Genomic DNA, 111,959 nt, shown 5'->3' with positions numbered 1-111,959 from the left:
CCGGTGACTGTTGGCTGGCCGGCGGCACGGTGCTGTTCTCTCGTCCCCAGCAAGGGGTCCGGCGGCTGCGCGACCTCACCGTCCTGGGCTGGCCCTCGTTGGCGGCTGCCGACGACGAAGGCAGGCCCGGGCTGGACATCGCCGCCACCTGCACGGTGGCGACACTCGCCCGCTACCGGCCGCCGGCCCGGTGGCCCGATCTGGCGGAGGCCATCCGGCGCTGTTGCGACGCGTTCCTCTCGTCCTGGAAGATCTGGAACGTCGCGACCGTCGGCGGCAACCTGTGCGCCGCCCTGCCCGCCGGTCCGATGATCTCCCTCGCGGCGGCGTTCGACGCACGCTGCGACGTTCGTCGGCTCTCCGGCGAGCGGCGCCTGGTTCCCGTCGACGCATTCGTGGTCGAGCCCGGCGTGGCGGCGTTGCAGCCGGGTGAATACCTGCGTGCCATCCACCTGCCCGAGCGGGAGTTGACCGGACGGATCGCGGTGCGGCGTGCGAGCCTGCACCCGCTCGGACGGTCGGCGGCTTTCGTCACCGGTCACCTCGACGTCGAATCCGGCCGACTGCGCCTCACGGTGACGGCGGCGACCCCCCGACCGGTCACCGTCAGCGTCCCGGCCCCGACGGCGGCCGCGAGTTTGGTCGAGATGGTGGACGCACAGGTGTCCGCCGAGGGTTGGCACGACGACGTCCACGGACTGCCCGCGTGGCGCCGGCACATGACGCTGCGGCTGGTCGAGCAGGTTCGAGCGGACCTTCTGGGAGCGGCACGGTGACCCCGACGGTCAACGGACGCCCGGGGGCGCATCTGCCGGCGCCCGGCCAGTGCCTTCGTACCTATCTGCGCGACAACGGCTGGTTCGGGGTCAAGAAGGGTTGCGACGCGGGAGACTGCGGCGCCTGCACCGTCCACGTGGACGGTGTGCCCGTGCACAGCTGCGTCTTCCCAGCAGTCCGGGCCTCGGGCCGCGCGGTCACCACGATCGAGGGTCTGGCGCGCGGGAACGATCTGCATCCGGCGCAGGAGCGGTTTCTGGCGGCGCAGGGGTTTCAATGCGGATACTGCACGGCCGGGTTCGTCATGACGGCAGCGGCCCTCGACCATGCGGAGGGTCTGGCCGACGACCGGCCGCACGCGTTCAAGGGCAACCTGTGCCGGTGCACCGGCTACCGGTCGATCGAGGACGCGTTGGCCGGGAACTCGCACGTCGAGCATCCGGCGACGGGGAACGCAGTGGGCAGCAACGTCGGGGCTCCGGCTGGCCGGGACGTCGTCACGGGCGCCGCCCGGTTCACGTTCGACGTCGACCTTCCGGGTGTGACACATCTGAAGGTGGTACGGTCCCCGCTCCCCCACGCCCGGATCTCGCGGATCGACGTCACGCAGGCGTTGGCCGTTCCCGGGGTGCTGGCCGTGCTGACGCACCGCGACGCGCCCGACCGGCGGTTCTCGACTGCGCTGCACGAGCACTTCGACGACGACCCGGCCGACACCCGCGTGCTCGACGACGTGGTGCGGTTCGTCGGCCAACGGGTCGCCGTCGTAGTCGCCGAGACCGAGGCGGCCGCGGAGGAAGGCGTGCGGCGGGTCCGGGTCACGTACGAGCCGCTGCCGGCGGTCACCGACGTGCGGGCGGCGACCGCGTCCGGCGCACCCCTCCTGCATGACGACCGCCCGGACAATGTGGCCGGTGAGGTCGGCGGCGAGGTCGGCGACGTCGTCCGAGGACTCGCCGAGGCGGACTTCGTCTACGAAGAGACCTACCAGACCCAGCGCGTGCAGCACATGGCGCTGGAAACCCATGGCGCGCTCGGGTGGATCGCGCCGGACGGGCGCGTCACCATCCGGGCCAGCACTCAGACGCCCTTCCTGACCCGTCGACGTCTCGCCCACGTCTTCGACATCCCACCGGAACGCCTCCGCGTGGTGGCCGGCCGAGTGGGCGGCGGCTTCGGCGGTAAGCAGGAGATGCTGGTCGAGGACATCGTCCTTCTCGCCGTGCTGGCCACGGGCCGACCGGCCCGGTGGGAACTCACCCGCGAGGAGCAGTTCGTCGCGACCACGACCCGACACCCCTTCACAGTTCGGGTGCGGCTCGGAGCGAAGCGGGACGGCACGCTCACCGCCATGTGTCTGAACGTCGTCACCGACACCGGCGCCTACGGCAACCACGGCCCGGCGGTCCTCGCCCACGGCTGCGCCGAGTCGATGGCGATCTACCGCTGCGCGAACAAGCGAGTCACCGGCCGCACCGTCTACACCAACACGGTGCCGGCCGGCGCGTTCCGCGGATACGGCCTGGGTCAGGTGATGTTCGCCGTCGAGTCGGCGATCGACGAGATCGCCCACGGTCTCGGGCTCGACCCGGTCACGGTCCGCCGGCGCAACGTCGTCGGCCCCGAAGACCCATTGGTCACCCCCATCGGGCACGCCGAGGACCTGAGTATCCGTAGCTACGGCCTGGACCAGTGCCTCGACCTCGTGCACGGCGCCGTCGACGGGGACACCACGGGGTCCGACCTCCCGTCCGGGTGGCGCATCGGAGAAGGTCTCGCCATCGGCATGATCGCCACCGGGCCGCCCGGTGGTCACCACGGCCGCGCCGCGATCAGACTGACCACGAATGGTCGATTCCAGCTGGACACCGGCATCGCGGAGTTCGGGAACGGATCGACGACGGTTCATCGGCAGATCGCCGCCGACGTCCTCGCAACGGAGCTGGACCACATCGACATCCGGCAGTCCGACACGGATCTGGTGGAACACGACACCGGTGCGTTCGCATCGACCGGCACCGTCGTCGGCGGGCTCGCCGTGTTCCGCGCGGCGACCCGGTTACGGCAGCGCCTGCTGACCCTCGCCGCCACCTGCCTCGACGTCGGGCCCGACGAGTGCGAACTGGTCCTCGGCGCGGTCCGGGCCGGCGACCGGGAGATCTCGCTGCGTGCCCTCCAGGAGGCTGCGGACAGGGTGGGCGACGGCGTGGAGGCCAGCGGACATGCCGACGGCGCGGAGCGGTCGGTCGCGTTCAACGTGCAGTGGTTCCGCGTCGCGGTCGACGTCGTCACCGGCGAGATCCGGATTCTCCGGAGCGTCCACGCCGCCGACGCCGGATCGGTGCTGAACCCGGTGCAGTGCCGCGGTCAGGTGGAGGGTGGCGTGGCACAGGCCGTCGGCACCACGCTGACCGAGAACCTGCTGATCGACAGCAACGGCAGGGTCACCACCAGCGTGGTCCGGGACTACCGGATCCCGACGTTCGCCGACGCGCCCCGCACCGAGGTCCTCTTCGCCGACACGGCCGATCCCCTCGGTCCACACGCCGCCAAGTCCATGAGCGAAAGCCCGTTCAACCCCGTCGCGGCCGCGCTCGGCAACGCCGTACGTGACGCGACCGGGGTGCGACTGACCGCGCTGCCCCTGACCCGCGACCGTGTCTGGGCGCGCATACGCCACGTAGGGTCGACCACCGACGGGAGCGACCGGGCGTAGTGGGACGGTCGTCGGGGTGGCCCGCGTCCGCCGGGCTCCGGCCGCCCGGCTCCGGTAACGGCGACCTCGACCGCCCACCCGCGATGCCACTTCGGCTGGCCCGACCGGAGTGGCATCCCACGCCCGGTGCCGACGACGCCGCGGCTCGCTGCTTGATCCGATCGGAGATCCTGTCCGCAAGATCGTGGATTCGGCCTCGCGAGAGCCAAGTTTGGCACCTACTCGACGTGAACGCGACCGGCCAGCTGACCGTGGTCAGTACGAGCAGGTCGCGTCGAGGTGACAGGAGGTGCGCGTGGGGAGGGTGTCCGGCTTCACGGTGTCGCGGCGTGTAAGCGACGACGCCACCCGTTGGCAGCGCTTCTCGTTCGCGAGCCGGCGTCGATGGTCGCCTTCCGGGTCCTGGCTCGGGAGCTCGGCTGTGTGTTCGCCCGTCGGGAGACACGTCGCAGCGGCTGCGCCTTCGACACCCCGGACGCCCACGCCCGAGGTCGCCGTCCCCCGGTTGCACCGCTCGCTCGCCGGCACCTGCCTGTCGGGCGCCCGGTTCGCCCGGACCGTGATGAGGCGGAGTTACCGGATCGCCGCGTAGCCACCGACCAGCGGCACACGAGGAAGGAGAATGCAGGGTGCGGGTAAACGCTCCGACGTCACTGCGCGAGATCCTCCATCGGCCCGGACTGCACCTGCGGCTGCTGACCGGCCACGCGCAGCTCGACGAACCGGTCACCCGGGTCTTCGTGACCGATCTACTCGACCCCAAGCGCTACATGTCGGGCGGCGAGCTCGTCCTGACCGGACTCATGTGGCGGCGGTCGCCGGCGGACTCCGCAGCCTTCGTCGGGGCCTGCGCCGCGATGGGAGCAACCGCTATCGGCGCCGGTGCCGCAGCCTTCGGATGCGTGCCGGAGGATCTACTCATCGCGTGCCAGCAATACGAGATGCCGCTGTTCGAGGTCCCCGTGGAAGTCTCCTTCCGCGAGATCAGCGACGTCGTCGCCACGTCGTTCTGGGCGCAGCGGGCAACCGGGCTGGCAACGGTTCTGGGCCGGCAACGCGGTCTCGTCGCCGCGATGGCCAGCGGTGCACGACTTGCGGACCTACTGTCCTCCGTCGCCGCCGATCTCGGGGCGCGGTGCTGGCTCGTCTCTCCCGCCGGACGCCTGATGTGCGGAACCGACCCCCTCGACCAGTCCCTGGCCAACCGCTTCGCTGCCACGTTCCTCGGCAGCAGCAGGGTGCCGACGGAAGTCCGGATCGACGACGTGACTTACTCGCTGCACACAGTGCGGGGCCGTCCCGAACACCGCCTGGCCTCCTGGGCCCTCGCCTGCACCGGACGATCGGACGAGCCGGTGCCGCCCGACGTGACCGCCGAACTCGTCGGGCTCGCGGCGCTCGAGCGCGTCCACGTCGACGAGGCGGCGCGCGTCGAGCGACGGCTCGCCGACCAGATCGAACGTGCGCTGGCCGCGGACGCGGCCGACCTACCGAGCCGCCTACGGGCCGGCGGGCTGGAGCCCGGCTCGGCGTTCCTCGCCGTCGCGGCCCGGCTCACCGGGCTGCTCACCCCGGCCGACCTCGTGGTCACGCTCCTCGCCGACCTCGTGAGCACGACAGGTTTCGCCGCCGTCACCGGCCTGACCACCGCCACCGCCCCGGCGACCGACACGGCCCTGGCAATACTCCGGCTTGACGGCGACGGTCCCGTCGGGACCGACCCGCGGGCCGACGAAGTGGTCGCGCGGCTGCGCCGCGGCGTCGAGACGCTCCGGCCCGGCATCGGCCGGGGACATCTGGCCGTCGGGGTGAGCAACGTGGCAACCGGTAGCGCGGCACTGACCGGTGCCGTCCAAGAGGCACTGCACGCCGTCGCCGTCGCCGGCACGGGACCAACCGGCGTACGCTGCGCCGGCGAGATCACGACGCATGCCCTTCTCATCGCCGGTGTCCCCACGGCGACACGCAACTCGTTCCACGAACGCGTGCTGGGGCCAGTCCTCGAGTACGACCGACGATACCGGGCCAACCTCGTGGGCACGCTGAGCGTCTTCCTCGAGTCCGGTGGATCGTGGAGCCAGTGTGCGCGACAGCTGCATCTGCACGTCAACACCCTGCGTTACCGCATGAAACGGATCGAGGAGCTCACCGGCAGGGACCTGGGCAGGTTCGACGACCGGGTCGACCTGTACCTCGCGCTCCGAGTCCATCAACCCGTCCCCGGCTGACCTGTCGCTTCGCACGAACACTCCGTCCACGCGCCGACTCTTCTCGTACCCGGCGATCATTGTTCGCATCTTCCGGGATTGATCCGATTGTGGTGCCGCTCGACGGGTGGCCGGAGACGGCTCGTGTGCCGTCCCGCGCCGCCCGACCGAATCGAAGAGAAATCTGCTCGCCCATGGAAGACCCTTCTTGCTCGCCGATGGGAGACCCGGTGCCCAGCTACGACACGATCGTCCATGCCCCGAAGGTCCTGCTGCACGACCACCTCGACGGCGGGTTGCGGCCGGAGACGGTCGTGGAGTTGGCGGCGGAGGTCGGTCACGTCCTACCAGAGACGGATCCAGCCGCGTTGGGGCGCTGGTTCGTGGCAGCGGCCGACTCGGGGTCGTTGGAACGTTACCTGGAGACCTTCGCGCACACCGTGGCGGTCATGCAGACCGGGCCCGCGCTGCGTCGGGTGGCCCGCGAGTGCGCGCTCGACCTGGCCGCCGACGGGGTGGTCTACGCCGAGGTGCGGTTCGCACCCGAGCAGCACCTGGAGCAGAACCTGACCCTGGACGAGGTGGTCGACGCGGTGGTCGCCGGGTTCCGGGAGGGCAGCGCCCTGGCCGCCGAGGCGGGCAACCCGATCCGAGTCGGCACGCTGCTCACCGCGATGCGGCACGCCGCCCGGTCGCAGGAGATCGCCGAGCTGGCCGTCCGGCACCGGGACACCGGGGTGGTCGGCTTCGACATCGCCGGCGCGGAGGCGGGCTTCCCGCCCACCCGGCACCTGGACGCCTTCGAGTACCTCCAGCGGGAGAACTTCCACTTCACCATCCACGCCGGCGAGGCGTTCGGCCTGCCGTCGATCTGGCAGGCGATCCAGTGGTGCGGCGCGGACCGGCTGGGGCACGGCGTCCGGATCGTCGACGACATCACGCCCGGGAACCCGCCGGTGCTGGGCCGGCTGGCCGCGTACGTCCGCGACAAGCGCATCCCGCTGGAACTCTGCCCCTCCTCGAACGTGCAGACCGGGGCGGCCGCGTCGATCGCCGACCACCCGATCGGGCTCCTGCGGGACCTGCGCTTCCGGGTCACGGTCAACACCGACAACCGACTGATGAGCGGCACCTCGATGTCGCGGGAGATGGCGCTGCTGGTGGACGCCTTCGGCTACGGCTGGAAGGAACTCCAGTGGTTCACCATCAACGCGATGAAGAGCGCCTTCATCCCGTTCGACGAGCGGCTGAAGATCATCGACGAAGTGATCAAGCCGGCATACGTCGCGCTGACGGCAACCGACGAGCCGTCACAGTAAGCACTCACACGTTCCGGTAACGGGCGGGCGCGAACCTCGTCGCCGTCGATCGCCCACGCACCCGCCGTCGCATCCAGTCATGAAGACCACATCGGAAGACCCGGGAAGGTGATGTGTTGAAGCAAGCGGTATCGATCAGGACGGTTGACGAAACCGATCGTCGCGGCGGTCATCGTCGCGGCGCTGTTGTTCGTGCCAGTATCCCGCGGTGGGCAGGTGGACTCCGGTGTGGCATGGCAGCCGATGGCCCCCGTGGCGTTGACGCTCGACGACGGCCACCCCGTGCAAGCGGTGCGCGGGAACCTCCTCGCCATCGACGATTTTCATGGCGCGATCGTCCCCCACCGGTAGCGCCGGTCTGGTCAACGGCGTCCCAGCCGGCGACATGGTGGGCGGCTCTCCACTGACCAGCGCGGCATTCCACGACGAGCCATCCCGCTCACGCGTCGGCGAGAAGGGTCCGGTCGCGCTGTCATCGCGAATCGTTTTACTCAGCGTTCACACCGAGTTGTTCATCGGGAGCGCGAGGATCAGCACTCTCGTGCGTGTACGCCGTGTCGGCGTACCCATGGTTAGGAGTATCAGTTGCGTTCCAAACTTGTCCGCACTGTCGTGGCCACGGTCGCCACGACACTGGTCGTGCTGGGCGTCGCTCCCAGCCCCGTGCAGGCTGCCGCGACCGAGGTGCAGATCCTCGGCTTCAACGACTTCCACGGCCGTCTTGAGGCACCCTCCCCAGGAGTTGGCGGCGCCGCGCAGATGGCTGGCATGATCAAGCAACTGACGGCGGCCAACGACAAGACGGTGGTCCTCTCGGCCGGGGACAACATCGGTGCCTCCCCGTTCATCTCGCTCGTGCAGAAGGACGAGCCCACGCTCGACTTCCTCAACATGATCGGGCTCGACGCATCGTCGGTAGGCAACCACGAATTCGACCGGGGCTTCGACGACCTCAACGACCGGGTCATTCCGCGCGGCGGCTTCCCGTATCTCGCGGCGAATGTCTACCGGGGCAGCGAGCCTGCTCCAGGCCGCCTGGAGGAGTCGACCGTGCTGACGGTCGGCGACGTCCGGATCGGCGTCGTCGGGGCGGTCACCGTCGAGACGCCGTCGCTGGTCTCACCCGCCGGTATCCGGGGACTGCAGTTCAAGGACCCGACCACGGAGGCGAACCGCGTCGCGGCGAAGCTGAAGGCGGACGACAAGGTCGACGCCGTCGTGCTGCTCGTGCACGAAGGCTCCGAAACCAGCGGCACCGACACCACCGCCTGCACCGGTGTGGCGAATCCGGCCACCCCGTTCGGCAAGATCGTGAGAGGTGCCAGCGCCAACATCAACGTGATCATCTCCGCGCACACCCATGTCGCGTACAACTGCGCCTACGACGTCCCGAACCTGGGACACAAGCGGCTGGTCATGCAGACCGGTCGGTACGGGGACGCGTTGGACCAGGTCAAGCTCACCATCGCCGGCGGCAAGGTGACCGCCGCCGAGGGCGCCGTCCTGCCGATCAAGGGGTACCCGGAGGACCCTGCCGTCGCGAAGCTCGTCGCCGACGCCAAGGCCGAGGCCGACATCAAGGGCAAGGTCAAGATCGGCGAGATCACTGCCGACATCAAGCGTGCCGTCGCTGCGGACGGTGCGGAGGACCGCGGCACCGAGTCGGTCCTCGGGAACTTCATCGCGGACGCCCAGTTGGAGGCGACGAAGGCCGACAACCGGGGTGGGGCGCAGATCGCCTTCATGAACCCGGGCGGCCTACGCGCCGACCTCATCAAGCGTCCGGACGGCAGTGTGACGTTCGCCGACGCCGCCGCGGTCCAGCCCTTCGCCAACGACCTCGTCACGAGGTCGTACACCGGCAAAGAGATCAAGGCAGCGCTGGAGCAGCAGTGGCAACCCGCGGGCGCATCGCGGCCCTTCCTCCACCTGGGTGTCTCGAAGGGCTTCAGCTACGTTTACGACCCGAACGGACCCGCCGGGAAGCACGTCATCGCCGACCGAATCTTCCTTGACGGCAAGGTCATCGACCCGAACGGCACCTACCGGGTGACCGTGAACTCGTTCCTGGCCTCCGGCGGTGACAACTTCACCGCCTTCGGCGACGGCAGCGACTCGTTCACCACCGGCGACAACGACCTCACCGTGCTGGTCGACTACTTCCAGGCGAAGTCGCCGGTCACCGCCGACACCGTGGAACGGGCGTACACCGTCGGCCAGCCGGGGGCCCCGGTCGCGGGCGGTGGGTCGGATGACGGCACCGGCGACGGTGGTGGGGCGGGCGACGATGGCCCTGGTCTGCCGATAACCGGCGCGAACGTGGTCACCATCGTCGTCGCAGGCGTGATTCTGCTGATCATAGGCATCGTGGCGTTCCTCTCGGCCCGGCGCCGACGGATCCGCCTAACCGTCGAATAAACGCGAGCATGAATAACAGGTCGTCGCCCGGAATCCGTTAACGGCTTCCGGGCGACGACCGATTGTGGTCGGCGCTCAGCTGGTCGGCGACCACATCCCCCGGTTGGTCGAGATGGTGTTGCCTCGACCTGGCCTCGGCAGCCGCCGTTACGCGGCCGGCCCTTCGACGTACCGGTGCGGGGCGACCGGTAGCGGACCGACTGGAACCAGAGGCGTCGGCCGCCCCGACCGAATCAGTACGTCCTACCGGTCCAGCGCGCCGCCGGGCCGCTTGAGGGCGTCGCGGGTGCCCGTACCGGATCGTCCCTTCGCCGGCTGCTCGCCGGTGCCCTCGCCGCAGTCGCCACGGCTCTCGGCAGTGGGCGCAGGGCGTACTCCTGTTCCCACTGTCGGGTCGCGACCGGGCCGGCACGGAGGACCGGTCAGGCCACGACCTGCGTCGTGCCGGAAGTCCAGCCACCGGACGACGAAGTCACGGGCGAACCCGGTACGTGCGCTGCCGGCGCAGCTTCTCGACGAACGCCTCCGTCAGCCACACCGCGATGGAGTCGGCCCGGTCGTCGTTGTTGCCGTACGTCGAGGGCTCGCCGTCGACGACGTAGTCGACGGCCAGCCCGGTCTCGTCCCGCAGCACCTTCACCGTGCCGTACCGGATCGCGGCGAGGCTGTCCACGGCGACGGAGAGGCCGGCGATGCCGGTCGCCATGAACCGGCGCACCGGGTGGTCGTGCAACGCCATCTCCAGCCGCTCGTAGGCGTACCGGTCGTGCTGGTGGTGGATCACGTTCAGCGCGTCCACGTACGTCTCGGCGAGCCAGTCCAGCGTCCGGTCGTACGCGGCGAGCACCTCGTCGTACGCCAGGGTCTCGCCCTGGACCGGCGGGGTGGCCGGGGCGACCTGCTCGCCGGTGATCTCGTCCCGGCCCCCGTTGATCGCGTAGAGCAACGCCTTGGCGAGGTTGGCCCGAGCACCGAAGAACTGCATGTCCCGCCCCACCCGCATCGTGGAGACACAGCAGGCGATCGCGGTGTCGTCGTCGTATGCCGGGCGGATCAGGTCGTCGTTCTCGTACTGGATGGCACTCGTGTCCATCGACACCTGGGCGCAGAACCGCTTGAACCCCTCCGGCAGCTGCGGCGACCAGAGCACGGTCAGGTTCGGTTCCGGCGCCGGGCCGAGGTTGTAGAGGGTCTGGAGGTAGCGGAAGCTGGTCCGCGTCACCAGCGGCCGGCCGTCGGTGCCCATCCCGCCGAGGGCCTCGGTCACCCAGGTCGGGTCGCCGGAGAAGAGCTGGTCGTACTCGGGGGTACGGAGGAACCGGATGATCCGCAGCTTGATCACGAAGTCGTCGACCAGTTCCTGGGCACCCGTCTCGGTCAGCCGTCCCTCAGCCAGGTCCCGCCGCAGGTAGACGTCGACGAAGTTCGCCGTCCGCCCGAGCGACATCGCCGCGCCGTTCTGCTCCTTCGTCGCCGCCAGGTAGGCGAAGTACAGCCATTGGATCGCCTCCCGGCCGGTCCCGGCCGGCTCGGAGATGTCGTATCCGTAGCTGGCGGCCATCTCCTTCAGCTCACCCAGCGCGCGGATCTGCTCGGCCAGTTCCTCCCGGTCCCGGATGACCTCATCGGTCGACGGCCGGTCGTCCAGAGCCGCCCGCAGGGCCTTCCGTTCGGCGATCAGCCGGTCGACGCCGTACAACGCCACCCGGCGGTAGTCGCCGATGATGCGTCCCCGCCCGTACGCGTCCGGCAACCCGGTGATGACGTGCGAGCGCCGCGCAGCCAGTACGTCGGTCGGGTACGCGTCGAAGACCGCGTCGTTGTGCGTCTTGCGGTGGCTGGTGAAGATCTCGTGGACCCTCGGATCGGGCTGGTACCCGTACGCCTTGAGTGCGGCCTCCACCATCCGCAGCCCGCCGGCCGGCATGATCGCCCGGCGCAGCGGCGCGTCGGTCTGCAAGCCGACGATCAGCTCCTTCTCCCGGTCGATGTACCCGGGCGCGTGCGCCGTGATCGTCGACGGGGTGGAGGCGTCGACATCGAGGATGCCACGGTGGCGTTCCTCGACGAACAGCTTCTCCAGCACGCCCCAGACGTCCAGCGTGCGAGCGGTCGGCCCGGTGAGGAATCCGCCGTCCCCGCGGTACGGCTCGTGGTTGGCCCGGACGAAGTCGGCGACGTCGACGGTCTCCCGCCACACCTCGCCGGTGAAGCCGCGCCACGGGTCGACCCCTGTGGTGTCGATCATGATCTGTACCTCCGGACCAGTGGTGCCAACGGCCTCCGCTTCCACCACCAGCCTCGTCCGGCCCGGGCCGCACCGGGTAGGGGCGCAGGGCATCCGGTCCGGGACCAAAGACCCCGGTGTGTCGGGGGGTCACCCGCCGCCGGGTTCGGCGTCGTCCCGACCGTCCGAGCGGATGCCGGGCCAGCCTGGGGCGGGAGAACCCCGGAACCTCGCCATCGACCCTTGACGAGACGGACGTCGCGGAGTCAGGCGACCGTTCCCCTGACCGGCACGTGTCCACCGGACAACGCCCGGATGCGCGCCACCAGGGCGAGGACGAAGTCCTGGCGTTCGAAACGCCCGAAGCCCCCGCCGTGCCGGTACGCCCGCGCCTCGAAGAACAGGCACGCGCGCAGCACGTCCACGTCCTCGCCGAGTTTCCCGGTGCGGTGCCAGCGCTCCTGGAAGTCACGCCGGGACCACGAGCGGCTGCTGCCCGACGGCCTGGACACACCGGGCCACCAGGTCTGGACCGCCTACGACGGCGATGCCGACGTCGGCATGTTGTGGCTGCACGTCGAGCCGAAGTCGGACGGCCCGCACGCCTTCGTGTACGACTTCGAGGTGCGCCCGGACGTACGCCGGCGGGGACACGGCCGGGCGATCATCGGGGCCGCCGAGGAGTGGTGCCGGGAACGGGGAGTCGTCTCCATCGGCCTGAGCGTCTTCGGGTTCAACCTCGCCGCCCGGCGGCTGTACGAGCAGATGGGCTTCGAGACCACCTCCATCCGGATGCGCAAGCACCTGTAGTTCCCGGAAGCCGCCGTCGGCTGACACGTGAGCCCATCTCCGGGTAGGGCGGCCGTCGCCCACGCGACCGCCCCCGTGCGCCCCGGCGAACCCGGGACGTTAGCGTCGGGGCATGAGCGCGAAGTCCGCGCCGGTGCTGCCGGCGGCCATCGGGGTGGCCGAGGCCGCCGCCGTCCTGCGGTCCGGCGGGCTGGTCGCCTTCCCCACCGAGACCGTGTACGGCCTGGGCGCGAACGCGCTCGACGCACGCGCGGCGGCCCGGATCTTCGAGGCGAAGGCGCGGCCCAGCTTCGATCCGCTGATCACCCACCTCGCCGACGTCGCCGATCTGACCGCGCTGGTCGGCGCGCTGCCGCCCACCGTGGCCGCACTGGCCGAGCGGTTCTGGCCGGGGCCGCTGACCCTGATCGTGGACCGCCCGCCGACCGTCCCGCCGATCGTCACCTCCGGGCTGGACACGATGGCCGTCCGGGTGCCGGACCATGCGGTCGCCCGGGAGCTGATCCGGCAGGCCGGGGTGCCGGTGGCCGCGCCGAGCGCGAACCGGTTCGGCATGCTCAGTCCCACCCGGGCCGAGCACGTGGTGGCCGGGCTGGGTGACGCGGTCGACCTGATCGTCGACGGTGGGCCGACCCGGTGCGGCATCGAGTCCACGATCGTGGACGCGCGCGATGGCCAGCCGGTCGTGCTGCGGCTCGGCTCGCTGCCGGTGGAGGCGCTGGTCGAGGCGGTCGGCCCGGTCAGCGTACGGCCGGGCAGCTCCGGCCAGCCGGTCGCGCCCGGCACCCTGGCCGCGCACTACGCCCCCCGGACCCCGCTGCGGGTGGTCACCGCACCGGTCCCGGCCCGACCCGATGACGGCACGCGCGGGTACCTCGCCCTGCGCGAGGCTCCCGAGGGGGCGTACGGGGCGGTGGAGGTGCTCTCTCCCGACGGTGACCTGACCGGGGCAGCGGCCCGGCTCTTCGACGCCCTGCACCGGCTCGACGCGACCGGGGTGACCGAGATCGTCGCCGAGCGGGTGCCCGACACCGGCGTCGGCCGGGCGATCAACGACCGGCTGCGCCGCGCCGCCGCCACCTGGCAAACGTCCGGATAATCCCTCTCCAGGGCATCCGGCGCAACCAGGAACACGACTGACGACAGTCGATTCCGGAAAGCGACGTCCGCCGTTGGATCGGAAAAGGGTTCGAGCCGGAAAAGAGGACCCGCCATGGCCGTGCCGACCGTGACCGCGTCGCTGGACGCGGCGACGTACGCGCCGGGGGACCAGATGCTCCTGACCGTCGCGTACGCCGACACCGACACCCAACCACTGACCGTCACGATCACCGTCACCGACGCCCGGGGCAACCACAGCACCCCGGTGATCGTCCCGATCGTCGTCGATCCCCTCACCGTGACGGTGCACGACGACTCGGGACGCTCCTGGACCCGGGTGTCGGACACCGGCGCGGTCGTCGTGTTCCGGGCGGTGGCCTGATGCCCCGGATCACCGTGCGGGTCCGCGACGCCGCCGGCCAGGCGGCGACCACCACCGCGGACTACCGGGTCGCCACCGTGCTGGGCGGCTACTACCTGGGCGGCAACGCCGACCCGACGGCCGACCTGGTCGGCGGACGTTTCCGGTCGCTGACCCAGTACCGCAGCCTCGCCGACGGGCACGTCTTTCCCGGCTGGCAGAAGGACTGGTTGCTCACCCTCGGCCGTGCCGGCGTGCGGGTCAACATGGTGCTGGAGCTGAAGCACTACGGCAACGCCAACACAGGTACGCAGACGTTCACGGTCGACGGGGTGACCTACACCGTCCCGGCCCCGTCGATGACGATCCAGCAGCGCCCCGGCACGACCTGGCCGAGGGCGTACGGGTACAGCCAGGTGCTCGCCGGGCACTGCGACGGGCTCCTCGCCCGGGCACTGTCCCAGTACCGGACCATGGGTTTCCCGGTGAACGTCCAGGTCGCCTCGGAGCTGGACACCGACCACGAGTTCGGCACCACCGAGGCCGGTACGGCGTACAGCTGGGCCGAGTCGGACGCCCGCGCGGTGGCCGCGACGTCCTACGTCGTCGACTGGTTCCGCGCGCGGTCGCTCCCCGCCGGCACCACCTTCTCGGTCGGCGTCGGCGGCTTCGACCGGTCCGGATTCCGACGGACCCACCCGGAGTCGCTGATGGCCCGGCTGGACTTCCTCCAGTGGAACGTCTACGCCACCGATCCGGCGCACACCGCGCTGGCCCGGTTCCGCCGGACGAAGGACTGGGCGGTCGCCGACCTGGGGCCGGTGGCGCTCTCCCGGCCGGTGCTGATCGCCGAGTGGGGCGTCCGGCAGGCGGAGTTCCCCGACCAGGCGACGTGGATCGCCACCGTGCCGGACGCGATCCGGCGCCTCAACCGGGAGGGCGGTCCCCGGATCGCGCGGACGAACTATTTCAACTCGGGCTGGGGCACGCTGATCCCGAAGGACACTGGGCTCGCCGCCCTGCGAGCCGCCTACGCGACCAGCCCGTACGCCTGACCGGGTTCGGTGCGCCGATCGGCGGGCCGGGGGCGTCGGCGGCTCCGGCGGGCGCCGGGAGGTGCGGCCCGTCGGCGGTCTTGTCACCCATTCCAGCACCTCCGTCTGTGCGGTGGCTGGTACGAAAATAACGACCGTGACTGATCGTCTTACCTGTTCACGCGGCTTTCGTGGTGGGTTCGATCGGGTTGAGGGTGACGGTGTAGCCGAGCTTGTTCAGTGCGGCGATCGCGCGGCGGCGTTCGCGTTCGGGGTCGCGGCGTAGGAAGTGGTCGGCGCCGAGGTCCTGGTAGCCGGTTCCGTCGGTGAGCATGTGCCATACGGAGGTCAGGATGGAGTGTTCCAAGGCGACCAGGGCCTTGGGTTTGCTGCCGAGTCGGCGTACGAGGCGGGTGTACTGGGCGCCGAGGTAGGTGTTCTTGGAACGGGCCGCGGCCATCGCGGCGGTGCCGAGGGCGTCGCGCAGCCACCGGTTGCCTTTGGTGGTCTTGCCGGACTTGCGTTTGCCGCCGGATTCGTGGTTACCGGGCGACACCCCGGCCCAGGAGGCCAGATGCCCGGCGGTGGGGAACCGGGACATGTCCCCACCGGTCTCCGCGATGATCACCTCAGCGACCCGGAGGCTGATCCCGGGAATGCCATCCAACCGGGTCAGCTGGTCACGAAAGGGTGCCATCACCCGCTCGATCCGGGTGCTCAACGTGGCGATGTCCCGGCTGATGGCATCGATGCGGTCCAGATGCATCCGGCACAGGAACGCGTGGTGATCACCGAAGCGGCCGATCATCGCCTGGGCCAGGTCAGGAATCTTGGACCGCATCCGGCCTCGCGCCATCTCCGCCAATACCTGCGCGTCGCGCTCTCCACGGATGAGCGCTTCCAACATGGCGCGCCCGGAGATACCGAGGATGTCGGTGGCGAAGCTGGACAGCTTGATCCCGGCGTCCTCCAACTCCTTCTCCAGCCGCTGGGCCTCCCGGGTACGCTCTTCGGTCAGTACCGTGCGGTACCGCGTCAGATCGCGAAGCTGGCGGATCGGCTCGGGCGGCACGAAGCTGGCCCGTAGCAACCCGCACTCGGCCAGTTGTGCCAGCCACACCGCATCGGCCACATCGGTCTTGCGTCCGGGCATCGCCTTGACCTGCCGAGCGTTGACCAACTCCACGTTCAGGGCGTCTTCGAGCAGGTAGTACGGGGCCCGCCAGTAGTCGCCGGTGCCTAATGAGTTCTGGGAGTGAGCCATCCGGCAAACTCCTGGTGGGTAGGTAGCCGCCGGCAGGCGAGCACTCGTGGTGCCTGGACGTGGAGTCCTGATGAAAGAGCGTGCCGCTGTCGGTCGGTGTGGAGAGTTGATCGCTGATGGGATGTCGTGCCCGCCCGGTCGCGGCGTGAGCACTGCTTCATTAGGTCGCTGATGGTTCTCCTCCTGGCTACCGAAGGTGATCGGCTCGGAAGGTGGGAGACGTGTTGCTGTTCGTGGGAGATGACTGGGCGGAGGACCACCACGACGTCGAGGTGATGGACGCGTCCGGTCGCCGGCTGGCCAAGGCCCGACTGCCGGAAGGCATGGCGGGCATGACGAGGCTGCACGCGATGATCGGTCAGGCGCTCGGTGACGACATCGATGCCGAGGACGTGTCCGGGCGGGTGAGGATCGGTATCGAAACCGATCGGGGTCCGTGGGTACAAGCGCTGGTCGCCGCCGGATACACGGTGTATCCGGTGAATCCGTTGCAGGCGGCCCGTTACCGGGAGCGCCTGGCGGTGTCCGGGGCCAAGAGCGACGCGGCGGACGCGCACATGCTGGCGGACATGGTGCGTACCGACTCGCACCAACTGCGCCCGATGGCCGGTGACAGCGCTGATGCGGAGGCGGTCAAGGTCGTCTCGCGGATGCACAAGACGCTGATCTGGGAACGTACCCGCGCCGGCCAGCGGCTGCGGCATGCGCTGCGGGAGTACTTCCCGGCCGCCCTCGCCGCGTTCGAGGACCTCGACGCCGCCGACACCCTGGAACTCCTGGCGAAGGCGCCGGACCCGGCCAGCGCCGCCCGGTTGAGCCTGGCGCAGATCAGCGCGGCCCTCAAACGGGCCCGCCGGCGTGACATTCCGGCCAAGGCGGCCGCGATCCAGACCACGCTGCGCGCCGAGCACCTCGGCCAGCCCGCCGTGGTCACCGCCGCCTACGCGGCCTCGGTCCGCGCGCTGATCGCGCTGCTGTCCACCCTCAACGAGCAGGTCAAGGTCCTGCAGGGGCAGGTGGAGGCCCATTTTGGCCGGCACCCGGACGCTGAGATCATCCTGTCCCAGCCCGGACTGGGCACGGTTCTCGGTGCCCGGGTGCTCGCTGAGTTCGGTGACGACCACGCCCGCTACGTCTCGGCGAAGGCCCGCAAGAACTACGCCGCGACCAGCCCGATCACCCGCGCGTCCGGGAAGAAGAGGACCGTCGCGGCCCGGTTCGTGCACAACGACCGGCTCATCGACGCGCTGATGACCCAGGCGTTCTCCGCGTTGAAGGCCTCCCCGGGCGCCCGCGCCTACTACGACCGGCAACGCGCCCGCGGCGCCAGCTACAACGCCGCGCTGCGCCAGCTCGCCAACCGACTCGTCGGCATCCTGCACGGATGCCTCAAAACCGGCACCCCGTACGACGAGGCAACCGCCTGGTCGCATCACCTCAACGAGGCTGCTGCTTGACATTCAAGCTCCTGGGATGTCTTCCATGACGACCAGGCTGACCTGCTCGGCGACCAGCCAGTCCCGCAGCGCTAGCAGGTCGTTGGTGGTCGTGGCGAACGTACGTACCTCGCTTCGCCGCTGGTTACGCCGTGTTCCCGGGGTCCGCAGGCACGCCTTCACGTCCCGCTTGCTGATGTCCAACCCGGCACAACGATCATGCAGCACATCCACGGCCTGCCGTCTCCTTCCCCTCGCGACATCACATAGCCGTCCGAGCCGGCAGCTGCGGGAGGCAAAGAATCTGGTACTCGTGCTCTTACGGCAACAATCCACGACTCCCGAAGTACGCGGCTGCCAGGGTCAAGCTGAGACACGAGCTTCAGGCATCAGTGACGGTTCGACCTCGACCCGGACGAGCGGCACCATTTTCCCGCCCCACGGCGGCCCCGCAAGGGGCAGGGGAAGCTGAGACGGAAGTCAGGGATGGGTTCCCACCTTCGCACACTGTGCCGGACTCCGCCCATTTCTACCGTCCGAGGGGACTGGAGGAGGTATGAGCAGTTGATGACGTCACAGTTGGTCGACACCCCGGGGGACGTGCCCCGGTTCAGCACGGAGTGGTACCGGGACATCGTCGAGTTCGCCGACCGCACGCCGGAACCGGTGCAGTGGTTCGCCGCGCACTTCACCGAGGGCTCGGTCGTCCTGTTGGGCCTGCTGTTCCTGCTGGCAGCCGGGCGGCGGTTCGGCGGGACGTCCCGCGACCGCGCGGCGGCGCTGGTCGCCCCGGCGCCGGTGGTTCTCGCCTACGGCCTCAGCGAATGGATCAAGACCCTCGTCGACCAGGAACGACCCTGCCGGGCCCTGACCGACCTGACCATCGTGGCCGGGCACTGCCCACCGGCAGGAGACTGGTCCTTCCCGAGCAACCACTCCACGATCGCCGGGGCGCTGGCCGCGACCATCCTCCTCCTCAGGCCCCGGCTGGGGCTGCTGGCCGTCCCGCTGGCCCTGCTGGCCGCGTTCTCCCGCACCTTCGTCGGGGTGCATTACCCGCACGACGTGGTCGGCGGGGTGCTGCTCGGCGGGCTGGTCGGCGCGGCGCTGCTGGTGATGCTGACCGGTCCGCTCGCCCACCTGCTGGACCGCCGCCGCACCGGCCCGCCGACGGAGACCCGCACCCCCACCGGGGCCCGGTAGACGGAGCGGCCCTGTCGGCTCAGCCGAGCAGCCCCAGGGCGAGGGCGGTGCCGAGAATCAGGAACGGCCCGAACGGGAGGTGGCTGGTCCAGCGGACCCGCCGGGCGGCCAGCAGGATCCCGCCGACCAGAGCGGAGAGCAGAAAGGTCAGCATCAACCCGAGCACCGGCGCGGTCCAGCCGTACCAACCGAGCAGCGCGCCCGTGCCGAGTGCCAGCTTGGCGTCCCCCAGGCCGAAGCCGCGCCGGCCGAGCAGCAGCGTGGTGGTGGCGAAGCCGGCGGCCAGCGCCAGGCCGGAGAGGGTGGCCCGGACCCAGGGGCCCGGCCCCGCGCCGGCCAACGCGGCGGCTCCGAGCAGCAGCCAGGTGCCGGCGGCGGCCGGGTAGGTGAGCCGGTCGGGCAACCGGTGCACCGCTGCGTCCACCAGAGCCGACGGCACCGCCCAACCCAGCCACCAGCCGGCCGCGAGCAGGGCGAACGGGGGCAGGTCCAGCGTCACGAGCAGCGCCAGCGCGGCGAGCACGGCCAGCTCGACGCTGCCGGGCGGCGGCCCGACCCGGGCCCGGCAGCGCGGGCACCGGGCCACCGGGGTGAGCGCCGGCACCGGCCGGTCCAGGCTGATCGGCGCGGCGCAGGCGACGCAGCCGCTCCGGGGCGGCACCCCCGACGGTACGGCGTGCCGCAGCGCGGCCAGCCGCAGCGGCGGGGTAAGGGCGAGGACGGTGGCGAGGCGCACCCCGGGCCGGGTGGCCCGGTGGGCGGTCGACGGCCGGGTCAGGGTCATGTCGATCTCCAGCCGCGGGCCGGGGCAACCGGAACCGCGAATACGCAAAGTAGTTTCATCATCGCCGGAACGGCACCTCCGATGAGCTTCGTCACCCGGCACACCACCGGACGGCCGAGCCGGCCCGCCGACCGGCACCACCTGCCACAAGGGCGTCCGGCGGGCGCCCCGGCGAATGGATGCGTTGTCGCGTACCGGAATTCGTGGTGGCGCGGTCCGGCGACCGGTCTCCGCGTGACGGGAGGGGCCGGTGCCGGGAACGCGCGGCCCGGCGACGGCGGCACCGCTGCGGCATCCCACCACCCCTCGTCACGGAGAGTACTCACACGAATTGCCTCTGTTGCATCGGCTGTCGTCAGCCTATGCTCGCCCCTTGGGTGGGACGCAACAGTCGACGGGGCACGCCGGCTGACGACCGGGCAAAGGCCCGGCAGGAAATCGACATATATCCGCAACAGCAAATACAGATCAAGGATCGAATGATCCGGACCGGGGCATCCGGACGCGCTGCCGCATACCCGGAAACCGGCCGGACGGGCTCCGCATCGAGGAGGGTGGCGTTGCGAGCACGGCATCCCCGGCGCTGGACGGCCTGCCTCGTCGCGCTCGCGCTACTCGGCACCGGCACCGCCTGCGGGGCGGGCCCCGAACGGCCCGGCCGGGCCACCGCGGAACGCGACCCCGTTGATCCGGAAGCCCGGAAAGCGGAGGAGGCGGCGGCCGGAAAGGCGGCCCTGGCGGCGTACGCCGGCTACCTGAACGCTTCCCGGGCGGCCAGTGCACGCAGTGATCCACATCATCCCGACCTGGCCAAATACCTGGCAGATCCACTTCTGACCAGGGTGCGGCTGGCAATTCGTGAGGCGAAGGAGCACGGTGCCATGCGTACCGGAAAGCTCGTTTCCGACCCGACCGTCACCGTGGTGAGCCTGGACACCGTCCCGGCCGCCGTGGAGATCCAGGACTGTCTCGACGCGACCGACTACAAGCTGGTCTACGCGAAGACCCGCAAGGTCGTCCCCGGCACCGGGGCGGGACGCCACCTCGCCACCGCCACCGCGACCCGCTACCCGGACGGACGCTGGCTGATCAGCGCCGGGGTCGCCCACGAGGACCAGCCGTGCTGACCCGGGAGGCCACCGCACCCCGGGGCACCTGCGGGGCAGGCCCCGCACCGGCCCGGTCCCGCCTGTCCGGGGCACCGCACCGGCTGGTCGCCGCCCTGCTCGCCGCCCTCACCGGACTGGCGCTGACGACCACCGCGCCCGCGCCCGCCGTCGCCGACCCGGGGGCCGAGTGCCCGGTGGGGCAGAGCGACTGCAGCGTCTGGGACGACGAGCCGGGCATCCCGGGCGGCGGTGGGGGCGACGGCGGAGGGGGTGACGGCGGGGACGACGGTGGCGGCGGCCCGGCCAAGTGCCAGTGGAACGGCAGGACGATTCCCTGCTACGACGACGTCCTCGGCTGGTTCGACAACAGCGACGGCTGCTACTACAAGCTCGCCGAGCCCCAGCCGGCGGACACCCCCGAGGGCAAGCAGGCGTACGTCCGCACCTGCAACGGCGGTGACCTGGGCTCGCAGGAGACCGTCTTCCTGGATGCCCCGCCGCCCGGTTTCGGCGCACCGCCGGACCCGGAGGAGCTGGCGTTCCGGGCGCTCGCCTCGATCGACCTGCTCCGGCCGCGCATCTCGGTGGCCCCGCGCAAGAGCCAGGGTCCCGGCCTGGTCGGGCTTCCGGTCTGGCTGTGGGCCAGCCCCGGCCCGGACTACTTCGGCCAGTTGACCGCCTCCGCCTCGGAGCGCGGCGTGACGGTGAGCATCACGGCCCGGGTGACCGAGGTCGTCTGGAACCTGGGCAACGGCGAGACGGTCACCTGCGACGGTCCGGGCACCCCCTACTCGACCTCCGGTCCGTTCGCCGGACAGCCCTCCCCCGACTGCGGTTACGACACGGGTTACCAGAAGGCCGGCACGTACCGGATCAACGCCACCACCCACTGGACCGTCCGGTGGTCCGGCGGTGGGCAGAGCGGCACCATCCCGGTCACCCGGGCCAGCAACGGCGTACAGATCCAGATCAACGAACTTCAGGTGGTGACCGAGTGAGTCTGGTGACGCACAAGGGCCCGGGACCGGTGGACGCCCCGGTCGCCCCGCCCAGGGTGGTCCGGCAACGACGGATGCGGCCCGGCCTGCTCGGCCTGGCGGTGCTCCTGATCGCGCTGGGCGGCCTCGGCGCGGCCTTCGCGGTCACCTCGGTCCGCGCCACCGGCACGTACCTCGCCGTCGCCCGCCCGGTCGGGGTGGGCACGGTGCTCAGCGCGGACGACCTGATGTCCGTCCAGGTGGCCGGCGGCCAGGGCCTCAAGCCGGTGCCGGCCGGCGACATCGACGACGTGATCGGCAAGCGGGCTGCGGTCACCCTCACCCCGGGCACCCTGGTCACCCAGGCCCAGCTCACCGACAAGCCGCTGCTCGGCCCCGACCAGCAGCAGCTCGCGCTCGGCCTCAAGCCGAGCGAGGTGCCCGCCCGCGCCCTCCGCCCCGGCGACCGGGTGCTGCTGGTCAGCACCCCGGTGAAGAGCAGCGACGGCCGGACGCCCACCTCGGCCACCCGGTTCACCGCGACCGTCATCGACAGCGACACCCCGGAGACCGGCACCGTCGTGGTCTACCTGGCGGTGTCCGTCCGGGACGTGCCGGCGGTGGTGGCGCTCAATGCCGAACGACGGATCGCGCTCGTGCTGACCGGGTCGGTCTGAGCATGGCGATCATCGCGCTGGTCTCGGCGAAGGGCTCGCCCGGGGTGACCGCCTCGGCGCTGGCCTGCACGCTGAGCTGGCACCGCCGGCTGGTGCTGGCCGAGTGCGACCCGGCCGGCGGCTCGGTGCTAGCCGGCTACCTCGGCGGGGTGCTCGACGGCCCCCGGGGCCTCGGCGAACTGGCCGTCGCGGAACTGCGCGACGGCAACCTGGAGACGATGTTCTGGTCGCAGCTGGTCGACCTGGACGCGCCGAAGCGGGAACGCCTGCTCCTGCCCGGCGTGGTCGACCCCGTCCAGGCCGGTAGCGTCGCCCCGCTCTGGCAGCGCTTCGCGGATTTCTTCGGCACGCTGGAGAACGGCGTGCCCCCGTACGACGTGCTGGTCGACTGCGGCCGGTTGGCCGCCGTCGGCCCGCCCTGGCCGGTGCTGCGCGCCGCCGCGGTGGTCCTGGTGGTGACCCGGGCCACCCTGCCCGGCATCTCCGCGACCCGGTCGCTGGTCCGGACCATCGGGCGGGACTTCACCGAGCACCGGGTGGCCCCCGGCTCGCTGCGCCTGCTGGTGGTCGGCGACGGCCACGGCACCAGTGAGATCAGCAAGGCGCTCGGGCTGCCGGTGATCGCCCGGCTGCCGGACGACCCGCGTACCGCCGAGGTGCTCAGCCTCGGCGGAACGGTCCGGGCCGGACGGTCGCTGATGCGCGCGGCCGGCGCGCTGGAGGTGCCGGTCGGCGCGCTGCTGGACCGGCGGCGGGCCCGCCTGGGCTGGCCCACCGGCCAGGAGGTCCCGCATGCGGTTTGAACCGGTCCAGCACGACCCCCGGTCGGCCACCTCGGTCACCCCGCCGCTGGCCCCCGCGAACGGACACCGCCACCCGGCCACGCCGAACGGGCACCCGCACCCGCCCACGTCGAACGGACACCCGGCCGCGCCGAACGGCCGGCACCACGCCGCCGGTGCCGGGGTGGCCCTCGCGCCGCCGCCCGGACCGACCCCGCCGTCGCGCCCCCGGGTCGACTTCACCGTCGTCCGGGAGCTGCGCCGGGAGCTGAGCGAGCGGCTCACCGTCTGGCAGCGCGGCCGGGACTTCACCGTCGACGAGGAGGACGTCGAGCGGGCCCGGATCGCCGTCGACGTGGTCGCCGAGTACGCCGACGCGGTGCGCCGGGCCGGCACGCCGATGCCGGCCGACGAGGAACGGCACCTGCTCCACCAGGTGACCGCCGAACTGGTCGGGCTCGGCCGGCTCCAGACCCTGCTGGTCGACCAGACGATCGAGGAGGTGCACATCCTCGGCTGCGACCAGGTGCGGATCACCCGGCACGGCGGCGGGGTGGACTGGGCCGACCCGATCGCCGACAGCGACGAGGAACTGGTGGAGATCCTCCAGGCCGCCGCCCGGCGGGCCGGCGCGACCGAGCGGTCGCTCTCCACCGCCAAGCCGACCCTGGACCTGCAACTGCCCGACGGGAGCCGGCTCGCCGCCGTCTACCTGGTCAGCAGCCGCCCGTACGCGGTGATCCGGAAGCACAACACGCTCGACGTGAGCCTGGACGACATCGCCGGGTTCCGGGCCGACCTGGACGAGATGGTCGACGTCCTGCTCCGGGACTTCCTCCGCGCGGCCATGCGCGCCGGGCTGAACATCATGGTCGCCGGGCTGGCCGGGGCGGGTAAGACCACCGTGGTCCGGGCGCTGATGGACGAGATCCCGCCGGACGAGCCCTTCGTGCTGCTGGAGGAGAGCCGGGAGCTGCTGCCGGCCCGCCGTCAGCTCCGGCACCGGGCGGTGATGAGCTTCGAGGCCCGGGAGGGGCACGGCGAGCGCGGCCTGGACGGCCGACCCGCCGGTGAGGTGACCATCGCCGATCTGATCCCGGTCTCGCTGCGGATGGGCGTGCTACGGATCGTCGTCGGCGAGGTGCGGTCCCGGGAGATCGTGCCGATGCTCCAGGCGATGACCACCAGCCGGGGGTCGATGTGCACCATCCACGCCCGGACGCCCGCCGGGGTGACCGAACGGATCATCGAGCTGGCGCTCTCGCACGGGCGGGAGATGACCGTCGACCAGGCTCGCCGCATGGCCGGCAACGCGCTGGACCTGATCGTCTACGTCAACGTCGACGACGAGACCGCGATCGGGGGCCGCAAGCACCGCTTCGTCTCGCACGTGGAGGAGGTGATCGGGGCCGGCGAGGGTAGCCGGATCACCACCACCGAGGTCTTCGGCCCCGGACCGGACGGCCGGGCGGTGCCGAAGCACCTGCCCGAGCGGGTCCGTCAGCAGCTCCTCCGGGTCGGTTACGACGCCCGGTTGCTCAGCCCGTACATCGAGGCGGGCACCGGTGCGTGGCGGCGGCCCCTACAGACCCGGCTGGGTCGGCGGTGATCCCGGTGGCCGGACCGGTCGGGCACCGGACGTGGACGGGAGCGAACCCGTGATCGCCGACGTCGAGCTGATCGCCATGGTCTCCGGGGCGGCCTGCGTGGCCGGGCTGGTGCTGGCGGTGGTCGCCCTGGTCGGCACCACCCGCCCGCCGGGGCCCGGACCGGGCGGCGGGACGGGGCTGCGCCGGCTCTGGCTCGGCTCCGGCACCAGCCGTCGGGAACAGCAGCGCCACCAGGCCCTGCTGGTGGGGGCGGCGGTGGCCGGTGCGCTGGCGTTCCTGCTCACCGGGCTGCCGGTGGTCGGGCTGCTGGTCGCCGTCGCGGTGCCCGGTACGCCGTGGCTCTTCTCGGTCGGCGGGGCCGAACAGCGGGCCATCGCCCGCATCGAGGCGGTGGGCGAGTGGACCCGCCGGCTCAAGGACATCTCCGCCACCGGCCAGGGGCTCCAGCAGGCCATCGTCGGCACCATCGCCACCGCGCCGCCGGAGATCGAGGAGGAGGTACGCCTGCTCGCGGCCCGGCTCCAGGCCGGTTGGCTGGCCCGTCCCGCCCTGCTCGCCTTCGCCGACGACATCGGCGACCCGGTCGCCGACCAGGTGGTGGCGGCGCTGATCCTGCACCTCACCGACCGGGGCGAGCGCCTCGGCGACGTGCTCGGGGCCATCGCCGGGGCGGCGGCTGCCGAGGTGGCGACCCGCCGGGAGATCGAGGCGAAACGCACCCAGCCCCGGTTCGCGGTCCGCTTCCTCACCGGGATGACCCTCGCCACCCTCGCGTACGGGCTGTTGAACACCGACTACATCCGCCCGTACGGCACCCCGACCGGGCAGGTGGTGATGGCGGTGCTCGGTGGCCTCTTCGTCGCCCTGCTGGCCTGGGTGCGCGCGATGAGCCAGCCTCCGCGTCCGGCGCGCTTCCTGCCCGCCCCCGACCCGGAGGACGCGCTCGCATGATCCTCAACTGGCAGCTCACCCTCGCCGCCGTGGGCGGCGCGGCGGTCGGGCTCGGGGTGTTCCTGGTGGTCCGGGAGATGCTGCCGGCCACCCCGGCGCTGGGTCCGGCGTTGCGCCGGCTGCACCAGCCGCCGACCGCCGCCCGGGCGGTGACCGCGTCCGCCGACCGGAACCTGGAGTGGCTGACCGGGACGGCCCGCTGGCTGCGCCCCCCGCACCGGCAGCTCGCGCTGATCGGCCAGCCCCCCGAGCAGTACGCCCTCTCGGTGCTCCTCTCCGCGCTGATCGGGCTCGCCACGCCGACGATGCTGACCATCGGGCTGTCGGGGTTCGGGCTGCGGCTGCCGTTCGTCGTACCGGTGCTGGGCAGCCTGGGGATGGCGTTCCTCGCCGCGCTGCTCGCCCACCGGGCGGTGCTGGAGAAGGCGGAGAAGGCGCGGGCGGAGTTCCGCCAGGCGGTCTGCACCTACCTGGACCTGGTCGCCCTGCAACTCTCCGCCGCGCACGGGCCGGTGCAGTCCCTGGAACGGGCGGCGGAGGTCTGCGACGGGTGGGTCTTCGACCGGATCCGCGAGGCGCTGCGGATCGCCCAGATGCAGATGCACTCCCCCTGGGACGAACTGCGCGATCTCGCCGACAAGATCGGCATCCCGGAGCTGGGGGACGTCGGCGCGATCATGCGCTCGTCGGGCAGTGAGGGCGCGCAGGTGCACGAGACCCTGCGCAGCCGCGCCGACGCCCTGCGCGACCAGATCCGCACCGACAACCTGGCCCACGCCGAGGGCATCACCAGTCGGCTCGACATCCCCGGCTCGCTGCTGGTGTTCGTGCTGCTCGGCTTCGTCGCCTACCCGTTCATCGCCCGGCTCTGATCCACCCCGACGACAAGGAGAGCGTCATGGCCTTCCTCACCTACCTGCACGTCGCCGTCAGCACACGCCTGGCCGAGCTGCGCCGCGACGGCGAGCGCGGGGACAGCCCGGTCCCCACGGCGGTGATCATCTTTGGCCTGGTGGCCGCTGCGGCGGCCGTCACCGCCCTCGTCGCCAGCAAGGCCAGCGCCTGGATGAACGCCATCCCGGGCCCCTCGCAGCCCTGACGGACGTGCGTCGACGACTCCACGTGACCGCTCGCCGGGTAGCCGCTGCCGCCCGGCGACGGGTCATGTCCGACGGAGCCGACCGGGGGGCCAGCCCGGTCGAGCTGGCCGTGGTCATGCCGGCGGTGCTGCTGCTCCTCTTCGGGTCGATCCAGGTCGCCGCCTGGTTCCTGGCCCGGAGCACCGCGATGCACGCCGCGCAGAGCGGGGTGAACGCGCAACGCGTCCACCAGGCCCCGTCCGGGGCGGGTGTGGAGCGGGCCACCGCCTTCCTCGCCGCCGCCGGGGACTGGCTGGCCGACCCGAAGCTGACCTGCGCCACCACCGCCACCGAGGTCACCTGCACGGTGACCGGGACGTCGATCTCCGTGGTGCCCGGAGTGCACCTGACGGTGTCGCAGACCGCCCACGGCACCGTGGAACGGTGGACGGAGCCGGCCCGGTGAGCCGGCCGTCGGCCGGTCGCCGCCTCCTCGGCCGCCTTCGCAGCGGACGGGAGCGCGGATCGGTCTCGGTGGAGGTGGCCGTCCTCGCCCCGGCCTTCGTGGCGCTGATGGTGCTGGCCGGGGTGGCCGGGCGTACCGCCGTGGGAGCGGAGGCCATCCAGGCCGCCGCGCACGACGCGGCCCGCGCCGCGTCGATCTCCCGGGACGCCGGCACGGGGCAGGACGCGGCCGTCGCGGCGGCCCGGAAACAGCTCGACTGGCAGGGACTCAACTGCGTCGGCCCACCGTCGTTCACCTTCACCGGCTCGGTGGACGGCGCGCCCACCTCCTTCGCGGCGGCGTACGCGGCCGCGCCGGGGCAACCGGCCGCCGTCTCGGTGCAGGTCAGCTGCACGGTCTCGTTCGCCGACATCCACCTGTCGAGCCTGCCCGGAATGCCGGCCGGTCGGCTGGTGTCGGCGCGTTTCACCTCACCCCTGGACAGCTACCGGAGCCGGGCGTGAACGGGCAGCGGCTCCCGGCACCCGCGGCGAATGGTCGACGGTGGTCGTGGTCCGGCGGTGGCCGGGGCCCTCGCAGGGACGAGGGCCGGGTGAGCCTGTTCCTGGCGGTGAGCATGACCGGCGTCCTCATGGTCATCGGGCTCGCCTTCGACGGCGCCGGGCAGCTACGCACCATGCACCGGGCCGACAACCTCGCCGCCGAGGCGGCCCGGACCGGTGGGCAGGCCATCGACCGGGCACAGGCGATCAACGGCGGCAGGAAGGAGATCGACGAGGCCGCCGCCACCGCCGCGGTCCGGAGCTACCTGACCGCCGCCGGCGTCACCGACCACACGGTCAGCTTCCCGGTCGTCGACGGCGAGAAGCGCATCACCGTCCGGCTCACCATCACCTACGACAGGTACCTGCTCGGCTTGTTCGACCTGACCGACTCCGTGACCGTCTCCGGCGAGGCCACCGCACGCGCCATCACCGGACCGTAGAGAGGAAGGCAGCCCATGGCCGTATCCCGTTCCGCCCGGCGGACCGGCCAGGTCCTGACCGGCTTCGGCGCACTCGTCGTGCTCGGCGCGGTACTGGTCGGGGGTCCCGTCGCCCTCGTCGCCCTCGCCGGCAACCCGCTGCCCTCGGAGGTGCCCACACCGGAGGTCATCGGCACGGCGTTGACCAGCCGGGACGACGGGCAGCTCTTCCTCCGGGCGCTGGCGGTGCTCGGCTGGTTCGGGTGGGCGACCTTCGCCTTCTCCGTCCTGGTGGAGCTGGTCGCGCACGTGCTGCGCCGGCCCGCGCCGAAGCTGCCCGGCATACGCAGCCAGCAGCGCGCGGCAGCGGCGCTGGTCGGCTCGGTCGCCCTGATCATCGCGGCCAGCCCGGCGGCGACCGCGGCGACCGCCACGTACGGCACCACGTACGCCCTGTCGGCCCCGGTGACGGCGGCCGGACCGGCCACGGCGTCGGTGCCGACCACCGTCGCCCCGGTGGCCCGGGGTGTGGCCACTCCGGTGACCGGCACGATGGAACGACCGCCGTCCGACCGGACCCAGGTGTACCGGGTGGCCAAGGGCGACTATCTGGGCGAGGTCGCCGAGCGCTACCTGGAGGACTTCCAGAGCTATCGGGTGCTGGTCAAGCTGAACAAGCTCGGCGACCCGGACCGGATCCACCCGGGGCAGCTGCTGAGGCTACCCGACCAGGCCGCCGACGCCGGTGCCCGGCCGCACGCCACCGGCCGGCTGGTCAACAGGCCGTCCCCGCGTCCGGCCCCGCCGCCGGCGGCGCCCGCCCCCGACCAGGTGCCCGAGACCCCGCAGCAGGTGCCCGACCAGACTCCGCAGCAGGTCACGCCGCCGACGACCACCGACTGGCCCCAGGAGGAGGCACCGCCGATGACCGTCGGGGCGGCCCGGCCGGGTCAGGAGGACCGGGTCAACCGACCGCTGGCGGTCTCCGCCGTGCTGGCCGTGGCCAGCATCGTCGGCGCGCAGATCGGGGCGGTGTTCGGTCTGCGCCGCCGGCCGGCGTCGTCGACGGTCAGTCGCGTCCTCGGCAGCGGTCGGCACCGCCGGGGCTGACGGTCGACGGGCGCGTCCGTCCAGCCCCCACCACGGGACCCCGGGGCGGCTCAGGGCAGGCGGGTCTGGAGAACGCCGTCGACGACCCGGGTGGCGAGCACCTGCTGGTCGTTGGCGGCCGGTCCGTGCACGACCTTGCCTCCGCTGTTGAGCTGGAAGGTGCTGCCGTGCCACGGACAGACGACGCACGGGTGGCCGTCGATCTCCGTCACCTCGCCCTGGCCGAGCGGCCCGCTCTGGTGCGGGCAGCGCTCCAACATGACGGTGACGTCGTCGCCGTGCCGGTAGAGGATCACCGACACGCTGTCGATCTCGCGGGTGACCAGTTCCCGGTCGGGCAGGGTGGACAGGTCGGCGAGCGGGTGCCAGCCGTCACCGATCAGGTTGGCCTCGGAGACGCTCTGGTTGACCTGCGCCCCCTGCTTGTACGCCAGGTGCCCGCCGAGGTACGCCCCGGCGCTCGCCGCGGAGAGCCCGAGGTACGCCAGCGTCCGCCCGAGGTTGTGTCGACCGTTGAGGCGGGCGGCCAGCGAGCCGGCGTAGCAGGCCAGCCCGATGGTGTTCGAGGCGGCGTGCACCAGCCCCACCCGCCGCTGCTCCCGGTTCAGGGCCGCCCAGTCGTTGAGCCCGGCGACGGCGGCCGGCACGGCGCTGGCCGTACCGACCGCCACCAGCGTGGTCGCCGCGCGCCGCTGGCCGGGCATCGCGTCGAGGACGGCGGCGCTGATCCACGCGCCGACCGGCACCTGCACCATCGCCGGGTGCAGCGGATGCCCCAGCCACACGCCGTGCAGCAGGTCACGGACGCGCCGCGGCCGGAGGGTGGCCTGCACCGCCCGCTGGAGGCGGTCGCCGACCCGGTCCAGGCCGGTCGCCTGCTCGATCTTCGTCAGTAGTGCTCGCACCCGTACCGACTTCCCGGTCCGGGAGCTCGCAAACCGGGCGACGGGGACGAACTCCCCGCCCCGACCGGCGGGGCCCGGACCGGCGGCGACCAGCCTGACCGGGCGGTCCGTCGCGCCTCCGGTCAGGCGTCCGGCGTCCACCGGTCGTGGTGGATGGCGGCGGCGAGCGGACGCGCCTGCCGCCAGCCGTGCCGGGCCAGGTCGGGTACGGCCTCGAAGTGGGTGACCGGCCCGAGGCAGAGCCACGCGACCGGGCGGATGCCGGCGGGAATGCCGAGCAGGTCGGCCAGCCAGGGTTCCCGGTAGAAGGAGACCCATCCGACGCCGAGCCCTTCGGACGTGGCGGCGAGCCAGAGGTTCTGGATGGCCAGGCAGGTCGAGTAGAGGCCGGTGTCGGCGATGGCGTGCCGGCCGAGCACCGCCGGCCCGCCCCGCGACTGGTCGTGGGTGACCACGATCGACAGGGTCGACTCCCGCACTCCGTCGATCTTGATACGGGCGAACCGTTCGGCCGCCTCCCCCTCCAAAGTGGCGGCGAAGACGTCCCGCTCGGTCCGGACATGCTCGTGGAAGCGGTGTCGGATGTCGGCGTCCCGCACCACGACGAAGTCCCAGGGCTGGGAGTAGCCGACGCTCGGTGCGGCATGCGCCGCGGCCAGCACCCGGTGCAGGGTGTCGTCGGGCACCGGCTCCCCGGTGAACTGGGCGCGTACGTCCCGACGGCGGTGGATGACGTCGTACAGGTCCATGGCAGGCTCCCGCTGCGCTCGGCCCACCCGGGCAGGGGCGGGCGCGTGACGCGAGGCCGGTCTTCGGACTCCCGGATCGACGCCGTGCCGTCCGCCTTCCCAGCCCTTCCCGGGCCAGTGGCTGCGCTGTGCGCGTGGACGGTGGCTCCCCGGTCACCGCGGCGGGCCCGTGCCGGATTCGCACCGGCTTCCCGATTCTCCCCGCTCGCGCGGGGCACCTCACTGTGTCGTGCCGTCGAGCATCGTAGCCGGAACGACGGGATTTCGGTCGCCCTCCACGAGACCGGACGGCATGGTGGTGCGCATGTACGCGCACGCCCTCCGTCCACAGCCGGTTCCCACCACCACCGTCGCCCGGCTCGTCAACGCGGTCGGTCGCCCCGACGCCGTTCCGCCGTCGCTGCTGATGCTGCTCGGGATGCTCTCCACCCAGCTCGGCGCGGCGGCGGCCAAGCACCTGTTCGGCAGCACCAGCCCCGGTGGCACGACCACGCTACGGCTCGGCTTCGCCGCGCTGATCCTGGTCGCGCTCGCCCGTCCCGGGCTGCGGCTGGGCTGGCGTACCGGCGGTCTGGTGGTGGGCTTCGGCCTGATGCTCGCGCTGATGAACCTCAGCTTCTACGCCGCCCTGCACCGGGTGCCGCTGGGCGTGGCGGTGACCATCGGCTTCGCCGGGCCGCTGCTGGTGGGGCTGGCCGGCAGCCGCCGGCTGCTCGACGTGCTCTGGGCGGTCCTGGCCGGTGGCGGCGTCCTGCTGATCAGTGGACTGGGCGGGGCGGCGGTCGACGGGCTCGGGCTGCTCTTCTGCGTCGGCACCGCGGTCGGCTGGGCGGGTTACGTGGTGTTCGGCGGCGCGGTCAGCAAGCGGGTGCCCGGCACCCGGGGGCTGGCCCTGGGCATGGCCGTCGGCGCGCTCGCCGTGCTGCCGTTCGGTGTCGCGGGCAGCGGCAGCACGCTGCTCGACCCGTGGATCCTGCTACTCGGCGTCGGCGTGGCGCTGCTGTCGTCGGTGCTGCCGTACTCGGCGGAGATGTCCGCGCTGCGCCGGATGCCGGCCCGGGTCTTCGCGGTGCTGCTGAGCCTCGAACCGGCGATCGGTGCGCTGGTCGGCCTGGTCCTGCTCGGTGAGCTGCTGACCTGGCCGCAGTTCCTCGGAGTGACCTGCGTGGTCGGTGCCGCGCTCGGTGCCACCCTGGTCCGCCGGGACCGGACCTGAACAGGCACGCCGCCGGACGCCGCACCCCGCACCCGACCGCGTCCGGGTCGCGACGCACGACGGCGGCACCGGCCGTCTGGCGCGGCGCGGCACGAACCGGCATCCTGGTCCGATGGGCGTACGGGTTGAGCGTGACGGACCGGTGACCACGGTGATCCTGGATCGGCCGGCGGCCCGCAACGCCGTCGACGGCCCGACCGCCCGGGCGCTCGCCGACGCGTTCCGCGCCTTCGACGCCGACCCGGCCGCCACCGTGGGCGTGCTCTGGGGAGCCGGCGGCAGCTTCTGCGCCGGTGCCGACCTCAAGGCCATCGGTACGCCGAGCGGCAACCGGGTGGAGCCCGAGGGGGACGGCCCGATGGGTCCGACCCGGATGTCGCTGACCAAGCCGGTGATCGCCGCGGTCTCCGGGTACGCCGTGGCCGGCGGACTGGAGCTGGCGCTCTGGTGCGACCTGCGGATCGCCGAGTCCGACGCGGTGTTCGGGGTCTTCTGTCGGCGGTGGGGCGTGCCGCTGGTCGACGGCGGGACGGTGCGGCTGCCCCGGCTGATCGGCGAGAGCCGGGCGATGGACCTGATCCTCACCGGCCGACCGGTCCCGGCCGACGAGGCGTACGCGATGGGCCTGGTGAACCGGCTGGTCGCGCCCGGCACGGCCCGCGCGGAGGCCGAGCGGCTGGCCGCCGGGATCGCCCGCGCCCCACAGCGCTGCCTGCGCAACGACCGGGCCGCCGTGCGGGCCGGAGCCGGCCGCCCGGAGGCGGAAGCCATGGCCGTCGAGCTGGCCTACGGCCTCGACTCGCTGACCGAGGCGGCAGCCGGTGTCGCGGCCTTCACCGCCGGTGCCGGCCGTCACGCCCGCCCCGTCGACCGGGCCCAGTTCGGTTAGCCTGCACAGCGTGCCAAGATCCGCTTCCGTCGTCGGTTCGACCAGACGAACGGTCATCCTCGCCGCCGCCGCGGCAGTGACCGCCGCCACCGCCGCCGCCACCGCCACCGGGTGGGGTCGGGACGAGCCGGAGACGCAGCCAGCCCGCGCGGACCTCGACCCGGCGCAGGTCGTCGACGAGTTGACCGCCGGCCTGTCCCGGACGGGCCCGTACCGGGATCCGGACGCGGACGAGCGGTCCCGGGCCCGTCGGGCGGCCCGGCTGCTGATCGACCACCCCGACGACCGTGCCCGCCAGGAGGAACTCTTCGCTGGTCTCGGCTTCGGGGCATGGCACAGCACCGATCCGGCCACCGGACGCCCGTTCACCATCTTCCTGGCCGACGGCTCCGACGAGCGGACCTGGGGGGCGCTCGTGCTCGACCGGTCGGCGGAGGCGCGACAGGTGGTCCAGGTTCCGCACCCCGGCTTCGACCTGGACACGGAGAAGGTCGGGCTCGCCCTGCACCGCCGGCTGCCGGGCAGCGTGCTGCTGGTGGCCGGCGCGCACCGGGAGGCGGCCGGCGGTGCCGCCGACGTGGCGCACAACGGCGACTCGCTCTTCCACACCCTGGCGGTCGAGTTCGCCCGGCGCGGACTGGACCAGATCCAGCTGCACGGTTTCGCCGACCGGAACCTGGAAGGTGCCGACGCCGTCGTGTCGACCGGGTCGGCACCGCAGAGTCAGGTGGCCGGACGGATCGCCAACGGACTGAGCCGCAGCGGGCTGAACACCTGCCGGGCCTGGTCGCGCAAGTGCGGGCAACTGGAGGGCACCCGGAACGCGCAGGGCAGGGCGAGCGCCGGGCTGGACAGCGCCTTCGTCCACCTGGAACTGAGCTGGTCGGTGCGACGGGACGCGGTCGGGCGGGACCTCGTCGCGCAGGTACTCGCGGAGCGGCTGCGGGGCTGAACCCCGCCCCTGCTTCCCGGAATGCCCGTGGCGGTCAGATCCGCCGGGCGGTGCGGAACCGGGTCGCCCAGTAACCAGTGCCGTCGAGCGTCGACTCGCCGCCGAGGTCACCCATGGTCGGCCCGTTCGCGGTGGTACGGCTCGAGATGAACCGGTGGTGCCCCCGGTCGTCCACACCGAGGTACATGCCGGAGTGCTCGATGTTCGCCCCCTGCACCGGTCCCGCGTTGAAGAACAGGAGGTCCCCGGGGAGCAACCGGTCCAGGTCCCGGGCCCGCTTGCCGGTGTTCGGCATCAGTTGGGCCCCGGGGCCGACCGAGGCCATGGCGTACGCCCGCCGGGGCAACCCCGGGCCCGCCTCGTTCGTCCCGCGCAGCGGGTACCCGAGCCGGTAGCCGTACACCATCCGGAGGAATCCCGAGCAGTCGAGGCTACGGATGTGCGCAGCAGCCGGCTTCTCCTTCTTGTCAGGGAAGGTCCATGAGATCCCGAGATAATCGTAGAAGTCGGAGTTCTCCGCCCGACCGTCCGGGTCGCTGTCGGAAAGGGGCCCGAAGGCTGCGTCGCCCGAGTACTGCCGACCCTGCGCGTCCTTCTTCGGCGACGAGACGTAGGTGTACTCCATGGCCACCCCGAGCACGTCCGGAGAGCGGTCCGCGCGGGCCTTGCCGAACCAGGTGGTGAACCAGGCGTCCTGCTCCGCGCCGGCGTACCACTCCTTCGGTGCGAGCCGTACCCACAGGTCGGTGTGCACCTTGGCCTTGGTGAACCGGGGTTCCGCGAAGATGCGCTCCGGTCCGTGCAGGTGCACCGTCCGGGCCCCGTCGGTCATCGTGGCGAGGACCTGACCCGAGGCGTCGACGATCTGGGTCCGGCCGGGAGCGCTCAAGCGGCGGTAGCTGTACCCGGTGTCCGTCCGGACCATGCTCTGCGGCACGGCGGCGGCTCCGAGCGACAGCACGATCCGGTCGGTGGAGGGCCGGGCGACGAGGTAGGTGACGAAGCCGGCACCGGTCAGCAGCGCGAACGCGGCGAGGGTGACCAGTGCGGCCTGGGTCTGGGAGTAGGTCCGGTAGTTCATCGGCTGTTCCTCCGTTGGCCGGTCAGGTGACCGGGACGAGGCCGGCGACGACACCGCTGAACGCGACGCCGTAGGTGATCGCGGTGACGATCACGGTGGCCACGACGGTCGCCTTGGGTGGCTGTCGGACGAGCTGGTAGGCGATCAGCCCCGGCGCGACGAAGCCCAGGGTCTGGTGTGCGAAGAGGAGGGGCAGGTCCTTCTGCACGATCAGGAAGAGCGTCAGTTGGAGGAAGACGCTCAGCAGCACGATCGCGGCGAAGAGCCGCTTGCCGTAGAGGATCACCATCCGTTGCATCAGCAGCGTGAGCCCGTACGTGACCACGGTCATCACCACGATCACACCCGCCTGGAGCGGATCCTCGATCAACGCCAACGCGATCCAGCCCGGCGTGATCATGCCGCCCGGTGAGAGGTTGGTGGTCAGATAGCAGAGCAGCGCGAAGACCAGCCCGATGCCGAGGCAGGCGGTGGCGAGTTGCGCGCTGAGCTCTCCTCCGAAGGTCACCGACGGATCCTTTCCAACAGCACGGTCTGGGCATCGGTGTCGAATCCCGGCACGGTCGGCGTCCGCAGCATCGACTCGGACCCGGCCTGCCCCTGCGGACTCCAGCTGGGCAGCGCGGCCAGCTCGTGCAGCAGCACCTCGCCCTGACCGTGGATGTTGCCCACGGCGACGATCGACGCGTCCGCCGCGGTGGCGGTCATCACGTCGGCCAGCAACCGTTCCGGGGGCAGCTTCCCTCCGAGGTCGACCACCCGCTCCTGGAGTTCGGCGGGCACGGTCACCCGGGCGCTGCGGGTCATCTCGCCGATCAGCACGATGCGCTGCGGCTTGACGCGGCCGGAGAGCGCGCCCATCTGGCCGTTGCGCTCCACCCGGTCCGGACGACAGTTGATCACCATGGTCAGCGGACGCCCGATCAGCCGCTGCTTCTCGAGCTGCTCGATGTTCATGAAGGTGGACTCGGGATCGTTGGCGGCGAAGATGTTCGCGAAGCGGATCCGCTTGCCCTCGTACAGCACCCGGGCCACCGAGAGGACACCCGGGTCCGGTGGAGCCGCCCACATCCCGGCGAGCGCGCTGCGCCGGTCGACGCCGAGCTGCTCGGCCACGGCCAGCGCGATCGCCACGTTCTCCTTGAAGGTGATCCAACCGAAGCCGGCCATCTCCCGGTCGGTGACCGACTCCGGATCGACCGCGATCAACCGGCAGTCGCGCCGGGCGGCCTCCTGTTCGAGAATCGCCAGCCGGTCCTTCTCGGCGGTGATGCAGATCCCGCCCACCGGCATCGACCGGCTCAGCGACCGGGCCACGTCGTCCAGTGTCGGCCCCATCTCGGCGAGATGGTCCTCCCGGACGTTGCAGAGCACCCCGATGTTCGACCGGATCAGCTTGCTCTGATTGATCTCCTGAAGCGCGGGCATCACCGCCATGCACTCGATGACCAGCGAGTCAGGATGGTAGACGGCGGCCCGGCGGACGATGCCGATCTGCTCGACCACGTTGGCGATGCCGAACTTCCGGTGCACCGGCTCCTCGCTGGCGTCCGGGAAGATGAACCGGGCAGCGGTGCCCGTCGTCTTGGCGACCACCACCTTGCCGCCGCCGCGCAGCGCACCGGCGCAGAGCCGGGTGATCGAACTCTTGCCCCGGATACCGTTCACCAGTACCCGGTGCGGGATACGACCGAGGTTGCGGTAGTGGTTGCGCTGCTCGACGACACCGGCCACGAGCAGCGCCAGGCAGCAGAGTGCGTAGACGGTGTAGAGGTAGAACATCTCAGCCCTTCTCCCTCCGGGCGGCGACCGGCCGCCGGACCAGGGGCAGGACGGCCGTACGGTTCAGGTCCGAACCGCGCATCCGGATGGCGCCACCGAACCGGGCGGAGCCGGTGTGCCGGACCTGCCGGCAGATCTCCAGGCACATCGCCACCGCGCCGATGTCGTCGTGGCGCTGTGGCGGCACCGGCACGTCGATTTCGCCCCGGCTCATCCGGTCGGCGAAGGAGGCCAGCCGCTGTACCGGCCGAACGTAGATGTAGAGCTGCCACATGTGGGTGAGCAGGATGATCCCCACCATCGCACCCGCGACGAGCAGCGTCCACCGCCGTTCCACCATCTCCGGCAGGCGCAGTGCGGCGATGTCCTGCTCCACGACCACCGACCACTCCAGGTGGGCCACGGTGGCCGGTGCGGTCAGCCCTGACGCGGCGACCAGGGCGGGATCCCCGTCGGCGGTCGTCGAGTGGCCGACGGTGGTGCCGGGCAGCGCCTCGACCGCCGCTGCGGCGACCAGGTCCTCCCCGATCGGCTGGTACGCCCGGAAGCCCTCCGAGTCGAGGATGGTCCGCAGTTCGGCGTCCACCACCCGGACCCGGCCGTCGACCCGCCGGACCAGCCCCACCAGGCGGTCCGGGTCGAACTCGCCCACCACCGCGAAGCCGTCGGAGCGCAGGTTGTAGGCGAACACGACGGGCAGGCGGGAGACGGCGTCGTCGAGCTGGATCCCGACCTCACCGGGAAGCGGCTCGGCGGTACGCAACGGCTCCCGCCCCGCCGAGGCCAGCACCTTCCCGTCCCGGTCCACCAGGTAGAGCGCCCGGAGTCGATGCCCCTCGGCGAGTTCCCGGCGTAGCACCCGGGCGGTCCTCTCCCGGTCGGCGGGATCGACCGACCGGGAGATCCGGGACACCGTCCCCAGTCCGGCGTCGAGAGCGCTGCCCAACGCGAAACTCGCCTCCTCGGCCCGGTTCTCCTGGTCCCGGACGAGCTGCGTCGGAACGGTGGGGGCGGGAGTCTGGAGAGCCAGCACCACGGCCCCGGCTGGCCAGAGCAGCGCGACCACCGTCGCGGCGGTCAACCCCTGCAACACGGTGGGCCGCCACCGCCGCTCGGCGGGCGGCCGGTCCCCCGAGGTCAGCGCGAGAGCCCGGGCGATCCGTTGGGCCTCGGCGATCCGTGCCGGCCTGCGGTGCGGGGTCAGGCCGCCGCAGGCGTCCGCCTTGGCCTGCGCGAGCAGAACCCGGATCGGACGGACCAGCGACACCCGCATGAGCAGGAAGCTCGGCACGGCGAACATCAGCAGGCTGAGCCCCAGCAGCAGTCCGGTGGGCAGCGAGGCGCCCCCGGTGACCTCTGCGGCCAGCAGGGAGACCACCACCAGACCGGTGTCGCCGATGGGCGCGGACGACACGACCAACCTCCGGTCCGGCCACTCCTCGATGACCACCTCCCGGCTCTGCCGCGAGGTGCTCCCGGCCAGCCCCTGGAAGACGACGGGCAGGTGCTCCTGCCCCACCGCGTTGGCTCCCTGCATCAAGCTCGTCCCGCCGTCCGGGGTGAGCACGTAGACCCCGTGTCCCGCGTCGGGGTTCAACCGCAGGTTTCGCAGGGTGAGCGGATGCACCGCCACCAGCGTCCGTCTCTCGTCCAGCCGGTACGCGCGCAGCACCACGGGTCCGTCCGGCGTGGTCACCCCGAACGCCGAGTCGAGTGGGATCTCGGCGGAGAGCACACCGGCGGGTACGGCGGTGCCCTTGGTGGCGAGCGGCCGTCCGGACGCGGTCTCCACCACTGCGGCACCGCTGACCGAGGTACCGTCGCCGACCACCCGGGCCAGCAGTTGGGCGTCGGTGCCGGTTGCCCGATCGGCCACCGTTCGGCCCAGTTGCTTCGACCACGCGCGGGTGGACACCGAGATGGTGGAGGCCAGCTTGGTGACCACGTCGTTCTGCGAGTCGATCACCGCGGGCAGGACGCCCCGCTGGGCGCTGAGCGCGAACCCGAGCACCACCGCGACGACGACAAACATCGAAGCCCACAGATAAACTAGCGACGGCGCGCCACTGCCGGCCGGGAAGGCCGCCGCCGGAAGCTGCTGTTCCAGAGCCCGACGCCGCCAGAGCAGGAGTTGCACCCGGTCGTCCGGTCCGGCGCCGCCGGGCGAACGCGTCAAGTGCCCAGGATCTACTGACACGACCATTCGCCTTCCCCCGTGAACATCCACCCGTACCTGAGCCGTGGACCACTGACCTGGGACAGCAGACGACGCGGCGAATGTTAGCAACACTCGCAGAAGCGAGGCGCGAGCTCAAGCTCCGCCCGGAGCCTCGGAACGAGCGAGGTGAGGCGCTTCACCCCCCCGTTCCGCGCACCACCAGACCGGCCTCGCCGGCCGCTCTCGTCAGCAGATTCCCCTGGATACGCTCGACGGCCGCCTCGTAGATCCGTCGGCGGCCGGGGGACAGGGCGGGATCGGCCAACGCCTGTTCCAGGTCGATCAGGCGGATGTCGGGGTTCAGATCGACGAAGGTGGGAAGCGCCTCGACGGCCCTCACCTTCCACCGTTTCGCCACCCCGGCCGGTCCGAACGTCACCCGAACCATGGCTCCGTCGCGGTTGGCGTTGACCGGTTCCGCGTGCCGGGCGATCTGGTTGCCCATCCCGTAGACGATCCACTTGTCGCCGATCCGCTCGACCGGCTGGACGACGTGCGCGTGATGACCGAAGACGAGGTCGACGTTGCGCAGTTCCGCCACCTCACGGGCCCAGGTCTGCTGGTCGGCGTCGGGCTCGTGTTCGTACTCGGTGCCCCAGTGCAGGCTGACCACGACGATCTCCGCGCCGACCGCGCGGGCCCGCGCGGCGTCTTTCTTGATCTTGTCGGTGTCGATCAGGTTGGCGATCCAGGCCTGCCCGGCCGCCGGACGCAGCCCGTTGAAACTCTTGGTGTAACTCAGGTGGGCGATCCGCACCCCGTCGACCGGATAGATCCGGGGGCGGGTGGCGTCACGGGCGGTGCGGTACGTGCCGGTGTGCCCGAGACCGGCGGCGTCCAGCGCGTCCAGGGTGCGCTTCACCCCGTCATAGCCCTGGTCGATGCTGTGGTTCGAGGCGGTCGAGCAGCCGTCGTACCCCACGCTCTTGATGCCCTGCACCACCTCCCGGGGCACGCTGAACCGCGGAAAGCCGATGTACGGGCCTCCGGGCGGCGCGACCGGGGTCTCCAGGTGGCACAGCGCCAGGTCCGCGCTCTCCACCGCGGAGCGGGCCGGTGCCAGCATCGGCGCGAAGTCCAACTGCCCGCGGCCGTCCCGCCGGGCCTGGTCCCACAACTCGGGGTGGACGAGGATGTCGCCCGCACCCAGCACGGTGACGGTGCGTCCCGGCACGTCGACGGGTTTCCCGATCGGCCGGGGCCGGCCCGTCGGCACGGGCGACCCGCTCGACCACGGACCCACCAGGTAGATCCCGGTCACGGCCAACGCCACCGCGGTGAGGCAGCTCACGAGCGTTCGCACCGGACCGGGAAACCGCCGGAGGGAGAGAGGGTTCTTCGGCACCGCGCAAGGCTAGCCGGCACCACGCCGACGTCCCGTTTGACCTCCCGGCAGGGTCAGCCGAGGTCGTCCAGGGCCGTCCGGATGGCGCGGTGGAAGGTCGGGTACGCGTAGATCATGTGCCGGAGCCGGCCCACCGGAACCGCCGCGTGCACCGCCACCACCAGCGCGGACAGCACCTCGCCACCGGCCGGGCCGACCGACGTCGCGCCGACCAGCACGCCCCGGTCGGCGTCCGCGACGAGCTTGATGAACCCCTCGTCGCCGACCCGGTGGATCCAGCCCCGGGTGGAGGAGGAGAGCGGCGCGAAGCCGACCTGGACGTTGATCCCCCGTTCCCGGGCCTGACGTTCGGTCAACCCGACCGCCCCCACCTCCGGATCGGTGAAGGTGACCCGGGGCAGCGCGCGGTAGTCGGCCCGGGGCACGCTGTCGGCCGGCCCCGGGGTGAACCCGCCCGCTCCGGCCGCACCGATCGCTCCGCCGGTCGCGCTGGCGGTGCCGCTGGCGTCCGGCCCACCCCGCTGCCGAGCAACGTGGTCGAGTAGGTCACGCACGACGATCTCCGCCTGGTACATCGCGATGTGGGTGAACGCCCCCTCGCCGGTGACGTCACCGACCGCCCAGATCCCCTCGCCGGCCCGCATCCGGTCGTCGACCGGCAGGTACCGCTGCCCGGCGTCGAGGCCGACGGTGTCCAGCCCCAACTCGTCCAGATGGGCCCGGCGACCGGTGACCACGAGCAGCCGCTCGGCGGTGAACCCGGCACATCCATCGGCCCGCAGGGTGAATCCGGCCACCTCGTCGTGGTCCACCCGCTTCGCCCGGACGCCGGTGTGGATCTCCACGCCGTCGGCGCGCAGGGCGGCGGCGGCCACCCCGGACGCCTCCGGCTCCTCGACGGCGAGCACCCGGTCGGACGCCTCGACCACCGTCACCCGCACCCCGAACCGGGCGAACACCTGGGCCAGCTCCAGCCCGATCGCGCCGCCGCCGAGCACCAGCAGCGAAGCCGGCAGCTCGGCCACCTCGATCGCCGCCCGGTTGGTCCAGTACGGCGTCCCGGCCAACCCCTCGACCGGCGGCACCGACGGCCGGGTACCCACCCCCACGACGATCCCGTACCGGGCCTGGAAGACCTGGTCGTCGACGGCGACCCGCCCCGCGCCGGCCAGTCGGCCGGTCCCCCGGACGAAGCGCCCGCCCTTGCCGGTGAAACGGTCCACGGCGGCGGTGTCGTCCCAGTTCGCGGTCGCTTCCTCGCGGATCCGGCGGGCCACCGGAGCCCAGTCCGGCCGGACCTCGGCCGACCCGGCCAGCCCGTCGACCCGACGCGCCTCGGCCAGCGCGTTCGCCGCCCGGATCATCATCTTGCTCGGAATGCAGCCCCAGTACGGGCACTCGCCACCGACCAGCCCCCGCTCGACGCCGACGACGTCGAGGCCCGCCTCGGCGAGTCGCCCGGCCACCTCCTCGCCGCCGACGCCGAGCCCGACCACGACCACGTCCACCTGCTGCGGCTCCGTCATGCCGACAGCATGTCCCAGGGTTCCCGGCGGGCGCCAACGAGTCGGGTACGCCGACAACGGCGGCCAGCGCCGTCGACCACCGAATTCAGGTCGAGCCGGTGGTCGGGGGCCGGTAGGGTCCGGCCCCATGCCGCCCGCACCCGAGCCACACCTTGAGAAGATCACTTCCGGCAACGTCGAGGCGGCCTGCGACCTGCGCGTCCGCCCCGATCAGGAGCACCTGGTCGAGCCGGTCGCCCGGTCGCTGGCCGAGGCATACGTGTGGCCCGACGTCGCCTGGCCCCGGCTGATCTACGACGGCGACGACCTGGTCGGCTTCCTGATGGGCTTCTTCCGGATCCCCTGGCGCGAGGACAGTCCGGGCGACCTGCGCTCCGGACTGTGGCGGCTGAACATCGCCGCCGGCCGGCAGGGACGCGGATACGGCCGCTTCGCCGTCCGGGCGATCGCCGAGGAGGCGGCACGGCGTGGTGAGCAGCGGGTTTACACGACCTGGGAACCGGGCGACGACGGGCCGGAGCGGTTCTACCTGCGGCTCGGGTTCCAGCCGACCGGGGAACTCAGCGGCGGGCAGACCGTCGGCGCCCTCGACCTGCCCGCGCCGGACACCGGCGACCGATGACGGCCGGGACGGGAGACCGTGCGACGCGGAACCGGGGTGGCACCCCCGTGCGCGCACGCTTCGCGGCGGTCCACGACTGCTTCCACGACCTGTTCGACTCGGGCCGGGAGACCGGCGCGGCACTGGCCGTGCGGTACGACGGCCAGCCGGTGCTCGACCTGACCGGCGGCTCGACCCGACCGGCCGGAGCCGGCAGCACGCCGCCCGCTGACGGACCGCACGGTGCCGGCGGAGGCGCGTGGCGACCGGACACCCTGGTCAACGTGTACTCGGTCGGCAAGCCGGTGGCCGCCCTCTGCCTACTGCTGCTGGTGGACCGGGGCCGGCTCGACCTGGACGATCCGGTGGCCCGGCACTGGCCGGGGTTCCGCACCCCGGCCACCGTCCGGCAGGTGCTCGCCCACACCGCCGGCCTGCCGGTCTTCCCGGTGCCCCGGCCGTCCGCCGCGCTGGGCGACTGGGCGCTACTCGTCGGCGACCTCGCCGCCGCCGAGCCGGAGTGGGAGCCGGGCACCGTCGCGGGCGAGCACGCGCTGACGTACGGGCACCTGGTCGGCGAACTGGTCCGCCGGGTGGACGGACGCGCGGTCGGCCGGTTCCTCGCCGAGGAGATCGCCGGCCCCTGGCGGCTGGATCTCGGCTTCGGACTGGACACCGTCGACCAGCGGCGCTGCGCCGACCTGTCCTACGGCGAAGCGGGCTGGCCGGTAACCACGCTGGGTGTGCCCGGATCGCTACGGGAGCGGGCGCTCGCCAACCCCGCCGGTTGCCTCGACACGGCGGTGCTGAACAGCCCGCTCTGGCGCGGTGCGGAGATCCCGGCGGTGAACCTGCACGCCACCGCGACCGGGCTGGCCCGGCTCTACGGCGGGCTGCTGGCCGGCGGCACCCTCGACGGCGTACGCCTGTTCAGCACCGACCTGGTCGCCGAGGCGACGCGGGTGCAGTACGACGGCCCGGACCTGCTCCTGGAGAGCCGAACCCGGTGGACCCTCGGCATGCGGTACGAGGAGGACGGCAGCTGGGGCATGGGCGGGATCGGCGGCAGTTGCGCCTGGGCCGACCCGGTCCGGGGCTACACGCTGGCGTACACCACCGCGCGGCTGGCCGGTTTCGACCGGGTCGAGGCACTCGTCGACGCCCTGCGCTCCTGCCTGTGAGGCGGCCTTTCCGGCTCACCGGGGCACAGCTGCCGCCCGGGCTGAGATGGCGGCCAGCTCGCCGGCTGAGGTGGTAGCAGGGGACCCCTGCTCATCAAAATGCACCTGCAAGGTGCCCCTGCAGGCACCTCAGCCGGCCGCGCCCGAGCCGGACGGCCCCCTACCGGCGGGGCGGCACGGTGCGGGGACCGGGGACGGTGACCGGGGTGCCGGCCGGGGCGAGCAGCGCCCGCGTCGCCACCGCCACCCGCTGCCGACGCGGTACGCGCGCCCGCCGGATGAACACGTCGTAGTCCTGGGCGGCCACCTCGTCGAGAATCCCGCCGTAGAGGGCGTACGCGGTCCGCATGCACGCCTGCGAACCGGGGTTGAGCAGGACGATCCCGGGCGCGGCGGCCTCGTAGTGGGCCTGGGCGCGGCTGATCTCGTACTCGACCAGGTCCCGGATCCTCGGGGTGCCCCGGCCCCGGGCCTTCGCGGCGAGCAGGTCCTCGCGGGTGACGTCGAACTTGGCCAGGTCCTCGTCGGGCAGGTAGGTGCGGCCCCGGTCGAGATCCTCGGCGACGTCCCGGATGAAGTTGGTGAGCTGGAAGGCCAGGCCGAGTTGGCGGGCCGGCTCCCGGGCGGCGGCCGGCGCGGCGCTGCCGAGGATCGGCAGCATCATCGTGCCGATGACGGCGGCCGATCCCTCCATGTAGTCGAGCAGGTCGTCGTAGGTGCGGTACGAGGTGACGGTCAGGTCCATCGCCATGCTGCGCAGGAACGACGCGAAGTCGGCCCGGTCCAGGTCGAAGACGGCGATGGTGTGCAGGACGGCCGGCAGCAGCGGGTCGTCCACCGGTTCGCCGTGCAGGCCGGCGAGGAAGCGGGCGGACCACTCGTCGAGCCGGACGGCGCGTTCGGCCGGGGACAGCTCCTCGGTGCGGTCGACGATCTCGTCGGCGTACCTGGTGAAGCCGTACAGGGCGTGCACATGCCGCCGTTTCCAAGCGGGGAGCAGGCGGGTGGCGAGATAGTAGGTGCGGCCGTGACGTCTGTGCAGCTCACGGCACCGGTCGTAGGCAGCGGTGAGGTTCGTGTCCACCGGCCCCTCCTCGAAATCGACGCACCAATCGACGCAACCCGTAACCCTAGGGTACGCTCGCCCCCATGGCCAACGACGCAGTTGCCGGTAACGCGCCCCGTACGGCGACGATCCGGCCGGCGGGAGGCGACGACCCGGTCACCGGGGTTCTCGCCGCGTACACCAAGGACCTGGTCATGGCCGTGGAGGAGACCCTCGCCGCCTTCCTGGCCACCGAAGTCGACTCACTCACCGAAATCGACGCAGCGATGGGCGCCTTCGCCGCGACCGCCCGTGACCTCGTGCTGGCCGGCGGAAAGCGGATCCGTCCGACGTTCGCCTACTGGGGCTGGCGCGGCGCGGCCGGCACCGAGGCCGACCTGCCCCCGGTGCTCCCCGCGCTCTCCGCGTTGGAACTGCTGCACACCTTCGCCCTGGTCCACGACGACGTGATGGACGCATCCGACACCCGTCGGGGCCTGCCGACCGCGCACCGCGCGGTGGCCACCGAGCACCGGGCGGCCGGACGCCGGGGCGACCCCGACCGCTTCGGCGAGGCGGTGGCCGTCCTGATCGGCGACCTCTGCCTGGTCTGGGCGGACCGCCTGCTCTCCCGCGCCGCACTCCCGTCGGCCCGGCTGATGCAGACCCGGCGCTGCTACGACCAGATGCGGGTGGAGACGGTCGCCGGGCAGTACCTCGACGTGCTCGGCGAGAACGAGCCGGCGAGCTGGTCGCTCGACCGGGCGCTGCGGGTCGCCCGCTACAAGACCGCCAGCTACACCGTGCAGGGCCCGCTGCTGTACGGGGCCACCCTCGGCGGCGTCGGTGTGGACGCACCGCTGGTCGAGGCGTACACCCGGTACGGGCTGGCGGTCGGCGAGGCGTTCCAGCTCCGTGACGACCTGCTCGGCGTCTACGGCGATCCCGCCCTCACCGGCAAGCCGGCCGGCGACGACCTGCGCAGCGGCAAGCCGACGGTGCTGCTCATGCTCGCCCGGCAGCTCGCCGGCCCGGTCCAGCGCGCCCGACTCGACCGGGCCGGCGCCGACCTCGACGAGGACGGGGTCGCCGAGCTGGCCGGGCTGGTCGCGGCGACCGGCGCGGTCGGGCGGGTCGAGCAGATGATCTCCGAGCGGGTGTCCGAGGCGCTGGCCGCGCTCGACGTCGCCGACCTGGACGAGACGGTGCGGTCCGCGCTGACCGGACTCGCCACCGCCAGCGCCCGACGGTGGGCATGATGGGCAGTCGTTTTCCCGAGGGAGGGGGTCCTCATGCGGACCGTTGACGGACGTACCGACCGGGTCGTGGTCGTCGGCGCGGGGCTGGGGGGCCTGGCCTGCGCCCTGCACCTGGCCGGCAGCGGCCGGCAGGTCACCGTGCTGGAACGCGAACCGGTGCCCGGTGGTCGCGCGGGCCGGCTCGGTGTCGACGGGTACGAGTTCGACACCGGCCCGACCGTGCTCACCATGCCCGACCTGATCGCCGAGGCGCTCGGGGCGGTGGGCGAGGAGCTGGCCGACTGGATGGAGCTGACCCCGCTCGATCCGGCGTACCGGGCGTACTACCCGGACGGCTCGACGCTGGACGTGATCACCGACACCACCCGGATGGCGGCGGAGATCTCCCGGGTCTGCGGCCCCCGGGAGGCCGACGGATACCTCCGCTTCGTCGACTACGCCCGCGAGCTGTGGCGGCTGGAACGGGCCGACTTCATCGAGCGCAACCTGGACGCGCCGACCGACCTGCTCACCGGCAACCTGCTGAAACTGCTGGCCAGCGGGGCGTTCCGCCGACTTCAGACCAAGATCAACCAGTTCTTCCGGGACCCCCGCACCCAGCGGATCTTCTCGTTCCAGGCGATGTACGCCGGCCTCGCCCCGCACGACGCGCTGGCCATCTACGCGGTCATCGCGTACCTCGACTCGGTGGCCGGCGTGTACTTCCCGCGCGGTGGCATCCACGCCGTCTCCCGGGGCCTGGCCGGGGCCGCCGAGAAGCACGGCGTCCGGATCCGGTACGGCACCACCGTCGAGCGGGTCGAGACCGCCGACGGGCGGGCCACCGGTGTGCTCACCACCGACGGCGAGCGGATCCCGGCCGACGTGGTGGTGCTCAACCCGGACCTCCCCGTGGCGTACCGCGACCTGCTTCCCCCGGCCCGCCAGCGTCGGCTGACCTACTCACCGTCCTGCGTCGTCCTGCACGTCGGGTCGAGACAGGGGTACGGGCGGATCGCCCACCACAACATCCACTTCGGCCGTTCCTGGAAGGGCACCTTCGACGAGGTGATCCGACGGGGCGAGCTGATGACCGACCCGTCCCTGCTGGTCACGAACCCGAGCCGCACCGACCCCTCGGTCGCCCCCGCCGGCCGGCACACCTACTACGTGCTCGCCCCGGTGCCGAACCTCGACCGGGCACCCTTCGACTGGCGGGGCGGTCTGGCCCGCCGCTACGCCGACGAGTTGACGGCGACCCTGGAGGAACGGGGCTACGTCGGCTTCGCCGACGGCGTCGAGGTCTGCGAGATCGTCACCCCGGCCGAGTGGGCCGACCAGGGCATGGCCGCCGGCACCCCGTTCGCCGCCGCGCACAGCCTGTTCCAGACCGGGCCGTTCCGCCCCTCGAACCTGCACCGCACACTGTCGAACGTGGTTTTTGTAGGATCAGGCACCCAACCGGGCGTCGGGGTGCCGATGGTGCTGATCTCCGGCAAGCTCGCCGCCCGCCGTATCACCGGAGGTGCCTCCCGTGACCTCCCGTGAGACACACCTGGTCGAGCTGGTCCACGACGACGGCACCACGGACGGCGCGGCCACCGTGGCGGAGGCGCACCAGCCACCGGGGCGGTTGCACCGGGCCTTCTCGGTGCTGCTGGTCGACCCGTCCGGTCGGGTGCTGCTGCAACGGCGGGCCGCCGCCAAGACCCGGTTTCCGCTGCGCTGGGCGAACGCCTGCTGTGGCCATCCTGCCCCGGGCGAGTCGCTCGTCGAGGCCGCCAACAAGCGGCTCGGCGAGGAGCTCGGCACCGGACCGGTCGAGCTGACCGAGGTCGGCGTGTACGTCTACTACGCCGAGGACCCGACCACCGGCCGCGTCGAGTTCGAGTACGACCACGTGCTGCGCGCCGACGTGCCGGCCGACCTCCCGCTCCGGCCGGACCCAACCGAGGTCGCCGAGGTGCGCTGGATCGACCCGGTCCATCTGGAGACGGAACTCGACGTCGACCCCCGCGCGTACGCGCCGTGGCTCGGCGGGGTGGTGAACCGCCTGCTGCGCCCCAGCGGGCCCGGACCCGACGGGGCCGGACCTCCGTCCGGCACGCCGACGGACGACGCGTCGGAGCGGTCGGGTGGCCGATGAAGCGCTGAGCGCGGGAGCCGTGGCGCGGCGGCTCGGGGTCGCGGTGACCACGCTGCGGACCTGGCACCAGCGCTACGGACTCGGCCCCAGCGAGCACGTCCCCGGCCACCACCGCCGCTACACCCCGGCCGACCTGGCCCGGCTGGAGATCATGCGCCGGCTCACCGCCGAGGGGGTCACCCCGGCCGAGGCCGCCCGCTGGGCCCGGCAGTCCCCGGCCGGCACACCACCGGCACGCCGGAGCACCTCCGCCGTCCGGGACGGCGGCGGAGCGGCCATCCCGGTCGGCCGGGCCGGTCCGGCCGCCCGTGGGCTGGCCCGCGCCGCCATGCGGCTGGACTCGGTCACCGTCAGCCGGACGATCGACGAGTCGATCGCCGCCGACGGCGTCGTCGCCACCTGGGACGGGCTGGTGCGCCCGGTGCTCGCCGGCATCGGTGAGCGGCACACCGCGACCGCCGCGCTGGTCGAGGTCGAGCACCTCTTCTCCCGGTGCGTGACGGAGGCGTTCGCCGTGGTCGCCCGCGCCAACCCGACCGGCGGCCTTCCCCGCATCCTGCTCTCCTGTGCCGACGACGAGCAGCACACCCTGCCCCTGGAGGCGCTGGCCGCCGCGCTCGCCGAGGCGGGTGTCGGCTGCCGCATGCTCGGCGCGCGGGTACCCGTGGCGGCACTGGTGGCCGCGGTCACCCGGACCGCCCCGGCCGCCGTGGTGCTCTGGTCGCACCTGCGCGCGACCGCCGACCCGACCCAGCTCACCGCGGTGCTCGCGGTGCCCCGCCGGCCCCTGCTGGTGCTCGCCGCAGGTCCCGGCTGGTGGGACGACACCCTCCCGGCGGGAGTGGTCCGGCCGGTGTCGCTGGCCGAGGCGGTCTCGCTGGCCCTGGCGGTACGGGACTCGTTGGACCGGTCACCGCCCGACTGACCGGGGTGTCGCCTTCGCCGGGCGGGGCGTAACGTCGGGGCGCCCATGACCCCGACCCCCCTCTCGGGAGCAACGACGATGACCTCACGCGTCCTGGCTGCGGCCGGTGCCGCCCTGATGCTCCTGCTCGCCGGCTGCGGCGAGGCGACCCAGGTCCGCTCCGTCGGCCCGACCGCACCGGTCTCCTCGCCTCCCGCCGGAGCGACACCGTCCGCCGACCCGCCGGAGTCCCCGAGGCCGTCCGGCGTACCGCGGCCCTCGCCGTCGCCGTCGAAGACCGGCCCGAAGTCGACCCGCACCCCGCTGCCACCGGGGCTGCGCCGGAGCACCGGCACCCGGGGAGTGGCGCTCACCTTCGACGACGGCCCCGACCCGGTCTGGACGCCGAAGGTGCTGGAGCAGTTGCGTCGACACCGGGTCACCGCCACCTTCTGCGTGGTGGGTACCCGGGTCCGCAAGCACCCCGGCCTGGTGGCCCGGATCGTGCGCGAGGGGCACCAGCTCTGCAACCACAGCTGGCACCACGACGTAGGCTTGGGCGGCCGACCCCGGGCCGAGATCCGCGCCGATCTGGACCGCACCACCCGGGCGATCCGGGCGGCGGTGCCCGGGGCGAAGGTGCCCTTCTACCGGCAGCCGGGCGGCCGGTGGACGCCGGAGGTGGTGGCGGTGGCCCGGGATCTCGGCATGACCCCGCTGCACTGGAACGTCGATCCGCAGGACTGGGCGAAGCCGACGGCCACGACGATCATGGCGCGGGTGAAGGACGCGACCCGCCCCGGCTCGGTGGTGCTGCTGCACGACGGGGGCGGGAACCGGGCCGCCACGGTGGCCGCCTGTTCCGGCCTGATCGCCGACATCAAGCGCCGGTACGGCGTGACCAGACTGCGCTGAACCCCTCTGACCTGCCCTTTCGGACGAAGCTACGGCCAGGGCGATACCGATTTTGTTGCCCGGCGGCTCATCACGTATGCTTTGCAAGCCTCCGGCGGGGCCGGATGGGAGCAAGTCCGCTTGAAGTTGCGAGTGTGCAATGATGGCGGGGCCGCCCTCATCGTCTAGCGGCCCAGGACGCCGCCCTTTCAAGGCGGTAGCACGGGTTCGAATCCCGTTGGGGGCACGATCCGGCCCGGCCGGAGGCAGTACGAGCTAGGTCCTGTGGAGCAGTTGGAGTGCTCGCCGCCCTGTCAAGGCGGAGGTCGCGGGTTCAAGTCCCGTCAGGACCGCCAACGCTGACGCCGCGTCTCACCGCGCGGCGTTCTGCGTCGGGAGGGTAAACTCACCCGGGTACGGCCAGGTAGCTCAGTTGGTACGAGCGTCCGACTGAAAATCGGAAGGTCGGCGGTTCGACCCCGCCCCTGGCCACATAGCCTTTCGCCGGGCTACCACAGCGCCGACCAGCGGAAACGCCGGTCGGCGCTGTTGCGTTCAGGGTGGGTCCGTGAGGGAAACGCACGGGTGATTGCGTTGCGTCTTCCAGGGGTGGCTGGCGACCAGGGCGGACCAGGGCATTCCATCACCCAGTCCGGCTATCATCGCCTCATGGCGATTGATTGTTCTCCGGGGCTCGCCCCTGCCGTGGCGTTGTTCCGGTCCCTCGGGGATCCGGCACGGTTGGCGATCGTGCGTCGCCTGGCCTCCGGTGAGGCGCGGGTCGTGGACCTGACCGACGAGTTGGGGTTGGCGCAGTCGACCGTCTCGAAGCATCTCGCGTGCCTCCGGGACTGCGGGCTGATCGACTATCGGGTCGAGGGTCGCCAGTCGTTCTACGCGCTGACCCGGCCGGAGCTGCTGGATCTGCTGCGTTCGGCGGAACAGCTCCTCGCCGCCACCGGCGCGGCGGTCGCCCTGTGTCCGGTCTACGGCGTGCCGGACGGCTCCCCGGCGGCGGCCGGCGCATGAGCGTCCCCGCGCTGACCCCGGAGCGCCGGGCGGCACTGTCGCGACGCAGTCTCTGGCTCGCGTACGCCACAGCGGGCTACAACCTGGTGGAGGGCCTGGTGGCGATGGCCGCCGGCGCGGCGGCCTCCTCGGCGGCGCTGGTCGGCTTCGGCCTCGACTCGTTCGTCGAGGTGTCCAGCGCGGCCGTACTGATCTGGCAGTTCCGCTCCCGGGTACCCGAGGACCGGGAGCGACTGGCGCTGCGGCTGATCGGGGTCTCCTTCTTCGCCCTGGCCGCGTGGGTGACGTTCGATGCCCTACGTTCGCTGCTGACCGCCGGGGACGCCGACGCCAGTCCGGTCGGCATCGGCCTGGCTGTGGCGTCGCTGATCGTGATGCCACTGCTCGTACGGGCGAAGCGGCGCACCGGCCGCGAACTCGGCTCGGCAACGGTCATGGCCGACTCCACGCAGACCATGCTGTGCACCTATCTGTCGGCGGTACTCCTCGTCGGTCTGCTCCTCAACGCCGTTCTCGGCTGGTCCTGGGCCGATCCGGTCGCGGCGCTCGTCATCGCCGGGGTGGCGGTGAAGGAGGGCCTGGAAGCCTGGCGCGGCGAGCACTGTGACGACTGTGCGCCGCTGCCCGTCGACACCGCCGTCACCGGCCAACCCGCCGGCTGCACCGACGGCTGCTGCTCCGACCGGAAGGCGTAGTCGGGTCGGCCGCACCACCACCGCGAGCGCCGGACGTCCCGCGAGGGCCGCACCGTTGCCGTGAGCGCCGCACGGCCCTCACGACGTCCGGGCGTGCGCGCCCGCTCGGGACCGGGACGGGCGCGCACGCGACCCGGTCAGCAGCAGTTCGCGGCGGCACCGCTGGCCGCGGGCTCCTGCTCGGCGGCCGGGGTGCAGCAGGCGCTCGGGATGGCCTTCTCCGCCTGGGGGGAGTCCGCCTTGACGGTGTAGACCTCCCAGGGCTCGTTGCCGGGGCCACGCACCCAGACCTTGTCCTGGAGGGCATAGCAGCATTCGGTGCTGTTCTCCTCCAGGGTGACGAGGCCGGCGTCGGTGAGGCGCCGGGTGGCGGCGTCGACCTCGTCGGTGCTGAACACCTCGACGCCCAGGTGGTCCATGACGGTCGGCTGGTCGGGTTCGCCTTCGAGCAGGACGAGCTTCAGCGGTGGATTCTCGATGGCGAAGTTGGCGTAGCCGGGGCGACGCTTGGCCGGCCCGGTGCCGAACAGCTTCGAGTAGAAGGCGACGGAGCCTTCGAGGTCGGACACACGCAGGGCGAGCTGGACGCGGGACATGGTTCTCCTCCTGGTTGGTCGACGGACGCGCGCTGGGGTCAGTGCGGTGGTGCGGTTGCCCTCGGCATCGGCACGGCGGAGCGACGGCCGGCGCAGCAGCCGGATCACCACCCACCCTTGCCTAGATGCTTTTCGAAGCAAGCCAACTGTTGCACCCTGTTTCGATATCTGTCAACCTAGGCGCATGCCGAAGCAAGCGTTGCCGGTGGTGGACCTGCGGGCGGTGGCCTGCTGCCCGCCGATCGCCGTACGGCCACTGGACGCCGGCGAGGCGGAGACCGTGGCGCCGATGTTCAAGGCCCTGGGCGACCCGGTCCGGCTGCGACTGATGTCGATGATCGCCTCGGCGCCCGAGGTCTGCGTCTGCGATCTGACCCCCGCGTTCGAGCTGTCCGGGCCGACCATCTCCCACCACCTGAAGGTGCTCCGGGAAGCCGGCCTGGTTGACGCCGACCGACGCGGCACCTGGGTCTGGTACCGGGTGAGGCCGGAGGCGTTCCGCCAACTCGCCGTCCTGCTGCAACTGCCCGCCACAGCCGACGAGACCGTCGCGTGAGCGCCACCTGGACGACCGCCGCCGGGGGCATCACGATCACGGCGATGGGCGACGGGCACGCCCCCGCGGTCCTGGAGATATACCGTCTCGGCATCGCCACCGGAAACGCGACCTTCGAGACCGAACCACCGACCTGGGAGAGCTTCACCGCCACCCGCATGCCGGGCCACCGCTGGGTGGCCGTCGACCAGAGCGGCGACGTCCTGGGGTGGACCGCCTGCTCGGCGGTGTCCGACCGGTGCGTCTACGCCGGGGTCGTCGAACACTCCGTCTACGTCCACCCCGATACCCGGGGCCGGGGAGTCGGTCGGGGCCTGCTCCAGGCCCTGATCACCTCGACCGAGCAGGCCGGGATCTGGACCATCCAGTCCGGCGTGTTCCCGGAGAACACCGCCAGCCTCGCCCTGCACGCCTCCTGCGGCTTCCGTACCGTCGGCACGCGCCAGCGCATCGGCCGCCACCACGGTGTCTGGCGGCACGTCACCCTCATCGAGCGCCGCAGCCCCACGATCACCTGACGGACCCTTCCGGACGGTGGTTTACGTACTTGTGATCGACGGAGGTGATCCCCTACGGGACAGCGTGGGGCGACGATTCTTGTTGCTTTTTATCCGGATTTCGCGAGGCCATCCCGCGCCGCCCCACGAACTAAGGTCGCTGCACGTCGAGGCGGCAGCCGGTAGGGTCCGGGCCTATGGGGCAGGAGATCGCTGAGCCGGACGCCGTCCATCAGGACGTCGACCGTTTCTCCCTTCGCAGCACTCTTCTCGTCCCCGCCTCACCGGAGGAGGCGTTCACCGCCTTCACCGACCTGACCAGTTGGTGGGTCGCCGAGTACACCTGGTCCGGGCCGGACTTCCTCACCGAGTTGGGCATCGAGCCCCGCCCCGGCGGCATGCTCTACGAGATCGGTCCGCACGGCTTCCGGGCCGACTGGGGCCGGGTCCTCACCTGGGATCCGCCCCGCCGGCTGGTCTTCGTCTGGCAGATCGGCCCGGACCGGGTTCCCGTGCCGGACCCGTCGAAGGCCAGCGAGGTCGAGGTGATCGTCGAGGCTGACGGCCCGGGACGGACCCGGGTCACCGTCGAGCACCGGAAGTTCGACCGGCACGGCACCGCCGCAGAGGGTTACCGGCAGGCGATGACCGAGGGATGGCAGGACATGCTCACCCGCTACCTGCACTCCGTCCGCCGCCGTCCGCACCCGGCCTGACCCGCCGGGCCGCCTCAACGGTCCCCGAGCGCGCGGCGGGGTGACCCGCCGACCGTCCGTCCGCCCAGCTCGGCCCGGCGCCCCGCGTCCGCTCCGGCGGAGTAGCCGGTGCCGGCCAGCCGCCGGGGCGCGGCGGCACGCAGCCGGGGATACACCTCGTCGAGTCGCCGCCGCACCCGGTCCGACCGGTCCACCAGTACCAGCGCCACCGAGGGGCCGTCCGCCGCCGCGACCTCCACCGCCGCCGCCTCGGCCGCCCGCAACCGCTCCCCGACCACCTGCGCGAACCCGGCCAGCCAGGAACGACGGAAGGCTGCCGGGTGGGCACCGGCCGGCACGGCCGTGCCGGCCAGGCCGTGCGCGGCCTGCACCAGCAGGGACGTGAAGAGCAGGTCGACCCGCTCCAGGTCGCTGGCGAACCCGAACAGGTGCATGGTGAATCCGCTGCCCTCGCGCCGCCGCACGCAGCGGCAGCGAAGCGGGTCGGCCACCGCCGCGAGCAGCCCGGCCTTGTCCCGGGCGTACGGAGCGAGGACGTCCACCACCCGGTCGCCGACCGGGTCGGTGGCCGGGTCGCGGGCGGCGAGCAACGCCCGGTCGACCCCGTAGCGGGCGATCAGCTCGGTCGCCTTGGCGGTCAGCGCGGCCGACTCGGCGGGGGTGCAGGCCGGGTCCTCCGCCTTGGCGAGCAGCTTGCGCACCTTGCTGAGCATGGCGTCGGACATGCCACCACAGCTACCACACCGTCCGGCGCGGAGCCGGGCCGCACCGGGTCGGTGGCCGGTTCCGGTATCCCTCGTCGACCGGAGCGGGACGTGGACGCGGGGCGGCTGGCGGGGACAGCGGAGCAGTGCATTGATCAGTACCATCGTCACGGTCCGCGAAGGATCAACCTCCAGCGGTCGTACACGGTTGGAGAAGCCCATGAAACCACCGGTCGCTCCCCTGCTGGCCACCGCGACGACCGTCACGTTGCTGGCCATCGCCGCACCCGCCCAGGCCACCACCGCCGGCCCGCACGACGCCTCCGCCACCAACCTCGGTAGCCAGGCGACCTGCTACGGCACCACGAGCCGGTCCTACTTCCAGACCGGCGGCTGGGGCGGGCAGGCCGGCCCGTACCGGACCAGCAGCCGGTGCGTCGACATCAACGTCCGCAACGCCAGCGCCTTCAGCACCCAGGCCTGCGTGATCTTCATCGACCGCACCAGCAACTGCAACTACTGGACGTACCTACCGGCCAACTCCGACTGGACGACGATCGCCACCAACGTCCGGGACGGGGTGAACTTCAAGGTCCGCTTCTCGAACAGCTACTACCAGTACGAGCCGCTGGTGGCCTACCACGCCTACTGACGACCGGCGGGCGGGCGCTTCGGGCCGTAGAGGGTGGCCACCGCCGAACCGGCCAGCGTGAGCAGGCAGTCGGGGAGCAACCCGTCGGCGATCGCGGCCCCGAAGAGCGCCTCGCCGGTCTCCGGGTCGCGGTTGGCGTACGCGCTGAGAAAGCGGGCCACCCAGCGCGTGTCGTAGTTGGCCTGGTCGATGCCGGGAAAGTCGAGGGCAGCGGTGCCGGCGGGCACGTCGTCCCCGACCATCGTCGCGGCGAGACACCAGGCCACCCCGTACGCCCCGGCCACACCGGACCGGTCGACCACGGCGTCGAAGGTTCCCACCACGGCGTCGCCATCGCCGACGAGGGCAGAGTGCAGGACGGCTGCCGCGTCGTCACGCGTCTGTTGGGGCAAGTCGGTCACGCGGCGAAGAGTACGGGACCGCGTCAAGTGATCGCCACCCACTGTCGACCAGGAGACCACGGTACGTGGTCGTCCTTGCCGGCCCCGGCATCGATCCGGCCGCACGGTCCCACCGAACCGCGACGCACGCTAGTGTGCGCAGCGGACCTTCGCCTGAGGGGGACGACGATCATGCTCGTATCACGTCGCTCGCGAGCCGCCACGTTGGCGGCATGCGTGGCGCTCCTGCTCTCCGCCGGCGCCTGCGGGGCGGAGCAGTCCGGGAAGGCCGACACCCCGGTCCACCAGGTGCGCCTGTACGGCAACGACGGCAACATGCTGAACACGTTCCCCCGCGAGCTGAAGGACCGTGCCCATCTCGTGGACGGGATGAAGGGCACCACACCGATGACCCCGCTGCCGGAGGACTTCAAGGCACGGCTGCGCGCGGTCGACCCGGAACTGCGGGACTACCTCTACGCCGCCGAGGCGTACGACGCGGTGATGATCAGCGCCCTCGCCGCCCAGCTCGCCGGCACCACCGCCCCCGCCGCCATCGCCGAGCAGATCGTCGGCGTGACGAACGAGGGTCAGCGCTGCGAGGACGCGGTCGGCTGCCTGAAGCTCGCGCGGACCGGACAGGACATCGAGTACCGGGGCATCTCGCTCACCCGGGCGGGGTTCACCGACGCCGGGGAGCCGGCCACCGCCAGCTACGGCACCCTGCACTTCGACGACCAGAAGCTCAACGACGCCAAGACCGAGTTCGTCGGCGCCGGTGACGACTCCACGGCGAGCACCAAGGCCCCGCCGAAGGCGCGTCAGCCGCGCGGCAAGGCCGCCGTCCCGCTGACCCTGGGTGGTCTGATGCCGCGTACCGGGGCGCTCTCGCTGGCCTACCCGCCGCAGGCCGCCGCGGCAGCCCTGGCCGTGAAGGAGATCAACGCCGCCGGTGGCGTGCTCGGCAAGCCGGTGGTCTGGATCGAGGGCGACGACGGCACCAACCCCGACATCGCCCGGGCCACCCTGGCCTCCCATGTCAGGAAGAACGTCCACGTCATCATCGGCGCGGGCGCGTCCGGCGTGTCCAAGGCGGTACTGCCGGACGTGGTGGCCGCCGGTCTGGTGATGGTCTCCCCGGCGAACACCGACGCCAGCCTGACCACCATCGAGGACAACGGCCTCTACTTCCGCACCGCCCCGCCGGACAGCCTCCAGGGCCGGGCCCTCGCCGACGTCATCGTCCGCGACGGGCCACGCAAGGTCGCCCTGGTCGCCCGGAAGGACTCCTACGGCGAGGGCCTCCAGGGTTACGTCCGCACCGAACTGGAACGGGCCGGTCTCGGCAGCGACAAGGTCAAGCTGCTCACCTACGAGCCCCCGGCGAACGCGGACTCCCCGCCGGTCGACTTCAGCCGGGGCGCTCGGGAAATCAAGGAGTTCGGCGCGGACGCCGTACTGCTCATCGGTTACGCCGAGTCGGCGGCGGTGATCGTCGCCCTCGACGAGGCGGGCGTACGGATCCAGCAGTGACGGTGGGGGCGGACAACGCCCCCACCCCCGCGTCTACCGTGGCCGCCGCCGTTCCAGGAAGTCGGTCATCCGCCGGTACTTCTCGTCGTCCTCGAAGAGCACCGCCTGGCTGACCAGGTCCAGGTGCGGGTGCGCCGCAGCCGGCGCGTCGACCGCCAGCTTGGTCAGCCGCAGTGCCAGCGCCGAGCCCTTCGCCATCTCGTCGAGCAGCTCGTGCGCGCAGTCCAGCAGCCCGTCCGGCTCCGGCACCACCCGGTTGACCAGTCCGATCCGCAGCGCCTCTTCCGCGTCCACCCGCCGGCCGGTGAAGAGCAGCTCCTTGGCCCGCGCCTCGCCGACCAGCGCTGGCAACCGGTGGGTCGCGCCCGCGCCGGCCAGGATCCCCAGCCGCACCTCCGGCTGGCCGAACACCGCACGCGCCGTGCACACCCGCAGGTCGCAGGCGTACGCCAGCTCCGCGCCACCGCCGAGCGCCGGCCCGTCCACGGCCGCCACGGTCGGCATCGGCAGGGCCCGGATCCGGGCGAAGGCCGCCGAGTTGATCGCGGCGAGCGCGTCCAGCCGGCCCCGCTCCCGGAGCTGGCCGATGTCCGCGCCACCGGCGAAGATCCCGTCGACGCCGCCGGTCAGCAGCAGCAACCGGGGCCGCGCCTCCAACTCGGCGCAGACCTCGTGCAGCTGCCTGATCAGCTCGGCGTCGATGGCGTTCCGCTTCTCCGGCCGGTCCAGCGTCACCACCAGCCGGTCCGACAGCTCCTCGATCCGCAGGCTCACGCGCGCTTCCCCTCCACCCAGCGGTAGAAGCCCTGACCGGACTTCTTGCCCAGGCGGCCCTGGGCGACCATCTCCGCCAGCAGCGCGGGCGGCGCGAAGCGGTCCCCGTAGGCGGCCTGGAGAGTGCGGGCGATGTCCAGCCGTACGTCGAGGCCGACGATGTCGGTCAGTTCCAGCGGCCCCACCGGGTGCCGGTAGCCGAGCGCCATCGCCTTGTCGATGTCGGCCGGGCTGGCCACCCCGTCGGCCACCATCCGGATCGCCTCCAGCCCGAGGGCCACCCCGAGCCGGGAGGTGGCGAAGCCGGGCATGTCGCGTACCACGACGGGGTCCTTGCCCAGCCGGCGGGCGAGCGCGACGGCCGCGTCGGTGGTCTCCGGCGCGGTGGCCGGACCGACCACGACCTCCAGCAGCGCCATCGCCCAGACCGGATTGAAGAAGTGCAGCCCCAGGAAGCGCTCCGGCTGCGCCAGGCCGGCGGCCAGCTCGCCGATGGAGATGCTGGAGGTGTTGCTGCCCAGCAGCACCGGCCGCAGCGCCGCCGCCTCGGCGAGCACCGCCCGCTTCAGCGCCAACCGCTCCGGTACGGCCTCCACGAGCACCCCCGGCTCGGGCGCCACCTCGGCGAGCGCGGTACGCACCACCAGCCGCTCCCGGTTCGCCGCCGCCTCGTCGGCACCGAGTTTCCCGCGCTGGACCGCCCGGTCCCAGAGCGACGCCAGCCGTGCCGGGGCGTCGGCGGCCCGGCCCGGATCCACCTCCACCAGTTCGACGGCGTGCCCCGCCCCGGCCGCCACGTACGCGATGCCGAGCCCCATGGTGCCGGCTCCGACGACGACGAAACGATCGTTCATGTGGCGACCCTATGCAGCCGCGATCCGCATCGCATGCGTGGGGGCGGCGGAAACCGGGTACTGCGGGCGGCAACCGACGGAGGGACGATCGATGAACGAGGCGACCGCAAACACGCCGGAGACGGTCGAGACCCGGGGTGACCAGCGGGTGGAACTGCTCCGCGCGGACACCAACAACGACGGGCGCACCGACGTCTGGGTGGTCGACACCGACGGGGACGGCCGGGCCGACCTGTTCCAGTTCGACACCGACCACGACGGCAAGGTCGACATCACCATGGTCGACATCGATGAGGACGGCACCCCGGACGAGGTCGTGGACGGCGACGGCGGCCTGCCGCCCCGGCAGCTCCCCCCGACCGTCCAGGTCTGAGCGGTAAGGCTGAGGTGTAAGCAGGGGTCCCCTGTTACCGCTTTTTGATGAGGAGGGGACCCCTGCAACCACCTCAGCCGGCGAGCCGGAGGAAGGCCAGGTAGTACGGGGCGTCACGGTCGTCGACGTCGACCAGCCGCCAGGACGTGCCCTCGACCAGGGTGGCCAGTTCCTCGGCGGAGCAGACCAGGTAGTCGAACCAGTCGGTGCCGAGTTCCCGGTACCGCAGCCGCAGCCGTAGCTGGCCGCCGAGCCGACCCTGCCGCCGGTTCCGCTCGTGGTAGCCGGTGTGCACCGGATCCCGGGTGCCGTACGGATCGGTGCCCTGGGCGATCACCTGGGCGCCCGGACGGGCCATCGCGGCCAGCGCGGCCAGGAAGGCGGGTGCCCGCTCCGCCCCCTCGATCAGCCCCAGGTTGTTGCCGAGCAGGAGGAACGTGTCGTACCGCCGCCCGTCGGCGACGTGGGCGTCGACCGTGGCGTGGACCAGGTCCCGCACGCCGCGCCGGCGGCAGACCGCCAGGGCCCCGGCCGAGGTGTCCAGGCCGGTGACCGGGGTCCCCCGCTCCTGGAGGAACAGCGCGATCCGGCCCGCGCCGACCCCGACGTCCAGCGTCGCGCCCCGGACCCGGGCCACCGCCCGGTGGTCGTACGGCTCCCAGTCCTCGGGGCCGGCGAAGTAGTGCGCGGACGGCGCGCCGTTGATCAGCCCGTCGTCCCGCTCGATGATCTCGGTGACCGGGCGCGGTAACCGCCCACCGGCCAACGGTCGGGTCCCGATGCCCGTCTGAACCGCGTACGCGTCCCTGATCATCGAGCCGAAGACGTCGCCGAGCCGTGGTTCGCCACCCATACGCTGCACGCTATCCGGCGTACCGGGCGGGCCGACCGGCCGTATCGTGACGGCGTGACTGATCTCGACGACCTGGCGGCGGAGAAGTACGTCCTGCTCACCACGTACCGGCGGGACGGTCGTGCGGTGCCCACCCCGGTCTGGGCGGTACGCGACGGGGATGCCCTGGCCGTCTGGACGGTCGCCGGTTCCGGCAAGGTCATGCGGATCCGACGGAACCCGACGGTGACGGTCGCGCCGTGCGACGTCCGGGGACGTCCGCACGGTCCGGCGGTCAAGGGGCAGGCGGCCCTCTGCGGCCCGACCGAGACCCGGCGGATCCGGAGCCTGCTCAAGCAGAAGTACCGGCTGTTGGGCCGGCTGACCCTGCTCGGCAGCCGGTTGCGCCGGGGCGATCAGGGCACGGTGGGCGTGCGGGTGACCCTGGGCTGAGCAGGGCGTCGGGGGCGCACGGCTGTCGGTCGGCCGGACGCCGCTCCGGCCCACCCGGGCCCGGACATGACGAGGGGCGGCGGACCCTCGTCCGCCGCCCCTCGTCCGGAACGTCGCTGCGCCGCCCCGGTCAGTCCCCCTGGCGTTGCTGGGGAATCTGCCCCTGGAGCAGGGCGCGCACCTCTGACTCGCGGTAACGACGGTGCCCGCCCAAGGTGCGGATCGCACTGAGCTTGCCCGCCTTCGCCCACCGGGTCACGGTCTTCGGGTCGACACGGAACATCGACGCCACCTCGGCCGGTGTGAGCAGCGGCTCTGGTTCGTGCGTTCGCGATGCCATCGGTCACTCCTCCACGTGTATAGACATCGGCCGGGGTCCCGCCGGCCGACGCGTCTCCCATGGTCCGGCTAGTCCCCGATGTCCGACATGGGCCGAACGGCCGAAGGTCCCTAGACGGACGGATGAACCATGACCGATTTATACGTCTTTTGCGGGTCAGAATCTACCTTATTCGGACTGATGATCACGGTTCGTGATGCGCCAACTACGAAGCAGGCTCCCATTACTGGCATCTCTTGCGGTGTTTGGCGCTAATTGCACCTTTCCTGGAGCTGAACCGCCCGCCACCGGGCTACGAGCTTGTCGTACGCCGCCGAAGCCTCCTCGGCCTCGCCCCGGGCCAGCCCGGCGAGGCCGGTCGCGACCAGGGCCGGCGAGTCGTCCGCCCGGAGCGTGTCCTCCGGAAGCAGATCCACCAGACCGCCGTAGTCCAGTTCCACCACCGACCGGGGGTGGAACTCCTCCAACCAGCGGGCGGCCTCCTCGACGGCCTGGGTGATCGGGACCTCCCCCACCGACTTGCGCAGCACCGACAGGGCCCGTGAGGACCGTCGGCGGGCCTTGGACATCTCCGTCCGGTAGCGCAGCACCCGGCGCCCCGGCGCCACGTCCAGCTCCCGCTCCTCCGGATCGACGAGGACGAACCAGCGCAGCGGCACGCCCCAGGTGGAGATCTGCTCGTGCAGCCGGGGCACCCCGTGCTCCAGCACCCGGGCGCCGCTGCGCCAGTCCTCTACCACGGCCTTCGCCTGACCGGCCAGCACCGCCGGGACGAACGCGTCGGCGAGCACCGCCGGCACGCCCTCGCGCGCGCTCAGCGCCGCCTCGGCCACCCGGATCCGCAGGTTCCACGGGCAGACCAGCATCGTCTCACCGGTCTCCAGCACGTACGCCTCGTCGGGCAGGTCGGGCAGGCGGGTCCAGCCCGCGCCGAGCGCCTCGATCACGGCCGTCCGCTGCCGGGCCGGTCCCTCCTGCGGGGCCACCGCCCGACCCTGGTGCACGTAGCGGCGCCAGTACGCCTGGCGGTCCCGGTCGAACGCGGTCAGCGGCTCGTACACACGCAGATATGAAGCGAAGAGCGACGGCACGGCGCGATCCTCCCACGAAAGCCCGGCCGAACCCGCGCTGACGTCCCTGATCCGTGGCGTGCGCGGGAGGCGCTCCAGAGACGATCGAGTACTAGGCTCGGCAAGGTCGGCACCATCCCGCCGGCCACCGTCAGGTTCCGTGTCCCACAAGGACACACCGACACCAGGAGCAGTCATGGGCGTATTCGCGAACGACGACCCGGGGTCCTCCGGCCACGAACAGGTCGTCTTCTGCCAGGACAAGCAGACCGGACTCAGGGCGATCATCGCGATCTACTCCACGGCGCTGGGCCCCGCACTCGGCGGGACGCGCTTCTACCCGTACGCCGGTGAGGCCGAGGCCCTCGCCGACGTGCTCGACCTCTCGCGCGGCATGGCCTACAAGAACGCGCTGGCCGGGCTCGACCTGGGCGGAGGCAAGGCGGTCATCTGGGGCGATCCGGACAGGCTCAAGAGCGAGGCGCTGCTGCGCGCCTACGGCCGTTTCGTCGAGTCGCTGCGCGGCCGCTACTACACGGCCTGTGACGTGGGCACCTACGTGGCGGACATGGACGTGATCGCGCGGGAGACCCGCTTCGTCACCGGCCGCAGCGTCGAGCACGGCGGGGCCGGCGACTCGTCCGTCCTCACCGCCTGGGGTGTGTTCCAGGGGATGCGGGCCGCCGCCGAGCACGTCTGGGGCAGCCCGACGCTCGCCGGGCGCACCGTCGGCGTGGCCGGGCTGGGCAAGGTCGGCCGCCACCTCACCGGGCACCTGGTCGACGACGGCGCGCGGGTGGTGGCCACCGACGTCAACCCCCGGGCCTGCGAATGGGCCCGGCAGACCTACCCGCAGGTCGAGCTGGTCCCGGACGCCTCCGCGCTGGTCGCGGCCGACATCGACGTGTACGCCCCGTGCGCCCTGGGTGGCGCGTTGAACGACGACACGGTGCCGGCGCTGCGCGCGAAGGTCGTCGCCGGAGCGGCCAACAACCAGCTCGCCCACCCGGGCATCGAGAAGCTTCTCGCCGAGCGGGGCATCCTCTACGCGCCGGACTACGTGGTCAACGCCGGCGGGGTGATCCAGGTCGCCGACGAGATCGACGGCTTCAACTTCGAGCGGGCCAAGCTGCGGGCCACCCGGATCTACGACACCACCCGGGAGATCCTCCAGCTCGCCGACGCGGAGGGGGTGCCGCCGGCCGTGGCCGCGGACCGGCTGGCCGAGCGACGGATGGCCGACGTCGGCCGACTCCGGACTATCCTGCTGCCCTGATCCGTCCGGGTTCCCGGGGGCGGGCGGTACGACCGAACCGTCCCCGGGTGCCCGTTCGGCCTGTTTGCGAGCTTCCGACGATCCCGCCCCGGCAGGACGCGGCGAACCCGGCTCCGGTGCCGCCTCCGGGGGCGACGCGGACCACGTCGGCGAGCGTCACGCCCTCGTCCGAGGGCACTCCTTACCGGGTACACTTCGTAACGGCTGGTTGACGCGCGACGCGCAGGGCCGGTCGACGGTAACCCGAGGTGCCGAACGTGGGCATCCCCATGTACCGTAAGAGCCACGAGAGATGCCTGACGTCATCGGGGCCCGCCTTCGGGCTGCCCCGAATTCTGTGCGAGGGGGTCGAGCCATGGGGCGCGGCCGTGCTAAGGCCAAGCAGACAAAGGTGGCCCGGGAGTTGAAGTACCACTCCCCGAACACCGACCTCGCCGCCTTGCAGCGAGAACTCGGCGGCAGCCGTAAGTCGGACCACGACTTCGACGACGACTACAAAGAGTACGTCGACGACGATGACGAGGACCATCCGGAGGACGACCCGGATCCCTGGGTTCGTCCTACCCGCTGACCCGCGGTCGCATCTGAGTACGCGGTAAGGCCCGCGTGCTCACGCATGTGCCCTTCGGGCCCGGCGTACCAACTGACGATCGAGGACCTGCCGTGCCGGCTGCCCGGGATGCCCCGGCAGGTCCTTGATCTCCCTTCCGTGCCCTCACCGAGGCCGGTTGTTCCAGTTGTAGAACGTCGGGATGTTCTCGAAGTGGTTCCATGCGCAGACCGCGCTGGCCCCGTCGCTGCCCGAGACCTCCGCCCGGAGCCGGCGCGCCGCCTCGGCTTCGTGGAGCAACGCGGTAAGGCCCGCCTCGGCTTCGCGTACCCGCTCCACGATCAGGTCGGCGGGCTTCCCTCCCACCGGCTCACTCGACCGGTGACTGGTGATCTCGGGCATGTTCCAACACTCCCTCCAGTAGGCGGATCTTGCTGTTGCGGCAGTGCTCGGTCTCCGTACCGTCGAAGCGCCCCTGCTCGAAGTAACGGTTGGCGGCGTGGCCGCCGCCGCAGAAGCCGAAATACGGGCACGAGGCGCGACACGCCTCGACACCGCTGAGGAACTCGCCCACCCAGGACGTCCGCTCCGCGTCGGCCAGGATCTCGGCCAGCGGGGTGTCCAGCACGTTCCCGCTGCTGAAGTTGCCGTAGCGGGGGTCGGAGAAGCCGGCCAGCTCCGGGGAGAGCAATGTCACCGAGCCGTCGTGGGCGACGGTCGGAATCGGGTCCAGCCGCCGGGGCAGCACGTCGTCGGCCGTCCCGTCCAGGATCGCCGAGGCGTACCGCAGGGACCATTCCACCTCGCGCAGGTGGATCCGGGGATCGCGTCGCCAGGCGGCGACCAGCTCGGCCCAGAAGGTGGTCACCGTCGCGGGGTCGTGCGCGTTGCCCCGGGTGTTCACCCCCTCGGTCTCCTCGATGTTCACCCCGAGGACGTCACACCCCAGGTCGAGGAAGTAGTCGTACAGCTCGGCGGCGAGCCCGGGCTCGGGGCGGCTCACGACGGCGAGCGCGGAGAACGGCAGCCCGTGCCGGCGCAGCGCGGCGACCCCGCGAACGATCCGGTCGTACGCCGGCCGACCGCCCCGGGTGACCCGCTCGGCGTTGCGGTCCCGCCCGCCGTCGACGCTGACGCTCACCCGCACCCGGTGCTCGGCGAAGAACGCGCACCAGTCGTCGTCTATCAGGGTGGCGTTGGTCTGCACGTGATGCTCGACGGCCGGATTGAAGGGTGCGATCAGCGCGGCCAGGTGCTCAGGCCCGGCCGCCAGGGGCTCCCCGCCGTGCCAGACCACGGAGAACCGGCCCCGCTCGGCCCAGGGGTCGACCGCCTCGGCGACCGCCTCGGCGACCGCGACCGGCATCCGTCGGTCCATCGCACGCAGGGGGAGGTAACAGTAGTGGCAGTCCAGGTTGCAGAGCGTGGTCGGCTGCATCACGACGTACGTCGGGACGGCGGCGACACCGCGCATCCCGCTGAACGTCCGCTGCCGGACAGCCATCGCCCTCCTTCGCCGATCGCCTGAGGAACCTTCAGGCTAGGCGGCGATGACCGTCCGGGTGAACCCCTCATCGGGTGTACGACTGATCATCACGTGGTGACCGTCATCCCCGGGTGTGCTGGCCCACCATCCGCACGTTGCCGGTGCCCTCGATGATCTCGCCGGCCTGCCAGGCGTCGATCCCCCGGCCGGCCAGGGTGGCCAACGCCCGGTCGGCGTCCTCGGAGGAGACGATGGCGAACATGCCGACGCCCATGTTGAAGGTGGACTCCATCTCCGCGTCCTCGATCCGGCCCTTGGCCTGGATCAGGTCGAAGATCGGCTGCGGCTTCCAGGTGGCCCGGTCGACCACCGCGTCGACGGTCTCCGGCAGGATCCGCACCAGGTTCCCGGGGATGCCGCCGCCGGTGACGTGGGCGATGGCCCGCACCTCGGCCTCGGCGATCAGCTTCAGGCAGTCCTGCGCGTAGATCTTGGTGGGGGTGAGGAGTTCCTCGCCGAGCGTGCGCTGCCGGCCGAAGTCCTCGATCACCACGTCCAGTCGCATCCGGCCCGCGCCGAGCAGCACGTGCCGGACCAGGGAGTACCCGTTGGAGTGCAGACCGGACGAACGCATCGCGATCACCACGTCGCCGATCTCGACCCGCTCCGGGCTGAGGATCTCGCTCTCCTCGACCACGCCGACACCGGTGGCCGACACGTCGTACTCGTCGGGGCGGAGCACCCCCGGGTGCTCGGCGGTCTCCCCGCCGAGCAGCGCGCAGCCGGCGTACCGGCAGCCGTCCGCGATGCCGGCGCCGATCTCGGCGACCCGGTCCGGCACGACCTCGCCGCAGGCGATGTAGTCGAGCAGGAACAACGGCTCCGCCCCGCACGCCACCAGGTCGTCGACGACCATCGCGACCAGGTCGATGCCGATGGTGTCGTGGATGCCGAGCTGCTGGGCGATGACCAGCTTGGTGCCCACCCCGTCGGTCGACGAGGCCAGGATCGGGTTCGTGTACTTCTTCGTGTCGAGCCGGAACAGGCCGGCGAACCCTCCCAGGTCGCCCAGCACCTCGGGCCGCCGGGTCTGCCGCACCTTGGACTTGAGCAGCTCGACCGCGCGGTCACCCGCCTCGATCGACACCCCGGCGTCCGCGTACGACGTCGACCGCTTACGGGCCGGACGACCGGTTCCGGCCGGCCAGGGCTGGCGCTCGCCGCCGGTGCCGGACGGGCTGCTGCTTGCTGCGCCGCTGCGCTCGGACACGTGCGTCACGGTTCTCCCCTTTGTGGTCCTCGCGGTGCCGACACCGCGCCATGTTCCTCGACCCGTCGATGGCTGCCGCCGGCGACCTGCGCCGGGTGATGCTATGGGCGGTGTACGGTCGCGCCGCCCGGACTGGCGACGAGTGGTGGAGTGCCCCCGTGTTCCGCACCCCGGGGCGCGGAACGGGCGGCCTCCGGCGCGGCGCCGGTGACCCGGCGGCCCACACCCTCGAGCACGTGCTTGCCGATCAGGTTGCCGGCCGGGAGCTCGATCGGGTACTCCCCATCGAAGCACGCCCGGCAGAGTCGGGTCTTCGGCTGCTCGGTCGCGGCGATCAGCCCGGGCAGCGAAACGTACCCGAGGGTGTCTGCGCCGATCGAGCGGCGGATGCCCTCGTTGTCCAGCCCGTTGGCCAGCAGTTCGGCCCGGGTGGCGAAGTCGATGCCGTAGAAGCAGGGCCAGCTCACCGGCGGCGAGGAGATCCGGACGTGCACCTCCAGGGCACCCGCCTCACGCAGCATCCGGACGATCGCCCGCTGGGTGTTGCCCCGCACGATCGAGTCGTCCACCACGACGAGCCGCTTGCCCCGCACGTTCTCCCGGAGCGGGTTCAGCTTGAGTCGGATGCCGAGCTGGCGCAGCGTCTGGGAGGGCTGGATGAAGGTACGCCCGACGTAGGGGTTCTTCATCAGTCCCGCGCCGTACGTGATGCCGGACGCCTCGGCGTACCCGATGGCGGCCGGGATGCCGGACTCCGGGACCCCGATGACGAGGTCCGCCTCGACCGGGTGCTCCTTGGCCAGCTGCCGGCCGATCTGCACCCGGGTGGCGTGCACGTTCCGCCCGGCGAGGGTGGCGTCGGGGCGGGCGATGTAGACGTACTCGAAGAGGCAGCCCTTGGGCTCGGGGGCGGCGAACCGGGTGGAGCGGAGCCCCTCGGCGTCGATGGCGATCAGCTCACCCGGTTCGATCTCGCGCACCACGCTCGCGCCGACGATGTCCAGGGCGGCGGTCTCGCTGGCCACCACCCAGCCCCGCTCCAGCCGGCCGAGCACCAGGGGACGCACGCCGTGCGGGTCGCGGGCGGCGTAGAGGGTGGACTCGTCCATGAAGACGAAGCTGAACGCGCCGCGCAGCCGGGGAAGCACCTTCAGCGCCGCCGCCTCGACCGACAGGTCGGGGTAGCTGGCCAGCAGCATCGTCACCAGGGAGGTGTCGTTGGTCGAGCCGTCCGATCCGAGGCCCTGCTCGGCGACGTCGCGCTGGAGGTCGGCGGTGTTCACCAGGTTGCCGTTGTGGGCCAGCGCCACCGTCGTGCCGGCGGTGGTGGACCGGATGGTCGGCTGGGCGTTCTCCCAGGTCGAGCCACCGGTGGTCGAGTAGCGGGTGTGCCCGATCGCCAGGTGGCCGCGCAGGCTCGCCAGGGTCGGCTCGTCGAAGACCTGGGCGACCAGGCCGAGGTCCTTGTAGACCACGACGCTCGACCCGTCGCTCACCGCGATGCCGGCCGCCTCCTGGCCACGGTGCTGCAACGCGTACAACCCGAAGTAGGTGAGATTGGCAACCTCTTCGCCCGGTGCCCAGACCCCGAAGACGCCGCAGGCGTCCTGGGGGCCGGGCCGTTGGGGGTCCAGGTCGTGGCTCAGCCGGCCGTCGCCTCGGGGCACCTGCCGCTCCCTCGTTGCTGTCTGACTGCTGGGGTGGGTGTCGCGCGGGTCCGCGCGGCATGCCGGGACGTCGACTCACAGTGTACGCGGTACCATAGTGATACCGACAGTCACGAACCAGCTCCTATCGGTCATCGACGGATGGTGATCATCCCAGCTCCAGCGGGAGATGGACCGAGAGATCCGCCCGGACCCCACTCACCCGGACGCGACCCTCCGTGACCGCCTCACCCCACTCCAGCCGCCCCGAGGCGAGGGCGAGCCACACCTCGGGTGACATCTCCACCACGTTCGGTGGCGTACCGCGGGTGTGTCGCGGACCGGGAACGCACTGGACCGCGCCGTAGGGTGGAACCCGCACCTCCACCGATCGGCCGGGGGCGCGCTCCGCGAGGACGGCCAGCAGCGTCCGGACCGCTTCCCGGAGGACCGACCGTTCGGGCGTACGCCCCTCGTCGAGCGCCGTCAGCGCCGCCGCGACCGCGGCGGACTTTATGTGCGGAGAGGACACGACGGGACGATACGGCTAGCCAGTAGGGTTACCGACGCTGGCCCTGGGTCGCGCTCATCCGGCCCGACAAGGCATAGTTGCCGACGGCGTTATTCAAACCGTGATGATCCCCGGGACCCGGCCCCCACCGGGCGGGGAAGTCAGACCGGAAGGCGGTGGACGTGTCAACACACCGACGTGCCTGGAAGCAACGGGCCGGTGTGGTCGTAGCGCTGGTTGCCGGCGCTCTGCTCGCCATCCCCGCCACACCCGCCCTGGCCGCCCCGGACGTCAACAACGTTTCGGCATCGCCGAGTTCGGTCGAGGCGGGCAAGACCACCACGGTCAGGTTCTCGCTCGACTTCGACGCCGACGCTGGCCCGGCGAACATCCAGGTTTCCTCGAACAACGGCAAGTTGGCCTGCGTCAACGGCTGTTCCTCCATCCCGGTCACCGAGGGTGGCCGCATGGAGGCCACGTTCCGGTTGGCCGACGACGCGAGCAACGGCTCCGCGGTCATCACCGTCAAGGCGACCGACGCCACCGGGCAGGGCGAGAGCAAGGAGGCCAGTACCACCGTCACGCTGGTCGGCCGGGCCGCGCCCACCACGCCGTCCCAGGCGCAGACCGTCCGGCGGATCTCCGGCAAGGTGACGAACGCCACGAACGGCGAGCCGGTCCCCAACGCCACCGTGGCGCTGATGGATCCCCAGCGCCACCAGTACACGACGACCACCGACGAGGACGGCGACTGGCGGTTCGACGGATCGACCCAGAAACCGATCACCCCCGGCCAGATCGTCCTCGGCGCGAGCTTCAACGACGTCCGTAAGACCGTCACGATCAACGCCGGCGCCGGGCAGAGCGTGACCGGGCAACGGATCTCGCTCGCCCTGCAGGTCGAGGCGACCGCCTCCCCCACGCCGGGCACCACCGAGGACTCGGTACCGACCGAGGACCCCACCGAGGAGACCACCGAGGAGGCCGGCGCCACCCCCGGAGCGGCGAACAACGCCGCCGAGGAGGAGTCCGGCGGGTTCGGCTCCTGGCTGCTGATCATCCTCGGTGGCCTCTTCGTGGCCATCGGCGTCGGCACCATCGTGCTGCTCTGGATGCGGCGCCGGGAGAACCCCGACGACGAGGACGGCGAGGCCGCCACCGGCGAGGCGGCCGGTACGACCCCGGCCGCGCATGGGGCGTACCGGGGCGGCGCGGACGACGCGACCCGTGTGGTGAACCGGGTCGGCCCCGACGCGACGATGGTCGGCGGCGCGTCCCTCGCGGACGCACCCACGATGATGCACAACCGACCGCTCGTCGACGACGTCCCGCCGGACCCGTACGGCGCACCGCCGCCCCAACCCGGGCAGGGCTACGGCGCGGCCGGCCAGGGCGGCTGGGCCGGCGGCGGATACGGCGACTCGGCCCCGACCCAGGCCGCCGGTGGCTACGGCACGGGCGGCTACGGCAACGCGCCCTCCTCCGGCAGCCCCTACGGGAACGCGCCGTCCTCCGGTGGCGGGTACGGCGGCCAGCCGGACTACGGCAGCCCGGGCGGCGGCTACACCGCGCCGGGCCAGGGCGGTGGCTACGGCGACGGGTACGACGAGCCGACCGGCCGCTACACCGAGGGCACCCAGTCGTACACCCCGCCTGCGGACCCGTACCCCACCTCGACCTACCAGCCGACCGACGGAGGCTACGGTCAGGATCCGGGCGCGGGCTACGGCCGGGGCCAGGAGCCGACCGGCGGCTACGGCGGCTACGGCGGGCAGAAGAGCGGATACGGGCAGGAAGCCACCCCGGGCGGCTACGGCCAGGACCCGCAGCAGGGCGGCTACGGTTACGGCCAGCAGGGCAGCGGCGGATACGGCTCCGGTGGCGGCTACGACCAGCAGGGCGGATACGACGGCCAGCAGGGCGGGCACAGCGGCGGCCAGCAGGGCGGCTACGGCCAGGACCCGCAGCAGGGCGGCTACGGTTACGGCCAGCAGGGCAGCGGCTACGGCGACTACGACCAGCAGCAGGGTGGTCGGGGCCGGGACGGTCAGCCCCCGCAGCAGGACCGCGGCAACCGCCGCCTGGACTGGCTGGACGACTGACCGAACCAACACCACGAGCGGCCGTTCCCACCCGGGGGCGGCCGCTCGTGGTTTCCCCACCCGCGGTTCCGGTTCCGGATCCGGTTCCGACTCGACGGTTTCTTCCACCCGCTGCGGTGGTAGCAGGGGTCCCCTGTCACCGCTTTTTGATGAGGAAGGGGCCCCTGCAACCACCCAGGCGAAAGCCGGTGGGCGGTACAGGAGGGGTGCGGACGGCGCAGGGGTGGGGGCGGTGCGGGAGGAGCGGGCGGCGCAGCGGTACGGACGGGGTCAGGCGACGGAGAAGACGCCCTGGCGCAGGACCGGCACCACCCGGGAGACCCCCGCCTCCACCGCGATGTCGACGTCCCCGGCGAAGCCCTGCTCGACGAGTTCCCGCCCGGAGACGCAGCCCCGCACGGCGGCCGGAACGTCGGGGGTGCTCGCCAACGCGGCGAGCGCCATCGCCGCCTCCACCGAGAGCCCGCCCGGGACCCCGGAGAGCGCGTCGAGGACGCACGCCGCGCCCAGCTGGTCCTCCACGCAGGGGCGCAGCGAGCCGTCCGGCCAGCGCTCACCCGAGGCGACCACCCCGATCGGCGCGTCGACGGTGCCGTACTCCCGGTCACGCAGCCAGCGCCCGACGGCGTCGGCGTTGCGGAGGCAGGCCGCCACCACCGGCAGGCCGGTCGCGCTGGCCGCCGCACAGATCGCGGAGCCGTTCGGCGACGGCAGCACCAGGTCGGGTACGACCGGGGTGGCCCGCAGCGCCGCCGGTGAGAGCGACCACGGGTGGTCTCGGGTCACCTGTCGCCGCCCCACCGCAGCCACCGCACCCACCCGGAGGGCGTAGTCGGCGGCCTGCTCGCCCCAGGGGAACGGGTGGACGCGGATCCCACGGGCGACCGCGACCTCCACCGAGGTGGTGAAGGAGAGCACGTCCACCACCACCAGGACGGCGCAGACGCGGCCGAGTTCCGCCGCACCGGCGAGCCCCCAGTCGAACCGGGCACCCGTACCGGGCTGGGTGAAGACCGGCGCCGGCACCGCCTCAGCGCCGGTCGGTGGCGGTGTTCTCCCCGGCTCCGTCGGCCTCGACCGGCGGCGTGCCACCGACCTCGGCCACCTGGGTGCCGTCGGCCTCGACCACCGGTTCGTCGTCGGGTTCGGCGACGACGTCGCCGATCGGTGCCACCCCGGCCACGGGCACTGCCTCGACCGCGCCGGCGACCCCGGTGGCCGGAGCCGGCACGTCGACCACCTCGGCGGGACCGAAGAGCCGGGGCAGGGTCGCGGTGTAGGCGTCCCGCAGCTCGTCCAGGCCGATCTGGAACTGCCCGCGCACCTCCAGCACGCCGCCCGTCGGGTCGGTGACCCCGATCGCCTCCGCCGGCACGCCGCGCTCGGTGCACAGGGCGGTGAACGCCTTCGCGTGCCCCCGCGGCACCGAGACCACGGCCCGCGTGGCGGACTCGCTGAAGAGGTAGACGAACGGCAGCGAACCGGTGGCGAACCGGTCCGGCAGGGCGATCCGTGCGCCGACGCCCCGCCGTAGGCAGGACTCGACCAGGCTCTGCGCGAGACCGCCGTCGGAGAGGTCGTGCGCCGAGCTGAGGTGCCCGAGCCGGGCGGCCTCGGCCAGCAGTTCCGCCAGCGCCTGCTCGCGGGCCAGGTCGACCCGGGGCGGTACGCCGCCGAGGTGGCCGTGGGTCACCCAGGCCCACTCCGAGCCGGACAGCTCGTTGCGGGTCTCGCCGAGCAGGAAGATCAGGTCGTGCTCACCGGCCGGCCGGGACGCGAAGCCCATCGGCACCCGCGCGGCGACGTCGTCCAGCACTCCGAGCACGCCGACCACCGGGGTCGGGTGGATGGCCGCCGCTCCGGTCTGGTTGTAGAAGCTGACGTTGCCGCCGGTGACCGGGATGCCCAGTTCCTGGCAGCCGTCCGCGAGACCGCGCACCGCCTCGGCGAACTGCCACATCACGCCCGGGTCCTCCGGCGAACCGAAGTTCAGGCAGTTGGTGACGGCGATCGGCTGGGCCCCGGTGACCGCCACGTTGCGGTACGCCTCGGCCAGCGCGAGCTTCGTGCCCTGGTAGGGGTCGAGGCGGGCGTACCGGCCGTTGCCGTCGACCGAGAGGGCGACGCCCAGGCCGGTGCGCTCGTCGATCCGGATCACGCCGGAGTCCTCCGGCTGGGCCAGCACGGTGTTGCCCAGCACGTACCGGTCGTACTGCTCGGTGACCCAGGTGCGGTCGCAGAGGTTCGGCGACGCGATCATCCGGAGCAGGGTCTCCCGCAGCGCGTCCGGCGTGGCCGGGCGGGGCAGGGTCTCGGCCCGGTCGGCCTGGAGCAGGATCAGGTCGGCCGGCTCCCGCATCGGACGGGCGTAGACGGGGCCGTCGTCGACCAGTGAGCCGGGCGGCACGTCCACCACGAGCTGGTCGCGCCAGGTGACGTAGAGCCGGCCGGGCTGCCCGTCCACCGTGGGCGCGGTGACCTCGCCGATGGCGGTGGCGAGCACGCCCCACTTCTCGCAGGTCTTGAGCACCGCCTCCAGCTTCCCCGGCTCGACCACCAGGAGCATCCGCTCCTGGGACTCGCTGGCGAGGATCTCGTGCGGCTCCATGGAGGGCTCGCGCAGCGGCACCCGCTCCAGCCAGACCCGCATGCCGGTGCCGGCCGCCGCGGCGGTCTCGGTGAGCGCGCAGGTGAGCCCGGCGCCACCGAGGTCCTGGATGCCGACGACCAGTTCGGCGTCGTACAGCTCCAGGCAGGCCTCGATGAGCAGCTTCTCGATGAACGGGTCACCGACCTGCACCGACGGGCGGCGCTTCTCGCTGCCCTCGTCGAAGGTGGCACTGGCCAGCACCGACACGCCACCGATGCCGTCCCGGCCGGTCTTGGCACCCATCAGCACCACGACGTTGCCGGGGCCGGCGGCCTCCTTCTTCTGGAGCCGGTCGACCGGCAGCACGCCGAGGCAGAGCGCGTTGACCAGGGGGTTGCCCTGGTAGCAGGGGTCGAAGACCACCTCGCCGCCGATGTTGGGCAGGCCGAGGCAGTTGCCGTAGCCGCCGACGCCGGCCACCACACCGGGCAGCACCCGGGCGGTGTCGGGGTGGTCGGCCGCGCCGAAGCGCAGCGGGTCCATCACCGCGACCGGACGCGCGCCCATGGCGAGGATGTCCCGGACGATGCCGCCGACGCCGGTCGCCGCGCCCTGGTACGGCTCGACGAAGCTCGGGTGGTTGTGCGACTCGACCTTGAAGGTCACCGCCAGCCGGTCGGAGACCTGGACCACGCCCGCGTTCTCGCCGATGCCGGCGAGCAGCCGGTCGCTCGGCGGGGCCTTCTCGCCGAACTGGCGCAGGTGCACCTTGCTCGACTTGTAGGAGCAGTGCTCGCTCCACATGATCGAGTACATCGCCAGTTCGGACTGGGTGGGACGCCGGCCGAGGATCTGCCGGATCCGGTCGTACTCGTCGTCCCGGAGCCCCAGCTCGGGGTAGGGCTGCAACTCGCCCGGGGTGCCCGCGGCACGGGGCACGGTGTCGAGGCGGTCGAACGGGACGGCGGGGCTGGCCGGGGCGTCGGCCACCGGACGCGGCGCGGCCGGGGCGCCCGTGGTGGGGTGCGCCGCCGGGTCCGGGTGGGTGGTCATGACCTCTCCTCGTTGCGCTCGTGGCCACCGTGTCGCGGGTGGCTGAGCCGACCGGTGATCCCGTGGGGCTGGCTCACGCCGGTGCTCCCACCAGGTGCTTGAGGACCGAGGTGAAGAAGCCGAGGCCGTCCAGGGACGGGCCGGTGAGTGCCTCCACCGCGTGCTCCGGGTGCGGCATGATGCCGACCACGTTGCCGGCGGAGTTGGTGATCGCGGCGATGTCCCGCTGCGAGCCGTTCGGGTTGCCGCCGACGTACCGGGCGACGACCCGGCCCTCGCCCTCGAGCCGGTCCAGGGTCGCGGCGTCGGCGACGTAGCAGCCCTCGCCGTTCTTGACCGGGATCAGGATCTCCTGGCCGGCCTGGTACGTGTTCGTCCAGGCGGTGCCGGTCGCCTCGATCCGCAGGATCTGGTCCCGGTTGCGGAAGTGCAGGTGCTGGTTGCGGGTGAGCGCGCCCGGAAGCAGGTGCGCCTCGCAGAGGATCTGGAAACCGTTGCAGATGCCGAGGACGGGCAGCCCGCCCCGGGCGGCGTCGACGATCGTCTCCATCACCGGGGCGAACCGGGCGATCGCCCCACAGCGCAGGTAGTCGCCGTAGGAGAAGCCGCCGGGCAGCACCACCGCGTCGACGCGGTGCAGGTCGGCGTCGCCGTGCCAGAGCCGGACCGGCTCACCCCCGGCGATCCGGACGGCCCGGGCGGCGTCCCCGTCGTCGAGCGAACCGGGAAAGGTCACCACGCCGATCCGGGCGGTCACGGTCGCGCTTCCACAGCGTCGTCGGCCTCGACCAGGCGGACGGTGAAGTCCTCGATGACCGGGTTGGCGAGCAGCTTGTCGGCGATCTCCCGGGCCCGGTCCAGGTCCGGTTCACCGGTGAACTCGATCTCGACACGCCGACCGATCCGGACGGAGGCGACGTCACTGACGCCGAGCCGCGGCAGCGCGTTTGCGACGGCCTGGCCCTGCGGATCGAGAATCTCGGGCTTGAGCATGACGTCGACGACGACGCGAGGCACTGGGCACTCCTGACTGTGTACGCAGTTGGGTGCCGACCCACAACGGGCGAGCGCAGCCAGCCTACCTGGCAGATAGCGGTCCGGACGCACCGGCCGGCGACCGCCCGCGCAGTGATCCGCATTACCGGGCGCAACGGGTGTGGGCCAGTACCCCACCGGTCGTGTCGGCGCCACCGCCGAGGGCGGAAGGCGAACACCCGACCCCGTTGATATGTAGCGATCAGTATCGATAGGAACCTTGTCCGCGCCCGCCCTCAGCCCCTACTGTTCGTCGACAGGTATCGATGGCAAGCCGGCCTGCCGACGGGCCCACCGGCCCCGTCGACGGCTCTCCCGACCCGGTGTCCCCCTGCAACCCCCGTGAAGGAGTCCCCGCCATGCGAATCCGCTCCCTCGTCGCGGCGCTCAGCGCCGCCTTCGTCGGCATGATCGGCCTCGGCTCGCCCGCCGCGGCAGCCGAGCCGGCCCCGGTCACCCCGTACATCATCGGTGGCAGCTACGTCTCCTCCGCCCCGTGGGCCGCCGCCGTGTTCAGCAACGGCTCGTTCACCTGCTCCGGCAGCGTCATCTCCGCCGACTGGGTGCTCACCGCCCGGCACTGCATCAGCGGCTCGATGTCGGTCCGCATCGGCAGCGTCTACTACGCCTCGGGCGGCACCACCCGCACCGTCAGCGCCACCTACACCCGCTACGACCTCGCGCTGATGCGCCTGTCCAGCCCGGTGAGCACCTCGTACGTCTCGCTGGCCACCAGCAACCCGCCGACCGGCTCCACCAACACCATCTACGGCTGGGGCATGACCTGCTACAGCGGCTGCTCGGCCTCCAGCCAGCTGAAGACCGCCACCGTCCAGGTGACCGGCCTCACCACCGACGCGTACGGGGGCCAGGCGATCCGGAGCAGCCGGATCAACGGCAACGCGTGGCGGGGCGACTCGGGCGGCCCGCAGTTCTACAACGGCCGCCAGGTGGGTGTCGCCTCCACCGCCGACGGCCGCACCATCCAGAACTACGGCAGCGTCGCGTACAACCGGGCCTGGATCACCTCGGTGACCGGCATCTGACCCCGATGACCGCCTTCTGACCCGACGCACCGACTCGGCGCGGACGGCCCGGCTCGTGCCGGCCGTCCGCGCCGCGCCGTTTCGCAGCATCCGGCGAGGTGAACATGGCTCGCGAACCGCCCGCCCGGGCAGGTGCCAGCATCAGTGACGTGCTGGTCGTGACAACGGATAGCCTGCCCGGCTACGAGATCCGCCAGGTCCTCGGCGAGGTGGTGTCATCGATGGCCAGGACGCGGAACCCGTACCGCGAGGGCGTGAAGAACCTGCGTGGCGGCGCGTACGACCCGATGGCGCCGGACAACCTCACCCGCTGGCGTACGGACTCGGTGACCCGACTCGGCGAGGAGGCCCGCCGCCTCGGCGCGAACGCCGTGGTGGGGATGCGGTTCGACAGCCGCGACTGCGGCGAGATGTGGATGGAGGTCTGCGCCTACGGGACGGCGGTCGTCGTGGTGGCCCGCGCGCCCGAGACCATGCCCTCCGACCAGCCGGTCGTCGCGGCGGACACCGCCCACCAACCCGGCATCGCCGAGGCCCCGGGGGGCGTCGCCGAACCCGCCAGCGCCCCCGACCTCTCCACCGCCGCAGAGACGCCCACCCCCCGCCCCTGACCGGGTGGCCGGGGCGGGGCGGGGGAGGCGGGTCAGACAGCCCAAGGGCTTTTGTGTCAAGCAGTGACGAGACCGACCTGTCCGGCGCGTTGCGGCCAGGCGTGTGTTTCGTCGTATCGGGTGCCGGTCTTGAGGCAGCCGTGCAGGATGCCGACGAGGCGGTTGCTGAGCTGGCGTAGAGCGGAGTTGTGGCTGGCTCCGCGGGTTCGCTGCTTGTCGTAGTAGGCGCGGGCGCCTGCTGACCCCGTCAGTGCCGAGAGCGCCTGCGAGTGCAGGGCGTCGGCGAGCCGGTCGTTGCGCACGTAGCGGGCCAGTACGATCCGGCTGCGGCCGGATGCGCGGGTGATGGGGCTGGACCCGGCGTAGTTCTTGCGGGCCTTGGCGCTGGCGTAGCGGTCGGGGTCGTCGCCGAACTCGGCGAGGATGCGGGGGCCGTTGACGTCGCCGATTCCGGGCTGGGACAGGTAGATGTCCGCGTCGGGGTGCTGGCGGAAGTGCGTGTCCACCTGGGCCTCCAGCCGGGCGATCTGCTCGTTCAGGGTGATCAGCACGGTGGCGATCGCCTGCACCGTAGCCGCGTACGCGGCGCTCAGCACCTCGGGCTGGGCCAGGTGCGAGGTCCGCAGCGCGGTCTTGACCTGCTCGGCCTTGGCCGCGACGTCGCGGCGGCGCGCGTGCTTGAGCGCTGCCGTGATCTGCCCGCCCGTCAGCCGGGCCGCGCGTACCGGGTCCGGTGCCTTGGCCAGCAGTTGCAGGGTGTCAGCGCCGGTGAGCCCAGGGGCGTGTAGGCGTCCAGGGCGGCCGGGAAGAACTCCCGCAACGCCACGCGCAGGCGCAGCAGATGCCGGGTCCGTTCCCAGATCAGTGTCTGATGCGCCCGGGCGATCACCTTGATCGCCTCGGCCTGTGCGCTGTCACCGGCCATGGCACGCAGCTGATGCCGCTCGGTACGCACCATGTCGGCGAGAGCGTGCGCGTCGGCGGCGTCGCTCTTGGCCCCCGAGGTGACGTAGCGTTCCTTGAACCGGGCCACCTGCTTGGGATTGAGCCCGTACACCTGATAGCCGGCCGCCAGCAGCGCCTGCACCCACAGGCCCCGGTCGGTCTCGATCCCGACCACGACCTGCCCGGGGTCATCGGACTCGCCCAGGTGCTCACCGATCAGCTCGTGCAGTCGGCCGATCCCGTTCGCTCCCTCCGGCAGGCGCCGCACGGCGAGCCTGCGTCCACTCTCGTCCTGGATCTCCACGTCGTGGTGATCCTCGGCCCAGTCGTTCCCCACGAACAGCAATTCCTCGCCCCCAGCTCTGCCCGGCATGATCAGCAGCCTGCGGGAGAAACGCTCGCGCTCTAATGGATCAGTGCTCACGCCCACCGGGCGGGCACGACAGCCCAACAGCAGTCTCGTCTCCCGACCACCGGCGGGGGCACGGTCTGACCCTAGGACTCACCTGCTCCTGAGGCTTGCAGTGCTCACCCGCCAGCGGCTACCGGAACCGAGTCTGCGCCCGAACAGGGCTAAAGCCCCGAACCGACACCAACCCGGTAGCCCCCATTAGAGGATGGGGGGCGGGGAGTAGGTGGCCGCCTCGGGATGCTGGGTGACGATCTTCGTGATGCGGGCGGTGACCGAGGCGACCTGGCGGGCGGCGGCACCGACGAAGGCGGCACGGTCGGCGACCAGGGCGTCGATCTCGGCCCGGGTGAGGCCGAGGCGGGGGTCGGCGGCCAGCCGGTCGAACAGGTCGTTGCCGGCGACGCCCCGCTCCCGCATGGCCAGGGCCACGGCGACCGCGTGCTCCTTGATCGCCTCGTGCGCCACCTCGCGGCCCACGCCCCGGCGCACCGCCGCCACCAGGATCTTCGTGGTCGCCAGGAACGGCAGGAAGCGCTCCAGCTCCCGCTCGATCACCGCCGGGTACGCCCCGAACTCGTCGAGTACGGTGAGGAAGGTCTGGAACAGCCCGTCGGCGGCGAAGAAGGCGTCCGGCAGGGCCACCCGGCGCACCACCGAGCAGGAGACGTCGCCCTCGTTCCACTGGTCGCCGGCCAGCTCACCGACCATCGACAGGTAACCCCGGATGATCACCGCGAAGCCGTTGACCCGCTCGCTGGACCGGGTGTTCATCTTGTGCGGCATCGCGCTGGAGCCGACCTGGCCCGGCTTGAAGCCCTCGGTGACCAGCTCCTGACCGACCATCAGCCGGATCGTGGTGGCCAGCGAGGACGGGGCGGCGGCGACCTGGGAGAGCGCGGCGAGCACCGCGACGTCGATCGAACGCGGGTAGACCTGCCCGACGCTGTCCAGCACCCGGCTGAACCCGAGGTGCTCGGCGACCCGCCGCTCCAGCTCGGCCACCTTCTCCGCGTCCCCGTCGAAGAGGTCGAGCTGGTCGGCGGCGGTGCCCACCGGCCCCTTCACGCCGCGCAGCGGGTACCAGTCGATCAGGTCCGCCAGCCGCTCGTACGCGATGAGCAGCTCCTCGGCGGCGGAGGCGAAGCGCTTGCCCAGCGTGGTGGCCTGCGCGGCGACGTTGTGCGACCGGCCGGTCATCACCAGGCCGGAGTGCTCGTGGGCGAGCCAGGCCAGCCGGGCCAGCGCGGCCACCACCCGGTCCCGGATCAGCTCCAGCGAGCCGCGGACCTGGAGCTGCTCGACGTTCTCGGTGAGATCCCGCGAGGTCATCCCCTTGTGCACGTGCTCGTGGCCGGCGAGGGCGTTGAACTCCTCGATCCGGGCCTTGACGTCGTGCCGGGTGACCCGCTCCCGGTCCGCGATCGAGGCCAGGTCGACGTCGTGGAGCACCCGCTCGTACGCCTCGACCACGCCGTCCGGCACCGCGACGCCGAGGTCGCGCTGCGCCCGGAGCACGGCGAGCCAGAGCCGCCGTTCCATGCGTACCTTCTCCTCCGGGGACCAGAGGGCGACCAGCTCGGGTGAGGCGTAACGGTTGGCGAGCACGTTCGGGATCGTCGTCACCCGACCATTCTCCGGTATGCGCAGCGCGGCGGCCCACGCAGGTCAGAGCCATCGACAGGGCCGGCGAGGCCAGTGACGGTCGCGGATCTCCCGGCCAACCGTTGCACCGACCGGGGCACGTCGCTAAGGTGCGTGGCAGAGGCCGGCATCTCCCCCCGTGGATGCCGGCCTCTGCGTTACCGGATCGACGCCCATTCCCCCAGACGCGACGCCGGATCGAGATGGCGACCGAGCCCCACCCACGCGCCAACATCGATGATCCTACGATGGATGCGCGCAGGTCGTCAACTGACGTTAATGGCGCGGGAAACGCGGATTAATCATAGCTATTGGACGACGGGGGTGACGCCGTGAACAGCACAGCCGAAAGCGGTACATCGTTCGCGGACCGGCTCAATCTGCTCTTCGACACGATCCGTCCGGCCGGTCGGGAGACCCCGCACAGCAACAAGGACGTGGCGATCGCAATTCGGACGGCGGGGGGCTCCATTTCCGACGTGTACATCTGGCAATTGCGGACCGGGCGTCGGACGAATCCCACCAAAGAGCACATAGAAGCGCTGGCTCAGTTCTTCGGGGTGAGTCCGGCGTACTTCTTCGACGACGAGCACGCCCGGCACACGATCGCCGACCTGCGCACGCTGGACGCACTGCGCAAACTCCAGGTACAGCACGTGTCCCTGCGTACGGTGCTCCAGCACAAGGGGCTCTCCCCGGCCAGCCAGCAGGTCATCCAGCAGATGGTCGACCGCTGCCTGGAGCTGGAAGGGCTCGCCGGGCGGGACACCGGATCGACGGAGGACGGACGGTCATGACCGGGTGGCGTGCCAAACGACGGTTGACGCGCCTCACCAGCGGTATCCGGATCCCGGCGACGGCCGACAGCGCGGCACTCTGCGGCGCCGTGGCCGAACGCCTCGACCGGCCGATCCAGCTCCTGCCCCTGCCCCTGCCCACCGACGCGCCCTGCGGCATCGTGATCTCCACACCGCAGAGCCACTACGTGGCGTACGACAACCGGACCAGCCCGCTGCACCAGCGGCACATCGTCGCCCACGAGCTGGGCCACCTGCTCGCCGGGCACGCCGCCCGGCCGGTCGGCGCCGGCGAACTGACCCGCCTGCTCATGCCCACCCTCGACCCGGACATGGTCACCTCGGTGCTCGGCCGGGTGCCCGGTTACGACGAGCGGGCCGAGTGGGAGGCCGAGGTCATCGCCGGTCTGCTCCGCAAGCACGCCGGCCGCCGCCCGCCCCCGGACACCGCCGACGCGGACCCGTCGACCGCAGCCGTCGTCGACCGCATCCGGCAGTCCCTCGGCGGGCCGTGAGGGGTGCACGACCTCCTCTACCCCGGGCTCGCCGTCCTGGCCTGGACGGCAGCCGCCCTGCGGCTGGGCGCCACCCTGCACTCCGGCTCCGGCAACCCCGCCCGACACGCGGTCACCGGCGCGGTCGCCCTGCTCGCGCTGACCTTCACCGTGTCCACGCCAGCCGTCTGGGCGCTCGCCGACCGGGCCGTCGGCGTCGAGAACGTGACCGCGCTCATCGCCCACCTCTGCGTGGTCGGCTTCTCCACCAGCATCCAGGTCCTGTTGCTGTGGTGGACCAAGCCGCCCGAGGAGGCCGGTCGGCACAGCCGGTACCGGCTGGTCGCCCTGGCCGTGGTCGTGGTGCTGCTCTTCGTCCTGTTCTGCGGGATCGGTCCGACCGAGACCCACAACACCGACTTCGTGGTCACCTACGCCCACCGGCCGCAGCTCGCCGCGTACCTGCTGATGTACCTCGCCGCCTTCTCGGCGGGACTGCTCGACATCATCCGCATCTGCTGGCCGTACGCCCGGCTCGTCGGTCCCGGCTGGCTACGCCGGGGGTTGCGCACCACTGCGGTCGGAGCCGCCGTCGGGTTGGTGTACACCCTGGTCCGCATCGTCGACGTGATCACCGCCGTCTGCTGGGAGCTGCCCCGCGTCGAGTGGATCGTCCCGATCGCGGCCAGCACCGGCGCGCTGCTGGTCATCAGCGGTCTGACCATGCCCGCGTGGGGCACCCGGCTCGCCGCGCTGCCGGCCACGGCCCACCGGATCCGGCTGCTCCGGCAGTTGCGCCCGCTCTGGGCCGCCCTCTGCGCCGCCGTACCGACCGTGCGCCTCGCTCACGACCGGCGCTGGTGGCGGCCGGCCGATCGGCTGCACCGCCGGGTCATCGAGATCTACGACGCCCGGCTGGTGCTGCGGCCGTACCTCAGTGAAGCCGTCGGGGACCGGGCCCGCCGTCACGCGGAGGCCGGCGGGCTCGGTGACGACGACCTCGCCGCCGTGGTGGAGGCCGCGAAGGTGCGCGCCGCGCTGGCCGCGATGCGCGCCGACGTCCGCCCCCGCCGCCCGGAGCTGCCCGGCCCGCCCGATCCGGCCCTCGACGAGGTACGCGAGGTCGAGCAGTTGGCCCGGGTCGCCCGCGCGTTCGCCAGCTCTCCCCTGGTCGGTGCGGCCGTCCGCGAAACCGCCAACGACACCTGACCCGTTCCGCGACCTTGACCACGCGGTGCCGGCAACCCGGGTTCGCCATCGCCTCGTGCTCTCCGGGCGGCGACGGTCGGCGTTGGTCGGCGTTGGTCGGCCGGCGTCAGGTGGAAGCAGGGGACCCCTCCTACCGCATTTTGTCGAGCAGGGGACCCCTGCAAACACCGAGCCTCCGGCGATCACGATCAAGCTGCGGGCTCGTGACGCAGCCAGATGAACGCCTCCGGCTGGTCCCGGTTCCACTCGTCAGCCTGCTCCTGCGGCACGGCACGGAACCCGGCGGCGACGTAACAGCGCAGTGCCGGGGTGTTGGCGGGGTGCACCCGCAGGCAAACCGCCGGTTTCCGGCGCAGTGCCTCCCCGGTCAGCGCGGCGACGAACCGACGCCCGACACCCCGACCCCGGTGCCCCGGTGCCCCGGCGCGACGATCAGCCGGGCCAGTTCGGCCTCGTCCTCGTCGTCGTCCACCCACAGCTCGCCGAACGCGACCAGCTCACCCGCCTCCACCAGCCCGTACGCCTCGGTGTCCGGCTGCGCCACCCAACCGGCGACGGTCTCCGGGGTGACCTCGTCCCGGGAACACCACCACCGGCTCTCCTCGACCGACCCGGCCCACCCGGCCACCGTCCCGGCGTCCGCCCCGTCGAACCGCACCAGCTCCATGCGCCGCCCCTCGTCTCGCAGCCGATGGCGTCGCCAGCGGCGGTGGATCACGGGGGAGTCGTCCCGCCGGGGACATCGCGTCCGGTCACCGCCGGGCAGGCGTGCGCCAGCGTAACGACGGCGGCCCTCGATGAGGACCGAATTGCCGGCGTCACGACGCCCGGTTGAGCGCGTCGGCGCACGACACCGCCCGGGTGATGATCGGATGATCCGATCGGACCGCAGCGATCGGGCACCGGGCAGGCACCAGAGCCCAGAGTTGATGGCGGAAGGGAGGTCCTCTTGATCTCGGCACTCAACCGGATGGTCGACCACGTGGAGGAGCACCTCACCGAGGAGCTCGACCTCGACGGGTTGGCCAGGAAGCTCGGCACGACCGAGTACCACCTGCGCCGGATGTTCTCGTCGCTGGCCGGCATGCCGCTCTCGGAGTACGTGCGCCGACGTCGGATGACCGTTGCCGCGGCTGACGTCGTCAGCAGCACCGACGACCTGCTGTCCATCGCGGTCCGGCACGGCTACGGCTCGACCGAGGCGTTCGGCCGGGCGTTCCGGGCGGTGCACGGTGCCGGCCCCAGCGAGGTACGCCGCGACGGAGGCCCCCTTCGCACACAACCACAGCTCAGGTTCCGCCTGACCGTCGAAGGGAGCACTCCCATGGACACCCGCATCGTCGACCGCCCCGCGTTCCGGCTCGTCGGATACGCAACCCGGGTCCCGTTGATCTACGAGGGCGTCAACCCGCACATCCACCGGCATATCACCTCGTTCCCGCAGGAGGAGCACCTCCGGCTCAAGGCGATGAGCAACACCGAGCCGGCCGGGATCCTCCAGGTCAGCGACGACCTCGACGCCGACGCTGCCGAAGGCAGCGAGCTGACCTACCTGCACGGGGTCGCGGTCACCGGCGACACCCCGCCACCGGACGGGCTGGACGCCATCGAGGTCCCGGCCGGCACGTGGGCGGTCTTCCGTAGTTCAGGGCCGTACCCGAGCACCCTTCAGCAGACCTGGGCCGCGACCGCCACCGAGTGGTTTCCCTCGAACCGGTGGCGACTGCGGCCGGGTCCGTCGATCGTGACGGTGCTCGAACGCGCCGAGGACTTCAGTACCGCGACCTGTGAACTGTGGCTGCCCGTCGAGCCGACGTGACCGGCTCCACGGGCACCTGACCCGCATCGGACATCGGCAGTCGGCCCGGCCGCTCGTCGGTTCCACACCGAGGCGGCCGGGCCGACACCCGGTCCGTGGACCGGGCGCCGACCTCCCGCCGGACCGTCACGTCACACTGCCGCCGGGTAGGCGTGTGCCAGCTCGACGGCGAACTCCTCGAACTCGGTCGGGGTCGTGTCTCGACGCTGATCGCGTTGACGTAGCCGGCGTCGACCAGGTAGTCCCGCAGCTTTGCCAGTGACCAGCAGGAGAACCGCGACTGAGGAAACGGGGTCGCACCGGGCGATGACACAGATCCAGTCGCGGGTCTGCTCATCGATCCGTCTCGGTGCGCCCCCGCTCCATTTTGGTTCCAGCGCGTCGAACCCCCGCTCGTTGAACGCGTGGATCGCGTGCCGCACGTAGTCCTCGCTGGCCCGCAGCAGGTGAGCGATGTCAGGGGCCGGCTGTCCCTGGGCGGACATCAGCACCACGATCTACCCACCAGCCACCACCTCCCAAGGCCGAACCGTTGGCAGACAGCCTGCCCGACCCGTCCTCAGAACCGGCGGATTACACGATCAACGTTCCAAAACGAGGCACTACAAGTTGCTCACTTGCTGGCGGTAGTGCAGCTCGTGCAGGTGTCCTCCCTTGACCAGGACCGACGCCTCGATCGGGCGATCATCCCGGGACACCGCCACACGGAACTGCCGGATGATCGGAACGTTGGGTGGGAGCACCAACAACTCCGCCTCCTCGGGCGTGGGCATACGCGCCGACACACGGTCGGTGAACATGGCCATTGGCAGCCCCGCGTCAGACAGGACCCTCGGCGCTCCGCCGACGATCCGCCGTTGCTGCGTCAGCTCGGTGCCGGCCGCGATCGACATGGGATAGTACGACCAGGACAGCTCGACGGGATCGGTGTCGTACAGCGCCAACCGGTGTCGAACGACGACCCGCTCCGCTTCGGCAAGTTGAAGTGCCCGGCCGACCTCGGGTGGGGCTTCCGCCTCGGTCACGTCGAGCAGCCGGTAGGAGTACCGACTCCGCGCCGGGTCCAGGTAGGCGGCTGCCTCGACCACCAGCGGCTCGCGCTCGCGCACGTAGACGCCCTTGCCGACCGCGCTGACCAGATAGCCCTCGTCCTTGAGTGCGGCGAGGGCACGCTGAACGGTCGCCGTGGCCGCCGAGTACCGGGTGACCAGGGTGGGGATGGACGGTAGCTGCGTACCCGGGGGCAGGTCGCCGGCCATGATCGCCGCCCTGATCTCGGCCGCGATCTGCTCGTGCCGGGGACGACCGTCACCTCTGGTAGCCACTGTTCGTCCCCTCAGTCGATCGACATCTCGTACCGCAGTCGGCGGCCTTCAGCCACCATGGTCATAACGCTCAGCTCCACCGGCAGCCCGCCTCCGGAGGTGAGCAGGCGGGTGAGCCCCAGCACCCAGCGATGGTCATCGAGGGCGAGCGCCTTCCGCTCCGCGTCCGTGGGTTCGCGAGCGTAGACGTCCTCGACGGTGTGGCACGGCCGGTAGCCCAGCTCCGCCAACAGGGTCACCGCCCCACCGCGGATCTTGCGCGGCTCGGCGAGTGCTGTGCCGCGGGCGATGGCGAGCGGGTAGTACGAGTCGGTCAACTCGACGGGCCGGTCGTCGAGCAGCATCAGCCTACGGCGCAACACGACCGTCCCGCCGGGCTCGATGTCGAGAGCGGCGGCCACCTCGGCGGGTGCCACCACCTCGGCGACCTCCACCAGTCGTTGGCTTCCCACGCCCCCGGCGGTTGCCGCCTCCGCTTTCCAGGAATCGGATCCCCCTGGCGTCACGTAGGGCACCGAGACACTCAGCCAACCCTTGTCGACCATCGCCAATCTCCCACTCGCGTCCGTCGCCCCGAATCAGAGTAGGTCGCCCAGCGGCAACACCCACGCCGATCCTTGATGCCTTATGCGATACGCAGTAAGGTTACCGCACGTAAGTGGGCCGGGACGGGTGCTGTGGTTTGGCGGCCTCGTACCCATCCCGGCCCGGCAAGCCGAAGGGAGCAGCCACGCTGGACCGCGCCCGGGGATCGACTCCCCTCCTGTCTACCACCCGGTGGTGACAGCGACGCGTCCGGCGTGCCGCTCCCCGTCCCCGGCCGGTGCCCACGCTGACCCCCGACAGCGCGCACCGGCCCCACCGGGGGCGGGCGTACGGCAGCGGCAGCGCACCGACCGCACTTCCCCCGCGGTCGCCCGCGCCGGCCGTACGCCCGCCCCTGCCCAAGGCAGGAGGGCTTCCCATGGGTGTCTACCGGTCGGTTCACCGACTGTCGGACCTCGACGAGGCGGACGCGCAGGCCGCGCGCACGGTGCTCGCCAACCACGTACCCGATCCGGAGAACGGCCTCTGCGTGGCCTGCCTCGAACCCGCGCCCTGCCGGCCTTCGAACGCGGCGGCGAACCGGTTGGTCGACCTGGGTCGACCGGTGTTGCCGGACGATCCGCCGCCGACCCGCCCCGCCGGTTGGCGCAGTCGGTGGTTCCCGCACCGCCGGGGCCGATACCGGACGGCACCGCTGCTCACCCACGCCTGGCGGGTCCGGCTCGGCGCAGCGGTGGCCCGGCCGCCGGCCTTCGCCTGGTTCGCGTGAGCCGGCCGCGACGGGTGGAGACGCCGTACCCCGATCCGGGTACGCCGGAGGCGCACGTCCCGCGACGGCCCGGGTGGGAGTGCGCCGGCTGCGGGCTGGACTGGCCCTGCCTCGACCGGCGGCGACGCCTCCTGGCCGAGTACGCCGGCAACCGGATCGCCTTGGCGGTGCTGCTCGCCTCGTACATGATGGACGCTCTCGCGGAACGCCCCGATCTGCCCGCGGCGGGCCTGCGGACCCGGTTCCTGAGCTGGCTTCCCCGCCGGTTCTGAGCTGGCCGACCGTGGTGGCGAGGGCACCGCCACGGTCGGCCGCAGCGCGGCTACCTCGTGGTGAGGGTGAGCGCGGGATCCAGGGCGATGGCCTTCTGCTGCTGCTCGGTCAGCGCGAACGTCCGGTCCGGTCGGCTGCTGGTGTGCGACACCTCGACCCAGACGCCGTCCTCGCGCAGCACCGACACGTGCCGCTCGGCGAAGATGTCCGGGGCCTGCCGGGTGGGTTCGCTGATGACGCGGACCCGTTCACCGTTCGGTCCCTTGCTCTCCACGCAACGCTGGGACGTACTCGGCTTGCCGCAGCCCGGGAAGGAGACCACCCGGGCGATCCGGACGGCGAGGAGCCCCGGAACCCCGCCGACGGTGATCTGCGCCTCGCCTCGGTACTGGTCGACGGTGTTCTCGGCGGTGTCACCGGTCCACTGCGACTCCAGGTCGGCGGCGCGCCCGTCGGCGCCCAGCGCACCGACGCCTGGTGCCTGCTCGCGGAGCGTGGCGAGGACGGCCTTGTCGATCCGTTCCTGCTGGGCCGCGCCGTGGGAGGGGATCGGTGGCGGCGTCGACTCCGCGCCGGGTGGCAGCGAGCCGAGTTTCAGAGCGGGATCGTTCGCGACGGCGGTCAGTTGCTCTGCCGTCAACGGGAGCCGCCGCTCTGCGTCGTCGCCGGTCAGGTACGCGGTGACCATGACCCCGCCCGGCCGCCGGGCGCTCACCTTGCGAGACGGGTTCCCGGTCGATTCGGCGTTCTCGGTGGTGGCCACGATCATGGCACCGTCCGAAAGGGTCTTCTGCCGACACTCGCCAGGGCCGGGCTGTGGCACATCGCAGGTGTGCCGGCTCAGCACCCACCGGGCCACCTCGACGGTCAAGATCCCGCGAACACCGTGAACCTCGATCCCGCGCTGAGTCGAGAAGTGGTTGGTCGGGTCGGGGCTCTGGCTGCCCGGCTGGGGCATGGGAAGGAAAATGACGTCGGGGGCCGCACGCTTCACGGCCGTGTCGACGGCACCCTCCAGGCGGCGCAGGTCCGCCGCGCTGCCAGCCGTGGTGCTGGTTGCCGGCTGGACGGTCGACGGCGTCGATCCCGGCACCAGAGCCACCGCGAGGGTCACCGCCAGGAGGGCCGACGCTCCGGCCCCACTGGCACCCCAGATCCGCAGCTTGCCGGCCCGCCGCTGCCGGGAGATGATCCGATCGACGTCCACCGTGGAAATCGGGGAATCGCCGATCGCCTCGTCGAGTGCCTCTCGGTAGCTCATGCCCACTCCTCACTGGGTCGTCCCGACGAACTGGTGGCAAGGGCGCGCAGCGCGTCGAGGCCGCGCGCTGACTGGCTCTTGACCGTGCCGGGGCTGATGCCGAGGATCCCGGCGGTCTCCTCCATCGACAGGTCGCAGTAGAAGCGCAGGACGATCACCGCCCGACGCCGCGCCGGCAGTTGCCCGAGCAGGTCCAGCAGCATCTCCCGGTCCGCGAGCGTGGGCTCGGACGAGTTCAGGTCCGCCCGGTCGGGGAGTTCGTCGACGCTCCGCTCGCGTCGCCACGGCCGCCGTCGCTCGTCCAGCCAAGCGTGGGTCAGCACGCCGCGCACGTACGCGTCGACGTTCTCCGCCGCGCGGACCCGTCGCCAGTGCCGGTAGAGCTTGCCGATGGTGATCGACACCAGATCGTCTGCGGTGTGCCAGTCCCGGCAGAGCAGGTACGCCGTCCGGCGCAGCGGCTCCAACCGGGCGGCCACGAACTGCCGGTACTCCTCTTCGTCCGCGCGCTTCACCGCGCGGAGCCCGTATCAGCCGTCATGTCCAGGGGACGGACGCTCCGGTCCCCGGGGTTGCCTCGATCGTGGTGGCACATGGCCCCGGCGGGCCGTTTGCCACCACGATCGGCAGTGCGGAGGGCCGGTGGAGCCCCGCGCTCCGGGGGCCGGTCTCACGACGGGGCGGGGCGGCCGGTCAGGGCATGGTGGAGGGCGCGGCAGGCAGCGTCTTCGGTGTCGTGGATCTCACGGACGTCATACACGCCACGTTCGTAGAGGCCGATCTCCCACCGGCCGCCGGGTGACCCGCGCAGGAACCAGAAGTCGGGCGGGAGCGGCACGTGTTCGTGGACGTCCTCCAGCTCGAAGGCCTCCGGGGAGAGCCCGGTGTGCAGCAGGATGTTGCGCAGCTCGCGCCGGTCCACCCGGTGCCTCCCGTCGTCAGGCGGGCGACCGCAGTCGCGCGCCAGGGTGACCGTACCGCCGGTCAGCAGGCGGAGGCGCCGGCGGCACATTGGGCTCGCGGCGCGGCGGTCAGGTTCTCCTCCACCAGGAACCCGTGCTCGGTCAGCCAGGTGATGCTGAGCTGCGAGCCGGCCTCGGGCAGGTGCCGGCGCTCCAGTTTGTACTGGATGCCCATGCCCGGCTGGGCGAACCAGGGGGCGATCGGCCCGGAGTCGACGGTGAACGGCTTGAGCACGCAGTACACGTGGTAGTTGGCCAGCGGCGCGTTCGCCGGGGTGTTCAGGTTGGGCGGCGGGAGCGACCGGGAGCGCAACGGTGTGCCGAGGGGGGCGAGGTAGGCGCCGCCGGGAAAGCCGAACCGGTCCAGCCGGTATCCGGGGAGGAGGGTCTGCGCGGCCTTGACCGGACGGCCGTCCGGGGCGATGACGAAGCCGCCGGCCGGCGGGTAGACATAGGCGTCCTGCGCCGCGTTGGCGTACTGGTCGAGGAACTCCTGCGCGGTGAGCGCGCCGAAACGCTGGTAACCCGCGAGCAGCGGCCCGACCGGGTGGGCCTTCGGTGGCCGGGCCGGGCCGAGGAGCTGGTTGTCCTCGTAGTAGGTGGTGGTGGGCGGCGCGTTCGGGGGCGTACCCGGTCGGCACGGTGAGCCGGACAGCACCGCCGGCGGCTGGCGGACACGCCCCGCAGGCTGCGGGTCGTCGCGGTGGTCGGCTGAGGATTCCGGACGGCGGTCGTCGCGCTGACCGGCCGGGGAATCCGGACGGCGGTCGTCGTCGGGGGCGGGCCGGGCGGCGAACGCGGGAGACGCCGGCTCGGTGCGGGCAGCCGCCGGCTGGGCGGGCAACGGCAGCAGGACGAGGGCGACGCCGGCCAGCAGCGCCAGGAGTCGACGGTCGACCGCCATGGGGAACCTCCCGAGGACGACGGATCAGGCGATCCCATCCTCAGGCGGCTCTGCGCTACTTATTGGCCTTTGCGGCTTTTATGCCTGAAAGTGCCGGCGCGGCAGCAGCACGCAGCGCCCCGCCGAGGTCGCTCGCTCGCCGCCGGGGTGGTTGCAGGGGCACCTTCCGGTACGGAAATGAGTAACAAGGGGCCCCTGCAACCACCAAGAGCGGGTGCCGCACCCCGCGCTTCGAGAGCGCCGGTCAGCGCTCCAGGATCGCGGTGACGCCCTGGCCGCCGGCCGCGCAGATCGAGATCAGCCCGCGTCCGCTGCCCTTCTCGGCGAGCAGTTTCGCGAGCGTGGCGACGATCCGGCCGCCGGTCGCGGCGAACGGGTGCCCGGCCGCCAGCGACGAGCCGTTGACGTTGAGCTTCTCCCGGTCGATCGTGCCGAGCGGCGCGTCCAGACCGAGGCGTTCCTTGCAGAACTCCGGCGACTCCCAGGCGGCGAGCGTGGCCAGCACCTGCGAGGCGAACGCCTCGTGGATCTCGTAGTAGTCGAAGTCCTGCAACGTCAGCCCGGCGCGGGCGAGCATCCGGGGCACCGCGTACGCGGGGGCCATCAGCAGCCCCTCGTCGCCGTGCACGAAGTCCACCGCCGCCGTCTCCGACCAGGTGAACCAGGCGAGCACCGGCAGGCTCCGCTCGCGCGCCCACTCCTCGCTGGCCAGCAGCACGGCGGACGCGCCGTCGGTGAGCGGGGAGGAGTTGCCGGCGGTCATGGTCGCCAGCCCGCCGTCCGGGCCCTTCGTGCCGAAGACCGGCTTCAGGCCGCCGAGCTTCTCCAGGGTGGTGTCCGGACGGAGGTTCTGGTCGCGGGTCAGCCCCAGGTACGGCGTGACCAGGTCGTCGAAGAACCCCCGGTCGTACGCGGCGGCGAGCCGCTGGTGCGACCGGAGCGCCAACTCGTCCTGGGACTGCCGGTCGACCGCCCAGCGCAGCGCCGTACGGGCGGCGTGCTCGCCCATCGACAGCCCGGTACGCGGTTCCGCGTTACGCGGGATCTCCGGCCTGAAGTGCTGGTGCGGGCGGAGCTTCGCGGCGATCCGCAGCCGCTGGCCGAGCGTCCGGGCGGAGTTGAGCCGGAGCAGGGTGCGCCGCATCTCCTCGTTGACGGCGAGCGGGGCGTCGGAGGTGGTGTCCACGCCTCCGGCCACACCGACGTCGATCTGCCCAAGGGCGATCTTGTTGGCGACCAGGATGGCGGCCTCCAGCCCGGTGCCGCACGCCTGCTGGATGTCGTACGCGGGGGTGTGCGGGTCGAGCTTCGAGCCGAGCACCACCTCACGGGTGAGGTTGAAGTCCCGGGAGTGCTTGAGCACCGCCCCGGCGACCACCTCGCCGAGCCGCTGCCCGGCCAGGCCGAACCGGGCGACCAGCCCGTCGAGCGCCGCGCCGAGCATGTCGGCGTTGGACGCGTCGGCGTACCGCGAGTTGGACCGGGCGAAGGGGATCCGGTTCCCGCCGACCACCGCGACCCGTCGGATGCTCTGCACGATCCCGCCTCCTCGAAACTCTTGCCCCAACCCTACTCGCCAGTAGGCTACGCCTATGACCGACAGGTACGCGAGCTTCGTCCAATCGGCGGCCGGTCGCGCGCTGGTCAAGCGCCTCGGGCTGCCCGACCCGCCCCGCCTGCGCCGGCACCGCCCCGGTGACCCGCTGCTGCCCGGCCCTGCCCTGCTCGGTGCCGCGACCGGGGGCCGACTCGCCGAACCGGTCGGCCGGATCCTCCGCGCCGGCGGGGTCGAGCTGGCCACCGACGATCCGGCCGCCGGGGGCGACCCGGCCGCCGCGTCCGCCGGCACCCGCTTCGGTGCCCTGGTGTACGACGCCACCGGCATCACCGACTCGACCGGCCTACGGCAGCTCTACGACTTCTTCCACCCGTACGCCCGGTCGCTGCACGCCAGCGGGCGGGTGGTGGTGCTCGGCACCCCACCCGAGCGGTGTGCCACCCCGCGCGAGGCGACCGCCCAGCGGGCGTGCGAGGGGCTCACGCGCAGCATCGGCAAGGAGTTCGGCCGGGGCGTCACCGCCCAACTGGTGTACGTCACCCCCGACGGGGACGCCGGCACGGAGACCAGCCTGGAGGCGACCCTGCGGTTCCTGCTCTCCGGCCGCTCGGCGTACGTCTCCGGGCAGGTCGTCCGGATCGGCACCGGCCCGGCCACCGCGCCGGCCGACTGGGACCGTCCGCTGGACGGGCAGGTCGTCCTGGCCACCGGGGCGGCCCGGGGCATCGGCGCGGCGCTGGCCCGGGTGCTGGCCCGCGACGGCGCGCAGGTGGTCGTGCTGGACATCCCGGAGGCCGGGGACGAGCTGGCCGCGGTGGCCAACGAGATCGGCGGCAGCGCCGTGCAGCTCGACCTGACCGCGCCGAACGCCGCCACCCGGCTCGCCGACCACCTCGCCGCCCGTCACGGCCGGGTGGACGTGGTGGTGCACAACGCCGGCATCACCCGGGACAAGACCATCGCCCGGATGAACGCCGACCGGTGGGACCAGGTGATCGACGTGAACCTGTCCAGCCAGGAGCGCATCAACGACGTCCTGCTGGAGCGGGAGCTGATCCCGCGCGGCGGCCGGATCGTCTCGGTGTCGTCGATCGCCGGGATCGCCGGCAACCGGGGTCAGACCAACTACGCCACCAGCAAGGCCGGCGTGATCGGACTGGTCGACTCGCTCGCGCCGACGCTGGCCGATCGGGGGATCAGCGTCAACGCGGTGGCCCCCGGCTTCATCGAGACCCGGTTGACCGCCCGGATCCCGGTGGTGGTGCGGGAGGCGGGCCGCCGGATGAACAGCATGTCCCAGGGCGGCCTGCCGGTGGACGTGGCGGAGACCATCGGCTGGCTGGCCTGGCCCGCCTCCGGCGCGGTCACCGGCAACGTGGTCCGGGTCTGCGGCCAGAGCCTGCTGGGGGCGTGATGGCGCAGCGCGAGGAACCGGACGACCTCACCGTCCACGAGCTGATCGACGGGCCCACCGAGGCCATCTCCCCCCGTGACCTGGCCGCCGTCCGCACCGACCGGGACGGGGCCGCCGGGAACGGGGCCGCCGGGAACGGGCACGACATCAGCGTCGCGGAGACCCACGACCTGTCCGCGTACGCCACACAGGACCTGTCGGCACACGCCGCACGGACGGCCGGACGGGCCCCGGTGGAACTGCCCCGGATGCCGGCCTCCGGGCCGCTCTACCGGCGGGCGGTGCTCGGTGCGCTGCCCGGGATGGGCGGCCAGCGCTCCGGTGACCTGCCGGACGCCGCGCTGGCCGTGCGGGGCGTCCCCGTGGACCGGGCGCGCCTGGCGGACTACGACCGGGTCTGCGGGTTCCGGCTGACCGACGAGTTGCCCGGCACGTACCCGCACGTCATGGGGTTCCCGCTGGCGTTGCGGCTGATCAGCGCCCCGGACTTCCCGATCCCGCTGGCCGGCGTGGTGCACGTGGGCAACCGGATCACCGTGCGCCGTCCGGTGGACGCGGGCGAGACCCTCGACTTCACCACGTACGCGGAGAACCTGCGTCCGCACCCGCGCGGCCGGCAACTCGACGTGGTGCTGGTGGGATCGGTCGACGGGGAGGAGGTCTGGCGGGGCGTGTCGACGTACCTCGGCCGGGATCGGTCGGCGACCGGCGACCGGAAGAGGCAGGGCGAGTGGGCCCCGGCTCCGGCCGGGCCGGCGCTGTGGCGGGTCGGTCCGCGGGTGGGCCGGGACTACGCCCGGGTCTCCGGCGACCACAACCCGATCCACACCTCGCGGATCGGCGCGCGGCTGCTCGGCTTTCCGCGCCCGATCGCGCACGGCATGTGGAGCAAGGCCCGCTGCCTGGCCGCGCTGGCGCCCCGGCTGCCCGGGGCGTACACGGTGGAGGTGGCGTTCAAGCTGCCGATCCCGCTTCCCTCGACGGTCAGCTTCAGCACGATGCCGGACGGTGGGTTCGCCCTGCACGACGCCCGCACCGGCCGCCCGCACCTGACCGGCCGGATCACCTGATCTCCCTGGTCGGGACGGGCCCGGGGATCGGAGTGGGCCGCGTCACCTGACGCCGGTCCACTCCGGGTGGACGAGGGCTTCTGCACGCGCTAAGTTGTTCTCAGATTGAGTTGTTCTCTTGTTGAGAGGAACAGGGTGGACGAGCAGGAGTTCCTGGCCGGGTACGACCCGTCGGCGTACCCGGCGGTCGCGGTGACCGTGGACGTGGTCGCGCTGACCATCCGCGAGGGTGCGCTGCACCTGCTGCTCGTCCGGCGCGGCCAGCCGCCGTACGCGGGGCACTGGGCACTGCCCGGCGGGTTCGTCCAACCCGACGAGGACCTCGCCACCGGCGCGCGCCGGGAGCTGGCCGAGGAGACCGGCCTCGGCGACGAGCGGATGCGCCGCGTCCACCTCGAACAGCTCCGCAGCTACGGCGACCCGGGCCGCGACCCCCGGATGCGGATCGTCTCCGTCGCCCACCTGGCCTTCGCCCCCGACCTGCCGGACCCGGTCGCCGCCAGCGACGCCGCCGACGCGGCCTGGCTGCCGGTGGACGCGCTCGGTAGCCGGCAGCTCGCCTTCGACCACGCCCGGATCGTCGAGGAGGGGCTGGAGCGGGCCCGCGCCAAGCTGGAGTACACCCCCCTGGCGACCCGCTTCCTCGACGCCGAGTTCACCATCAGCGAGCTACGCGGCGTCTACGAGACGGTCTGGGGGCACCCCCTGCACGCCGGCAACTTCCACCGCAAGGTGCTCTCCGTGCCGGGCTTCGTGGAGAGCACCGGCGCCACCACCGAGCGGGGCGGGGCCCGGGGTGGCCCGCGCGCGAAGCTCTACCGGGCCGGCGACGCCCGGCTGCTCCACCCGGCGCTGCTGCGCCCCGCCCGGGAGGAGGAGATCCGGTGAGGACGGAGGAGGCCATCCGCCTGGTCGCGGCGGCCCGCACCGACGACGACCTGTTCGGCACCGATGCCCCGGCCCACCGGTACCGGCAACTGGTCGCCGCCCTGCACCCCGACCGGCTCGGCCGGGCCGACGACCGGGTCCGCGCCGCCGCCACCGAGGCGTTCGTCGAGGTCACCACCCGCTGGCGGGCGACCACCCACGGCCCGGGGATCCTGCTCGGCGACTACCGGCTCGGCCGACTGGCGTACGCCGGCGACCTGGCCGACCTGTACGACGTCGGGGCGGACCGGCTCCTCAAGCTGCCCCGCCAACCCGGCGACAACGACCTGATGGCCCGCGAGGCACACGCCCTGCGCACCATCGAGGACCAAGGCGACCCGCGCCACCTGCCGTACGTGCCCCGGCTGGTGGACTCGTTCCGGCACCGGGACGCGGCCACCGGCGCGGAGCGGCGGGTCAACGTGCTGGCCGCCGTACCGAACCTGCACAGCCTGGACGAGGTGCGCCGGGCGTACCCGGACGGGCTGGACGGCCGGGACGCGGCCTGGATGTGGCGGCGGCTGCTGGTCGCCCTCGGCCTGGCCCACCGGGCCAGCGTGGTGCACGGCGCGGTGCTCCCCCGGCACGTGCTGATCGAGCCGGACGCACACGGCGTGGTGCTGGTCGACTGGTGCTTCTCGGCGGAGCCGGACACCGCCGTCCCGGCGCTCGTGCCCGGCTACGAGGACTGGTACCCGCAGGAGGTCACCACGAGGCAGCCGTGCGGGCCGGGCACCGACATCGCCATGGCTGCCCGCTGCATGACCTGGCTGATGGGGGGCCGTGCCCCCCGTGAACTGCTCGCCTTCGCCGACGGCTGCCGGCACCGGTTCCTGCGGGCCCGGCCCGACGACGCCTGGCGACTGCTCGGCGAACTCGACGAGGTGCTGGAACGGCTCTACGGGCCGCGCACCTTCCGACCCTTCACCCTCAACCCCTAGGGAGGCTGCCATGGGCAGTGGAATCTGGTCCACCAACGTGTACGACGCCGCCAAGCAGTACCGGAAGGCCACCGGGAAGAGCGCCTTCTCCTACAGCGACAGCGGGGCCCGCACCGTGCACCCCGACCTCGACCCGCGCGGGGCCACCCGGGAGAGCCGCGACTCGGCCGAGCACCCGCAGTCGACACCCATCGCGGTGCTGTTCGACGTGACCGGCTCGATGGGGCACGTGCCGCGCACCCTCCAGGCCAAGCTGCCGCAGCTGCTCGGGCTGCTGCTGCGCCAGGGCTACGCCCGTGACCCGCAGATCATGTTCGGCGCGATCGGTGACGCCAGCTGCGACCGGGTGCCGTTGCAGGTCGGGCAGTTCGAGTCGGACAACCGGATGGACGACGACCTCGGCAAGATCGTGCTGGAGGGTGGCGGTGGCGGCCAGATGATGGAGTCGTACGAACTGGCCATGTACTTCATGGCCCGGCACACGGTCACCGACTCGTGGGAGAAGCGCGGCCGGCGCGGCTACCTCTTCATCATCGGCGACGAGCTGGCCTACGGAAAGGTCAAGAACCGCGAGGTGGCCCGGGTGATCGGTGACGGCCTGGGCGAGGACGTGCCGCTGCGGCAGGTGGTCGACGAGGTGACCCGGCGCTGGGACACCTACTACCTCCTCCCGGCCGGCAGCCACTACTCGGGCAACCGGAAGGTGCTCGACTTCTGGCGCGACCTGCTCGGGCAGAACGCCGTCGAGCTGGACGACCTGGACGCGGTCTGCGAGACCATCGCGCTCACCGTCGGCCTCGGCGAGGAGGCGATCGACCTCGACGAGGGCCTGCGCGACCTGAACCGGCACGGGTCGACGGCCACCCGGACGGTGTCGAAGGCGCTGGCCCGGGTCGGCGGTGGGCGGCGCACCGTGGTGTCGGCGCTGCCGGTGGCCACCATGCCGGTCGACCCGACCAGCGACCCTGCGCTGCCCGCCCCGCGCGGCGGCTCGACCGGAGGAGTCACCCGGCTGTGAACCACGTGATGGTGGTCGACCTCGGCTACGGGGACGCCGGCAAGGGCACCGTCGTGGACTGGCTCTGCGCGACCCGGCCGGTGCACACGGTGGTCCGGTTCAACGGGGGCGCGCAGGCGGCGCACAACGTGGTGCTCGCCGACGGCCGCCAGCACACGTTCGCGCAGTTCGGGGCGGGGACGTTCCGCCCCGGCGTACGGACCCACCTGTCCCGGCACGTGGTGGTGGACCCGTTGGCGCTGGCCGCCGAGGCCGACCACCTCACCTCGGTGGGGGTGCCGGACGCCCTCGACCGGCTCACCGTCGACGGCGAGGCGCTGCTCGCCACGCCGTACCACCGGGCCGCCAACCGGGCTCGCGAACTGGCCCGGGGAGCCGACCGGCACGGCTCCTGCGGGCTGGGGGTGGGTGAGGCCGTCGCGTACGGTCTCGCCCACCCCGACGAGGCGCCCCGGGTGGCCGACTGCCGCCGCCCGGACCTGCTGCGGCACCGGCTGACCCGGCTGCGGGACCGGCTGACCGCCGAACTCGGCCCGCTGGACGCGCCGCCGGTCTCCGACTGCCAGCCCGCGTTCACCGGGTTCGCCGCCCGGGTGGCGATCGTCGACGGGTCGTACCTGGCCGGGGTGCTGCGGGCGGGCACCTGCGTCTTCGAGGGGGCGCAGGGGGTGCTGCTGGACGAGTGGCACGGCTTCCACCCGTACACGACGTGGAGCACCACCACCTTCGCCAACGCCGAGGCGCTGCTCGCCGAGGCGGGCCTGGCCGGCACCGCCCGGCGGCTGGGCGTGCTGCGCACCGTCACCACCCGGCACGGGCCGGGTCCGCTGGTCACCGAGGACCGGACGCTGGCGCTGACCGACCCGCGCAACCCGACCAACGCGTGGCAGGGCCGCTTCCGCTTCGGCCACTTCGACGCGGTCGCCCACCGGTACGCGCTCGACGTGGCCAGCGGGGTGGACGGGCTGGTCCTCACCCATCTGGACCTGGCCGACCGGGGGCTGCGGTTCTGCCGCCGGTACGAGACCGTGGACCGGCTGCCGGCCGGTCCGCCCGGCGACCTCGACCGGCAGGCCGCGCTCACCGCCCGCCTGCTGGCCGCCCGCCCGGTGTACGACACCGCGCCGGTCGACTGGGCGGCGGCGGTCGGCGACGCACTCGGCGCCCCGGTGGTGCTCACCTCGCACGGCCCCACCGCCGAGGACAAGCGACCGGTGACGTCCTTCGGGACCGAGCGGCCGGAGGAGAAACGGCCGGTGACGCCCGCCGGGACCGAGCAGCCGGCGGTCGCGGTCGGGCGGTAGCCCGTGCCGGGTGGCGGGTCCGGCCCGCCGCCCGGTCCGGGGCCGTCCGGGGTCGTCACTCCACGGGCGGACGCCAGGTCTCGCCGCGCAGCAGCTGGTCCGCACCGAGCCAGGCGATGTTCATCATCCGGGTGGCGGTCTTCGCCGGGTCCGCCTCGGGATGGTCGGCGAGCCAGTCGGCCAGCGACTCGCTCGCGCCGACCAGGGCGTACGCGATCACCTCCAGGTCGATCTCGCGGACCTCGCGGCCCCGGGCGCGCAGGGCGTGGTCGAGCATGCCGGCGACCACCTCGACCATCCGGCTGCGCATCACGGCCAGCTCCCCGGCGAACGGCTGCTCGCCCCGCGCCTGCCGGTAGAGCACGACCCAGCCGTCCCGGTGCGCGCCGACGAATCCGAAGAACGCCCGCAGTCCCCGCCAGAGCCGCTCGTCGGCCGGCAGGTTGGGGGCGGCAGCCCCGGCGATGGCCTCGACCATGCGGGTGCCCTCCCGGTGCAGGCACGCGATGAAGAGCGCCTCCTTCGTCCCGAGGTACGCGTAGACCATCGGTTTCGAGATGCCGGCGTCCTCGGCGATCTCGTCCATGCTGGCGGCGTGGAAGCCCCGGCGGGAGAAGGCGCGGACGGCCGCGTCGAGCATCTGCTGCTCACGGACGGCCCGGGGCAGACGACGGAACGAGGGAGGGCTGGACACCTTGCGAGCATACCTACTCGTGCGTAAGGTTACGCCAGAGTAGGCAAATCTACCCGTGCGCCCCGACCCGACGCGGAACCCGCGCGGTGCGACGGGTGTCACGACGTCCGGAAGGTAACTCATGACTGACTTCGATCCGGCCACCTTCTCCTCGTACGGCCCCAAGGAGTTCGCCAAGCTCGTCAAGTCCACGCCGGACAAGAAGATCGCCGAGGTGATGTCGGGCGAGCTGCGGGGCAAGGTCCTCGACGAGGTGTTCAGCCGGATGCCGTCGCTGTTCCGCGCCGAGAAGGCGGGCTCCACCGACGCGGTGCTGCACTGGAACATCACCGGGCGTCCGGACGGCGGCTCCGACACGTACGAGGTCGTCATCTCCAACGGCGCCTGCACGGTCAACTCCACGCCGGAGCGGGAGCCGAAGCTGACCCTGACCCTCGGTCCGGTCGAGTTCCTCAAGATCGTCGCGGGTGCGGCCAACCCGGCCATGATGTTCATGACCGGCAAGCTGAAGGCCAAGGGCGACCTGGGCCTGGCTGCCAACATCCCCAACCTGTTCGACATCCCCAAGGGCTGACATGTCCGAGTTCTCGCTCGACCTGAACGAGGAACAGCGGGATCTCCGCGACTGGGTGCACGGCTTCGCCGCCGAGGTCGTGCGCCCGGCCGCGGCCGAGTGGGACGAGCGGGAGGAAACCCCGTGGCCGGTGATCCAGGAGGCGGCGAAGGTCGGCCTCTACGGCTTCGAGTTCCTCGTCACCTGCTTCGGCGACCCCACCGGCCTCTCTCTCCCGATCGCCAGCGAGGAACTCTTCTGGGGTGACGCCGGCATCGGGCTGAGCATCTTCGGCACCTCCCTCGCCGTCGCCGCCATCTACGGCTCCGGCACCCCCGACCAGCTCGTCGAGTGGGTGCCCCAGTGCTTCGGCGACCCGGAGTCCCCGGCCGTCGCCGCGTTCTGCTCCACCGAACCCGAGGCCGGCTCCGACGTCGGCGCGATGCGCACCCGGGCCACCTACGACGAGGCACGCGACGAGTGGGTGCTGCGCGGGCAGAAGGCGTACGCCACCAACGGCGGGATCGCCGGGGTGCACGTGGTCACCGCGTCGGTCGCCCCCGACCTGGGCTCGCGCGGGCAGGCCGCGTTCGTCGTACCGCCGGGCACGAAGGGGCTGCACGCCACCCGCAAGCTGCGCAAGCTCGGCCTGCGCGCGTCGCACACCGCCGACGTCTTCCTCGACGAGGTACGCGTACCCGGCCACTGCCTGCTCGGCGGACGGGAGGCACTGTCGACGCGCCTCGACCGCGCCCGTGCCGGCCAACGCGCCTCCGGCCAGGCCGCGATGCGTACCTTCGAGCTGTCCCGGCCGACGGTCGGCGCGCAGGCGATCGGGGTGGCCCGCGCCGCCTACGAGTACGCCCTGGACTACGCGAGGACCCGGATCCAGTTCGGTCGGCCGATCATCGAGAACCAGGCGGTCGCGTTCGCGCTGGCCGACATGAAGATGGAGATCGACGCGGCCCGGCTGCTGGTGTGGCGGGCGTCCTGGATGGGACGCAACGAGAAACCGTTCGCCGCCGGGGAGGGCTCGATGTCCAAGCTGAAGGCGGGCGAGGTGGCCGTCGCGGTCACCGAGAAGGCGGTGCAGCTGCTCGGCGGGGCCGGGTTCCTCCGCGACCACCCGGTCGAACGCTGGTACCGGGACGCCAAGATCTACACCATCTTCGAGGGGACGTCGGAGATCCAGCGGCTGGTGATCGCCCGCGCCATCTCCGGTATGCAGGTGCGCTGACCACCTGCGGACGTGGGCGGGGCGGGGCGGTTTGGTGGTAGCAGGGGACCCCTCCTCATCACAATGCGGTAGCAGGGGACCCCTGCTACCACCCGGCCCGGGGCGGCAGCACCACGGCAGCGCACCGCACACCACGGCAGCACCACGCACCGCACGGCGGAAGGCAGCACAGCGCAGGGCGGAGCAGCGTCGGCAGGAAGCCGGGATGGGACTGCCGTTCGTCATCGCCACGCTGGCTCGGCGGGGCTTGCTCGCGCCCGGCGGCCCGGTCCGGGTCGCCGCCCAGCTCAACGCGCTGCGCCGGTGGGGTTTCAGCCTCGCCGGCGAGCTGCGCCAGGCCGCCGCCCGGAACCCGGACCGAACCGCGGTCGTCGACGAGCACGGCACGTGCACCAGCTACGCGACTCTGCTCGACCGGTCCGAGCGACTGGCCCGGGGGCTGCGGTCGGGGCTCGGGGTGCGCGGCGGGGACCGGGTAGGGTGCTCTGCCGCAACCATTCCGGTCTGGTCGAGACCATGGTGGCGACCACCCTGCTCGGCGCGGACGCCGTCCTGGTCAACACCGGGCTCTCCGCCGGCCAGCTGGCCACCGTCGCCGAGGATCAGCGGCTGCGGGTGCTGGTGCACGGCACCGAGTTCGCCGACCGGGTCCTCGGCCTCCCCGCCGGGGTGCGGCGGGTCGACGAACGGGGACACGCGGACCTGGTCACCGGGGCGATGCCGGGCGCCCTCGTCCCGCCGGTCCGGGGCGGGCGGACCATCGTGTTGACCTCGGGCACCACCGGCACGCCGAAGGGGGCCCGGCGGCCCACCCCGAACGGCTCAGGGCCGCTGGTGTCGATCATCGACCGGATCCCGCTGCGGGTCCACGACCGCGTCATGATCGCCGCGCCGCTCTTCCACACCTGGGGGTACGCCGCCCTCCAGGTCTCCTTCGCGCTGCGCGCCACCATCGTGCTGCACCGCCGGTTCGACCCGGCCGCGGCGGTGGCCGCCCTCGGCGGGCAGCACTGCGACGCGCTGTTCGCCGTACCGGTGATGCTGCAACGGCTGCTGGAGGTCCCGCCGCCCCGGCCCCGCCCGCCGCTGCGGGTGGTGGCGGTGAGCGGCTCGGCGCTGCCCGGCGCGCTGTCCCACGCCTTCATGGACGCCTACGGCGACGTCCTCTACAACCTGTACGGCTCCACCGAGGTCTCCTGGGCCTCCATCGCCACCCCCGCCGACCTGCGCGCCCACCCGAACACGGCGGGCCGGCCGCCGCACGGCACCCGGGTCGCGGTCGTCGACGCCGCCGGTCGTCCGCTGCCGCCGGGCCGGGTCGGGCGGATCCTCGTCGGCAACGAGATGCTCTTCGAGGGGTACACCTCCGGCGCGGGCCGCGAGCGACACGACGGCCTGCTCGACACCGGCGACCTGGGACGGCTCGACGCCGACGGGCGGCTCTTCGTCGACGGCCGCGCCGACGACATGATCGTCTCGGGTGGAGAGAACGTCTTCCCTTCCGAGGTGGAGGATCTGCTCGCCCGCCTCCCCCAGGTACGCGAGGTCGCGGTGATCGGTGTCCCCGACGACGGGTACGGGCAGCGCCTCGCCGCCTTCCTCGCCCTGCACCCCGGCGAGCACCTCGACCCGGAGGCGGTACGCGAGCACGTCCGGCAGCACCTCGCCCGATTCTCCGTCCCCCGGGACGTGAGATTCGTCGCGGCGCTGCCCCGAAACGCCACCGGGAAGGTCGTGACCAGGGAACTTCGTTGTCATCTCGACTGATGGCCGGAATGCCTCGTCCACAGTGATAGGTTCGGTCGCCTCCCTCCCCCATCCGGTGTCCAGGAGCTGCCATGGCAGGAGTTCGCCGCCGTCGTGCCCTCGGTCTGCTCGCCCTCGGCGCGTCCGCGGCGACCGCTGGCGTCCTCTGGCCGACGGCGGCCAGCGACCGGCGGGTCGTCCCCAGCCGGTTCGGCACCGTCGCGCCACTCCACAGCCGTTCCGCCGCGCCCCCCACCGGTCCCGTCCCGGTCGTCCGGGAGAACCAGGCCCCCGGCCACACCTGGCCGCCCGTCGAGAGCCGGCAACCGGCGGTCGACGACCGCCGTCGGCAGATCCAGGGGTACGCCTCGGCGACCAGCGTCGCCCACGGGGAGACCATCGACTTCCACGTCGCGGTCGACCCGGCCGGGCCGTACCGGATCACGATCGTCCGACTCGGCTGGTACGGCGGGGCCGGTGCCCGGGAGCTGCTGACCAGCCCCGAGCTGACCGGCGGGCCGCAACCGGTGCCCACCGCCGACCCACGGACCGGGGCGCTGGTCTGCCGCTGGCCGGTCTCCTGGACGCTGCGGGTCCCCGACGACTGGACCTCCGGGCTCTACCAGGCGATCTTCACCTCGGCCGAGGGCTGGTCCGGGTACGCGCCCCTCGTGGTACGCGACGACCGCCGCGCCGCCGCGCTCTGCGTGGTGGTGCCGTTCACCACGTACCAGGCGTACAACCAGTGGCCGATGGACGGCACGAACGGCCGGAGCCTCTACTACGGCTACCGCGACGGGTTACTGGACTACGGGCGGCGCGCCTTCGACGTCTCCTACGACCGTCCGTACGCGGATAACGGCTGGCCCAAGCACCTCGACCGGGACCACGACTTCGTCCGCTGGGCGGAACAGCGGGGCTACGACCTGTCGTACGCCACCACCGAGGACCTGCACAGCGGGCGGCTCGACCCGACCCGGCACCGGGGTGTCGTGTTCTGCGGCCACGACGAGTACTGGTCGAGGCCGATGCGGGTCGCGGCGGAACGCGCGGTGGCGGCCGGCACCAGCCTGGCCTTCCTCGCCGCCAACAGCGTCTACTGGCACATCCGGCTGAAGCCCTCCGCCGACGGGCGACCCGACCGGCTGGTCACCTGCTACAAGACGGACCCGGACCCGGAGGTGGACGCCGCCGGTCCGACGACCCAGTGGCGCACCGTCACCCCGGACGGCAGCGACGCCGAGCAGGGCCTGCTCGGAATCCAGTACAACGGCATCGTCTCCACCCCGCAGCCGCTGGTGGTCGCCTCGGCCGGGCACTGGTTCTGGGCCGGCACCGGGGTGGCCGACGGCGACCGGATCCCCGGACTGGTCGGCGGGGAGGCCGACGGTGTCGTCTCCCGGCACCCGAGACCCGGGGGCACCGGGGTCACCCTCGGCACCGCCGGGTACCAGACCAGGTACAAGCAGCGGCGGATCCAGAAGACCCACCTCTACGAGACGTCGCAGGGTGGCGTGGTCTTCGCCGCCGGGACGCTGTTCTGGACGATGGCGCTGAACCGTGCCGGGCACCGCGACGAGCGGGTCGAGCGGGCCACCGCCAACCTGCTGGACCGGATGGCCCGCTCCCGGTGAACCGGTCGGGATGGCCGCGCGCCACCCCGCGTCCGGTGGGGCGCCGCCCGCTCAGCTCAGGCCGGCAGGCTGACGGCTCCGCGCACCGCCGCGTCGGCGATGTCCCGCCGGTGGTGCGAGCCGGCCAGCTCCACGCCCGAGACCAGCGCGTACGCGGCGTCCCGCGCGGCGGCCAGGTCCGGGCCGGTGGCGGTGGCGCAGAGGACCCGGCCACCGGCGGAGACCAACGCGCCGTCGGCGGCCCGGCGAGCGGTGCCGGCATGGATGACGCCCGGACGCTCCGCGCCGGTGATCACGTCACCGGTGCGGGGCGTGCCGGGGTAGTTGGCGGCGGCCAGCACCACGGTCACCGCGGCCCCGTCGCGCCAACGCAGCGGCGGGTGTGCGGCGAGCGAGCCGGTCGCCGCCGCGTGCAGCAGCCCGCCGAGCGGCGACTCCAGCAGGGCGAGCACCACCTGGGTCTCCGGGTCGCCGAACCGGGCGTTGAACTCGATCACCCGGGGGCCGGCGGCGGTGATCGCCAGGCCGACATAGAGCAGACCGGCGAACGGGGTGCCCCGGCGGCGCATCTCCGCCAGCGTCGGGTGCACGACCTCCCGCATCACCTGGTCGACCAGGTCGGACGGGGTCCAGGGCAACGGCGCGTAGGCACCCATGCCTCCGGTGTTGGGGCCGGTGTCGCCGTCGCCGACCCGCTTGAAGTCCTGTGCCGGCAGCAGCGGCACCGCCGCCTCGCCGTCGGTCACCACGAACAGCGACACCTCGGGTCCGGCAAGGTACTCCTCGACCACCACCCGGCCGCACTCGGCGGCGTGGGCCAGCGCGGCGGTCCGGTCGTCGGTCACCACGACACCCTTGCCGGCGGCGAGCCCGTCGTTCTTCACCACGTACGGCGGCCCGAACTCATCCAACGCCCGGGCGGTGCCCGCCTCGTCGGTGCAGGTGTACGCGCGGGCGGTGGGCACCCCGGCGGCGGTCATCACGTCCTTGGCGAACGCCTTCGACCCCTCCAGCCGGGCGGCCTCGGCGGACGGCCCGAAGCAGGCGACCCCCTTGGCGCGGACCGCATCGGCGACCCCGGCGACCAGGGGCGCCTCCGGCCCGATCACCACCAGGTCGACGCCCTCCTCGACGGCCAGCCCGGCCACCGCCGCCGGATCCGCGGTGTCGACCTGCCGAAGCTCGGCCACACCCGCGATGCCCGGATTGCCCGGTGCCGCGATCAGCCGCTCGACGGACGGATCAGCCGCCAACCCGAGCGCCAACGCGTGTTCCCGCCCACCCGATCCCACAAGAAGTACCCGCACGGGCCCCGATCCTACCGACCCCCGGACCGACATTCGTTGATCATGGAGTCGGCCGGGATGCGGATCTCAGTTCCGGCCGCTGCCCACACCCTGTGGACAACCCGCCCCGCCCTGTGGACAACGCCCCCACCCCGCCCGGTCGACAAGGACTGTGGCGGGGCGGTGGCCTCCCCGTCGCCCTCCCGATCCGGGCGGGCGAGCAGGGCCGAAGGTCAGGGGAGGAGGGGGTGGCGGTGGACGTTCTCCTCGCGACCGGGGCCGACGCCGACCACGCTGACCCGGGTGCCGCAGAGTTCCTCGATCCGGGCGATGTACCGGCGGGCGTTCTCCGGCAGCTCGTCCTCGGTCCGGGCCTTGGTGATGTCCTCCCACCAGCCGTCGAGCTCCTCGTAGACGGGAGTCGCGTGGTGGAAGTCGGTCTGCGTCATCGGCATGTCGTCGTACCGCTTGCCGTTGATGTCGTACCCGACGCAGATCGGCACCTTCGGCAGGCCGGTGAGCACGTCCAGCTTGGTGACGACCAGGTCGGTGACCCCGTTGAGACGGCAGGCGTAGCGGGCGACGACCGCGTCGAACCAGCCGCACCGGCGCTCCCGGCCGGTGGTGGTGCCGTACTCGTGGCCGACCTTGCGCAGGTGCTGGCCGTTGTCGTCGAAGAGTTCGGTCGGGAACGGCCCGGAGCCGACCCGGGTGGTGTACGCCTTGCTCACCGCGATCACCTTGGTGATGGCGGTCGGCGGGATGCCCGCGCCCACGCACGCCCCGCCGGCCGTCGGGTTCGACGAGGTCACGAAGGGGTAGGTGCCGTGGTCCATGTCGAGCATGGTGGCCTGGGCACCCTCCAGCAGCACCGTCTCGCCCCGGTCCAGGGCGTCCCAGAGCATCACCCGGGTCTCGGCGATGTACGGGCGCAGCCGCTCGGCGTAGGCGAGGTACTCCTCGACGGTGGCCTCGACGTCGATCGCCTTGCGGTTGTAGACCTTGAACAGGATCTGGTTCTTCTCGCGCAGCGCCAACTCGAGCTTCTTGTGCAGGATGCCCGGGTCCAGCAGGTCCTGGAGGCGGATGCCCATCCGGGCGACCTTGTCGCCGTACGCCGGGCCGATGCCCCGGCCGGTGGTGCCGATCCGGGACGAGCCGAGGTACCGCTCGACCACCCGGTCCAACGCCCGGTGGTGCGGCATGATCAGGTGCGCGTCACCGGAGATCCGCAGGCGGGAGACGTCGACGCCCCGCTCGGCCAGCCCGTCGATCTCGGCGAGCAGGACCTTCGGGTCGACCACCACGCCGTTGCCGATCACGATCATCGCGCTCGGGGAGAGCGCTCCGCTCGGCATCAGGTGCAGGGCGTACTTCTGGCCGTCGGGCGTGATCACCGTGTGCCCGGCGTTGTTGCCGCCGGAGTACCGCACGACGTAGTCGACCCGCTCACCCAGCAGGTCGGTAACCTTGCCCTTGCCCTCGTCGCCCCACTGAGCACCGAGGAGCACGATCGCTGGCATCTTCACCGCCTCCAGGGGGCTCGGGTGCCAGGTGGCGACCGCGTGGCGAGCCCGAGGTGTCAGGCTAACAAGTGGTGGAGGCGCAGCCGGCAGGGGCTGCGTGACGAGGTAGGAGGCCCTCTTCCGTGTACGACGTGGTGCTGCTCACCCTCGGCTCGGAGCGCGACGCCGCCGGTGCGTGCGGTAGCGGTGGCGGCTGCTGCGGCACCGGCGGGAAGACCAGTGCCGAACCGGCCGAACACTGCGCGCCGGAGGCCGCCGAGCGCTGCGACACACCGCGCGTACCGGTGCTGGCCTGCGCGGACGCGCTGACCGAGCGGGGTGCCCGGACGGAGGCGGTCACCGCCCGGTCGGACGCGGAGATCGACGAGGTGCTGGCCCGGCTCGACGCCCCGGCCCGGCCCGACGGTCTCACCTGGCCCGACCCGGACTCGAAGACCCGGGTGATCGTCGCCACTGCCAGCGACGCCCAGTTGCGCGCCGTCGTGCGCCGGCTCGTCCGCCGGTACGCCCCACCGCCCAGCCGCCGCCCCGCCGACCTGGCCGGCAACCGTACGGTGCCGGACCTGCCCCCGATCGGTGTCCTGCCGCTCGATCCGGCCCGGGCCACGGGGCAGCGTGACCTCGCGGCGCGGCTCGGGCTGCCCCGGGACCCGGCGGCGGTGGCGGTCGCGGTGCTGGACGGCACGGTGCGCCGCCTCGACCTGCTGCGCAACGACGGCGGTTCGGTGACCCTGGACGGGGCGCTGCTGGGTGCCTCGGACTTCTCCGGCCGGCCGCTCTACTGGCGGGGGCGGGTGGAGGTGGACGACGCCGTCCTCACCTCGGGCGACGACCCCCTGCTGGCCTGCGCGATCGGCAACGCCGGCGGGTACGCCCGACTCGACGGTCTCCCCCTGCTCACCGATCCGGACCCGGCCGACGGCGTGGTCGAGGTGGCGGTGGCCGTTCCCGTGGTGGCCCGCAGCCTGTTGGGCCGGAAGCGGGTCCGGTTCGAGGTACGCCGGGCCCGGGGCCGGGCGGTCGCCGTCGTGCCCCGCGACGAGCGGGTCCCGTACCTCGACGACGGCGTCGAGGGTGAGTTGAACCGCAAGCGGTCGTGGTGGACCGAGCCGGCAGCGTGGGCGGTCTACACGGCCTGATCACCCGGTTCGGCACCGGACGGGCGACTTCCAGGGCCTATCCTCGGCAGGAGGATGGGGGGAGGAACCGTGGTGCACGAGAACGCCGACCGGGTCCGTCTACCGGTTCAGCAGGGCAGACCGGTACCCGAACGGGACATCGAACCGCTGTGGCCGCCGGATACGGTACGGCCCGACGCCGACCCCGTGGCCGGTACTCCCGACCGGCACTGGGCGCCGCCGGAGGTACCGGCGACAGAGGTCCCGGTCTCCGGTGGACCGGTTCCCCGTCCGGAGTCCCGGCCGACGAACGGCGACGCCGCCGTGGTGGACGACCTGACGATCTGGGCACCGGACGGACATCCCGGCCGGCCACCGGCCCAGGCGTCGACCGCCACCCCGCTCGGCACGGCTCCGCCCGACGGCGCTCCGGTCGACGCCGCTCCGCCCGACGCCGCACCGGTCGACGCCGCACCGGTCGACGCCGCTCCGGGTGCGGCCACCGACGACAACCACGTCGACACGCCCCGCCCGACGGGCGGGTCACGGCCGCATGCGGACTCGCCGTGGGCCCACCCGCCACAGCGGACGCACGGCACACCGGTCGAGTCCGTCCCGCCGCCGGTGCCCCGTCAGCAGCCGGCCGGAAGCGACGGTGTCCCGGGCTGGTACCCGTTGCCCGCGCCCCCGACGAGCGGCGACCCGGCCGTCGACGCCCCGGCCGAACCCGACGACGCCCCGTCGACGGCCGGTGAAGGTCCGGCGGCGGGCAGCGCTCCGCCGCCCGTCGACCACCTTCGCGGCCTCCAGACGTCGCCGCGCGGTGAAGGCCCGGCAGCGGACGACGCTCCGCCGCCCGCCCATCCGCCGACGGCCGAGGCGGTGGGACCGGTGGACACCGGGCCGCCGGCCGGCGGTGTCGGGCCGGCTACCGCCACGACCTGGGCCACCATGCAGGCCAGCCCGCCGGGCGGGGCATACCCGGGCCACGGTGGTTCCACCTCCACGCCGCCCGGTGGCGCGTCTCCGGCCGGTGGTACGCCTCCGGCCGGCTGGGCACCGCTGCCGGCCGCGCCGGTGCCGGGCTGGCCGACGAGCGGCGGTTGGGCCACGGCCTCCTCGCCCGAGCCGACGGCACCGGGAACGCCGGACCCACAGTGGGACGCGGGGCAGCCCCGGACCGGCCTCCCGTACCCGGCCACCGACCAGCCCGGCGCGACCGCGCAGTACCCGGCCCCCGGCCAGTCCGGGCAGTACCCGACCCCCGGCGGGACCGGGGCGGAGGCCGCTCCGCCCCGGGTGCCGACAGCACCCGCGAGCTACTCGGAACCGCTCTGGTCCGACGGCGCGACACCGACCGCCGAGGACTTCGCCCGGCGACGGCAGGCCCGGCCCGCCGACCCGGTGGCGACCATGGGCGTACGGGCCGTGCTGAACCGGACGACCCTGGGCCTGGTCAAGCTGCCGCCGGGCCGGCACGAGCAGGAGGTCAAGCACGACATCGAGATGGTCCGCCGCAACTTCGGCGGCCTCCGTCAGGTGACCGTGGTCAACCCGAAGGGCGGTGCCGGCAAGACGGTGGCGATCCTGCTGCTCGCGATGACCTTCGGTCAGAAGCGCGGCGGTTACGTCCTGGCCTGGGACAACAACGAGACCCAGGGCACCCTGGGGATGCGGGCCCAGCAGGACTTCCACGCCCGGACGGTCCGGGACATGCTCCGTGACCTCGGCCAGTTCCAGGGCGCGCACGGGCGGGTCGGCGACCTGTCGCAGTACGTCCGTTCCCAGGGCGAGGGGATGTTCGACGTGCTCGCCTCGGACGAGTCGGCGACCGGCGGTGAGATGCTGACCGCCTCGGCGTTCGCCGAGATCCGGGACGTGGTGAGCCGGTTCTACAAGCTGATCTTCGTGGACACCGGGAACAACGTCCGGGCGCAGAACTGGCAGGCCGCGATGGACGCCACCGACCAACTGGTGGTCACCATGTCCGCCCGGAACGACTCGGCGGAGACCGCCGCGCGGATGCTCGACCACCTGGAGCAGAGCGGGCGGCAGCGGCTGGTCCGGCAGGCGGTGACGGTGGTGTCGATGCCGCCGTCCCGGAAGGAGATCGACCTGCCGGCGATCCAGGAGCACTTCGCCGCCCGGACCAGGGCGGTGCTGCTCGCGCCGTACGAGCGGTTGATCGACACCGGCGAGCCGATCCGGTACGGGCAGCTCTCCTCGGCGACCCGGGACGCCTGGCTCAAGATCGCAGCCGCGGTCGCCGAAGGTCTCTGAGCATCGACGCTCCAGCTCCACCCGCCCCGGGTGGCTGCAGGGGTCCCCTGCTACTCAAAAAGCGGTAGCAGGGGTCCCCTGCTACCACCTCAGTCGCTGGCGAGGGCGTCCCCGGCGGCCGGGTCGCAGTCGCGGAGGAACTGGGCGCAGCGGGCTGCCTCGTCCGCCTCGCCGATCTCGTCGGCCGCCCGGGAGAGCACGTACAGGCAGCGCAGGAAGCCCCGGTTCGGCTCGTGCGACCACGGCACCGGGCCGTGCCCTCGCCAGCCGTTACGACGGAGCTGGTCCAGCCCCCGGTGGTACCCGGTTCGGGCGAACGCGTACGCCGGGACGACCTGGCCCTGCGCGAGCGCCCGGGTGGCCAGCGTGGCCCAGCCGGCGCTGAAGGTCGGGAAGCGGGCGGCCACCTCGGCGTACGCCTCGTCGGTGTCCGCCTCGGCAGCGGCAGCCAGTGCGGCCTCGGCCTCGTCGTGGACGGGCAGGAGCGTGGCTGGCGGCTCAGGCAAGAGGTTCTGCATCGCCCCATTCAACCCGCTTCGGGAGATCGGCCCGCGAGGGGGTCCGCCCAGGGTCGTCGGCGCAACGGCTGAGCCCTGGCCACGCCTGTGGCCAATGTCAACCAGTGTTCACCTCGACTACGAATGATGTTCCGGAGCCTCCCCAGGAACCGGTTTCACGAGAGCCCGGTGGCCCTGGTCGCCGGGCTCTCGCCGGTGCGGGTGACGGCACCGGTGGTTTGGCCGGTTGACCGGGCTGGGCAGGATGATCGCGTGCCGACCCCACCACCCGCGGACGTCATCGAGCCGCACACCGCCCCCGACGAGATCGAGACCCGCACCGCCTTCGACCAACGGCTCGCCACCGGCAGCCTGGCCGGGCTCACCGTGCAGGGACTTCGTCTCGATCTGTCCCCCGTCCCCGATCTGACCGGCACCGACGTCGCCGGAACGCTCTTCGTCGGCTGCCGGTTCGCCTCCCGCGAGGTCGGCGCGGACCTGGTCCGGCGCGGCGC

111 protein-coding genes, 3 tRNA genes, 5 pseudogenes and 1 riboswitch (2 of these 120 only partly in view) are annotated in these 111,959 nt (G+C 72.4%); of the genes and pseudogenes, 71 read left to right on the top strand and 48 right to left on the bottom strand.

Translation table 11 applies throughout. From position 1 onward, the window contains the following. The 6 genes from GA0074694_RS08055 to GA0074694_RS08030 all read left to right on the top strand — a co-directional run. Window positions 1–776, top strand: the 3' portion of a protein-coding gene (locus GA0074694_RS08055) for an FAD binding domain-containing protein (protein WP_091454793.1). 55 nt of this gene lie to the left of the window's left edge; the window shows 776 of its 831 coding nt (coding positions 56–831); its start codon lies off the left edge, out of view; its stop codon occupies window positions 774–776. Beyond that, complete coding sequence (locus tag GA0074694_RS08050; protein ID WP_091454790.1) at window positions 773–3,493, top strand: molybdopterin-dependent oxidoreductase; 2,721 nt, start codon at window positions 773–775, stop codon at window positions 3,491–3,493. The genes GA0074694_RS08055 and GA0074694_RS08050 overlap by 4 nt, the downstream gene beginning before the upstream one ends. Before the next feature lie 629 nt (window positions 3,494–4,122). Then, window positions 4,123–5,721 (top strand): PucR family transcriptional regulator, encoded by a 1,599-nt coding sequence (locus GA0074694_RS08045; RefSeq protein WP_091454787.1) that lies wholly within the window; start codon window positions 4,123–4,125, stop codon window positions 5,719–5,721. A gap of 209 nt (window positions 5,722–5,930) precedes the next feature. Next, entirely contained in the window at window positions 5,931–7,019 is a 1,089-nt protein-coding gene (locus tag GA0074694_RS08040) for an adenosine deaminase (protein ID WP_425413584.1), read from the top strand. Between the two features lie 144 nt (window positions 7,020–7,163). Then, entirely contained in the window at window positions 7,164–7,370 is a 207-nt protein-coding gene (locus tag GA0074694_RS08035; RefSeq protein ID WP_091454780.1) for a hypothetical protein, read from the top strand. Between the two features lie 234 nt (window positions 7,371–7,604). Further along, window positions 7,605–9,437, top strand: a complete 1,833-nt coding sequence (locus GA0074694_RS08030; RefSeq protein ID WP_091454778.1) for a bifunctional metallophosphatase/5'-nucleotidase — start codon at window positions 7,605–7,607, stop codon at window positions 9,435–9,437. A 472-nt stretch (window positions 9,438–9,909) separates the two neighbouring features. Here GA0074694_RS08030 and GA0074694_RS08025 read toward each other — a convergent pair whose 3' ends face one another. After that, on the bottom strand, window positions 9,910–11,685 hold the full coding sequence (locus GA0074694_RS08025) for a pyruvate formate lyase family protein (protein ID WP_245714589.1): 1,776 nt from the start codon (window positions 11,683–11,685) through the stop codon (window positions 9,910–9,912). Between the two features lie 245 nt (window positions 11,686–11,930). Further along, on the bottom strand, window positions 11,931–12,083 hold the full coding sequence (locus tag GA0074694_RS31505; RefSeq protein WP_176737724.1) for a hypothetical protein: 153 nt from the start codon (window positions 12,081–12,083) through the stop codon (window positions 11,931–11,933). Between the two features lie 25 nt (window positions 12,084–12,108). On the opposite strand from GA0074694_RS31505, the gene GA0074694_RS08020 reads away from it, so the two are divergent. The 4 genes from GA0074694_RS08020 to GA0074694_RS08005 all read left to right on the top strand — a co-directional run bounded on the left by GA0074694_RS08020 (window position 12,109) and on the right by GA0074694_RS08005 (window position 14,991). Next, window positions 12,109–12,474 (top strand): GNAT family N-acetyltransferase, encoded by a 366-nt coding sequence (locus GA0074694_RS08020; RefSeq protein WP_176737818.1) that lies wholly within the window; start codon window positions 12,109–12,111, stop codon window positions 12,472–12,474. A 136-nt stretch (window positions 12,475–12,610) separates the two neighbouring features. Then, window positions 12,611–13,573, top strand: coding sequence for an L-threonylcarbamoyladenylate synthase (locus GA0074694_RS08015; RefSeq protein ID WP_091458832.1), 963 nt, complete (start codon window positions 12,611–12,613; stop codon window positions 13,571–13,573). A 114-nt stretch (window positions 13,574–13,687) separates the two neighbouring features. Next, window positions 13,688–13,957, top strand: a complete 270-nt coding sequence (locus tag GA0074694_RS08010; RefSeq protein WP_091454771.1) for a hypothetical protein — start codon at window positions 13,688–13,690, stop codon at window positions 13,955–13,957. Beyond that, entirely contained in the window at window positions 13,957–14,991 is a 1,035-nt protein-coding gene (locus tag GA0074694_RS08005) for a hypothetical protein (RefSeq protein ID WP_091454766.1), read from the top strand. Before GA0074694_RS08010 ends, GA0074694_RS08005 begins: the two co-directional genes overlap by 1 nt. Window positions 14,992–15,148: 157 nt before the next feature. On the opposite strand, the pseudogene GA0074694_RS08000 reads toward GA0074694_RS08005, so the two are convergent. After that, window positions 15,149–16,207 (bottom strand): annotated as a pseudogene (locus tag GA0074694_RS08000) (IS110 family RNA-guided transposase); the annotation flags it as partial. Window positions 16,208–16,458: 251 nt separating this feature from the next. Between GA0074694_RS08000 and GA0074694_RS07995 the strand changes: the two are divergent. Beyond that, entirely contained in the window at window positions 16,459–17,691 is a 1,233-nt protein-coding gene (locus tag GA0074694_RS07995; protein ID WP_091458445.1) for an IS110 family RNA-guided transposase, read from the top strand. 3 nt (window positions 17,692–17,694) lie between these two features. Here the strand turns inward: GA0074694_RS07995 and GA0074694_RS07990 are convergent, their stop codons facing one another. Then, window positions 17,695–17,904, bottom strand: a complete 210-nt coding sequence (locus GA0074694_RS07990; protein WP_141713993.1) for a hypothetical protein — start codon at window positions 17,902–17,904, stop codon at window positions 17,695–17,697. A 333-nt stretch (window positions 17,905–18,237) separates the two neighbouring features. Here GA0074694_RS07990 and GA0074694_RS07985 point away from each other — a divergent pair, with 333 nt between their 5' ends. Then, window positions 18,238–18,873 (top strand): phosphatase PAP2 family protein, encoded by a 636-nt coding sequence (locus tag GA0074694_RS07985; protein WP_091454758.1) that lies wholly within the window; start codon window positions 18,238–18,240, stop codon window positions 18,871–18,873. Between the two features lie 19 nt (window positions 18,874–18,892). Here the strand turns inward: GA0074694_RS07985 and GA0074694_RS07980 are convergent, their stop codons facing one another. After that, a complete protein-coding gene (locus GA0074694_RS07980; RefSeq protein WP_425413612.1) occupies window positions 18,893–19,669 on the bottom strand; it encodes a prepilin peptidase in 777 nt (258 codons plus the stop codon). A gap of 548 nt (window positions 19,670–20,217) precedes the next feature. Here GA0074694_RS07980 and GA0074694_RS07975 point away from each other — a divergent pair. The 12 genes from GA0074694_RS07975 to GA0074694_RS07920 all read left to right on the top strand — a co-directional run bounded on the left by GA0074694_RS07975 (window position 20,218) and on the right by GA0074694_RS07920 (window position 29,382). Continuing rightward, window positions 20,218–20,784: a hypothetical protein gene (locus tag GA0074694_RS07975; protein ID WP_091458829.1), complete on the top strand. Its 567-nt coding sequence runs from the start codon at window positions 20,218–20,220 to the stop codon at window positions 20,782–20,784. Between the two features lie 62 nt (window positions 20,785–20,846). After that, complete coding sequence (locus GA0074694_RS07970) at window positions 20,847–21,764, top strand: hypothetical protein (RefSeq protein ID WP_091458827.1); 918 nt, start codon at window positions 20,847–20,849, stop codon at window positions 21,762–21,764. Continuing rightward, a complete protein-coding gene (locus GA0074694_RS07965; RefSeq protein ID WP_425413583.1) occupies window positions 21,761–22,420 on the top strand; it encodes an SAF domain-containing protein in 660 nt (219 codons plus the stop codon). The genes GA0074694_RS07970 and GA0074694_RS07965 overlap by 4 nt, the downstream gene beginning before the upstream one ends. A gap of 2 nt (window positions 22,421–22,422) precedes the next feature. Beyond that, window positions 22,423–23,223 (top strand): CpaE/TadZ family protein, encoded by an 801-nt coding sequence (locus GA0074694_RS07960; protein ID WP_091454750.1) that lies wholly within the window; start codon window positions 22,423–22,425, stop codon window positions 23,221–23,223. After that, a complete protein-coding gene (locus GA0074694_RS07955) occupies window positions 23,213–24,811 on the top strand; it encodes a TadA family conjugal transfer-associated ATPase (RefSeq protein ID WP_091454747.1) in 1,599 nt (532 codons plus the stop codon). Before GA0074694_RS07960 ends, GA0074694_RS07955 begins: the two co-directional genes overlap by 11 nt. A gap of 76 nt (window positions 24,812–24,887) precedes the next feature. Then, complete coding sequence (locus GA0074694_RS07950) at window positions 24,888–25,763, top strand: type II secretion system F family protein (RefSeq protein WP_091458824.1); 876 nt, start codon at window positions 24,888–24,890, stop codon at window positions 25,761–25,763. Next, window positions 25,763–26,635, top strand: coding sequence for a type II secretion system F family protein (locus tag GA0074694_RS07945; protein ID WP_425413611.1), 873 nt, complete (start codon window positions 25,763–25,765; stop codon window positions 26,633–26,635). The genes GA0074694_RS07950 and GA0074694_RS07945 overlap by 1 nt, the downstream gene beginning before the upstream one ends. A 26-nt stretch (window positions 26,636–26,661) precedes the next feature. Further along, a complete protein-coding gene (locus GA0074694_RS07940; RefSeq protein ID WP_091454741.1) occupies window positions 26,662–26,862 on the top strand; it encodes a hypothetical protein in 201 nt (66 codons plus the stop codon). A gap of 23 nt (window positions 26,863–26,885) precedes the next feature. Continuing rightward, the gene (locus tag GA0074694_RS07935) at window positions 26,886–27,308 is read left to right on the top strand and encodes a TadE family protein (RefSeq protein WP_425413582.1); all 423 of its coding nucleotides are present in this window, start codon (window positions 26,886–26,888) and stop codon (window positions 27,306–27,308) included. Continuing rightward, a complete protein-coding gene (locus tag GA0074694_RS07930) occupies window positions 27,305–27,811 on the top strand; it encodes a TadE/TadG family type IV pilus assembly protein (protein WP_091458822.1) in 507 nt (168 codons plus the stop codon). Before GA0074694_RS07935 ends, GA0074694_RS07930 begins: the two co-directional genes overlap by 4 nt. A 113-nt stretch (window positions 27,812–27,924) precedes the next feature. Next, window positions 27,925–28,293 carry a translin family protein gene (locus GA0074694_RS07925; protein ID WP_091458820.1) on the top strand — a complete coding sequence of 123 codons (369 nt, stop codon included), beginning with the start codon at window positions 27,925–27,927 and terminating at the stop codon, window positions 28,291–28,293. Between the two features lie 15 nt (window positions 28,294–28,308). Beyond that, entirely contained in the window at window positions 28,309–29,382 is a 1,074-nt protein-coding gene (locus GA0074694_RS07920; RefSeq protein ID WP_091454734.1) for a LysM peptidoglycan-binding domain-containing protein, read from the top strand. A gap of 50 nt (window positions 29,383–29,432) precedes the next feature. On the opposite strand, the gene GA0074694_RS07915 is transcribed toward GA0074694_RS07920, so the two are convergent. Then, window positions 29,433–30,287, bottom strand: coding sequence for a Rieske (2Fe-2S) protein (locus GA0074694_RS07915; RefSeq protein WP_091458818.1), 855 nt, complete (start codon window positions 30,285–30,287; stop codon window positions 29,433–29,435). 122 nt (window positions 30,288–30,409) lie between these two features. Beyond that, entirely contained in the window at window positions 30,410–31,036 is a 627-nt protein-coding gene (bluB, locus tag GA0074694_RS07910; protein WP_091454730.1) for a 5,6-dimethylbenzimidazole synthase, read from the bottom strand. A 51-nt stretch (window positions 31,037–31,087) separates the two neighbouring features. After that, window positions 31,088–31,258, bottom strand: a riboswitch (cobalamin riboswitch). Between the two features lie 82 nt (window positions 31,259–31,340). Between bluB and GA0074694_RS07905 the strand changes: the two genes are divergently transcribed. From GA0074694_RS07905 to GA0074694_RS07895, 3 genes are all read left to right on the top strand, one after another. Then, the gene (locus GA0074694_RS07905) at window positions 31,341–32,252 is read left to right on the top strand and encodes an EamA family transporter (protein WP_176737816.1); all 912 of its coding nucleotides are present in this window, start codon (window positions 31,341–31,343) and stop codon (window positions 32,250–32,252) included. A gap of 112 nt (window positions 32,253–32,364) precedes the next feature. Further along, window positions 32,365–33,141, top strand: coding sequence for a crotonase/enoyl-CoA hydratase family protein (locus tag GA0074694_RS07900; protein WP_091458816.1), 777 nt, complete (start codon window positions 32,365–32,367; stop codon window positions 33,139–33,141). Between the two features lie 10 nt (window positions 33,142–33,151). Further along, window positions 33,152–34,093 carry a hypothetical protein gene (locus GA0074694_RS07895; protein WP_245714588.1) on the top strand — a complete coding sequence of 314 codons (942 nt, stop codon included), beginning with the start codon at window positions 33,152–33,154 and terminating at the stop codon, window positions 34,091–34,093. A 34-nt stretch (window positions 34,094–34,127) separates the two neighbouring features. Here GA0074694_RS07895 and GA0074694_RS07890 read toward each other — a convergent pair whose 3' ends face one another. From GA0074694_RS07890 to GA0074694_RS07865, 6 genes are all read right to left on the bottom strand, one after another. Beyond that, a complete protein-coding gene (locus GA0074694_RS07890) occupies window positions 34,128–35,174 on the bottom strand; it encodes a C40 family peptidase (protein ID WP_091454723.1) in 1,047 nt (348 codons plus the stop codon). A gap of 22 nt (window positions 35,175–35,196) precedes the next feature. Beyond that, complete coding sequence (locus GA0074694_RS07885; RefSeq protein ID WP_091454720.1) at window positions 35,197–35,682, bottom strand: poly-gamma-glutamate biosynthesis protein PgsC/CapC; 486 nt, start codon at window positions 35,680–35,682, stop codon at window positions 35,197–35,199. Beyond that, window positions 35,679–36,956, bottom strand: a complete 1,278-nt coding sequence (gene pgsB, locus GA0074694_RS07880; RefSeq protein ID WP_091454717.1) for a poly-gamma-glutamate synthase PgsB — start codon at window positions 36,954–36,956, stop codon at window positions 35,679–35,681. Before pgsB ends, GA0074694_RS07885 begins: the two co-directional genes overlap by 4 nt. Before the next feature lies 1 nt (window position 36,957). Continuing rightward, a complete protein-coding gene (locus GA0074694_RS07875) occupies window positions 36,958–39,132 on the bottom strand; it encodes a HAMP domain-containing protein (RefSeq protein ID WP_245714587.1) in 2,175 nt (724 codons plus the stop codon). A 178-nt stretch (window positions 39,133–39,310) separates the two neighbouring features. Further along, window positions 39,311–40,519, bottom strand: coding sequence for a CapA family protein (locus GA0074694_RS07870; protein ID WP_245714586.1), 1,209 nt, complete (start codon window positions 40,517–40,519; stop codon window positions 39,311–39,313). Between the two features lie 53 nt (window positions 40,520–40,572). Then, window positions 40,573–42,045, bottom strand: coding sequence for a dihydrolipoyl dehydrogenase family protein (locus GA0074694_RS07865; RefSeq protein WP_091454709.1), 1,473 nt, complete (start codon window positions 42,043–42,045; stop codon window positions 40,573–40,575). Window positions 42,046–42,172: 127 nt separating this feature from the next. On the opposite strand from GA0074694_RS07865, the gene GA0074694_RS07860 reads away from it, so the two are divergent. After that, window positions 42,173–42,667, top strand: a complete 495-nt coding sequence (locus GA0074694_RS07860; RefSeq protein ID WP_091454705.1) for a GNAT family N-acetyltransferase — start codon at window positions 42,173–42,175, stop codon at window positions 42,665–42,667. A 47-nt stretch (window positions 42,668–42,714) separates the two neighbouring features. Continuing rightward, window positions 42,715–43,827 carry a serine hydrolase domain-containing protein gene (locus GA0074694_RS07855; RefSeq protein ID WP_091454701.1) on the top strand — a complete coding sequence of 371 codons (1,113 nt, stop codon included), beginning with the start codon at window positions 42,715–42,717 and terminating at the stop codon, window positions 43,825–43,827. A 160-nt stretch (window positions 43,828–43,987) separates the two neighbouring features. On the opposite strand, the gene GA0074694_RS07850 is transcribed toward GA0074694_RS07855, so the two are convergent. Beyond that, window positions 43,988–44,911 carry a phytoene/squalene synthase family protein gene (locus GA0074694_RS07850; protein ID WP_091454697.1) on the bottom strand — a complete coding sequence of 308 codons (924 nt, stop codon included), beginning with the start codon at window positions 44,909–44,911 and terminating at the stop codon, window positions 43,988–43,990. 65 nt (window positions 44,912–44,976) lie between these two features. Between GA0074694_RS07850 and GA0074694_RS07845 the strand changes: the two genes are divergently transcribed. The 10 genes from GA0074694_RS07845 to GA0074694_RS07800 all read left to right on the top strand — a co-directional run bounded on the left by GA0074694_RS07845 (window position 44,977) and on the right by GA0074694_RS07800 (window position 51,778). Beyond that, entirely contained in the window at window positions 44,977–46,131 is a 1,155-nt protein-coding gene (locus GA0074694_RS07845; protein WP_091454693.1) for a polyprenyl synthetase family protein, read from the top strand. A gap of 33 nt (window positions 46,132–46,164) precedes the next feature. Then, complete coding sequence (gene crtI / locus GA0074694_RS07840; protein WP_091454688.1) at window positions 46,165–47,658, top strand: phytoene desaturase family protein; 1,494 nt, start codon at window positions 46,165–46,167, stop codon at window positions 47,656–47,658. After that, window positions 47,645–48,256 (top strand): isopentenyl-diphosphate Delta-isomerase, encoded by a 612-nt coding sequence (idi, locus tag GA0074694_RS07835; RefSeq protein WP_091454685.1) that lies wholly within the window; start codon window positions 47,645–47,647, stop codon window positions 48,254–48,256. The genes crtI and idi overlap by 14 nt, the downstream gene beginning before the upstream one ends. After that, on the top strand, window positions 48,246–49,181 hold the full coding sequence (locus tag GA0074694_RS07830) for a MerR family transcriptional regulator (protein WP_091454682.1): 936 nt from the start codon (window positions 48,246–48,248) through the stop codon (window positions 49,179–49,181). The genes idi and GA0074694_RS07830 overlap by 11 nt, the downstream gene beginning before the upstream one ends. A gap of 78 nt (window positions 49,182–49,259) precedes the next feature. Beyond that, window positions 49,260–50,075 (top strand): polysaccharide deacetylase family protein, encoded by an 816-nt coding sequence (locus GA0074694_RS07825; RefSeq protein WP_091454679.1) that lies wholly within the window; start codon window positions 49,260–49,262, stop codon window positions 50,073–50,075. A 153-nt stretch (window positions 50,076–50,228) separates the two neighbouring features. Next, window positions 50,229–50,301, top strand: a tRNA-Glu gene (locus tag GA0074694_RS07820). Between the two features lie 32 nt (window positions 50,302–50,333). Then, window positions 50,334–50,410 (top strand) — tRNA-Asp (locus tag GA0074694_RS07815). A 62-nt stretch (window positions 50,411–50,472) separates the two neighbouring features. Continuing rightward, window positions 50,473–50,546 (top strand) — tRNA-Phe (locus GA0074694_RS07810). A gap of 177 nt (window positions 50,547–50,723) precedes the next feature. Beyond that, window positions 50,724–51,083 carry an ArsR/SmtB family transcription factor gene (locus tag GA0074694_RS07805; protein ID WP_091454675.1) on the top strand — a complete coding sequence of 120 codons (360 nt, stop codon included), beginning with the start codon at window positions 50,724–50,726 and terminating at the stop codon, window positions 51,081–51,083. Next, window positions 51,080–51,778 carry a cation diffusion facilitator family transporter gene (locus tag GA0074694_RS07800; RefSeq protein ID WP_091454672.1) on the top strand — a complete coding sequence of 233 codons (699 nt, stop codon included), beginning with the start codon at window positions 51,080–51,082 and terminating at the stop codon, window positions 51,776–51,778. Before GA0074694_RS07805 ends, GA0074694_RS07800 begins: the two co-directional genes overlap by 4 nt. Window positions 51,779–51,915: 137 nt before the next feature. Here GA0074694_RS07800 and GA0074694_RS07795 read toward each other — a convergent pair whose 3' ends face one another. After that, window positions 51,916–52,374 (bottom strand): ArsI/CadI family heavy metal resistance metalloenzyme, encoded by a 459-nt coding sequence (locus GA0074694_RS07795; protein WP_091454669.1) that lies wholly within the window; start codon window positions 52,372–52,374, stop codon window positions 51,916–51,918. 184 nt (window positions 52,375–52,558) lie between these two features. Between GA0074694_RS07795 and GA0074694_RS07790 the strand changes: the two genes are divergently transcribed. The 3 genes from GA0074694_RS07790 (at window position 52,559) to GA0074694_RS07780 (ending at window position 54,143) form a co-directional block, all read left to right on the top strand. Beyond that, a complete protein-coding gene (locus GA0074694_RS07790) occupies window positions 52,559–52,930 on the top strand; it encodes an ArsR/SmtB family transcription factor (RefSeq protein ID WP_091454666.1) in 372 nt (123 codons plus the stop codon). Window positions 52,931–52,974: 44 nt separating this feature from the next. Further along, the gene (locus GA0074694_RS07785) at window positions 52,975–53,448 is read left to right on the top strand and encodes a GNAT family N-acetyltransferase (RefSeq protein ID WP_091458810.1); all 474 of its coding nucleotides are present in this window, start codon (window positions 52,975–52,977) and stop codon (window positions 53,446–53,448) included. Between the two features lie 176 nt (window positions 53,449–53,624). Further along, complete coding sequence (locus GA0074694_RS07780) at window positions 53,625–54,143, top strand: SRPBCC family protein (RefSeq protein ID WP_091454663.1); 519 nt, start codon at window positions 53,625–53,627, stop codon at window positions 54,141–54,143. A gap of 14 nt (window positions 54,144–54,157) precedes the next feature. Here GA0074694_RS07780 and GA0074694_RS07775 read toward each other — a convergent pair whose 3' ends face one another. Further along, window positions 54,158–54,868, bottom strand: a complete 711-nt coding sequence (locus GA0074694_RS07775; protein ID WP_091454660.1) for a DUF2786 domain-containing protein — start codon at window positions 54,866–54,868, stop codon at window positions 54,158–54,160. Between the two features lie 199 nt (window positions 54,869–55,067). On the opposite strand from GA0074694_RS07775, the gene GA0074694_RS07770 reads away from it, so the two are divergent. Next, a complete protein-coding gene (locus GA0074694_RS07770; RefSeq protein WP_091454657.1) occupies window positions 55,068–55,499 on the top strand; it encodes a hypothetical protein in 432 nt (143 codons plus the stop codon). On the opposite strand, the gene GA0074694_RS07765 is transcribed toward GA0074694_RS07770, so the two are convergent. Further along, entirely contained in the window at window positions 55,493–55,900 is a 408-nt protein-coding gene (locus tag GA0074694_RS07765) for a hypothetical protein (RefSeq protein WP_091454653.1), read from the bottom strand. The genes GA0074694_RS07770 and GA0074694_RS07765 overlap by 7 nt on opposite strands. 171 nt (window positions 55,901–56,071) lie before the next feature. Between GA0074694_RS07765 and GA0074694_RS07760 the strand changes: the two genes are divergently transcribed. After that, window positions 56,072–57,412, top strand: a complete 1,341-nt coding sequence (locus GA0074694_RS07760; RefSeq protein ID WP_091454648.1) for an ABC transporter substrate-binding protein — start codon at window positions 56,072–56,074, stop codon at window positions 57,410–57,412. 33 nt (window positions 57,413–57,445) lie between these two features. Here GA0074694_RS07760 and GA0074694_RS07755 read toward each other — a convergent pair whose 3' ends face one another. Both GA0074694_RS07755 and GA0074694_RS07750 read right to left on the bottom strand, forming a co-directional pair. After that, on the bottom strand, window positions 57,446–58,186 hold the full coding sequence (locus GA0074694_RS07755) for an enoyl-CoA hydratase/isomerase family protein (protein WP_091454645.1): 741 nt from the start codon (window positions 58,184–58,186) through the stop codon (window positions 57,446–57,448). Then, window positions 58,183–59,040, bottom strand: coding sequence for a 3-hydroxyacyl-CoA dehydrogenase family protein (locus GA0074694_RS07750; protein WP_091454642.1), 858 nt, complete (start codon window positions 59,038–59,040; stop codon window positions 58,183–58,185). The genes GA0074694_RS07755 and GA0074694_RS07750 overlap by 4 nt, the downstream gene beginning before the upstream one ends. A 91-nt stretch (window positions 59,041–59,131) precedes the next feature. Here GA0074694_RS07750 and GA0074694_RS07745 point away from each other — a divergent pair, with 91 nt between their 5' ends. Continuing rightward, complete coding sequence (locus GA0074694_RS07745; protein ID WP_091454639.1) at window positions 59,132–59,413, top strand: hypothetical protein; 282 nt, start codon at window positions 59,132–59,134, stop codon at window positions 59,411–59,413. A gap of 73 nt (window positions 59,414–59,486) precedes the next feature. Here the strand turns inward: GA0074694_RS07745 and GA0074694_RS07740 are convergent, their stop codons facing one another. Then, window positions 59,487–60,266: a class I SAM-dependent methyltransferase gene (locus GA0074694_RS07740; protein WP_091454636.1), complete on the bottom strand. Its 780-nt coding sequence runs from the start codon at window positions 60,264–60,266 to the stop codon at window positions 59,487–59,489. A gap of 54 nt (window positions 60,267–60,320) precedes the next feature. Here GA0074694_RS07740 and GA0074694_RS07735 point away from each other — a divergent pair, with 54 nt between their 5' ends. After that, the gene (locus GA0074694_RS07735) at window positions 60,321–60,698 is read left to right on the top strand and encodes a PPOX class F420-dependent oxidoreductase (protein ID WP_091454632.1); all 378 of its coding nucleotides are present in this window, start codon (window positions 60,321–60,323) and stop codon (window positions 60,696–60,698) included. Window positions 60,699–60,828: 130 nt separating this feature from the next. On the opposite strand, the gene GA0074694_RS07730 is transcribed toward GA0074694_RS07735, so the two are convergent. Both GA0074694_RS07730 and GA0074694_RS07725 read right to left on the bottom strand, forming a co-directional pair. Further along, a complete protein-coding gene (locus tag GA0074694_RS07730) occupies window positions 60,829–61,038 on the bottom strand; it encodes a BldC family transcriptional regulator (RefSeq protein ID WP_007073996.1) in 210 nt (69 codons plus the stop codon). A 251-nt stretch (window positions 61,039–61,289) separates the two neighbouring features. Then, the gene (locus GA0074694_RS07725; protein ID WP_091454628.1) at window positions 61,290–62,129 is read right to left on the bottom strand and encodes a DUF8083 family protein; all 840 of its coding nucleotides are present in this window, start codon (window positions 62,127–62,129) and stop codon (window positions 61,290–61,292) included. Window positions 62,130–62,304: 175 nt separating this feature from the next. On the opposite strand from GA0074694_RS07725, the gene GA0074694_RS07720 reads away from it, so the two are divergent. Continuing rightward, complete coding sequence (locus GA0074694_RS07720) at window positions 62,305–63,384, top strand: Glu/Leu/Phe/Val family dehydrogenase (protein WP_091454626.1); 1,080 nt, start codon at window positions 62,305–62,307, stop codon at window positions 63,382–63,384. A gap of 355 nt (window positions 63,385–63,739) precedes the next feature. Beyond that, entirely contained in the window at window positions 63,740–63,955 is a 216-nt protein-coding gene (locus tag GA0074694_RS07715) for a DUF3073 domain-containing protein (protein ID WP_091454623.1), read from the top strand. Between the two features lie 144 nt (window positions 63,956–64,099). Here the strand turns inward: GA0074694_RS07715 and amcA are convergent, their stop codons facing one another. From amcA to GA0074694_RS07690, 5 genes are all read right to left on the bottom strand, one after another. Continuing rightward, window positions 64,100–64,336 carry a multiple cyclophane-containing RiPP AmcA gene (gene amcA, locus GA0074694_RS07710; protein ID WP_176737815.1) on the bottom strand — a complete coding sequence of 79 codons (237 nt, stop codon included), beginning with the start codon at window positions 64,334–64,336 and terminating at the stop codon, window positions 64,100–64,102. Further along, window positions 64,305–65,408 carry a cyclophane-forming radical SAM peptide maturase AmcB gene (gene amcB, locus GA0074694_RS07705; protein ID WP_342670927.1) on the bottom strand — a complete coding sequence of 368 codons (1,104 nt, stop codon included), beginning with the start codon at window positions 65,406–65,408 and terminating at the stop codon, window positions 64,305–64,307. The genes amcA and amcB overlap by 32 nt, the downstream gene beginning before the upstream one ends. 133 nt (window positions 65,409–65,541) lie before the next feature. Beyond that, window positions 65,542–66,699: a phosphoribosylformylglycinamidine cyclo-ligase gene (purM, locus tag GA0074694_RS07700; protein ID WP_091454616.1), complete on the bottom strand. Its 1,158-nt coding sequence runs from the start codon at window positions 66,697–66,699 to the stop codon at window positions 65,542–65,544. A gap of 92 nt (window positions 66,700–66,791) precedes the next feature. After that, a complete protein-coding gene (gene purF, locus GA0074694_RS07695) occupies window positions 66,792–68,357 on the bottom strand; it encodes an amidophosphoribosyltransferase (RefSeq protein ID WP_091454614.1) in 1,566 nt (521 codons plus the stop codon). 148 nt (window positions 68,358–68,505) lie between these two features. Continuing rightward, complete coding sequence (locus tag GA0074694_RS07690; protein WP_091454611.1) at window positions 68,506–68,868, bottom strand: sterol carrier family protein; 363 nt, start codon at window positions 68,866–68,868, stop codon at window positions 68,506–68,508. A 103-nt stretch (window positions 68,869–68,971) separates the two neighbouring features. Between GA0074694_RS07690 and GA0074694_RS07685 the strand changes: the two are divergent. Next, a pseudogene (locus GA0074694_RS07685) lies at window positions 68,972–70,949 on the top strand (carboxypeptidase regulatory-like domain-containing protein). Between the two features lie 270 nt (window positions 70,950–71,219). On the opposite strand, the gene GA0074694_RS07680 reads toward GA0074694_RS07685, so the two are convergent. From GA0074694_RS07680 to purS, 4 genes are all read right to left on the bottom strand, one after another. Continuing rightward, the gene (locus GA0074694_RS07680; RefSeq protein WP_091454610.1) at window positions 71,220–71,975 is read right to left on the bottom strand and encodes a 2-phosphosulfolactate phosphatase; all 756 of its coding nucleotides are present in this window, start codon (window positions 71,973–71,975) and stop codon (window positions 71,220–71,222) included. Between the two features lie 4 nt (window positions 71,976–71,979). Continuing rightward, window positions 71,980–74,592, bottom strand: coding sequence for a phosphoribosylformylglycinamidine synthase subunit PurL (gene purL / locus GA0074694_RS07675; RefSeq protein WP_091454608.1), 2,613 nt, complete (start codon window positions 74,590–74,592; stop codon window positions 71,980–71,982). Between the two features lie 73 nt (window positions 74,593–74,665). Continuing rightward, window positions 74,666–75,349 (bottom strand): phosphoribosylformylglycinamidine synthase subunit PurQ, encoded by a 684-nt coding sequence (purQ, locus tag GA0074694_RS07670; RefSeq protein ID WP_091454606.1) that lies wholly within the window; start codon window positions 75,347–75,349, stop codon window positions 74,666–74,668. After that, the gene (gene purS, locus GA0074694_RS07665) at window positions 75,346–75,609 is read right to left on the bottom strand and encodes a phosphoribosylformylglycinamidine synthase subunit PurS (protein WP_088981227.1); all 264 of its coding nucleotides are present in this window, start codon (window positions 75,607–75,609) and stop codon (window positions 75,346–75,348) included. Before purS ends, purQ begins: the two co-directional genes overlap by 4 nt. Window positions 75,610–75,986: 377 nt before the next feature. Here purS and GA0074694_RS07660 point away from each other — a divergent pair, with 377 nt between their 5' ends. Both GA0074694_RS07660 and GA0074694_RS07655 read left to right on the top strand, forming a co-directional pair. After that, window positions 75,987–76,673: a S1 family peptidase gene (locus GA0074694_RS07660; protein WP_091454603.1), complete on the top strand. Its 687-nt coding sequence runs from the start codon at window positions 75,987–75,989 to the stop codon at window positions 76,671–76,673. Window positions 76,674–76,822: 149 nt separating this feature from the next. Continuing rightward, window positions 76,823–77,284 (top strand): YbjQ family protein, encoded by a 462-nt coding sequence (locus tag GA0074694_RS07655; RefSeq protein ID WP_176737814.1) that lies wholly within the window; start codon window positions 76,823–76,825, stop codon window positions 77,282–77,284. 56 nt (window positions 77,285–77,340) lie between these two features. On the opposite strand, the pseudogene GA0074694_RS07650 reads toward GA0074694_RS07655, so the two are convergent. Then, window positions 77,341–78,575, bottom strand: a pseudogene (locus GA0074694_RS07650) (IS110 family RNA-guided transposase). 264 nt (window positions 78,576–78,839) lie between these two features. Continuing rightward, window positions 78,840–80,264 (bottom strand): adenylosuccinate lyase, encoded by a 1,425-nt coding sequence (gene purB / locus GA0074694_RS07645; RefSeq protein WP_091454600.1) that lies wholly within the window; start codon window positions 80,262–80,264, stop codon window positions 78,840–78,842. 350 nt (window positions 80,265–80,614) lie between these two features. On the opposite strand from purB, the gene GA0074694_RS07640 reads away from it, so the two are divergent. From GA0074694_RS07640 to GA0074694_RS07630, 3 genes are read left to right on the top strand one after another with little or no spacing between them, the layout of a single operon-like run. After that, window positions 80,615–81,079 (top strand): helix-turn-helix domain-containing protein, encoded by a 465-nt coding sequence (locus tag GA0074694_RS07640; protein WP_091458806.1) that lies wholly within the window; start codon window positions 80,615–80,617, stop codon window positions 81,077–81,079. Then, window positions 81,076–81,594, top strand: coding sequence for an ImmA/IrrE family metallo-endopeptidase (locus tag GA0074694_RS07635; protein ID WP_091454596.1), 519 nt, complete (start codon window positions 81,076–81,078; stop codon window positions 81,592–81,594). The genes GA0074694_RS07640 and GA0074694_RS07635 overlap by 4 nt, the downstream gene beginning before the upstream one ends. Before the next feature lie 3 nt (window positions 81,595–81,597). Next, window positions 81,598–82,782, top strand: a complete 1,185-nt coding sequence (locus GA0074694_RS07630; RefSeq protein ID WP_091454594.1) for an MAB_1171c family putative transporter — start codon at window positions 81,598–81,600, stop codon at window positions 82,780–82,782. 188 nt (window positions 82,783–82,970) lie between these two features. Here GA0074694_RS07630 and GA0074694_RS33885 read toward each other — a convergent pair whose 3' ends face one another. The 3 genes and pseudogenes from GA0074694_RS33885 to GA0074694_RS33565 all read right to left on the bottom strand — a co-directional run bounded on the left by GA0074694_RS33885 (window position 82,971) and on the right by GA0074694_RS33565 (window position 83,449). Further along, window positions 82,971–83,108 (bottom strand): hypothetical protein, encoded by a 138-nt coding sequence (locus GA0074694_RS33885; protein ID WP_342670919.1) that lies wholly within the window; start codon window positions 83,106–83,108, stop codon window positions 82,971–82,973. Next, window positions 83,109–83,153, bottom strand: a pseudogene (locus GA0074694_RS34105) (hypothetical protein); the annotation flags it as partial. Beyond that, the gene (locus GA0074694_RS33565; RefSeq protein ID WP_091454587.1) at window positions 83,150–83,449 is read right to left on the bottom strand and encodes a GNAT family N-acetyltransferase; all 300 of its coding nucleotides are present in this window, start codon (window positions 83,447–83,449) and stop codon (window positions 83,150–83,152) included. The gene GA0074694_RS33565 and the pseudogene GA0074694_RS34105, both read right to left, overlap by 4 nt. A gap of 282 nt (window positions 83,450–83,731) precedes the next feature. On the opposite strand from GA0074694_RS33565, the gene GA0074694_RS07615 reads away from it, so the two are divergent. Further along, window positions 83,732–84,601: an AraC family transcriptional regulator gene (locus tag GA0074694_RS07615; protein ID WP_091454584.1), complete on the top strand. Its 870-nt coding sequence runs from the start codon at window positions 83,732–83,734 to the stop codon at window positions 84,599–84,601. 131 nt (window positions 84,602–84,732) lie between these two features. Here the strand turns inward: GA0074694_RS07615 and GA0074694_RS07610 are convergent, their stop codons facing one another. The 3 genes from GA0074694_RS07610 to GA0074694_RS07600 form a co-directional block, all read right to left on the bottom strand. Continuing rightward, complete coding sequence (locus tag GA0074694_RS07610) at window positions 84,733–85,086, bottom strand: helix-turn-helix domain-containing protein (RefSeq protein ID WP_245714584.1); 354 nt, start codon at window positions 85,084–85,086, stop codon at window positions 84,733–84,735. A 117-nt stretch (window positions 85,087–85,203) separates the two neighbouring features. Continuing rightward, window positions 85,204–85,926 (bottom strand): GntR family transcriptional regulator, encoded by a 723-nt coding sequence (locus GA0074694_RS07605; protein WP_091454580.1) that lies wholly within the window; start codon window positions 85,924–85,926, stop codon window positions 85,204–85,206. A gap of 11 nt (window positions 85,927–85,937) precedes the next feature. Further along, entirely contained in the window at window positions 85,938–86,471 is a 534-nt protein-coding gene (locus GA0074694_RS07600) for a UTRA domain-containing protein (RefSeq protein ID WP_091454577.1), read from the bottom strand. A 419-nt stretch (window positions 86,472–86,890) separates the two neighbouring features. Between GA0074694_RS07600 and GA0074694_RS07595 the strand changes: the two genes are divergently transcribed. Continuing rightward, window positions 86,891–87,241 (top strand): hypothetical protein, encoded by a 351-nt coding sequence (locus GA0074694_RS07595; protein ID WP_091454573.1) that lies wholly within the window; start codon window positions 86,891–86,893, stop codon window positions 87,239–87,241. Further along, window positions 87,238–87,513, top strand: a complete 276-nt coding sequence (locus GA0074694_RS07590) for a hypothetical protein (protein WP_091454569.1) — start codon at window positions 87,238–87,240, stop codon at window positions 87,511–87,513. The genes GA0074694_RS07595 and GA0074694_RS07590 overlap by 4 nt, the downstream gene beginning before the upstream one ends. A gap of 50 nt (window positions 87,514–87,563) precedes the next feature. Here GA0074694_RS07590 and GA0074694_RS07585 read toward each other — a convergent pair whose 3' ends face one another. The 5 genes from GA0074694_RS07585 to GA0074694_RS07565 all read right to left on the bottom strand — a co-directional run bounded on the left by GA0074694_RS07585 (window position 87,564) and on the right by GA0074694_RS07565 (window position 92,178). Continuing rightward, entirely contained in the window at window positions 87,564–88,775 is a 1,212-nt protein-coding gene (locus tag GA0074694_RS07585; protein WP_091454566.1) for a hypothetical protein, read from the bottom strand. Then, window positions 88,772–89,290, bottom strand: a complete 519-nt coding sequence (locus tag GA0074694_RS07580; RefSeq protein ID WP_091454563.1) for a SigE family RNA polymerase sigma factor — start codon at window positions 89,288–89,290, stop codon at window positions 88,772–88,774. The genes GA0074694_RS07585 and GA0074694_RS07580 overlap by 4 nt, the downstream gene beginning before the upstream one ends. A 155-nt stretch (window positions 89,291–89,445) precedes the next feature. Then, window positions 89,446–89,697 carry a hypothetical protein gene (locus GA0074694_RS07575; RefSeq protein ID WP_141713992.1) on the bottom strand — a complete coding sequence of 84 codons (252 nt, stop codon included), beginning with the start codon at window positions 89,695–89,697 and terminating at the stop codon, window positions 89,446–89,448. A gap of 62 nt (window positions 89,698–89,759) precedes the next feature. Next, window positions 89,760–90,641 carry a TNT domain-containing protein gene (locus GA0074694_RS07570; protein WP_091454556.1) on the bottom strand — a complete coding sequence of 294 codons (882 nt, stop codon included), beginning with the start codon at window positions 90,639–90,641 and terminating at the stop codon, window positions 89,760–89,762. A 244-nt stretch (window positions 90,642–90,885) separates the two neighbouring features. Further along, on the bottom strand, window positions 90,886–92,178 hold the full coding sequence (locus GA0074694_RS07565; protein WP_091454551.1) for an acetyl-CoA C-acetyltransferase: 1,293 nt from the start codon (window positions 92,176–92,178) through the stop codon (window positions 90,886–90,888). A gap of 55 nt (window positions 92,179–92,233) precedes the next feature. On the opposite strand from GA0074694_RS07565, the gene GA0074694_RS07560 reads away from it, so the two are divergent. From GA0074694_RS07560 to GA0074694_RS07535, 6 genes are all read left to right on the top strand, one after another. Further along, window positions 92,234–93,613, top strand: a complete 1,380-nt coding sequence (locus GA0074694_RS07560; protein WP_091454548.1) for a 3-oxoacyl-ACP reductase — start codon at window positions 92,234–92,236, stop codon at window positions 93,611–93,613. 248 nt (window positions 93,614–93,861) lie between these two features. Then, on the top strand, window positions 93,862–94,683 hold the full coding sequence (locus tag GA0074694_RS07555; protein ID WP_245714724.1) for a MaoC/PaaZ C-terminal domain-containing protein: 822 nt from the start codon (window positions 93,862–93,864) through the stop codon (window positions 94,681–94,683). A 135-nt stretch (window positions 94,684–94,818) separates the two neighbouring features. Further along, window positions 94,819–95,571 carry an NUDIX hydrolase gene (locus GA0074694_RS07550; RefSeq protein WP_091454545.1) on the top strand — a complete coding sequence of 251 codons (753 nt, stop codon included), beginning with the start codon at window positions 94,819–94,821 and terminating at the stop codon, window positions 95,569–95,571. Continuing rightward, the gene (locus GA0074694_RS07545; RefSeq protein WP_091454541.1) at window positions 95,568–96,551 is read left to right on the top strand and encodes a serine/threonine-protein kinase; all 984 of its coding nucleotides are present in this window, start codon (window positions 95,568–95,570) and stop codon (window positions 96,549–96,551) included. Before GA0074694_RS07550 ends, GA0074694_RS07545 begins: the two co-directional genes overlap by 4 nt. Window positions 96,552–96,561: 10 nt before the next feature. Continuing rightward, window positions 96,562–97,569: a hypothetical protein gene (locus GA0074694_RS07540; protein WP_091454538.1), complete on the top strand. Its 1,008-nt coding sequence runs from the start codon at window positions 96,562–96,564 to the stop codon at window positions 97,567–97,569. Next, window positions 97,566–98,873: an adenylosuccinate synthetase gene (locus GA0074694_RS07535; protein WP_091454535.1), complete on the top strand. Its 1,308-nt coding sequence runs from the start codon at window positions 97,566–97,568 to the stop codon at window positions 98,871–98,873. The genes GA0074694_RS07540 and GA0074694_RS07535 overlap by 4 nt, the downstream gene beginning before the upstream one ends. A 55-nt stretch (window positions 98,874–98,928) precedes the next feature. Here the strand turns inward: GA0074694_RS07535 and GA0074694_RS07530 are convergent, their stop codons facing one another. Then, window positions 98,929–99,567, bottom strand: a complete 639-nt coding sequence (locus GA0074694_RS07530) for a TetR/AcrR family transcriptional regulator (RefSeq protein ID WP_176737813.1) — start codon at window positions 99,565–99,567, stop codon at window positions 98,929–98,931. A gap of 121 nt (window positions 99,568–99,688) precedes the next feature. Between GA0074694_RS07530 and GA0074694_RS07525 the strand changes: the two genes are divergently transcribed. The 5 genes and pseudogenes from GA0074694_RS07525 to GA0074694_RS07510 all read left to right on the top strand — a co-directional run bounded on the left by GA0074694_RS07525 (window position 99,689) and on the right by GA0074694_RS07510 (window position 104,737). Next, a complete protein-coding gene (locus GA0074694_RS07525; protein WP_091454530.1) occupies window positions 99,689–100,141 on the top strand; it encodes an SCP2 sterol-binding domain-containing protein in 453 nt (150 codons plus the stop codon). Between the two features lies 1 nt (window position 100,142). Next, window positions 100,143–101,357, top strand: a complete 1,215-nt coding sequence (locus tag GA0074694_RS07520; protein WP_091454527.1) for an acyl-CoA dehydrogenase family protein — start codon at window positions 100,143–100,145, stop codon at window positions 101,355–101,357. Between the two features lie 205 nt (window positions 101,358–101,562). Further along, a pseudogene (locus GA0074694_RS07515) lies at window positions 101,563–102,659 on the top strand (AMP-binding protein); the annotation flags it as partial. Window positions 102,660–102,701: 42 nt separating this feature from the next. Next, complete coding sequence (locus GA0074694_RS34100; protein WP_425413610.1) at window positions 102,702–103,124, top strand: AMP-binding enzyme; 423 nt, start codon at window positions 102,702–102,704, stop codon at window positions 103,122–103,124. Between the two features lie 71 nt (window positions 103,125–103,195). Beyond that, complete coding sequence (locus GA0074694_RS07510) at window positions 103,196–104,737, top strand: N,N-dimethylformamidase beta subunit family domain-containing protein (RefSeq protein ID WP_091454523.1); 1,542 nt, start codon at window positions 103,196–103,198, stop codon at window positions 104,735–104,737. Window positions 104,738–104,793: 56 nt separating this feature from the next. On the opposite strand, the gene purD is transcribed toward GA0074694_RS07510, so the two are convergent. Together purD and GA0074694_RS07500 are read right to left on the bottom strand one after the other, a co-directional pair. After that, window positions 104,794–106,044, bottom strand: a complete 1,251-nt coding sequence (purD, locus tag GA0074694_RS07505) for a phosphoribosylamine--glycine ligase (RefSeq protein WP_091454518.1) — start codon at window positions 106,042–106,044, stop codon at window positions 104,794–104,796. A 212-nt stretch (window positions 106,045–106,256) separates the two neighbouring features. Next, window positions 106,257–107,546, bottom strand: coding sequence for an adenylosuccinate synthase (locus GA0074694_RS07500; protein WP_091458801.1), 1,290 nt, complete (start codon window positions 107,544–107,546; stop codon window positions 106,257–106,259). Between the two features lie 125 nt (window positions 107,547–107,671). Between GA0074694_RS07500 and GA0074694_RS07495 the strand changes: the two genes are divergently transcribed. Beyond that, window positions 107,672–108,688: a diacylglycerol kinase catalytic domain-containing protein gene (locus tag GA0074694_RS07495; protein ID WP_091454515.1), complete on the top strand. Its 1,017-nt coding sequence runs from the start codon at window positions 107,672–107,674 to the stop codon at window positions 108,686–108,688. Window positions 108,689–108,742: 54 nt separating this feature from the next. Then, on the top strand, window positions 108,743–110,947 hold the full coding sequence (locus GA0074694_RS07490) for a MinD/ParA family ATP-binding protein (protein WP_245714582.1): 2,205 nt from the start codon (window positions 108,743–108,745) through the stop codon (window positions 110,945–110,947). An 89-nt stretch (window positions 110,948–111,036) separates the two neighbouring features. Here GA0074694_RS07490 and GA0074694_RS07485 read toward each other — a convergent pair whose 3' ends face one another. Beyond that, on the bottom strand, window positions 111,037–111,465 hold the full coding sequence (locus GA0074694_RS07485; RefSeq protein ID WP_091454509.1) for a DUF3151 domain-containing protein: 429 nt from the start codon (window positions 111,463–111,465) through the stop codon (window positions 111,037–111,039). Window positions 111,466–111,717: 252 nt separating this feature from the next. Between GA0074694_RS07485 and GA0074694_RS07480 the strand changes: the two genes are divergently transcribed. Continuing rightward, on the top strand, window positions 111,718–111,959 hold the beginning of the coding sequence (locus GA0074694_RS07480) for an LOG family protein (protein WP_176737812.1). It continues 976 nt past the right edge of the window; only the first 242 of its 1,218 coding nucleotides appear in the window; it begins with the start codon at window positions 111,718–111,720; its stop codon lies off the right edge, out of view.

Source organism: Micromonospora inyonensis (genome assembly GCF_900091415.1).
In the GTDB taxonomy this organism is placed as follows: Bacteria; Actinomycetota; Actinomycetes; order Mycobacteriales; family Micromonosporaceae; genus Micromonospora; species Micromonospora inyonensis.
This window is presented reverse-complemented; position numbering and strand designations above follow the sequence as displayed.

What these genes read in the sequence shown, in the direction of transcription:
- GA0074694_RS07805 (WP_091454675.1), top strand. Translation starts at nt 50,724, where the DNA reads ATGGCGATTGATTGTTCTCCGGGGCTCGCCCCTGCCGTGGCGTTGTTC.
- GA0074694_RS07940 (WP_091454741.1), top strand. Translation starts at nt 26,662, where the DNA reads ATGGCCTTCCTCACCTACCTGCACGTCGCCGTCAGCACACGCCTGGCC.
- GA0074694_RS07760 (WP_091454648.1), top strand. Translation starts at nt 56,072, where the DNA reads ATGCTCGTATCACGTCGCTCGCGAGCCGCCACGTTGGCGGCATGCGTG.
- GA0074694_RS07660 (WP_091454603.1), top strand. Translation starts at nt 75,987, where the DNA reads ATGCGAATCCGCTCCCTCGTCGCGGCGCTCAGCGCCGCCTTCGTCGGC.
- GA0074694_RS07790 (WP_091454666.1), top strand. Translation starts at nt 52,559, where the DNA reads ATGCCGAAGCAAGCGTTGCCGGTGGTGGACCTGCGGGCGGTGGCCTGC.
- purL (WP_091454608.1), bottom strand. Translation starts at nt 74,592, where the DNA reads ATGACCACCCACCCGGACCCGGCGGCGCACCCCACCACGGGCGCCCCG.
- crtI (WP_091454688.1), top strand. Translation starts at nt 46,165, where the DNA reads ATGCGGACCGTTGACGGACGTACCGACCGGGTCGTGGTCGTCGGCGCG.
- GA0074694_RS07780 (WP_091454663.1), top strand. Translation starts at nt 53,625, where the DNA reads ATGGGGCAGGAGATCGCTGAGCCGGACGCCGTCCATCAGGACGTCGAC.
- GA0074694_RS07900 (WP_091458816.1), top strand. Translation starts at nt 32,365, where the DNA reads ATGGGCGTACGGGTTGAGCGTGACGGACCGGTGACCACGGTGATCCTG.
- GA0074694_RS07520 (WP_091454527.1), top strand. Translation starts at nt 100,143, where the DNA reads ATGTCCGAGTTCTCGCTCGACCTGAACGAGGAACAGCGGGATCTCCGC.
- GA0074694_RS07955 (WP_091454747.1), top strand. Translation starts at nt 23,213, where the DNA reads ATGCGGTTTGAACCGGTCCAGCACGACCCCCGGTCGGCCACCTCGGTC.
- GA0074694_RS07540 (WP_091454538.1), top strand. Translation starts at nt 96,562, where the DNA reads ATGGGCAGTGGAATCTGGTCCACCAACGTGTACGACGCCGCCAAGCAG.
- GA0074694_RS07770 (WP_091454657.1), top strand. Translation starts at nt 55,068, where the DNA reads ATGAAACCACCGGTCGCTCCCCTGCTGGCCACCGCGACGACCGTCACG.
- amcB (WP_342670927.1), bottom strand. Translation starts at nt 65,408, where the DNA reads ATGCGCGGTGTCGCCGCCGTCCCGACGTACGTCGTGATGCAGCCGACC.
- GA0074694_RS07795 (WP_091454669.1), bottom strand. Translation starts at nt 52,374, where the DNA reads ATGTCCCGCGTCCAGCTCGCCCTGCGTGTGTCCGACCTCGAAGGCTCC.
- GA0074694_RS07745 (WP_091454639.1), top strand. Translation starts at nt 59,132, where the DNA reads ATGAACGAGGCGACCGCAAACACGCCGGAGACGGTCGAGACCCGGGGT.
- GA0074694_RS07950 (WP_091458824.1), top strand. Translation starts at nt 24,888, where the DNA reads ATGGTCTCCGGGGCGGCCTGCGTGGCCGGGCTGGTGCTGGCGGTGGTC.
- GA0074694_RS07600 (WP_091454577.1), bottom strand. Translation starts at nt 86,471, where the DNA reads ATGGTCGACAAGGGTTGGCTGAGTGTCTCGGTGCCCTACGTGACGCCA.
- amcA (WP_176737815.1), bottom strand. Translation starts at nt 64,336, where the DNA reads ATGCCCGAGATCACCAGTCACCGGTCGAGTGAGCCGGTGGGAGGGAAG.
- GA0074694_RS07730 (WP_007073996.1), bottom strand. Translation starts at nt 61,038, where the DNA reads ATGGCATCGCGAACGCACGAACCAGAGCCGCTGCTCACACCGGCCGAG.
- GA0074694_RS07570 (WP_091454556.1), bottom strand. Translation starts at nt 90,641, where the DNA reads ATGGCGGTCGACCGTCGACTCCTGGCGCTGCTGGCCGGCGTCGCCCTC.
- GA0074694_RS07485 (WP_091454509.1), bottom strand. Translation starts at nt 111,465, where the DNA reads ATGCAGAACCTCTTGCCTGAGCCGCCAGCCACGCTCCTGCCCGTCCAC.
- GA0074694_RS08025 (WP_245714589.1), bottom strand. Translation starts at nt 11,685, where the DNA reads ATGATCGACACCACAGGGGTCGACCCGTGGCGCGGCTTCACCGGCGAG.
- pgsB (WP_091454717.1), bottom strand. Translation starts at nt 36,956, where the DNA reads ATGTTCTACCTCTACACCGTCTACGCACTCTGCTGCCTGGCGCTGCTC.
- GA0074694_RS07715 (WP_091454623.1), top strand. Translation starts at nt 63,740, where the DNA reads ATGGGGCGCGGCCGTGCTAAGGCCAAGCAGACAAAGGTGGCCCGGGAG.
- GA0074694_RS07595 (WP_091454573.1), top strand. Translation starts at nt 86,891, where the DNA reads ATGGGTGTCTACCGGTCGGTTCACCGACTGTCGGACCTCGACGAGGCG.
- GA0074694_RS07610 (WP_245714584.1), bottom strand. Translation starts at nt 85,086, where the DNA reads ATGTCCGCCCAGGGACAGCCGGCCCCTGACATCGCTCACCTGCTGCGG.
- GA0074694_RS08005 (WP_091454766.1), top strand. Translation starts at nt 13,957, where the DNA reads ATGCCCCGGATCACCGTGCGGGTCCGCGACGCCGCCGGCCAGGCGGCG.
- GA0074694_RS08010 (WP_091454771.1), top strand. Translation starts at nt 13,688, where the DNA reads ATGGCCGTGCCGACCGTGACCGCGTCGCTGGACGCGGCGACGTACGCG.
- GA0074694_RS07860 (WP_091454705.1), top strand. Translation starts at nt 42,173, where the DNA reads ATGCCGCCCGCACCCGAGCCACACCTTGAGAAGATCACTTCCGGCAAC.
- GA0074694_RS07720 (WP_091454626.1), top strand. Translation starts at nt 62,305, where the DNA reads ATGGGCGTATTCGCGAACGACGACCCGGGGTCCTCCGGCCACGAACAG.
- GA0074694_RS07825 (WP_091454679.1), top strand. Translation starts at nt 49,260, where the DNA reads ATGACCTCACGCGTCCTGGCTGCGGCCGGTGCCGCCCTGATGCTCCTG.
- GA0074694_RS07890 (WP_091454723.1), bottom strand. Translation starts at nt 35,174, where the DNA reads ATGAACTACCGGACCTACTCCCAGACCCAGGCCGCACTGGTCACCCTC.
- GA0074694_RS07845 (WP_091454693.1), top strand. Translation starts at nt 44,977, where the DNA reads ATGGCCAACGACGCAGTTGCCGGTAACGCGCCCCGTACGGCGACGATC.
- GA0074694_RS07635 (WP_091454596.1), top strand. Translation starts at nt 81,076, where the DNA reads ATGACCGGGTGGCGTGCCAAACGACGGTTGACGCGCCTCACCAGCGGT.
- GA0074694_RS07865 (WP_091454709.1), bottom strand. Translation starts at nt 42,045, where the DNA reads ATGACGGAGCCGCAGCAGGTGGACGTGGTCGTGGTCGGGCTCGGCGTC.
- GA0074694_RS07800 (WP_091454672.1), top strand. Translation starts at nt 51,080, where the DNA reads ATGAGCGTCCCCGCGCTGACCCCGGAGCGCCGGGCGGCACTGTCGCGA.
- GA0074694_RS07510 (WP_091454523.1), top strand. Translation starts at nt 103,196, where the DNA reads ATGGCAGGAGTTCGCCGCCGTCGTGCCCTCGGTCTGCTCGCCCTCGGC.
- GA0074694_RS07560 (WP_091454548.1), top strand. Translation starts at nt 92,234, where the DNA reads ATGACCGACAGGTACGCGAGCTTCGTCCAATCGGCGGCCGGTCGCGCG.
- GA0074694_RS07905 (WP_176737816.1), top strand. Translation starts at nt 31,341, where the DNA reads ATGTACGCGCACGCCCTCCGTCCACAGCCGGTTCCCACCACCACCGTC.
- GA0074694_RS07500 (WP_091458801.1), bottom strand. Translation starts at nt 107,546, where the DNA reads ATGCCAGCGATCGTGCTCCTCGGTGCTCAGTGGGGCGACGAGGGCAAG.
- GA0074694_RS07985 (WP_091454758.1), top strand. Translation starts at nt 18,238, where the DNA reads ATGACGTCACAGTTGGTCGACACCCCGGGGGACGTGCCCCGGTTCAGC.
- GA0074694_RS07960 (WP_091454750.1), top strand. Translation starts at nt 22,423, where the DNA reads ATGGCGATCATCGCGCTGGTCTCGGCGAAGGGCTCGCCCGGGGTGACC.
- GA0074694_RS07775 (WP_091454660.1), bottom strand. Translation starts at nt 54,868, where the DNA reads ATGTCCGACGCCATGCTCAGCAAGGTGCGCAAGCTGCTCGCCAAGGCG.
- GA0074694_RS07920 (WP_091454734.1), top strand. Translation starts at nt 28,309, where the DNA reads ATGGCCGTATCCCGTTCCGCCCGGCGGACCGGCCAGGTCCTGACCGGC.
- bluB (WP_091454730.1), bottom strand. Translation starts at nt 31,036, where the DNA reads ATGGACCTGTACGACGTCATCCACCGCCGTCGGGACGTACGCGCCCAG.
- GA0074694_RS07585 (WP_091454566.1), bottom strand. Translation starts at nt 88,775, where the DNA reads ATGAGCTACCGAGAGGCACTCGACGAGGCGATCGGCGATTCCCCGATT.
- GA0074694_RS07555 (WP_245714724.1), top strand. Translation starts at nt 93,862, where the DNA reads ATGCCGGCCTCCGGGCCGCTCTACCGGCGGGCGGTGCTCGGTGCGCTG.
- GA0074694_RS07785 (WP_091458810.1), top strand. Translation starts at nt 52,975, where the DNA reads ATGGGCGACGGGCACGCCCCCGCGGTCCTGGAGATATACCGTCTCGGC.
- GA0074694_RS07925 (WP_091458820.1), top strand. Translation starts at nt 27,925, where the DNA reads ATGACCGGCGTCCTCATGGTCATCGGGCTCGCCTTCGACGGCGCCGGG.
- GA0074694_RS07490 (WP_245714582.1), top strand. Translation starts at nt 108,743, where the DNA reads ATGGGGGGAGGAACCGTGGTGCACGAGAACGCCGACCGGGTCCGTCTA.
- GA0074694_RS07525 (WP_091454530.1), top strand. Translation starts at nt 99,689, where the DNA reads ATGACTGACTTCGATCCGGCCACCTTCTCCTCGTACGGCCCCAAGGAG.
- GA0074694_RS07750 (WP_091454642.1), bottom strand. Translation starts at nt 59,040, where the DNA reads ATGAACGATCGTTTCGTCGTCGTCGGAGCCGGCACCATGGGGCTCGGC.
- GA0074694_RS07740 (WP_091454636.1), bottom strand. Translation starts at nt 60,266, where the DNA reads ATGGGTGGCGAACCACGGCTCGGCGACGTCTTCGGCTCGATGATCAGG.
- GA0074694_RS33565 (WP_091454587.1), bottom strand. Translation starts at nt 83,449, where the DNA reads ATGGAGCTGGTGCGGTTCGACGGGGCGGACGCCGGGACGGTGGCCGGG.
- GA0074694_RS34100 (WP_425413610.1), top strand. Translation starts at nt 102,702, where the DNA reads ATGCTCTTCGAGGGGTACACCTCCGGCGCGGGCCGCGAGCGACACGAC.